The sequence below is a fragment of the Stenotrophomonas sp. VV52 genome, assembly GCF_002893095.1.
Classification (GTDB): domain Bacteria; phylum Pseudomonadota; class Gammaproteobacteria; order Xanthomonadales; family Xanthomonadaceae; genus Stenotrophomonas; species Stenotrophomonas aracearum.
The window spans coordinates 169679-285021 of the sequence record NZ_PKQQ01000006.1 but is presented as its reverse complement, the minus strand read 5'-3'; the positions used below and the strand labels follow the sequence as shown (position 1 = coordinate 285021).

At 66.7% G+C, this 115343-nt stretch carries 91 protein-coding genes and 2 tRNA genes (2 of these 93 running past the window's edge); 53 read left to right on the top strand and 40 right to left on the bottom strand.

Going from position 1 to position 115343, the window contains the following annotated elements:
* Nucleotides 1-168, bottom strand: partial view of a pyruvate dehydrogenase (acetyl-transferring) E1 component subunit alpha gene (gene pdhA, locus C2U58_RS12340; RefSeq protein WP_102946115.1) — the 5' end (the start) only. Its footprint begins 915 nt before the window's first position; 168 of the gene's 1083 nt are visible here — the first part of the coding sequence; its start codon is at nt 166-168; the stop codon falls past the left edge of the window.
* A gap of 334 nt (nt 169-502) precedes the next feature.
* Here pdhA and C2U58_RS12335 point away from each other — a divergent pair, with 334 nt between their 5' ends.
* From C2U58_RS12335 to C2U58_RS12320, 4 genes are all read left to right on the top strand, one after another.
* Entirely contained in the window at nt 503-1381 is an 879-nt protein-coding gene (locus C2U58_RS12335) for a tryptophan 2,3-dioxygenase family protein (RefSeq protein ID WP_102946114.1), read from the top strand.
* A gap of 242 nt (nt 1382-1623) precedes the next feature.
* Complete coding sequence (locus tag C2U58_RS12330) at nt 1624-3126, top strand: oligopeptide:H+ symporter (protein ID WP_102946113.1); 1503 nt, start codon at nt 1624-1626, stop codon at nt 3124-3126.
* 8 nt (nt 3127-3134) lie between these two features.
* A complete protein-coding gene (locus C2U58_RS12325) occupies nt 3135-3740 on the top strand; it encodes a thioredoxin family protein (protein ID WP_102946112.1) in 606 nt (201 codons plus the stop codon).
* Nucleotides 3741-3912: 172 nt separating this feature from the next.
* Nucleotides 3913-5046 (top strand): hypothetical protein, encoded by a 1134-nt coding sequence (locus C2U58_RS12320; RefSeq protein ID WP_102946111.1) that lies wholly within the window; start codon nt 3913-3915, stop codon nt 5044-5046.
* On the opposite strand, the gene C2U58_RS12315 is transcribed toward C2U58_RS12320, so the two are convergent.
* On the bottom strand, nt 5043-5534 hold the full coding sequence (locus tag C2U58_RS12315; protein ID WP_070207418.1) for a MarR family winged helix-turn-helix transcriptional regulator: 492 nt from the start codon (nt 5532-5534) through the stop codon (nt 5043-5045). The two genes, C2U58_RS12320 and C2U58_RS12315, sit on opposite strands and share 4 nt — an antisense overlap.
* Nucleotides 5535-5662: 128 nt before the next feature.
* Here C2U58_RS12315 and hppD point away from each other — a divergent pair, with 128 nt between their 5' ends.
* Together hppD and hmgA are read left to right on the top strand one after the other, a co-directional pair.
* Complete coding sequence (hppD, locus tag C2U58_RS12310) at nt 5663-6778, top strand: 4-hydroxyphenylpyruvate dioxygenase (RefSeq protein ID WP_172448135.1); 1116 nt, start codon at nt 5663-5665, stop codon at nt 6776-6778.
* Nucleotides 6779-6793: 15 nt separating this feature from the next.
* Nucleotides 6794-8095: a homogentisate 1,2-dioxygenase gene (gene hmgA / locus C2U58_RS12305; protein ID WP_102946110.1), complete on the top strand. Its 1302-nt coding sequence runs from the start codon at nt 6794-6796 to the stop codon at nt 8093-8095.
* A gap of 13 nt (nt 8096-8108) precedes the next feature.
* On the opposite strand, the gene C2U58_RS12300 is transcribed toward hmgA, so the two are convergent.
* Complete coding sequence (locus C2U58_RS12300) at nt 8109-8657, bottom strand: hypothetical protein (protein ID WP_102946109.1); 549 nt, start codon at nt 8655-8657, stop codon at nt 8109-8111.
* A gap of 133 nt (nt 8658-8790) precedes the next feature.
* On the opposite strand from C2U58_RS12300, the gene C2U58_RS12295 reads away from it, so the two are divergent.
* Both C2U58_RS12295 and C2U58_RS12290 read left to right on the top strand, forming a co-directional pair.
* Nucleotides 8791-9402, top strand: coding sequence for a hypothetical protein (locus tag C2U58_RS12295; RefSeq protein ID WP_102946108.1), 612 nt, complete (start codon nt 8791-8793; stop codon nt 9400-9402).
* Nucleotides 9403-9432: 30 nt separating this feature from the next.
* Complete coding sequence (locus C2U58_RS12290) at nt 9433-10383, top strand: sodium:calcium antiporter (protein WP_102946107.1); 951 nt, start codon at nt 9433-9435, stop codon at nt 10381-10383.
* Nucleotides 10384-10537: 154 nt separating this feature from the next.
* On the opposite strand, the gene C2U58_RS12285 is transcribed toward C2U58_RS12290, so the two are convergent.
* The 8 genes from C2U58_RS12285 to C2U58_RS12250 all read right to left on the bottom strand — a co-directional run bounded on the left by C2U58_RS12285 (nt 10538) and on the right by C2U58_RS12250 (nt 18292).
* Nucleotides 10538-10978 (bottom strand): Na+/H+ antiporter subunit G, encoded by a 441-nt coding sequence (locus C2U58_RS12285; RefSeq protein ID WP_253256725.1) that lies wholly within the window; start codon nt 10976-10978, stop codon nt 10538-10540.
* Nucleotides 10975-11259 (bottom strand): K+/H+ antiporter subunit F, encoded by a 285-nt coding sequence (locus tag C2U58_RS12280; RefSeq protein WP_070207425.1) that lies wholly within the window; start codon nt 11257-11259, stop codon nt 10975-10977. Before C2U58_RS12280 ends, C2U58_RS12285 begins: the two co-directional genes overlap by 4 nt.
* On the bottom strand, nt 11256-11759 hold the full coding sequence (locus tag C2U58_RS12275; RefSeq protein WP_102946106.1) for a Na+/H+ antiporter subunit E: 504 nt from the start codon (nt 11757-11759) through the stop codon (nt 11256-11258). Before C2U58_RS12275 ends, C2U58_RS12280 begins: the two co-directional genes overlap by 4 nt.
* On the bottom strand, nt 11756-13291 hold the full coding sequence (locus C2U58_RS12270; RefSeq protein WP_102946105.1) for a monovalent cation/H+ antiporter subunit D: 1536 nt from the start codon (nt 13289-13291) through the stop codon (nt 11756-11758). Before C2U58_RS12270 ends, C2U58_RS12275 begins: the two co-directional genes overlap by 4 nt.
* The gene (locus tag C2U58_RS12265) at nt 13288-13674 is read right to left on the bottom strand and encodes a Na+/H+ antiporter subunit C (protein ID WP_102946104.1); all 387 of its coding nucleotides are present in this window, start codon (nt 13672-13674) and stop codon (nt 13288-13290) included. The genes C2U58_RS12270 and C2U58_RS12265 overlap by 4 nt, the downstream gene beginning before the upstream one ends.
* Nucleotides 13674-16502, bottom strand: a complete 2829-nt coding sequence (locus C2U58_RS12260) for a monovalent cation/H+ antiporter subunit A (protein WP_102946103.1) — start codon at nt 16500-16502, stop codon at nt 13674-13676. Before C2U58_RS12260 ends, C2U58_RS12265 begins: the two co-directional genes overlap by 1 nt.
* A gap of 368 nt (nt 16503-16870) precedes the next feature.
* Complete coding sequence (locus tag C2U58_RS12255; RefSeq protein ID WP_102946102.1) at nt 16871-17356, bottom strand: Mpo1-like protein; 486 nt, start codon at nt 17354-17356, stop codon at nt 16871-16873.
* Nucleotides 17357-17365: 9 nt separating this feature from the next.
* Nucleotides 17366-18292 carry a phosphoribosylaminoimidazolesuccinocarboxamide synthase gene (locus C2U58_RS12250; RefSeq protein WP_172448134.1) on the bottom strand — a complete coding sequence of 309 codons (927 nt, stop codon included), beginning with the start codon at nt 18290-18292 and terminating at the stop codon, nt 17366-17368.
* 143 nt (nt 18293-18435) lie between these two features.
* On the opposite strand from C2U58_RS12250, the gene C2U58_RS12245 reads away from it, so the two are divergent.
* The 5 genes from C2U58_RS12245 to yegS all read left to right on the top strand — a co-directional run bounded on the left by C2U58_RS12245 (nt 18436) and on the right by yegS (nt 22016).
* Entirely contained in the window at nt 18436-18765 is a 330-nt protein-coding gene (locus C2U58_RS12245) for a DnaJ domain-containing protein (RefSeq protein ID WP_070207432.1), read from the top strand.
* Nucleotides 18766-18806: 41 nt separating this feature from the next.
* Entirely contained in the window at nt 18807-19484 is a 678-nt protein-coding gene (gene rpe, locus C2U58_RS12240; RefSeq protein ID WP_102946100.1) for a ribulose-phosphate 3-epimerase, read from the top strand.
* Nucleotides 19485-19486: 2 nt separating this feature from the next.
* The gene (locus tag C2U58_RS12235) at nt 19487-19978 is read left to right on the top strand and encodes a GNAT family N-acetyltransferase (protein ID WP_102946099.1); all 492 of its coding nucleotides are present in this window, start codon (nt 19487-19489) and stop codon (nt 19976-19978) included.
* Between the two features lie 249 nt (nt 19979-20227).
* Nucleotides 20228-20959 (top strand): NYN domain-containing protein, encoded by a 732-nt coding sequence (locus tag C2U58_RS12230; protein WP_102946098.1) that lies wholly within the window; start codon nt 20228-20230, stop codon nt 20957-20959.
* 130 nt (nt 20960-21089) lie between these two features.
* Complete coding sequence (gene yegS / locus C2U58_RS12225) at nt 21090-22016, top strand: lipid kinase YegS (protein ID WP_102946097.1); 927 nt, start codon at nt 21090-21092, stop codon at nt 22014-22016.
* 36 nt (nt 22017-22052) lie between these two features.
* On the opposite strand, the gene C2U58_RS12220 is transcribed toward yegS, so the two are convergent.
* On the bottom strand, nt 22053-22922 hold the full coding sequence (locus tag C2U58_RS12220) for an ankyrin repeat domain-containing protein (RefSeq protein WP_253256724.1): 870 nt from the start codon (nt 22920-22922) through the stop codon (nt 22053-22055).
* A 114-nt stretch (nt 22923-23036) separates the two neighbouring features.
* On the opposite strand from C2U58_RS12220, the gene C2U58_RS12215 reads away from it, so the two are divergent.
* The 6 genes from C2U58_RS12215 (at nt 23037) to C2U58_RS12190 (ending at nt 30324) form a co-directional block, all read left to right on the top strand.
* Nucleotides 23037-25421 carry an XVIPCD domain-containing protein gene (locus C2U58_RS12215; protein WP_253256723.1) on the top strand — a complete coding sequence of 795 codons (2385 nt, stop codon included), beginning with the start codon at nt 23037-23039 and terminating at the stop codon, nt 25419-25421.
* Nucleotides 25422-25633: 212 nt separating this feature from the next.
* Nucleotides 25634-27109: an anthranilate synthase component I gene (gene trpE / locus C2U58_RS12210; RefSeq protein ID WP_102946095.1), complete on the top strand. Its 1476-nt coding sequence runs from the start codon at nt 25634-25636 to the stop codon at nt 27107-27109.
* A 13-nt stretch (nt 27110-27122) separates the two neighbouring features.
* Nucleotides 27123-27710, top strand: a complete 588-nt coding sequence (locus C2U58_RS12205; protein ID WP_102946094.1) for an aminodeoxychorismate/anthranilate synthase component II — start codon at nt 27123-27125, stop codon at nt 27708-27710.
* Complete coding sequence (gene trpD / locus C2U58_RS12200; protein WP_102946093.1) at nt 27707-28744, top strand: anthranilate phosphoribosyltransferase; 1038 nt, start codon at nt 27707-27709, stop codon at nt 28742-28744. Before C2U58_RS12205 ends, trpD begins: the two co-directional genes overlap by 4 nt.
* Before the next feature lie 63 nt (nt 28745-28807).
* The gene (gene trpC, locus C2U58_RS12195) at nt 28808-29611 is read left to right on the top strand and encodes an indole-3-glycerol phosphate synthase TrpC (protein WP_102946092.1); all 804 of its coding nucleotides are present in this window, start codon (nt 28808-28810) and stop codon (nt 29609-29611) included.
* Nucleotides 29608-30324, top strand: coding sequence for a haloacid dehalogenase-like hydrolase (locus C2U58_RS12190; RefSeq protein WP_102946091.1), 717 nt, complete (start codon nt 29608-29610; stop codon nt 30322-30324). The genes trpC and C2U58_RS12190 overlap by 4 nt, the downstream gene beginning before the upstream one ends.
* Here C2U58_RS12190 and C2U58_RS12185 read toward each other — a convergent pair.
* Together C2U58_RS12185 and crp are read right to left on the bottom strand one after the other, a co-directional pair.
* Nucleotides 30321-31079: a sulfite exporter TauE/SafE family protein gene (locus C2U58_RS12185; protein WP_102946090.1), complete on the bottom strand. Its 759-nt coding sequence runs from the start codon at nt 31077-31079 to the stop codon at nt 30321-30323. The two genes, C2U58_RS12190 and C2U58_RS12185, sit on opposite strands and share 4 nt — an antisense overlap.
* A gap of 77 nt (nt 31080-31156) precedes the next feature.
* A complete protein-coding gene (crp, locus tag C2U58_RS12180) occupies nt 31157-31822 on the bottom strand; it encodes a cAMP-activated global transcriptional regulator CRP (RefSeq protein WP_070207875.1) in 666 nt (221 codons plus the stop codon).
* Nucleotides 31823-31993: 171 nt separating this feature from the next.
* Here crp and speD point away from each other — a divergent pair, with 171 nt between their 5' ends.
* Together speD and C2U58_RS12170 are read left to right on the top strand one after the other, a co-directional pair.
* The gene (gene speD, locus C2U58_RS12175) at nt 31994-32788 is read left to right on the top strand and encodes an adenosylmethionine decarboxylase (RefSeq protein WP_005411315.1); all 795 of its coding nucleotides are present in this window, start codon (nt 31994-31996) and stop codon (nt 32786-32788) included.
* A gap of 171 nt (nt 32789-32959) precedes the next feature.
* Nucleotides 32960-33277, top strand: coding sequence for a multidrug efflux SMR transporter (locus C2U58_RS12170; RefSeq protein WP_102946089.1), 318 nt, complete (start codon nt 32960-32962; stop codon nt 33275-33277).
* A gap of 84 nt (nt 33278-33361) precedes the next feature.
* On the opposite strand, the gene coq7 is transcribed toward C2U58_RS12170, so the two are convergent.
* The gene (gene coq7, locus C2U58_RS12165) at nt 33362-34006 is read right to left on the bottom strand and encodes a 2-polyprenyl-3-methyl-6-methoxy-1,4-benzoquinone monooxygenase (RefSeq protein ID WP_102946088.1); all 645 of its coding nucleotides are present in this window, start codon (nt 34004-34006) and stop codon (nt 33362-33364) included.
* Between the two features lie 150 nt (nt 34007-34156).
* Here coq7 and rplM point away from each other — a divergent pair, with 150 nt between their 5' ends.
* Nucleotides 34157-34585 carry a 50S ribosomal protein L13 gene (gene rplM / locus C2U58_RS12160; RefSeq protein WP_017354548.1) on the top strand — a complete coding sequence of 143 codons (429 nt, stop codon included), beginning with the start codon at nt 34157-34159 and terminating at the stop codon, nt 34583-34585.
* Nucleotides 34586-34587: 2 nt separating this feature from the next.
* Complete coding sequence (rpsI, locus tag C2U58_RS12155) at nt 34588-34980, top strand: 30S ribosomal protein S9 (protein ID WP_017354549.1); 393 nt, start codon at nt 34588-34590, stop codon at nt 34978-34980.
* 100 nt (nt 34981-35080) lie between these two features.
* On the opposite strand, the gene C2U58_RS12150 is transcribed toward rpsI, so the two are convergent.
* Nucleotides 35081-35716, bottom strand: a complete 636-nt coding sequence (locus C2U58_RS12150) for an RNA pyrophosphohydrolase (RefSeq protein ID WP_102946087.1) — start codon at nt 35714-35716, stop codon at nt 35081-35083.
* A 121-nt stretch (nt 35717-35837) separates the two neighbouring features.
* Here C2U58_RS12150 and C2U58_RS12145 point away from each other — a divergent pair.
* The 4 genes from C2U58_RS12145 (at nt 35838) to bfr (ending at nt 36957) form a co-directional block, all read left to right on the top strand.
* A tRNA-Met gene (locus tag C2U58_RS12145) sits at nt 35838-35914 on the top strand.
* 49 nt (nt 35915-35963) lie between these two features.
* Nucleotides 35964-36038: transfer RNA gene (locus tag C2U58_RS12140), tRNA-Gln, on the top strand.
* 159 nt (nt 36039-36197) lie between these two features.
* Nucleotides 36198-36401, top strand: coding sequence for a bacterioferritin-associated ferredoxin (locus tag C2U58_RS12135; RefSeq protein WP_070209598.1), 204 nt, complete (start codon nt 36198-36200; stop codon nt 36399-36401).
* A gap of 85 nt (nt 36402-36486) precedes the next feature.
* Entirely contained in the window at nt 36487-36957 is a 471-nt protein-coding gene (gene bfr, locus C2U58_RS12130; RefSeq protein WP_070209597.1) for a bacterioferritin, read from the top strand.
* A 1-nt stretch (nt 36958) separates the two neighbouring features.
* On the opposite strand, the gene C2U58_RS12125 is transcribed toward bfr, so the two are convergent.
* From C2U58_RS12125 to C2U58_RS12115, 3 genes are read right to left on the bottom strand one after another with little or no spacing between them, the layout of a single operon-like run.
* Nucleotides 36959-39262 (bottom strand): hybrid sensor histidine kinase/response regulator, encoded by a 2304-nt coding sequence (locus C2U58_RS12125; protein WP_172448138.1) that lies wholly within the window; start codon nt 39260-39262, stop codon nt 36959-36961.
* Between the two features lie 38 nt (nt 39263-39300).
* Nucleotides 39301-41178, bottom strand: coding sequence for an EAL domain-containing response regulator (locus tag C2U58_RS12120; protein WP_102946085.1), 1878 nt, complete (start codon nt 41176-41178; stop codon nt 39301-39303).
* 24 nt (nt 41179-41202) lie between these two features.
* Nucleotides 41203-41820: a DUF4126 domain-containing protein gene (locus C2U58_RS12115; RefSeq protein ID WP_102946084.1), complete on the bottom strand. Its 618-nt coding sequence runs from the start codon at nt 41818-41820 to the stop codon at nt 41203-41205.
* A 184-nt stretch (nt 41821-42004) separates the two neighbouring features.
* Between C2U58_RS12115 and C2U58_RS12110 the strand changes: the two genes are divergently transcribed.
* The 5 genes from C2U58_RS12110 (at nt 42005) to ampE (ending at nt 45616) form a co-directional block, all read left to right on the top strand.
* The gene (locus C2U58_RS12110) at nt 42005-42760 is read left to right on the top strand and encodes a DUF6776 family protein (RefSeq protein WP_102946083.1); all 756 of its coding nucleotides are present in this window, start codon (nt 42005-42007) and stop codon (nt 42758-42760) included.
* Nucleotides 42761-42764: 4 nt separating this feature from the next.
* Entirely contained in the window at nt 42765-43229 is a 465-nt protein-coding gene (locus C2U58_RS12105; protein ID WP_102946082.1) for a polymer-forming cytoskeletal protein, read from the top strand.
* A gap of 46 nt (nt 43230-43275) precedes the next feature.
* Nucleotides 43276-43665, top strand: coding sequence for an iron-sulfur cluster insertion protein ErpA (gene erpA / locus C2U58_RS12100; RefSeq protein WP_102946081.1), 390 nt, complete (start codon nt 43276-43278; stop codon nt 43663-43665).
* A gap of 36 nt (nt 43666-43701) precedes the next feature.
* Nucleotides 43702-44607 (top strand): NAD(+) diphosphatase, encoded by a 906-nt coding sequence (gene nudC, locus C2U58_RS12095; RefSeq protein WP_102946080.1) that lies wholly within the window; start codon nt 43702-43704, stop codon nt 44605-44607.
* A gap of 115 nt (nt 44608-44722) precedes the next feature.
* Nucleotides 44723-45616: a regulatory signaling modulator protein AmpE gene (ampE, locus tag C2U58_RS12090; protein WP_102946079.1), complete on the top strand. Its 894-nt coding sequence runs from the start codon at nt 44723-44725 to the stop codon at nt 45614-45616.
* 55 nt (nt 45617-45671) lie between these two features.
* On the opposite strand, the gene C2U58_RS12085 is transcribed toward ampE, so the two are convergent.
* From C2U58_RS12085 to C2U58_RS12045, 9 genes are all read right to left on the bottom strand, one after another.
* The gene (locus C2U58_RS12085; RefSeq protein WP_102946078.1) at nt 45672-46100 is read right to left on the bottom strand and encodes a DUF2752 domain-containing protein; all 429 of its coding nucleotides are present in this window, start codon (nt 46098-46100) and stop codon (nt 45672-45674) included.
* Between the two features lie 64 nt (nt 46101-46164).
* Nucleotides 46165-46440 carry a CD225/dispanin family protein gene (locus C2U58_RS12080; RefSeq protein WP_102946077.1) on the bottom strand — a complete coding sequence of 92 codons (276 nt, stop codon included), beginning with the start codon at nt 46438-46440 and terminating at the stop codon, nt 46165-46167.
* A gap of 43 nt (nt 46441-46483) precedes the next feature.
* A complete protein-coding gene (locus C2U58_RS12075; protein ID WP_246233529.1) occupies nt 46484-46765 on the bottom strand; it encodes a CD225/dispanin family protein in 282 nt (93 codons plus the stop codon).
* Between the two features lie 207 nt (nt 46766-46972).
* Complete coding sequence (locus C2U58_RS12070; RefSeq protein ID WP_102946076.1) at nt 46973-48862, bottom strand: MFS transporter; 1890 nt, start codon at nt 48860-48862, stop codon at nt 46973-46975.
* Between the two features lie 98 nt (nt 48863-48960).
* Nucleotides 48961-51159 carry a YccS family putative transporter gene (gene yccS, locus C2U58_RS12065; protein WP_102946075.1) on the bottom strand — a complete coding sequence of 733 codons (2199 nt, stop codon included), beginning with the start codon at nt 51157-51159 and terminating at the stop codon, nt 48961-48963.
* Between the two features lie 261 nt (nt 51160-51420).
* Nucleotides 51421-53478: a TonB-dependent receptor gene (locus C2U58_RS12060; RefSeq protein ID WP_102946145.1), complete on the bottom strand. Its 2058-nt coding sequence runs from the start codon at nt 53476-53478 to the stop codon at nt 51421-51423.
* A gap of 182 nt (nt 53479-53660) precedes the next feature.
* The gene (locus C2U58_RS12055; RefSeq protein WP_102946074.1) at nt 53661-56783 is read right to left on the bottom strand and encodes an efflux RND transporter permease subunit; all 3123 of its coding nucleotides are present in this window, start codon (nt 56781-56783) and stop codon (nt 53661-53663) included.
* Nucleotides 56780-60010 carry an efflux RND transporter permease subunit gene (locus C2U58_RS12050; RefSeq protein ID WP_102946073.1) on the bottom strand — a complete coding sequence of 1077 codons (3231 nt, stop codon included), beginning with the start codon at nt 60008-60010 and terminating at the stop codon, nt 56780-56782. The genes C2U58_RS12055 and C2U58_RS12050 overlap by 4 nt, the downstream gene beginning before the upstream one ends.
* Nucleotides 60011-60096: 86 nt before the next feature.
* The gene (locus C2U58_RS12045; RefSeq protein ID WP_102946072.1) at nt 60097-61341 is read right to left on the bottom strand and encodes an efflux RND transporter periplasmic adaptor subunit; all 1245 of its coding nucleotides are present in this window, start codon (nt 61339-61341) and stop codon (nt 60097-60099) included.
* A gap of 260 nt (nt 61342-61601) precedes the next feature.
* Here C2U58_RS12045 and C2U58_RS12040 point away from each other — a divergent pair, with 260 nt between their 5' ends.
* Nucleotides 61602-62918: a M20 family metallopeptidase gene (locus tag C2U58_RS12040; RefSeq protein ID WP_102946071.1), complete on the top strand. Its 1317-nt coding sequence runs from the start codon at nt 61602-61604 to the stop codon at nt 62916-62918.
* Nucleotides 62919-63002: 84 nt separating this feature from the next.
* Here C2U58_RS12040 and queF read toward each other — a convergent pair whose 3' ends face one another.
* On the bottom strand, nt 63003-63821 hold the full coding sequence (gene queF, locus C2U58_RS12035) for an NADPH-dependent 7-cyano-7-deazaguanine reductase QueF (protein ID WP_102946070.1): 819 nt from the start codon (nt 63819-63821) through the stop codon (nt 63003-63005).
* 142 nt (nt 63822-63963) lie between these two features.
* Between queF and C2U58_RS12030 the strand changes: the two genes are divergently transcribed.
* The 10 genes from C2U58_RS12030 to C2U58_RS11985 all read left to right on the top strand — a co-directional run bounded on the left by C2U58_RS12030 (nt 63964) and on the right by C2U58_RS11985 (nt 73437).
* On the top strand, nt 63964-64260 hold the full coding sequence (locus C2U58_RS12030; protein ID WP_070208523.1) for a LysM peptidoglycan-binding domain-containing protein: 297 nt from the start codon (nt 63964-63966) through the stop codon (nt 64258-64260).
* Between the two features lie 43 nt (nt 64261-64303).
* A complete protein-coding gene (locus C2U58_RS12025) occupies nt 64304-64801 on the top strand; it encodes a hypothetical protein (RefSeq protein WP_102946069.1) in 498 nt (165 codons plus the stop codon).
* A gap of 155 nt (nt 64802-64956) precedes the next feature.
* Complete coding sequence (locus C2U58_RS12020; protein WP_102946068.1) at nt 64957-67182, top strand: NADP-dependent isocitrate dehydrogenase; 2226 nt, start codon at nt 64957-64959, stop codon at nt 67180-67182.
* A 193-nt stretch (nt 67183-67375) separates the two neighbouring features.
* Entirely contained in the window at nt 67376-68329 is a 954-nt protein-coding gene (locus C2U58_RS12015) for a hypothetical protein (RefSeq protein ID WP_102946067.1), read from the top strand.
* A gap of 2 nt (nt 68330-68331) precedes the next feature.
* Nucleotides 68332-68880: an ATP/GTP-binding protein gene (locus C2U58_RS12010; RefSeq protein ID WP_102946066.1), complete on the top strand. Its 549-nt coding sequence runs from the start codon at nt 68332-68334 to the stop codon at nt 68878-68880.
* Nucleotides 68873-69310, top strand: a complete 438-nt coding sequence (locus C2U58_RS12005) for a roadblock/LC7 domain-containing protein (RefSeq protein ID WP_102946065.1) — start codon at nt 68873-68875, stop codon at nt 69308-69310. The genes C2U58_RS12010 and C2U58_RS12005 overlap by 8 nt, the downstream gene beginning before the upstream one ends.
* 73 nt (nt 69311-69383) lie before the next feature.
* A complete protein-coding gene (locus C2U58_RS12000; protein ID WP_216362402.1) occupies nt 69384-69710 on the top strand; it encodes a hypothetical protein in 327 nt (108 codons plus the stop codon).
* 83 nt (nt 69711-69793) lie between these two features.
* Nucleotides 69794-71530: a bifunctional isocitrate dehydrogenase kinase/phosphatase gene (gene aceK / locus C2U58_RS11995; RefSeq protein WP_102946063.1), complete on the top strand. Its 1737-nt coding sequence runs from the start codon at nt 69794-69796 to the stop codon at nt 71528-71530.
* A gap of 57 nt (nt 71531-71587) precedes the next feature.
* Nucleotides 71588-72463, top strand: coding sequence for a TonB-dependent receptor (locus C2U58_RS11990; protein WP_102946062.1), 876 nt, complete (start codon nt 71588-71590; stop codon nt 72461-72463).
* Between the two features lie 98 nt (nt 72464-72561).
* Nucleotides 72562-73437 carry a hypothetical protein gene (locus C2U58_RS11985; protein WP_146033455.1) on the top strand — a complete coding sequence of 292 codons (876 nt, stop codon included), beginning with the start codon at nt 72562-72564 and terminating at the stop codon, nt 73435-73437.
* 12 nt (nt 73438-73449) lie between these two features.
* On the opposite strand, the gene C2U58_RS11980 is transcribed toward C2U58_RS11985, so the two are convergent.
* The 3 genes from C2U58_RS11980 to C2U58_RS11970 form a co-directional block, all read right to left on the bottom strand.
* Nucleotides 73450-75036 carry a sensor domain-containing diguanylate cyclase gene (locus C2U58_RS11980; protein ID WP_102946144.1) on the bottom strand — a complete coding sequence of 529 codons (1587 nt, stop codon included), beginning with the start codon at nt 75034-75036 and terminating at the stop codon, nt 73450-73452.
* Between the two features lie 81 nt (nt 75037-75117).
* Nucleotides 75118-76134, bottom strand: coding sequence for a cupin-like domain-containing protein (locus C2U58_RS11975; RefSeq protein ID WP_102946060.1), 1017 nt, complete (start codon nt 76132-76134; stop codon nt 75118-75120).
* A gap of 64 nt (nt 76135-76198) precedes the next feature.
* On the bottom strand, nt 76199-79207 hold the full coding sequence (locus tag C2U58_RS11970; protein WP_102946059.1) for a TonB-dependent receptor: 3009 nt from the start codon (nt 79205-79207) through the stop codon (nt 76199-76201).
* A gap of 418 nt (nt 79208-79625) precedes the next feature.
* On the opposite strand from C2U58_RS11970, the gene C2U58_RS11965 reads away from it, so the two are divergent.
* Complete coding sequence (locus C2U58_RS11965) at nt 79626-80897, top strand: sugar MFS transporter (RefSeq protein ID WP_102946058.1); 1272 nt, start codon at nt 79626-79628, stop codon at nt 80895-80897.
* 4 nt (nt 80898-80901) lie between these two features.
* Here C2U58_RS11965 and C2U58_RS11960 read toward each other — a convergent pair whose 3' ends face one another.
* On the bottom strand, nt 80902-81909 hold the full coding sequence (locus C2U58_RS11960) for a LacI family DNA-binding transcriptional regulator (RefSeq protein ID WP_070209468.1): 1008 nt from the start codon (nt 81907-81909) through the stop codon (nt 80902-80904).
* A gap of 287 nt (nt 81910-82196) precedes the next feature.
* Here C2U58_RS11960 and C2U58_RS11955 point away from each other — a divergent pair, with 287 nt between their 5' ends.
* Nucleotides 82197-84725 carry an exo 1,3/1,4-beta-D-glucan glucohydrolase gene (locus C2U58_RS11955; RefSeq protein ID WP_102946143.1) on the top strand — a complete coding sequence of 843 codons (2529 nt, stop codon included), beginning with the start codon at nt 82197-82199 and terminating at the stop codon, nt 84723-84725.
* A gap of 434 nt (nt 84726-85159) precedes the next feature.
* Here the strand turns inward: C2U58_RS11955 and C2U58_RS11945 are convergent, their stop codons facing one another.
* The 6 genes from C2U58_RS11945 to trxA form a co-directional block, all read right to left on the bottom strand.
* Nucleotides 85160-85801: a hypothetical protein gene (locus C2U58_RS11945; RefSeq protein WP_102946056.1), complete on the bottom strand. Its 642-nt coding sequence runs from the start codon at nt 85799-85801 to the stop codon at nt 85160-85162.
* Nucleotides 85802-85843: 42 nt separating this feature from the next.
* Nucleotides 85844-86461 (bottom strand): hypothetical protein, encoded by a 618-nt coding sequence (locus C2U58_RS19850; protein WP_146033454.1) that lies wholly within the window; start codon nt 86459-86461, stop codon nt 85844-85846.
* Nucleotides 86462-86481: 20 nt separating this feature from the next.
* Entirely contained in the window at nt 86482-88671 is a 2190-nt protein-coding gene (locus C2U58_RS11935; protein WP_102946054.1) for an RHS repeat-associated core domain-containing protein, read from the bottom strand.
* On the bottom strand, nt 88671-91886 hold the full coding sequence (locus C2U58_RS11930; RefSeq protein ID WP_216362399.1) for a DUF6531 domain-containing protein: 3216 nt from the start codon (nt 91884-91886) through the stop codon (nt 88671-88673). Before C2U58_RS11930 ends, C2U58_RS11935 begins: the two co-directional genes overlap by 1 nt.
* A gap of 325 nt (nt 91887-92211) precedes the next feature.
* Complete coding sequence (gene rho, locus C2U58_RS11925) at nt 92212-93987, bottom strand: transcription termination factor Rho (RefSeq protein ID WP_102946053.1); 1776 nt, start codon at nt 93985-93987, stop codon at nt 92212-92214.
* Nucleotides 93988-94212: 225 nt separating this feature from the next.
* Nucleotides 94213-94542, bottom strand: a complete 330-nt coding sequence (trxA, locus tag C2U58_RS11920) for a thioredoxin (protein ID WP_102946052.1) — start codon at nt 94540-94542, stop codon at nt 94213-94215.
* A gap of 561 nt (nt 94543-95103) precedes the next feature.
* Here trxA and rhlB point away from each other — a divergent pair.
* The 5 genes from rhlB to ung all read left to right on the top strand — a co-directional run bounded on the left by rhlB (nt 95104) and on the right by ung (nt 100105).
* Nucleotides 95104-96804 (top strand): ATP-dependent RNA helicase RhlB, encoded by a 1701-nt coding sequence (rhlB, locus tag C2U58_RS11915; RefSeq protein WP_102946051.1) that lies wholly within the window; start codon nt 95104-95106, stop codon nt 96802-96804.
* An 80-nt stretch (nt 96805-96884) separates the two neighbouring features.
* Nucleotides 96885-97571 carry a cell division ATP-binding protein FtsE gene (gene ftsE, locus C2U58_RS11910; protein WP_102946050.1) on the top strand — a complete coding sequence of 229 codons (687 nt, stop codon included), beginning with the start codon at nt 96885-96887 and terminating at the stop codon, nt 97569-97571.
* Nucleotides 97568-98518 (top strand): permease-like cell division protein FtsX, encoded by a 951-nt coding sequence (gene ftsX, locus C2U58_RS11905; RefSeq protein WP_102946049.1) that lies wholly within the window; start codon nt 97568-97570, stop codon nt 98516-98518. The genes ftsE and ftsX overlap by 4 nt, the downstream gene beginning before the upstream one ends.
* A gap of 13 nt (nt 98519-98531) precedes the next feature.
* Nucleotides 98532-99374 carry a response regulator gene (locus C2U58_RS11900; RefSeq protein ID WP_102946048.1) on the top strand — a complete coding sequence of 281 codons (843 nt, stop codon included), beginning with the start codon at nt 98532-98534 and terminating at the stop codon, nt 99372-99374.
* The gene (gene ung, locus C2U58_RS11895; protein ID WP_102946047.1) at nt 99371-100105 is read left to right on the top strand and encodes a uracil-DNA glycosylase; all 735 of its coding nucleotides are present in this window, start codon (nt 99371-99373) and stop codon (nt 100103-100105) included. Before C2U58_RS11900 ends, ung begins: the two co-directional genes overlap by 4 nt.
* Here the strand turns inward: ung and C2U58_RS11890 are convergent.
* Entirely contained in the window at nt 100083-100445 is a 363-nt protein-coding gene (locus C2U58_RS11890) for a helix-turn-helix transcriptional regulator (RefSeq protein WP_102946046.1), read from the bottom strand. The two genes, ung and C2U58_RS11890, sit on opposite strands and share 23 nt — an antisense overlap.
* A 671-nt stretch (nt 100446-101116) precedes the next feature.
* Between C2U58_RS11890 and C2U58_RS11885 the strand changes: the two genes are divergently transcribed.
* The 3 genes from C2U58_RS11885 to C2U58_RS11875 form a co-directional block, all read left to right on the top strand.
* The gene (locus tag C2U58_RS11885; RefSeq protein WP_172448133.1) at nt 101117-102841 is read left to right on the top strand and encodes a DUF11 domain-containing protein; all 1725 of its coding nucleotides are present in this window, start codon (nt 101117-101119) and stop codon (nt 102839-102841) included.
* A gap of 130 nt (nt 102842-102971) precedes the next feature.
* Nucleotides 102972-112805, top strand: coding sequence for an Ig-like domain-containing protein (locus C2U58_RS11880; RefSeq protein ID WP_102946044.1), 9834 nt, complete (start codon nt 102972-102974; stop codon nt 112803-112805).
* 10 nt (nt 112806-112815) lie between these two features.
* Nucleotides 112816-115343, top strand: the 5' portion of a protein-coding gene (locus C2U58_RS11875; protein ID WP_216362398.1) for a hypothetical protein. 1090 nt of this gene lie beyond the right edge of the window; the window shows 2528 of its 3618 coding nt (coding positions 1-2528); its start codon is at nt 112816-112818; its stop codon lies off the right edge, out of view.

The following is a 115343-nucleotide window of genomic DNA, read 5'->3' as shown; positions in this document are numbered from 1 at the left end:
CAGCGCGATCGACTTGCCGTCGAACACGCGCACGAACAGCATCTGCTTGAACATCGGCAGCAGCGCGCGCGGGTCGCGCAGGGCTTCGGGCAGGTCATCGCGGACGAGCGTGCCGTCCGTGTCCAGGTACTGCAGGTATTCGATCTTGAACTCAGCGGCAACCGTCATTGCGTACTGCACCTTCGACAGGAAGTTACAAATGATATGAATTGCCATGTTAAGGAAGGCGTATGAAAAAGCCGTCCTGCGGCGCAGCAAGAACTGCCCCGGGCAGCACCCCGGTATACCCCGGGAAGGACCACCAACGCCAATAACATCAACGTATTCAGTTGTATCAACGGCGCATGAGCGGTTCGCCGCCTGCGGCCCCGCCCAAGCCGGTCCCGGCCGCCGTCCGCGCTGAACGCGGGACACCGCCGGTTCCACACGCCAGCGTAGGGTGCGGCCTGCCCAGCGACCCGGCCACTGCGCTACCCTTTCTGCCCCTCAAGCGGTCCCCGCCATGTCTGTCGACAAGAACCAACGCGATCTGGAAGCCGGCATCCACACCGACCTGGAAGGCCGCCTGACCTACGGCGGCTACCTGCGGCTGGACCAGCTGCTCTCGGCGCAGCAGCCGCTGTCCAACCCGCCGCACCACGACGAGATGCTCTTCATCATCCAGCACCAGACCTCGGAGCTGTGGCTGAAGCTGCTGGGGCACGAGCTGCGCGCGGCGATCGGCTTCCTGCAGAACGACCAGGTCTGGCAGTGCCAGAAGGTGCTGGCGCGCAGCAAGCAGGTGCTGCGCCAGCTCACCGAACAGTGGTCGGTGCTGGAAACGCTGACCCCGTCCGAATACATGGGCTTCCGCGACGTGCTGGGCCCGTCGTCGGGCTTCCAGTCGCTGCAGTACCGCTACATCGAGTTCCTGCTGGGCAACAAGAACGCGCAGATGCTGCAGGTGTTCTCGCATGACCCGGCGGGGCAGGCGCAGCTGCAGCAGGTACTGGACGCGCCCAGCCTGTACGAGGAGTTCCTGCGCTACCTGGCACGCTTCGGCCACGACATCCCGGCCGGTTACCAGGCGCGCGACTGGCAGTCGCCGCATGTTTCCGACGACACGCTGCTGCCGGTGTTCGAGCGGATCTACCAGAACACCGACCGCTACTGGCGCGAGTACGCGCTGTGCGAAGACCTGGTGGACCTGGAAACCGCCTTCCAGCTCTGGCGCTTCCGCCACATGCGTACGGTGATGCGGGTGATCGGCTTCAAGCGCGGCACCGGTGGCTCCAGCGGGGTGGGCTTCCTGCGCCAGGCGCTTGAGCTGACCTTCTTCCCGGAGCTGTTCCAGGTGCGCACCACGATCCGCAACGACGATCCGCTGCCGCCGGAGGCCTGAGCCGGCGCGGCGCTTCCGCCACCCATTCATGTTTGCCTGCCAGAACCGCCGTACGGTGCGGCAGGCCCCGCCGTTGCTGCGCTGGCGGCGGTGGGGCGATGGTTGCAGGTGCAAGTTCAGCAACCTTGCCGGCAGTTGCACGGATTGGTGTGTATTTGACGTGAACGCCGTTGTTCTGGGATTCTCCCGCGCTGTTTCGCACATCGGACGTGCATGTCTTCCACCGAACCCAGGAATCCCGCATGAGCGTAGACGCCGCCGCGAAATCCGTTCCCGAACCGGCGTTGCCGGAGTTCAAGACCACGATGGGCCATCCGCGCCCGCTGTGGATGCTGTTCATGACCGAGTTCTGGGAGCGCTTCGCGTTCTACGGGATCCGCTGGGCGCTGGTGCTGTACATCGTGGCCCAGTTCTTCGGTGGCGACTCGGCCGGGCAGGCCGCAGCCAGCCGCACCTACGGCGCCTACCTGGCCCTGGTCTACGCCGCCGCGATCTTCGGTGGCTACGTGGCCGACCGCGTGCTGGGCTACCAGCGTTCGATCCTGACCGGCGCGGTGATCATGGCGGCCGGTCTGTTCATGGTCGCCATGCCGAACAAGGAAGTGTTCGAGCTGGGCCTGGCCACGATCATCATCGGCAATGGCCTGTTCAAGCCGAACATCTCCACCATGGTCGGCAAGCTGTACGGCCTGAAGGATGAGCGCCGCGACTCGGGCTTCACCATCTTCTACATGGGCATCAACATCGGCGCGATGATCGCCCCGGTGCTGACCCAGTACCTGGCCGAAAAGGTCTTCGGTACCGAAGCGATGCCGTCCTACAAGATGGTGTTCATCGCATCCGGCATCGGCATGCTGCTCAGCCTGGTGTGGTTCTACATCGGCCGCGCCGGCCTCAAGGGCATCGGTGCACCGCCGGCCGGTGGCGAAGGCATGGGCCGGGTGGTGATGGTGTTCGTCGGTTCGCTGGTCGCCATTCCGGTGGCCTACTTCCTGCTCTCCACCGGTGCCACCGCGCTGGCCTGGATCCTCGGCATCATGTTCGTGGCGCTCGGTGCGCTGCTGCTGGTGGAAGGCATCCGCGAAGGCAAGGTGCAGCGCGACCGCGTCATCGCGATGCTGATCATCTTCACGTTCAACGTGATGTTCTGGATGTTCTTCGAACAGGCCGGCAGCTCCTTCACCTTCCTGGCCGACAACATCGTCAACCGCAACCTGGGTGGCTGGACCTTCCCGACCGCGTGGTTCCAGTCGGTGAACTCGGTGGCCATCATCGCGCTGGCCCCGATCATCGCCTGGATCTGGATCAAGCTTGGCCGTGCCAATCCGTCCATTCCGCGCAAGTTCGGCCTGGGCCTGCTGTTCAACGGCGCGGCGTTCGCGCTGCTGATGCTGGCCCTGTCCAGCATGGTGGTGGACGGCAAGATCCCGTTCTGGACGCTGTTCATGGTCTACGTGATCCAGTCCGTGGGTGAGCTGTGCCTGTCGCCGATCGGCCTGTCGATGGTGACCAAGCTGGCACCGGTGCGCCTGGTCGGTTTCGGCATGGGTGGCTGGTTCCTGTCCACCGGCATCGGCAACAACCTGTCGGGCATCTTCGCCGGAGTGGTGAGCGGCGAAGGCGGCATGACCGTCGAGTCGGCGCTGAAGGGCTACACCTTCGGCTTCTGGGCGTTGATCGGTTCGGGCGTGGTGCTGTTCCTGATCGCCCCGCTGATCAACAAGCTGATGCACGGCGTCAAGTGAGGTCTGCGATGCGCATGTCCGCTGTGGGTGCTTCGTTGATCGTGGCCGGCCTGCTGGCCGCCTGTTCGCCGTCGGCGCCCACCGCCGCACCTGCGCAGCCGCTGGACACCACCGAGCAGAAGCCGCCGGTGGCCGATCCCAGCCAACCGGTGGCCTCGGGCAACACGCCGGCCGCCGCGGACGTCGCTGCGGTGGCCGCGCTCAACGCGCAGTTCGACCCGGCCCGCGACCCGGTGGCCGACCTGGCCACGGCCAAGGTCGAAGCGCAGCGCGGTGGGAAACGGATCGTGCTGGACGTGGGCGGGGAGTGGTGCTCGTGGTGCCACCTGCTGGACGCGTTCGTCGAGGGCGATGCGGAGATCCGCAGCTTCCGCGACGCCAACTACGTCTGGATGAAGGTGAACTACAGCGAGGACAACGAGAACGCCGCGTTCCTGTCGCAGTACCCGCAGATCAAGGGCTACCCGCACCTGTTCGTGCTGGACGCGCAGGGCACGCTGCTGCACTCGCAGTTCACCGGCGAGCTGGAAGCCGACAAGGGCCAGCCGAAGGGCTACAACCGCGACAAGTTCGTGGCCTTCATGAAGGACTGGGCGCCGCCACAGGCGCCCTGATGCAAACCAGGAAAATGCCGCGACCATCGCGGCATTTTTTTTTCGATGGTTCCGATGAACCGGCTTTCCGGTAGTGCCGGCCGCTGGCCGGCTCCTGGGAACGCCTGGTTGCGCGAGGAGCCGGCCGGCGGCCGGCACTACAGTTCCTGGATGTGGCGCCGCTAATGAACGCATGCAGCCTGCCTCCAGCGACAGCACTTCACACACCGCCCTCGAGGCACCGGGCGGCGTGAGCCTGCCGCCGGCGGAGGTGTTGCTGGACGACCACTCCGCGCACGCTGGCGATGCCGACACGCCTGACCCGGGTGCAACGCTGTACCGCCTGCCGCTGGTATCGGTTCCGGACAACGTGCTGCTCAAGGCCGCCGTGCAGAAGCTGGTGGAGCAGAAGGCGCAACTGGACGCACTGGCGCGCAACCCGGCGCTGGCCGGCCTGCTGCCGAGCGAATGGCAGGGCAGCGGCGCCCGCGGCGTCGACCTGCAGGCCTTCGTGCTCTCGGTGCTGCCCTACCTGCACAACGCGACCAAAGCCGAAACCGCGCCGGCGCGGCTGCCGCTCAGGCACGTGCTGGGCGACAGCGGCCGTTGGAACCACGCCGATGTGGCGGAACCGAAATCGCTGGCGTTCTTCCTCGCCAGCGACGACCGCGCCGGCGCCGGGGTGAAAGACCCGGCCGAAGCGTACCTGGTGGCGCCGCTGGGCCTGGCCTGGGCGCAGGAAGGGCGTACCCGCCCCGGTTTCCTGCGCCAGATGGGCTACCCCAGCATGGCCGCGCGCGTGCACGTGCTGCCGTATCCCGAGCCCGGCCAGCTGGCGCTGTACAGCGTCGTGGCCCATGGCGTTGCCCAGGTGTGGTGCGTGCTGGACCGGCGCAAGCTGCGCCCGCTGCTGGCGCCGTGGCTGAGCGTGCCGCTGCTGACCGCCTACGGCGTGGGAGCACCCACGTCCTGGCCGGCGTCGTACCCGGCCATCGATGAGGTGGCACGGGCGCTGGCCACCGCACGCACCGGCAAGGGCCCGGTGGAAGTGGACCTGCCCAAGGTGGTGGCCAAACTGGCCGAAGACGCATCGGGCGAAACCTGGATGCCGGTCAGCCTGCTCCAGGTGGGAACCTGGGCGCCGCGCTGGCGTTACTTCCTGGCCACCTTCATTGCGCTGCCGGCCGCGCTGCTGGTGATCGCCGCGCTGGCGTTGCCGGGCGCGCTGGAAGCGGCGGCGGTGGCGGCCTCACTGGGCCTGGCCGCCGGTGCGATCGGTGCGCTGGCTGCGCCGTGGGTGCATGCGCGGCGGAAGCATCTGAGCTAGCCCTCGTCCATCCGCTGGAGGCCGTCGCCGGCCAGGCGCAGGATCAGCTTTTCCAGCATCTGCTCCTCTTCCTCGCTGAGCACCGACATCAGCTTGCGGGTGATCTCGATCACCAGCGGGGCGATGGTCTCGTACACCTCGAAACCGGCTGCAGACAGCGCCAGCACCGAGCGGCGGCGGTCGTCGCCATGGGTTTCACGCTTGATGAAGCCGCGTTCGAGCAGTCTGGCCACGGCCCGGCTGACCGCCACCTTGTCCATCGCGGTGCGGTCGGAGACCTCGCTGGCCGACGAGCCCGGGTACAGCGCCAGGATCGTGATCACCCGCCATTCGGGAATCGCCAGGCCGTACCGGTCCCCATACAGCTTGGCGATGTTGCCGCTGACCCGGTTGGACAGGACGCTCAGCCGGTAGGGCAGGAACTGCTCGAGGTCGAGCAGGGCGTGCGAGGCACGGATGCTGTGGCTGCTGGGATCGGCTGGGCTCATGCTGCGGTGCACCTTGATGGTGGTTTCATGTGAAACTATAACCTTGTTTCCGGATTCCGCATTCTCGCGGGTCTGCCTTCCGCCCGCACCTGGTTTTTTCCGGGGGTGGGCCGCTTCGGAGCCCAATCATGAGCAGCCAGCCCGCAACCGCGTCGCACGCCCCCAACCCCGGCATGCAGGTCACCACCTTCGAGAACCCGATGGGCATCGACGGCTTCGAGTTCGTCGAATTCGCCGCGCCGGCCGGTCGGGGTGCCGAACTGCACGACTATTTCCGCAAGATGGGTTTCACCGCCGTGCTGCGCCACAAGCAGCGCGCCATCACCGTGTACCGCCAGGGCGACGTCAATTTCCTGGTCAATGAAGAACCCGATTCGTTCGCTTCGGACTTCGCCGACAAGCACGGTCCGTGCGCCTGCGGCTTCGCGATCCGCTTCAAGAAGCCGGGCGACGAAGTGCTGCGCCTTGCGCTGGGCAACGGCGCCGAAGTGGTCGACTTCAAGCCGGAAACCAAGGCGGTGCCGGCCCCGGTGATCAAGGGCATCGGCGACTGCATGCTGTACCTGGTGGACCGTTATGGTGCCAACGGCAGCATGTTCGACACCGACTATGCGCCGATCGAAGGCGTCGACCCGCGTCCGGTCGGCTTCGGCCTGACCTTCATCGACCACCTGACCCACAACCTGTACTTCGGCAACATGCAGCAGTGGTCGGATTACTACGAGCGCCTGTTCAACTTCCGCGAGATCCGCTACTTCGACATCAAGGGCCTCAAGACCGGCCTGGTGTCCAAGGCGATGACCGCGCCGGACGGCATCGTGCGCATTCCGCTGAATGAATCGTCCGACCCGAAGAGCCAGATCAACGAGTACCTGGACGCGTACAAGGGCGAGGGCATCCAGCACATCGCCTGCTTCACCGAGAACATCTACGACACCGTTGAAGCGATGCGCGCGCAGGGCGTGGAGTTCCTCGATACGCCGGAGACCTACTTCGACGTCATCGACATGCGCGTGCCGGGCCACGGCGAAGACGTGCCGCGCCTGGCGAAGAACAAGATCCTGATCGACGCCGATCCGGAAACCAAGCAGCGCAAGCTGCTGCAGATCTTCACCACCAACTGCATCGGCCCGATCTTCTTCGAGATCATCCAGCGCAAGGGCAATGAAGGCTTCGGCGAAGGCAACTTCACCGCGCTGTTCGAAAGCATCGAGCGCGACCAGATCAAGCGCGGCGTTCTGTAAGAAAAGGAACCGACCATGACGTCCTCCATCTCCGCACGCGGCTACCAGACCGGCTTCGGCAACGAGTTCGCCACCGAGGCGGTGGAGGGCGCGCTGCCGGTCGGCCGCAATTCGCCGCAGCGGGTCGCGCACGGGCTGTATGCCGAACAGCTGTCCGGCACCGCCTTCACCGCACCGCGCGGCAGCAACCGGCGCAGCTGGGTGTACCGGATCCGCCCGGCGGTGACCCACGGCGAGTTCCAGCCGTACGCGCAGCCGCACCTGCACAGCGACTTCGCGCACGGCGCGGTGTCGCCCAACCAGCTGCGCTGGGACCCGCTGCCGCTGCCGGCCACGCCGACCGACTTCGTCGACGGCCTGTACACCATGGGCGGCAATGGTTCGCCCGACGCGCATGGCGGGGTGGGCATCCATCTGTACGCGGCCACCGCCGACATGCAGGGTCGTTACTTCTACAACGCCGACGGCGAGCTGCTGATCGTGCCGCAGCTGGGTCGGCTGCGCCTGCTCACCGAGTTCGGCGTGATCGAGATCGAACCGCAGCAGATCGCGGTGATCCCGCGCGGCGTGCGCTTCCGCGTGGAGCTTCCGGACGGGCAGGCCCGTGGCTACGTGTGCGAGAACTTCGGCGCGCTGCTCAAGCTGCCCGACCTGGGGCCGATCGGCTCCAACGGCTTGGCCAACCCCCGCGATTTCGAAACCCCGCAGGCCGCCTTTGAAGACCTGGACGGCGACTTCGAGCTGATCGCCAAGTTCCAGGGCCAGCTGTGGCGGGCGCCCATCGACCATTCGCCGCTGGACGTGGTCGCCTGGCATGGCAACTACGCGCCGTACCGCTACGACCTGCGCCGCTTCAACACCATCGGTTCGATCAGCCACGACCATCCGGACCCGTCGATCTTCCTGGTGCTGCACTCGCCCAGTGACACGCCGGGAACCAGCAACATGGACTTCGCGATCTTCCCGCCCCGCTGGCTGGTGGCGCAGGACACGTTCCGGCCGCCGTGGTTCCACCGCAACATCGCCAGCGAGTTCATGGGCCTGATCCACGGCGCCTACGACGCAAAGGCCGAAGGCTTCGTGCCCGGTGGCGCGTCCCTGCACAACAGCATGAGCGGGCATGGACCGGACGCGGCCACGTTCGAGAAGGCGTCTGCCGCTGACCTCAGCAAGCCGGACGTGATCAAGGACACCATGGCCTTCATGTTCGAAACCCGCGGCGTGATCCGTCCCACCGCGCAGGCGATGGACGCCGCGCACCGCCAGCGTGGCTACCAGCAGTGCTGGAAGGGTTTGAAGAAGAACTTCAGCGCGTGAACCGAGGCGGGCGTCAGCCCGCCACCACCCCGGCCTGTTCCAGCTGTGCCAGATGGGACTCCGGCAGCACCTCGAACAGGCGCTGGCGGACCCGCTCGCAGTAACCGGGCGAGGTCAGGCCGGGCAGGGCGTCCAGCGCGTTGTGCAGGGCCGCGATCACCTGGTCGTCGCTGCGCGACTGCTGCAGCGCATGCAGCAGTGCGGCAGCCTGCGGATGCCGCTGGAGTTCCAGGATGCCGAGCAGGTAGATGCGTGCGGCCACCATCGAGCGGCGACGCTCGGTGACCGGTGCGGCGGAGGCCGCGGGTGCGGTTGCAGCCGACGACGGGGAGGTCACCGGTACCGCTGCGGGTGCTGGTTCCGCCGGGGCGGTCGACACCAGGTAGCCGGCCTGGATCAGCTGGATCACCATCGCCGACGCCTCCGGCCCGATCATGGCGGAGAGCTGGGCCAGGTCGCGCTGGCCATCGCACAGGATCAGCAGGCGCCGTTGGCGCATGTCCAGGGGCGCGCGGTGGGCCTGCAGGGCGTCGCGGGCGAGATCGGTCTTGCGCGGTTGCATGGGCATGGGGGTCGAAGCGGTGCATGCCCAGCCTGAACGGCCGACGTGTAACTGTGATGACAGGCACGCTCTGCATGCACGGGCTGCACATTTCCCACGCTAGCCTGCGGACCACACACAGGAGGACCTGCAGATGAAACAGCTGGGAGGCGTTTTGGCGCTGGGCGTGGCGTTGGCATTGAGCGCATGCGACCGCGCTCCGGAGACCCCGTCGACCGACGCGGGTGCGGCGGTGGCCGAGCCGGCTGCGGCCGCGCCTGCGGGCACCGCGCCCGCAACCCCGGCCACGGAGCCCGCCTCGCAGGGTCCAGCGCGCCTCGACGGCTACGGTCCGCTGACCCTCGGTTCGAGCCTGGACGAGGTGCGCAGCGCATGGAAGGAGCCCCTGCAGGGGGAAGTTCCCGACGACTACTGCCACGCCCTGCGTCCCCAGGGCAGCCAGGCTGACGATGTGATCCTGATGATTGAGGGCAACCGCCTGGTCCGCTATGACGTGCGCAACGACCGGATCGCGGCGCCGGGTGGTGGCAAGGTCGGCATGTCGCTGGGCCAGCTGCAGACCCTGTACCCGGAGCGTGGCGACCTCATGCCGCACAAGTACGACGAACGCGGCCACAACTTGCGGGTGCGCCCGGTGGCCGAGGGCGGCGCGCTGGTCAACTTCGAGATCGATGGGGATGGCAAGGTTACCGCCTGGCGGGTTGGTCAGACCCCACAGGTGGACTACGTAGAGGGCTGTTCCTAGAATCGGGCCACGACACCTGGGGATCCACCGATGATCGCTGCTACCGCTTGGTTCCTGCTGGGCCTGCTGCTGCTTGCATTGGGTGGCGACTCCATCGTCAAGGCCGCCTCCGGGCTGGGCCAGCGCTTCGGCGCCTCGCCCTTCGTGGCGGGGTTGTTGCTGGTCACCTTCGGCACCTCGCTGCCGGAACTGGTGGTCAATGCACGCGCGTTCGTGGTCGGCGCCGAGGACTTGGCGCTGGGCAACGCGGTGGGCAGCAACATCGTCAACGTGGGCCTGACCCTGGCCCTGGCGGCGCTGGCTGCACCGCTGCTGGTGCGGGCACGGCTGCTGTCGCCGCTGCTGATCCTGCTGGCCGTGGCCAGCCTGGCGCTGATCGTGTTCGGCCTGGACGGGGCGATCGCGCGCTGGGAAGGCGCGGTGCTGCTGCTGGGCTTCGTTGCGCTGCTGGCTTTCGTGCTGCGTGCGGCGAAGCGCGAGTCGGAAGGGGTGCGGGAAGCGATCGCCGGTTACGCGATGACCCGCACCGGACTGGGGCTCAACCTGATCCGGGTGGTGTTCGCGGCGGTGTGCCTCTACTACGGCGCGCGCTGGATCGTCGGTGCAGCGCCGGTGATGGGCGCCAGCCTGGGCTGGTCGCCGTTGCTGGTCGGCCTGCTGCCGGTCGCCATCGGCACCGCGCTGCCGGAGGTGGCGGCAGCCATCGTGGCGGCACGCCGTGGCCAGGGCGACATGGTGCTCGGCCACGTGATCGGCTCGAGCCTGTTCAACCTGCTGGTGGTGGTAGGCGGCATGGCCGCGCTGCGCCCGCTGGCGCTGCCCGAGTCGTTCGTGAAGCTCGAGCTGCCGGCGGCCATCGCCTTCGTGCTGGTGCTGTACCCGATGTTGCGCGGCGACCTGGTGGTCAGCCGGAAGGAAGGCGGGATCCTGCTGGTGGCGTTCGTGGGGTGGGTGATTCTGGAGCTGGCGCTGCTGGCTTGATGCGTCTGGTTCGTTCCGCATCCGGAATGTTGCGGCGCCCCGTGGGACACGCATGGCGTGTCGCTACGCCGATCAGCGCAATGTGGTCGCTCCGCACGTAGCGACACGCCATGCGTGTCCAACGCGGTGCGCGATCACGCGCCTTCGCTGAAGATTAGAGCTTTTGTTCCGGGTCGGCGGTGGGATCCGTGCGCGTGGCGACGCGTTCGTCATCGTCGCGCCTCTCTGGCCCCATGCGCGGACGCGGCGGCGGCAACTGCTCCTCCTCCGCCGTCTCATTCCCCGGCAGGCTCGGGCGCTTCTCCATCATCAGCGACAGCGCCGCCTTGGCCATCATGTGCGCGCTGATCGGCGCGGTGATGAACAGGAACACGGTGATCAGCAGCTCGCGCGGCTGCGGGTCTTCGCCCAGGAAGATGTGGTACAGCACCGAGCCCAGCAGCACGCAGCCGACGCCCAACGTGCTGGCCTTGGTCGGCGCATGCAGGCGCTTGAAGAAGGTGTCCAGCTTCACCAGCCCCAGCGCACCGACCAGGATGAAGAAGCAGCCGAACAGCAGCAGCAGCGACAGCGCGACCTGGATGAAGGTGATCATTCGACGATGTCCCGGCGCAGCACGAACTTGCTCAGCACCACGGTGCTGCCGAAGCCCAGCATCGCAATCAGCAGCGCCGCTTCGAAGTACACCGCCGAGTTGAGGTACATGCCGAACAGCATCAGTTCGGCGATGGCGGTCACCGACATGGTGTCCAGTGCCAGGATCCGGTCGGGCACGGTCGGGCCGCGCAGCAGGCGCCAGGTGGCCATCAGCATGGCCAGGCCGACGATATGCATGCACACCGCCATGGTGGTCTGGATGAAAGTGAAACCGGTCATGGGAAAATCTCCATCAGCGGGGCTTCGTAACGGCGCTTGATCTCCTTGATCAGCGCGTCTGGATCTTCCAGGTGCAGCACATGCACCAGCAGATAGCGGCGATCGTCGGAAAGCGCGGCCGACACCGTGCCCGGGGTCAGGGTGATCATGCTGGTCAACGCGGCAATGCCGTGGATGTTGGCAATGTCCAGCGGCAGCCAGATGAAGCCGGGATGGATGCGACGCTCGGGTCCCAGCACCTGGATCGCCACGCGGATGTTGGAGACCAGGATGTCCCACAGCGTCACGCAGACCAGCTTGGGCAGCGGCCGCAGCGTGCCGATGCGGGCGAACTCACGGTCCAGCCGCGCGGCGAACAACGGCACCACCACGCCCAGCACCATGCCGAGCAGGATCTGGCCCAGGGTGAAGCTGTCGGACATCAGCACCCAGAACGCGGTCACCATCACGCTCAGCGACGGCGAGGGAAACACGCGACGGAAGAGGGGGCGACGGCTCATGGGTTGCGGATCTCCGGCGTGGTGGCACGCAGTTCGCCCACGTAGTCCTGCGGCGAGAGCAGCTGGGCGGCCATGGCATCGGTGTACTGCATCAACGGGTTGGCGAACACGCTCATGCCGATGCCATAGCAGAGCAGCAGGGCGGCGGCGAAGAGCTCAACGGTGCGGGTGGGGGCCTTGCGCGGCGGCGGCACGCCCTCTTCCAGCACCGGCACGCGCCAGAACAGGCGGATGCCACCGCGGGTGATGCCCACGATCACCATCAGGCTGCTGCCGAGCACGGCGGCCCAGACCACGGCGGTGTACTGCGCCGGCATGCCGGCCAGCAGCGCCGCCTTGGCCAGGAACCCGGACAGCGGCGGCAGGCCGGCCACCGACACCGCCCCGATCAGGAACAGCACCGCGGGCGTTTCCTTGCCAGGCATCGGCGCAATGATTTCCTTGCGGTCGCTGGCACCGCCACGGCGGCGACGGATCAGGTCGGCGATGAGGAACAGCGCGGCGGCGACGAAGGTGCTGTGCGGCAGGTAATAGAGACCTGCCGAGAGCACTTCAGGGGTGCGGATCGAGAAGGCGATGAACAGCGTCGCCGCCGACACCACCACCAGGTAGGAGATCAGCACGCGAAGGCGCGCAGCGGCCAGAACCCCCAGCCCACCCAGCAGCAGCGTGGCCACGCCGGCCCAGAACAGCCACTGGCTGCCGTAGCCGGCCATGGCACCGGCATCCTCGCCGAACCACAGGCTGCTGACCCGCAGCATCGCGTACAGGCCGACCTTGGTCATGATCGCAAACAGGGCAGCCACCGCCGCCGGCGCGCGCGCGTAGGCCTCGGGGAGCCACAGGTACAACGGCATCAGCGCAGCCTTGCTGCAGAACACCAGCAGCAACAGCCCCATCGTGGCCTTGGTCAGGGTCAGGTGGCTGGCCGGTACGTCGGCGATGCGCTGCGACAGCTCGGCCATGTTGAGCGAGCCCAGTGAGGCGTACAGCAGGCCCAGCGCGATCAGGAACAGGGTCGAGGCAGTGACGTTGAACACCACGTAGTGCAGGCCGATGCGCATGCGCAGGCCGCGCCCGCCGCTGAGCAGCAGGCCATACGAGGCGATCAGCATCACCTCGAAGAACACGAACAGGTTGAAGATGTCGCCGGTGAGGAACGCACCATTCAGCCCGACCAGCTGGAACTGGAACAGCGCATGGAAGTGCGGTGCGCGGCGGTCCCAGCCCGAACAGGCATGCAGCAGGCAGGGGATGGCCAGCAGCACGGTGGTCAGCAGCATCCAGCTCGACAGCCGGTCGGCCACCAGCGAAATGCCCAGGCGCGAGGGCCAGTCGCCCAGCAGGTAGACCGCGATGCTGCCGTCGGCGGTCTGCGCGAACAGCAGTCCCACGGCGGCGGCCAGCGCCGCCAGCGTGGTCCACGCGACCGTGCGCTGCACCGTCGGCCCGTAGCGGCGGTGTTCGACGAACAGTGAACACGCAGCACCGACCAGCGGAACCAGGATCGGCAGGATCACCGCATGGTTCATGCGCCACCCTCCCGGCCGGGCGCGGTATCGGGAAGCTCGGAAGCCTCATCCTCGTGCGCGTCCACATGGTCGCTGTGGTTGTCGCTGCGGCTGCGCATGGCCAGCACGATGCTCACCGCGGTCATCGCAAAGGCGATGACGATCGCGGTGAGCACCAGCGCCTGCGGCAGCGGGTCGGTGTAGTTGCCCAGGTTCGAATCCAGTCCTGCGCGAAGCACCGGCGCCTTGCCGCTGACCAACCGGCCGCCGGCGAAGATCAGCAGGTTGGTGGCATAGGACAGGAAGGTCATGCCCAGGATCACGTCGAAGCTGCGCGCGCGCAGCAGCAGGTAGATGCCGATCGCACCCAGTACGCCAATTGCACTTGCCAGGGCCAGTTCCATCAGTGGGTCTCCCCGGTGCGTGCCGAACGGCGGTTGGGATCGATCTCGCCCTTGCGCGAGTCGCGGGTACGCGAGGGCTTCACGGTGCCCATCATCGACAGGATCAGCATCGCGCCGCCGAACACCACCAGGTACACGCCGGTGTCGAAGCCGATGGCACTGGCCAGCGGCACGGTGCCGATCAGCGGCACGTCCAGGTCGATATGGCCACTGGTCAGGAACGGCACCCCGAACAGCATCGAGGCACTGCCACTGACGATGGCGATCAACAGGCCCGCGCCGATGCAGCGGATATAGTCGAAGCCGAAGCGCGACTCCACCGACGCGGTGCCCTGGATCACGTACTGGATCAGCAGCGGCACCGCCAGCACCAGGCCGGCGATGAAGCCGCCGCCAGGCGCGTTGTGGCCGCGCAGGAACAGGAAGATGGACACGGTGAGGGTCAGCGGGAACATCACCTGGGCCAGGTCGGCCGGCACCGGCAGCTGGATGGGCGGGCCGGGCATGATCTGCTCCGGCGCCATGCGCGAGCGCCGCAGCATGGCGTGCACCACCAGCGCGGCGATGCCGAACACGGTGATCTCGCCGAACGTATCGAACCCGCGGAAGTCGACCAGGATCACGTTGACCACGTTCTCGCCGTACGCCTCGGGCAGGGCGCGCGCCAGCATTTCGCCGGCCATGGTGTTGGGCGGCAGGGTCATGGCGCTGTAGGCCATGGCGGCCAGGCCGGCGCCGCCGACCACCGCGATCAGCGCGTCGCGGCGCTTGCGCCACTGCGACTTCTCCGGTGGCGACTGTGCCGGCAGGTAGTTCATGCCCAGCAACATCAGCACCAGGGTGACCATTTCCACCAGCAGCTGGGTCAACGCCAGGTCGGGCGCCGAGAGGTATACGAAGGTGAGCGAGACCATCAGCCCCGTTCCGCCCACCACCAGTACCGCCAGCAGGCGCTGCCGGTACAGGAACAACGCGCCCAGCGCGCAGGCAATCATCACCACCCACACCAGCCAGCCCAGCAGCGACAACGGCTGCGGTGACGGCCAGTTCGGCGACACCGGGTTGGCCACGAAGGGGGCGGCGGCCACGATGATCGCCACTACCACCAGTGCCATCAGCATGCGCTGCAGGCTGCCGTTGGCCAGCGTGTGCGTGAGCCAGTGGGCGAACCCGAACACCACGTCCAGCTGCTTGTGGAACAGGTTGCGGCCGGTGGCGCGGGTGATCACTGCATGCAGGTTGATCAGGCGACGCAGGCCAAAGTAGAGCGCGATGCCGCCAAGTACCCCGCCGATGCTCATCATCAGCGGCATGTTGAAGCCGTGCCAGATCGACAGGCTGTACGCCGGCATGGCCGGGCCCAGGATGGAGGAGGCCGCTGCGTGCAGTACCGGTGCCACGGTGAGGGCCGGGGCGATGCCCACGGCGACGCAGATCACCACCAGGATCTCCACCGGCACCTTCATGAAGCGCGGCGGCTCGTGCGGCACGCGGTCCAGGTCGTGCGGCCCCTTGCCGAAGAAGGTGTCGTGCACGAAGCGCAGGCTGTAGGCCACGCCGAACACGCCGGCCAGCAGCGCTGCGATGGACACGGCGATGCGCATCGGCTCCGGGCCCTGTGCGGTGATCGCCTCGGCGAACAGCATTTCCTTGGAGAGGAAGCCGTTGAGCAGGGGAATGCCGGCCATCGCCAGCGAGGCGATGATTGCCAGCGCGCTGGTGAATGGCATCAGCCGCCGCAACCCGCCGAGCTTGCGCATGTCGCGGGTGCCGGTTTCATGGTCGATGATGCCGGCGGCCATGAACAGCGAAGCCTTGAAGGTGGCGTGGTTGAGGATGTGGAACACGCCGGCCACCACCGCCATCGGCGTGGACAGGCCGAACAGCAGGGTGATCAGGCCGAGGTGGGAGATCGTCGAATAGGCCAGCAGGCCTTTCAGGTCGTGCTGGAAGATCGCGTTCCAGGCACCGATCAGCAGGGTCAGCGCGCCGATCCCGCTGACCGTATAGAAGAACAGGTCGGTGCCGGCCAGGGCCGGGTGCAGCCGCGCCAGCAGGAACACGCCGGCCTTCACCATCGTGGCCGAATGCAGGTAGGCCGACACCGGAGTCGGCGCGGCCATGGCATGCGGCAGCCAGAAGTGGAACGGGAACTGCGCGCTCTTGGTGAAGATGCCGGCCAGCACCAGGAACAGCGCGTACGGGTACAGCGGGCTGCTGCGGATCAGGTCGCCGGCGGCCAGCACCGCGTCCAGTTCGAAGCTGCCGACGATGCGCCCGATCAGCAGCACGCCACCCAGCAGCGCCAGTCCGCCGCCGCCGGTCACCACCAGCGCCATCCGCGCACCCTCGCGGGCGTCCTGGCGGTGCGACCAGAAGCCGATCAGCAGGAACGAGCTGATGCTGGTCATTTCCCAGAACACCATCAGCAGCAGCAGGTTGCCCGACAGCACCATGCCCAGCATGGCGCCCATGAACAGCAGCAGGTAGCAGTAGAACCGGTGCGCGTTGTCGCGTGGGCTCAGGTAGTAGTGGGCATACATCACCACCAGCGCGCCGATCGCCAGCACCATCCCGGCGAACATCCAGGCCAGCCCGTCCAGCCGCAGCGAGAAGGCCAGGCCGATCTGCGGCAGCCATTCCCCAAAACTGCGCACGACCCCGCCATCGAGGATGCCGGGGGTCATCGTTGCCAGCAGTGCCAGACCGCCCACGGGGGCGGCGGCGGCCATCCAGGCGGCGGTAGCGCGGGAGCTGCGGCGGAACACGGCCACGGCCACCGCCAGCAGGAAGGGCAGGGCAAGCAGCAGGAGAAGGCTGGGGTTCATGCAGGGAATGCGCGATTCACGAGCAGGCCTTTCAGTCTAACAGGCGGGGATTTGTCGCGGAAAGACTCGATTACGCCATCAATTGCAGGCAACGTGCGTGATTCATTTTATCTATCGCCACGCAGACTCCCATTCGGGTGCCTTCCATCGCGTATGGAGCGGTCCGGACATTCCGCGCAACGCGATGTCCGGCGGCCGGTCGGCCCAGCAATGACGGGGGCTGCGCGCTGCGCAACCGCGTCCCGAACATGAACGGTTCCCCCGTCCAACCGCCCTCCCACGGCCATGCTCCACCCGCCCGCGTGGAGCAGGAGTGAGCATGATTTTCGTTCAGGTTCGCGTGGCGCCGGGGGCTGCCCGGCGCATGCTCAGTACCGCCAGTCCATCCGGCGGTAGAACTTGGCCATCACCCAGGCCGGGCCGATCAGCAGATAGGTCAGGTCGGTGAGGAAGCTGGGCTTGCGCCCTTCGTACTTGTGGCCGATGAACTGCGCGATCCATGCCACCACGAACACGCCCAGCCCCAGCCAGGCCAAGTTGGCCAGGCCGATCTCGGCTTCCAGAAGCCGGCAGGTGCAGCCGGTCACGAAGAAGAACGCCAACATCCCCAGGCCCAACCGGCGTGAGAGCCGGTTGTAGAAGCACCATGCGGTGAACATCGCCACCCCTGCCCAGACCCCGTACTGGAACCAGGTGATCAACGGCGGCAGGCACCACAGCAGGGCGACCACCGACCACAGGATCGCCGGTACCGCCACCACATGGATGCGCTGGTTCAGCGTATTGCGGTGGTCAGCCGAGTAACTGGCAAAATACCGGTCGATGGGTCGCACAAGCTGGGTAGTCGTGGACATCGAGGTTCCTCAATCGACTGAAATTCCCGCCAGCCGCTGCAACGCTTCAGCGTACTTGGCGCGCGTGCGTTCGATGATCTCCGCCGGAATGCTCGGTCCCGGGGCGGTCTTGCCCCAGTCCAGGGTCTCCAGGTAATCGCGGACGAACTGCTTGTCGTAGCTCGGCGGGCTGGTGCCCACCTCGTACTCGTCGGCCGGCCAGTAGCGCGAGGAATCCGGCGTCAGCATCTCGTCCATGATGTACAGGCGGCCATCGGCATCGGTCCCGAACTCGAACTTGGTGTCGGCCAGGATGATGCCGTGTTCGCGCGCGTAATCGGCGGCGAACTTGTAGATGCGCAGGGTGGCGTCGCGCACGCGCTCGGCCAGGTCGGCGCCTACCGCTTTCACCATCGCGTCGAAGTCGATGTTCTCGTCATGGTCGCCTACGGCGGCCTTGGTCGACGGGGTGAAGATCGGCTCGGGCAGCTGTTCGGCCTGGCGCAGGCCATCGGGCAGTTCAATGCCACTGACCTTGCCGGTGCGCTGGTAGTCCTTCCAGCCGCTGCCGATCAGGTAGCCGCGGGCGATGGCTTCCACCGGCACCGGCTTGAGCTTGCGAGTCACCACCGCGCGCTTGGCATACAGGGCCGGGTCCACGCCCTCGGGCAGCACGCTGGCCACGTCGATGCCGGTCAGGTGGTTGGGCATCAGGTGCGCGGTCTTGGCGAACCAGAAGTTCGACACCTGGCAGAGCATTTCGCCCTTGCCCGGGATCGGATCTGGAAGCACCACGTCGAAGGCGGACAGACGGTCGGTGGCGACCATCAGCAGGTAGTCCCCCGGCGGGGTGCCGGCGGGCAGCCGCTCGCGTGGAATGTCGAAAACATCACGCACCTTGCCGCGATGGCGCAAGGGCAGGCCGGGGAGATCGGATTGCAACAACGTGGTCGGCACGGGCACTCCTGAGGCTTCGTCGAGACAGCTGCCCAGGGCACCCGGAGGGCCCGCAGGGACAGCGGGCGGCCTAGTGTAAAGCGGGTTGGGCCCGCTGTGACGTAAAATGAGGATCCCTTGTTGCCACGGCCGCCCCGACGACCATGCGCTGGTACGGAAAACTGCTCGGATTCATCGCCGGCGCCCTGCTTTTCAGGCCCAATCCGCTGTTCGGCGCCGTGGTCGGCCTGCTCATCGGGCATGCCTTCGATTCCGACTGGTTCCGCCTGAACAGGGAGAACCCCTACCGTGAGCTGGGGCTGACCTCCGAAGCCACTGACGCCGAGGTCGACCTGGCCTACCGCCGTCTGATGTCCCAGTACCACCCCGACAAGGTCGTGGGCGCCGCCCCCGAGCTGCGACAGCAGGCCGAACGCCGGTCGCGCCAGCTCAACGCCGCCTACGACCGCATCAAGACCCTGCGCAAGCGCTGAGCGCGCGCCCCCTCTTTTCATACGTCCTGAAGGCCCCGGCCATGTCCAACTGCATCATTGCCCCGTCCATCCTGTCCGCCAACTTCGCCCGCCTTGGCGAAGAAGTGGACAACGTGCTCGCCGCCGGCGCCGACTGGGTGCATTTCGACGTGATGGACAACCATTACGTGCCGAACCTGACCATCGGCCCGATGGTCTGCCAGGCACTGCGCAAGCACGGCGTGACCGCGCCGATCGACGTGCACCTGATGGTGGAACCGGTGGACCGCATCATTCCGGACTTCGCCGAGGCCGGTGCCACCTACATCAGCTTCCATCCCGAAGCCAGCCGACACGTGCACCGCACCATCCAGCTGATCCGCTCGCTGGGCTGCAAGCCCGGCCTGGTGCTCAATCCGGGTACGCCGGTGGACATCCTGGACTGGGTGCTGGACGACCTGGACCTGGTGCTGCTGATGTCGGTCAACCCGGGCTTCGGCGGCCAGGCCTTCATTCCCTCGGCGCTGGACAAGCTGCGCGTGGTCCGCCAGAAGATCGATGCCAGCGGCCGCGACGTGCGCCTGGAGATCGACGGTGGGGTCAAGGCCGACAACATCAGCGCGATCGCCGCCGCCGGCGCCGATGCGTTCGTGGCCGGCTCGGCCATTTTCAACGCGCCGGTCAGCTACAAGGACGTGATCGACCAGATGCGCCACAACGTCGCCAAGGCGCGGGGCTGAGCATGGGCGCGGCCGGCCTGCAGATCCGCACCGCCACTGCCGCCGATGCCGCGCTGATCCTGCGCTTCATCCGCGAACTGGCGATCTATGAGAAGGCCGAATCGTCGGTGCAGACCGACGAAGCCGGCATCGTCGCCAGCCTGTTCGGCGACGACGCCAAGGCCCGCGCGCTGGTATGCGAAGTCGATGGCACCGCCATCGGCTACGCGGTGTACTTCTACAACTATTCCACCTGGCTGGGCCGCAACGGCATCTACCTGGAAGACCTGTACGTCAGCCCGGCCCATCGCGGCAGCGGCGCCGGCAAGGCACTGCTGCAGCACATCGCCCGCATCGCCGTCGCCGAAGGCTGCGGCCGCTTTGAATGGTCGGTGCTGGACTGGAACGAACCGGCCATCAAATTCTACGAAGCGGCCGGCGCGAAGCCGCAGAGTGAATGGACGGTGTACCGGCTGGAAGGCGATGCGTTGAAGGCCTTCGCCGGAAACGGCTGAGGCGCTGCGATCACACGAACTGCTGATGCGGTTGTGGCGGACGAAAACTCAGATGGCCTGAGTAAGGGCTGCACCCTTTATAGGCACACCCAATCAGGTTTGGAATACCGATAGAGACAATCTGCTTGCCAGGCTTGGCGAGAGTCAGCAGAATCAACCGCATCCAGCCCTCCAAGTACGCCTCCCACCTCATCCAGGGACGGCCAAACCGGGGGCTTTTTCTTTCGCGAAGTGCAGGTGGGGCTGTCAATGCCAACCGCAGTCCTGACTGATGGCGGCTATTTCATCAAGCGCTTTCGTCGCATTGAGCCGCACAACTGCTACGACGCCGGGCGCGCTGCTGAGCTTGCGCATCGGTGGGCGCTAGCGCACCTGACGCCTCCGTCTGAGGAAACAAGATCGCTTTACCGCATCTTCTTCTACGACTGCCCGCCGTTGACCAAGAAGATGCACAACCCGATTTCGGGGCAATGCGTGGACTTCGCGAAGTCTGCTGAGGCCGTTTTCCGCACGGAACTTCATGATCGGTTGCGTCACATGCGAAAGGTTGCGCTGCGACTTGGCCACCTCACCGAGTTGAGCTCTTGGACAGCAAGCAGCCGAGTGCTTGAAGGGCTTTTGAAAGGACGCATGCAATTCGGTGATCTGACTGCGGAAGACCTGTATCCCAATGTCAGGCAAAAAGGTGTCGACATGCGGATCGGGATTGATATCTCGTCGCTGGCACTGAAAAGGCAGGTGCGTCAAATCGTCTTGATGGCTGGAGACGCTGATTTCATTCCAGCGGCGAAACTGGCCCGGCGGGAAGGAGTGGATTTCATCCTGGACCCAATGTGGTCTTCGACTCCGAAAGGCCTGATCGAGCATGTTGACGGAATGCGCTCGGTTTGCCCCAGGCCTGTTGGACACGCACAAGAACCTGCGCACGAAAAAAAAGACCGCACTCCTGCGAATGCGGCCCTGGGAATAGCGGGAGGCTGATCCTGCCTCCATCCATCGTCCCTGCTATGGACTTCCATTCTCCGGGTGGTCAGTGACCGTTTGATGACGTTCACCGGGCCTGACGCATCCCCCTGATAGCCTGCGCCCCCCCCTACCGTGGAAGTGCTGTATGCGTGGTCTTCGCTGGCGTTTGATCCTCAATGGCAAGTCGACCGGCAACCAGGAGGTGCGCGAGGCGGTGCATGCGCTGCGCGAGCAGGGGGTGACCCTGGAAGTCCGGGTGACCTGGGAGGATGGCGATGCCGAGCGGTACGTGGCCGAAGCCATCGAGCACGGGGTGGATACGATCATTGCTGCCGGGGGCGACGGTACCCTGAGCGAGGTGGCGGAGACTCTGGCGCACCGCGATGAAACGGCCGACGCCCTGCCTTCGCTGGGACTGGTGCCGCTGGGCACCGCCAACGACTTCGCCACAGCCGCCGGGATCCCCGACGAGCCGCTGCAGGCCCTGCAGATGATCCTGGCCCAAGCCGCCCGACCGCTGGACCTGCTGCGCATCGATGCCGAGGGCGATCTGTGGTGGTGCGCCAACGTGGCCAGTGGCGGCTTCGGCACCGAGGTGACGGTGGAAACCGACGAAGGTCTGAAGAAGGTGTTGGGTGGCCTGGCCTACCTGGTTACCGGCATCTCCCGGCTTGGCCGGATCGAGCCGATCCGTGCACGGCTGCGCACGCCGGACTTCAGCTGGGAAGGGGGCTTCATCGCACTGGGAATCGGCAACGGCCGCCAGGCCGGCGGCGGGCAGGTGCTGTGCCCGGAGGCGCTGGTCGACGATGGTCTGCTGGATATCACGGTCATTCCAGAGCTCAGTGGCGAAGTCGCGTCCACACTTGCCGCGCTGGTACGCGGCGGCAAGCAGGGTGCATTGGAGCAGGTGGCCGAACGCACCCGTGCGCCGTGGGTGGAGATCGACGCCGACGAACCGATGACACTCAATCTGGACGGCGAGCCGGTAAAGGCACGTCGCTTCCGCATCGACTGCGTCGCATCGCGCCTGCGCATGCACCTGCCGCTGGACAGCACGCTCCTGGCGTAGAGCCGGGCTCTGCCCGGCTGTTTTGCCCGGCTGCTCTCACAACAACGGCACATCCTCTTCCCGCGACGGAAAACCGAACGCCTCCCGCTTTTTCCTGATGTGCTCAGGCATCGGCGGACGCGGAATGCCCCGTGCAACCAGCCATGCCTGAGACTTCTTCTGCCACGGCAGAAGGTCGGGCGTCGTGATTTCCCAGTAGATGTCTTCCACCATCAGCTGGCGCGAAGGAGCGCTTGACCCTGCCGGCGGGCGCGACGCCAAGGTGGGATCGGCGCCGTGCTCAAGCAACCAATACGCGGAATCGAAGCCACCCCGACCGGTGTACCAGCTCAGGACCGTGTCATCGCCCTTGCGGAGGTTGGACTCGTTGATGTTTGCCCCGTGCGCAATCAATGTCTGGATGTTCTTCCACTGATTGCCACTGAGGAACGCTTGGAGCATCAACGTTTCATTGGCAGAATTCCGCGTGTTCGGATCGCCGCCATGCTCGAGCAGCAGCTCGAGGAAGCGCGGGTCGTCCATTTTGGCCGCATAGACCATCGCGTTGTTGAAGCGGATCTCCCGGCCGTTCATCTGCTTCACTTCGCGGGCATTGGGATCTGCGCCGTTGACCAGCAGTGCGCGCAAACCATCCAGGTTTCGTGCACGTAGTGGCCAGGCCACGAGCGGGATGCCGTCCCTGCGTGCGAAGGTCCTGTCAGGATCAACGCCCTCCTCCTTGATCAGTCGCATGATCGCGTCTTCATCGCCGTTCTCGGTCGCCACGGCAAGCTGCAGCGCTTTTCCTTCGAAGTAATCCGCAGCCCCATGTGAAGAGGAAGCGGCGCATCCATTGACCAGAAAAAGTGTGAGCCAAGCCGCACTTATGAGGCCTTTTGTCATCATGTTGTGAAGACTGACGCGCATGATCATCCTGATGTTGAAGCCCCTGAAAGGGTGACATTAGCAAAGTGTTCTGCTATTCGATAAGCAGCGCGGCTCGGGGGGATCGCGCGCCTTCACTGTGCAATGGAGCTTGCCATGAGTGGTCCCGAATTCCAGGCGCGTGCCAGCGCCGTCCAGCAGAACCATCTCCTCGTCCAGCAGCTGCGCGACAGCGGCAATGACAGCGAAGCAGATCGACTTCAGGAGACATATCACGCACGGGAGATGTCCGGACTCGCCGCCGATGTCTACCTTTCCGCAAAGGGCGACGGTGCACCGCCGGTGGGCTGGTCGCGTGCCAGCGAGGATCCCGCCACGCTGCGCGCTGCGGGAATCAATCTGGAAGACGATGAAGTCCGTGACCTGTTGCATCCCCTGCAGTCCGGGTTCCGTGCGGAGATCTACCTGCCCGACAAGGCCGTGCTCGGTGAAGCTGCCAAGCCGGTCGTGGTCTACAAAGGCTCGACGGGCGTAATCATCGACCCGTCTGCACCCGGAGGGCGACGCGAGTCCGGCGGGGAGGACTTCCTCAACAACGGTCAGCAGGGCATCGGCATGCGTAGTGACTACTACGATCGCGCGATGCGGCTCGCGGCGACCATCAATCGCGACATTCCCGGTGGATTCGAGATCGCCGGCCACTCCCTCGGTGGCGGCATGGCCTCTGCGGCCTCGGCCGTGACCGGTGCGCGTGCCACCACCTTCAATGCAGCCGGCCTGCATCCCGACACCGCTTCGCGTTACGCCAAGGACAACGGGCTGCCTGTGTTCAATCCGCAGCAGACCGTGCATACGTATCAAACCAGTGGCGAAGTGCTCAACGATGTGCAGAACGGTCTGCAGCGGTTGAACGAGCATCAGCGCAATGGCTACGGGCTGCTGGCCAACGAAGCCAGCAAGCTTCTGCAGGAACCCATGATGCAGTCGCTCGTCACCGAAAAGATGCGCGAGATGCTGCCGCCCGGGGCGCAGACCGCCGCCGCACAGTTCGTCGAGCAGCTGGGGTCCAAGCCCGGCAACGAAGCGCTGCGCAACGTGCCGGTCGCCGCCGGCCAGATGGAAATCGTGCTTGATGCCAAGACCCGCAATGCGCAGGGCGAGCTGGTCGACCGCGCGCGCACCGCCGCGCCCAGCCAGGTCGCCGAACTCGCGGGTCCTCTCTCCACCGTGCTGCACGCCGGTGCGCAGGGCATGCGCGCCGGTCGCGTTGCGGGCGAACAGGTCGAACGTGCCGGTGCCGGAGTGGCGTACGCACTGGACAAGACCGGTGATGGCCTGGAGCAGGTCGCGCGGGTGCAGGGCATGGTGGTCGGCAAGGTGGTGGAAACCGGCTCGGCCACGCTGCGCGTTGGCGTGCAGGGGGGCACCACGGTGGTCGCCAGTGGGCGCGAACTGACTGGCATGGTGGAAGCCACCCGCGACCGCGTGCGCGGCCACCTGATGGCCGGGCCGCTGTCGGCGCTGTCTGCCGGTGCGGACCTGATCGGGCTGGACGACGTATCGAAGCGCTTGCAGGCCAACGCCGAGCAGATCCGTACCGCCCAGGAAAGCCGCGCCGTTCAAGCCGAACGTGAAGCCCGCGAAGACGCCGCCACCGTGCGGGCGGCCGGGCAACGCGTCGCTGACGGCATCGACCGCCAGGGCCAGTGGGTCGCCGGCACCCTGCGAAATGGCTATGCCACCGCCGGTGCCTACGTCGACCAGGGCTACGACTTCTCCGCGTACCACGTGAAGAACGTCACCGCGCAGGCGCCTGCCGTGCTGGCCACGGTAGGTGGCGTGGGTACTGCGACCGCGGCGGCCGTCGCCACGCATGTGCCCACCGCCAATCGCCCGCAGAACCTTCTCAACCTGGCCGAAACCGCTGTGTTCGCGAACCGCATCATGCCGTCGTTCGGCGAGGCGGCCGCGCGCCATGGCATGGCCGATACCGTCATTCCCAGTCTCGATGCCGAGCTCGGGAAGCAGGAGGCGCACGCGCGCACGCTGCTGGAACAGCACGAACGCATCCAGCACCCGGCGGAGAAGCACGCGGCCGTCGCCGCCGAGCCCTCCACGCTGGTGGTCGGCATCAACGACCCAGGCCACAGGCAGTACCACATGTTCCAGGGTGCGCAGTCCGGGGTGCATGGGATCGATGCGGCCCACAACCGCGTGCCCGACCTGCAGAGCGACCAGCTGGCCGGTGCGCTCGCGGCCAAGGCCATGCAGGAAGGACTGGAACGCATCGAGCGGGTCGTACTCAGCGAGGACCGCACCCGCGTCTTCGCCGTCGATACCCAGGACCTGACGTCGGTGCACCGCCACCTGGCCCAGGTGGACGTGGTCGCCGGCCGCCAGCAGCCGCTCAGCGTGAGCACCGAGCAGGTGGCCGAGGCCACTCGCCAGCAGGAGCGCACCGCTGCGACACCGGCGCTGGTGACCGACCTGGGCGCCGAACAGCGCGAACAGGAGCAGCAGGCCGCACGCCGCATGGGTTGACGCATCTGGCTCTGTCGGCGGCTGAACCGCCGGCGGGGCCGTGACTGGACCGGGCGCGCGCGGGTTCCATCCGGTGCCGCCAATGCGGTACAGTCCCCGGGTGTCCATTCTGACGACCCCGCATACCCTTTCTTCCGCTCGCCGTTGGTGGCGATGGTGGCCTGTTGCCGTCGTCCGTCCCGCCACCGCCGTTTCCCGGAAGGAAAGTCGTCTTGATCACGCTCGAGCAGTTCCAGCAGCAGGCCGCTGAAGGCCATACCCGCATCCCCGTCGTCCGCGAAGTGCTGTCCGACCTGGACACGCCGCTTTCGGTCTATCTGAAGCTCGCCGACGGCCCGCACACCTATCTGTTCGAATCGGTCGAAGGCGGCGAACGCTTCGGGCGCTACTCGATCATCGGCCTGCCGGCGCGGCGCGTGTATGCCTTCCACGGCCATACCCTGACCGTCAGCGAGGCGGGGCAGGTGGTGGAAACCCGTGAGGTGGCCGACCCGTTCACCGAGGTCGAGGCGCTGCGCAGCGCCCATTCGGTGCCGAAGCTGGCGGGCCTGCCCGGTTTCACCGGCGGCCTGGTCGGCTGGTTCGGGTTCGAGTGCATCGGCTATATCGAACCGCGCCTGGCCCCGCCGCGCGGCCGCGATGAGCTGGGCACCCCGGACATCCTGCTGCTGCATTCCGAAGACCTGGCGGTGTTCGACAACCTCAAGGGCCGCCTGTACCTGATCGTGCATGCCGACCCTGGCCAGCCCGGTGCGTGGGACGACGCGCAGGCACGCCTGGATGCCCTGGTGTCCAAGCTGCGCGCCCCCGGTGCGGGCTACCCGGCGCCGATCACCCGCGACGTGCTGGACGAAAACGACTTCGTGTCCGGCTTCACCCGCGAAGGCTTCATCGCCGCAGTGGACAAGTCCAAGGAATACATCCGCGCCGGCGACATCTTCCAGGTGGTCCTCAGCCAGCGCCTGAGCGTGCCGTTCAAGGCGCGCCCGGTGGACGTGTACCGGGCGCTGCGCGCGCTCAACCCGTCGCCGTACATGTACTTCCTCGACACCGGCGACGTGCAGGTGGTCGGCTCCTCGCCGGAAATCCTGGTGCGCCTGCAGGACGGCGAGGTCACCGTGCGCCCGATCGCCGGTACCCGGCCGCGCGGCGCCACGGTGGAAGAAGACAACGCACTGGAGGCCGAGCTGCTGGCCGATCCGAAGGAACGCGCCGAGCACCTGATGCTGATCGACCTCGGCCGCAACGATGCGGGGCGTGTTTCAAAGGCGGGTACGGTGGAAGTGGGCGAGCAGTTCGTGATCGAGCGCTACAGCCACGTCATGCATATCGTCAGCGAAGTTACCGGGCAGCTGCAGCCGGGCCTGAGCTATGCCGACGTGCTGCGCGCCACCTTCCCGGCGGGCACCGTCAGCGGCGCGCCGAAGATCCGCGCGCTGGAAGTCATCCGCGAGCTGGAGCCGATCAAGCGCAACGTGTATGCCGGCAGCATCGGCTACATCGGCTGGCATGGCGACGCCGACACCGCCATCGCGATCCGCACCGCGGTGATCAAGGACGGCCGCCTGCACGTGCAGGCCGGCGCCGGCATCGTCTACGACTCGGACCCGGGCAAGGAATGGGACGAGACCATGAACAAGGGCCGCGCCCTGTTCCGCGCTGTAGCCCAGGCCGCCAAGGGCCTCTGACCAGGAAATTCCGATGTTGTGGATGATCGACAACTACGACAGCTTCACCTACAACCTCGTGCAGTACCTGCAGACGCTGGGTGCCGAGGTGAAGGTGGTGCGCAACGATGCGATGAGCGTGGACGAGATTGCCGCGCAGAAGCCCGAGCGCATCGTGATCTCGCCCGGCCCGTGCACGCCCAACGAAGCGGGCGTGTCGCTGGAGTTGATCCAGCGGCTTGGCCCGACCACGCCGATCCTCGGCGTGTGCCTGGGCCACCAGGGCATCGGCCAGGTGTACGGCGGCGACGTGATCCGCGCCGGCACCATCATGCATGGCAAGACTTCGCCGATCCGGCATGAAGGCAAGGGTGTGTTCGCCGGCCTGCCGGACCGTTACCAGGCCACCCGCTACCACTCGCTGGTGGTGGACAAGACCACGCTGCCGGCGTGCCTGGAAGTGACCGCCTGGACCGAGAACGAGGATGGCTCCATGGAAGAGATCATGGGCCTGCGCCATCGCGAGTTCCCGGTCGAAGGCGTGCAGTTCCACCCCGAATCGATCCTCACCGAGCACGGCCATGCCCTGCTGAAGAACTTCCTGCAAGGACACCGCGCATGACCTTCACCCCCCACGAAGCGCTGCAGCGGACCATCGAACACCGCGAAATCTTCTTCGACGAAATGGTCGACCTGATGCGCCAGGTGATGCGCGGCGAGGTCTCGCCGGTGATGACTGCGGCGATCCTCACCGGCCTGCGGGTCAAGAAGGAAACGGTCGGCGAGATTGCCGGCGCGGCCACGGTCATGCGCGAACTGGCCTTGGCGGTACCGGTGCAGGACAAGACCCACCTGATCGACATCGTCGGCACCGGTGGCGACGGCTCGCATACCTTCAACATCTCCACCTGCGCGATGTTCGTGGTCGCTGCAGCCGGTGCGCGGGTTGCCAAGCACGGCAACCGCAGTGTGTCGTCCAAGTCCGGCAGCGCCGACGCAGTGGAAGCGTTGGGTGCGGTCATCGAACTGCGCCCGGAAGAAGTGGCGCAGGCGATTACGGAGACCGGTATCGGCTTCATGTTCGCGCCGATGCACCACCCGGCGATGAAGGTGGTGGCGCCGGTGCGTCGCGAGATGGGCGTACGCACCATCTTCAACATCCTCGGTCCGCTGACCAACCCGGTCGGTGCCACCAACGTGCTGATGGGCGTGTTCCATCCGGACCTGGTGGGCATCCAGGCGCGCGTGCTGCGCGAGCTGGGCGCCGAGCGCGCCATGGTGGTGTGGGGCCGCGACAACATGGACGAGATCTCGCTGGGCGCCGGCACGCTGGTCGGCGAGCTGCGCGATGGCAAGGTCCGCGAGTACGAGATCCATCCGGAAGATTTCGGCATTGCCATGTCGGCCAGCCGCAACCTCAAGGTAAGCGGTCCGGAGGAATCGATCGCGATGCTGCGCGGCGTGCTCGACAACGCGCCGGGCCCGGCGCTGGACATCGTGGCGCTCAACGCCGGCGCGGCGCTGTACGTCGCCGGCGTGGCCAGCAGCATCGCCGACGGCCTGGCCCGCGCCCGCGCCGCCATTGCCGACGGCAGCGCCCGCCAGCGCATGCACGACTACGTGGACGCCACCCGGCGCATCCGCACGGCGGGCTGAGCCCGCCTTCACGCCTCACCCGTGACTGGTCGATAATGGCCGGCCTGAAGGACCCCGAACGACATGAGCGACAAGAGCGACATCCTCGAGACCATCCTGGCCCGCAAGGCCGTAGAAGTGGCCGAGCGCCGTGCCCGGGTGCCGCTGGAAGCGCTCCAGGAACGCCTGGCCACGGCGTCGCCGGTACGGGGTTTCGCCGATGCATTGCGCGCCTCCATCGCCGCCGGCAATCCTGCAGTGATCGCCGAGGTGAAGAAGGCCAGCCCGTCCAAGGGCGTGATCCGCCCGGACTTCCACCCGGCCGACATCGCGGTGAGCTATGAGTTCGGCGGCGCCAGCTGCCTGTCGGTGCTGACCGACGTGGACTTCTTCCAGGGCGCCGACGCCTACCTGCAGCAGGCGCGCGACGCGTGCACGCTGCCGGTGCTGCGCAAGGATTTCGTGGTCGACGCCTACCAGGTGTACGAGGCGCGCGTGCTTGGCGCGGACTGCATCCTGCTGATCGTGGCCGCGCTCGAAGACCGCCAGCTGGCCGAGCTGTCCGACCTGGCCATGCAGCTGGGCATGGACGTGCTGGTGGAAGTGCACGATATCGACGAACTAGAGCGTGCCATCCAGGTGCCGGTGCCGCTGATCGGAATCAACAACCGCAACCTGCGCACCTTCGAGGTGTCGCTGCAGACCACCCTGGAGATGCGCCAGGCCGTGCCGCGCGACCGCCTGCTGGTCACCGAAAGTGGCATCCTCGGCCCGGACGACGTGACCCTGATGCGCAACGCCGGGGTGCATGCGTTCCTGGTCGGCGAGGCCTTCATGCGGGTCGAAGAACCCGGCGAGGGCCTGCGTCAGCTATTCTTCAGCGCATGACAGCGAACTACCCGACTCCGCACGACGACGCGCCGCTGGTGGTCTTCGACTTCGACCACACCCTGTACGATGGCGACTCCGGCAGCCACCTGTTCGCCTCGCTGATCAAGCGCAACCCGTTGCGGCTGCTCGGCGCGCTGCTGGTGACGCCGGTCGCCGGGCCGCTGGTGGCGATGCTGCCGACGCGGCGTACCGGCATCTCGGTCTATGTCTGGATCGCCACGTTCGGCCTGCACCGCGCGCGTGAATTCAACCGGGTGATCGACGCCTACGTGCTCAAGCACGAGGCGCAGCTGCGCGCCAAGCTGCTGCCGCAGGCGCTGCAGGTGTTCGCCGAACATCGTGCCAAGGGCGACCGCGTGGTGGTGGCAACCGGCGCACCGCCGGAGCTGGCCCGCGCGATCCTGGCCTTCGTCGCCCACCAGGGCGTGCCGGTGATCGGCAGCGAAGTCGGGCCGCGCTTTGGTGCGGTCGGCGCCACCCGGCACTGCCACAACGAAGAAAAGATGCGGATGCTGCGCGAGCGTGGCTACGGCGACATCGACGTGGCCTATTCGGACAGCACCGCCGACCTGCCGCTGCTGCTGGCCGCAAAGGAGCCGGTGGTGGTGAACCCGAAGGTGTCCAAGGTGGCGTACTTCCGCCAGGTGTTGAAGCCGGGTACCCGGATCCTCAACTGGGGCTGCGTCGACCGCGGCGGTGACCGGGGTTAACCCAACCACCCCTTCACTGCATGGCCGATCTGGAACAGGCTGATCGACAGCACCAGCACGCCCACCGCGATCAGCACCCAGCGTTCCTTGACCCGTTTCACCAGGATGGCCGCCAGCGGCGCGGCCATCATGCCGCCGATCAGCAGGCCGGCCACGATGTTCAGGTACTGCAGGCCCATCGACAGCAGGAACGTGATCGACACCGCCAATGTGACTACGAACTCGGCGGCATTGACCGTGCCGATGGTGGTGCGTGCCTGGCCGCCGCGGGCGAGCAGGGTGGAGGTGGCCACCGGCCCCCAGCCGCCGCCGCCGCTGGCGTCCAGCAGCCCGGCGAAGAAGCCCAGCACCGGTACCCGCTTCACTTCCTGGCGCGGCACCAGCCGCCCGGCCGCGCGCAGCAGGATGAACACCGCCAGCACCAGAAGGTAGGCGTATATGAAAGGACGGATCGCCTCACCCGGCAGCTGGGTCAGCACGTAGGCACCGACCACCCCGCCGACCGCGCCGGGCAGGGCCAGGCGCAGGAACAGCCGCTTGTCCACGTTGCCCGCCACCAGGTGCGACACCCCGGAGGCGCCTGTCGTGAACACCTCGGCGGTATGCACGCTTGCGCTGACCGCCGCCGGGGGGATGCCCATGCTGAGCATCACCGACGAGGACACCAGCCCGAACGCCATGCCCAGCGCGCCGTCGACCAGCTGCGCGCCGAGGCCGATCAGGATGAACCAGTAGAATTCGCTGCCAGGTGCCATGCATTCAGCCTACCGGCACCGTGTGAAGGGCATTGTCATGCCCCACCATGCGGCCGGCCGTGGGCCGGCAACCGGAATCAGCGCGTCCCGTACAGGACAACGGTCTTGCCGCGGGCGTGCAGCAGCCCGTCGCTCTGCAGCTTCTTGAGCACCCGCCCGGCCATTTCACGCGAACACCCCACCAGCCGCGCCAGCTCCTGGCGGGACACGCGCAGCTGGGTGCCCTGCGGATGGCTCATGGCCTCCGGCTCACGGGCCAGGTCGTGCAGCGTACGCACGATGCGGTCGGTAACGTCCAGGAAGGCCAGCCGGCTGGCCTTGCGGCTGGTGTCCAGCAGGCGCTTGGAGACCTGCTGGCCCAGCGCGTAGAGCAGGCGCGGGGCGTCGGTGGAGAGCGGCCCCAGGAACAGCTGGTGCAGCCGCTCGTAGCTGATCTCGGCAAGTTCGCACGGGGTGCGGGTGCGCAGGATCACCTCGCGGCGCTCGGTCTCCACGAACAGGCCCATCTCGCCCACGAACTCCCCCGAGCCGAAGTAGCCCAGGACCAGCTCGCGGTCGTCCTCTTCCTCGGCAATTATGGAAACGGAGCCGCTGATCACGTAGTACAGGGTGCCCGCGGGGTCGCCGGGGCGGAAAACATCGGTGCGTCCTGGGTAGCGGCGTCGGTGGCTGTGGGCCAGAAAGCGATCTATGGTGGCGATGTCCAGGGCCAATGGACTCGTGGCAAGGCGCACAGATGACACGTTGAGGCGCTCCCTTTGCTCATGAACAATTCACGGCTATGTGCCGCGAGCTTAACGATCAGGGTTGTGAAGGGCAAACCCCAACACAGCAACTTGTTTCAATGCAAGTTTCGCCCTCGATCAGTTTGCCCCATAATTGTTCCTTTCCCACCACACACAGGATCGACCGCCGTGGTCAAGCCGTTGCCTCGCCTGAGGTTGCAGGGTTTCAACAACCTCACCAAGGCGCTGAGCTTCAACATCTATGACGTGTGTTACGCCCGCACCGAAGAGGAGCGCCAGCGTTACATTGAATACATCGATGAAGAGTACAACGCCGATAGGCTGACTCAAATCTTGACCGATGTCGCTGAGATCATCGGCGCCAACATCCTCAACGTGGCGCGCCAGGACTACGATCCGCAGGGCGCTTCGGTGACGATCCTGATCTCCGAAGAACCGGTGATCGACAAGAAGCTGGCGGGCAAGGAGTTGATCTCCGACGCCGTGGTAGCGCACATGGACAAGAGCCACATCACTGTCCATACCTACCCCGAAACCCACCCGCAGGAAGGCATCGCCACGTTCCGCGCGGACATCGATGTGGCTACCTGTGGCGTGATTTCGCCGCTGAAGGCGCTGAACTACCTGATCGAGAGCCTGGAATCGGACATCGTGATCATGGACTACCGCGTCCGTGGCTTCACCCGTGACGTGAAGGGCAAGAAGCACTTCATCGACCACAAGATCAACTCGATCCAGAACTTCCTGGCCAAGAACATCAAGTCGCGTTACGAGATGTTCGACGTCAACGTCTACCAGGAAAACATCTTCCACACGAAGATGCACCTGAAGGACTTCGACCTGGACCAGTACCTGTTCGAAGAGAAGGCCAAGAACCTGTCGTTCAAGGAACGCATGAAGATCGAAGCGCTGCTGAAGCGCGAGATCGAAGAGCTGTTCCACGGCCGCAACCTGTCCGAGTAATACACTGCTTCACCCGCCCGGGCCTGGCCCCGGCGGGGTGGCAGACAGGCGGGACGTCCCGCCCTGTGGAACATCTGTTTTGCGCAGAATCATTGTTCCACGGCAAGCTGCCGATGACGGTCCGGTGTGAAGACACCGGGCCGTTTTGTTTTTGTTTAGGAGGCAATCCCCATGCCCTGGATCTACCTGCTGCTGGCCGGCGTGTTCGAAATCGGCTTCGCGCTTGGCTTGAAATACAGCGACGGCTTCAGCAAGCCCTGGCCGACCGTGGCCACCATCATTTCGGCGGGCATCAGCCTGTACCTGCTCACCCAGGCCCTGCGCACCATTCCGGTAGGGACCGGCTACGCCATCTGGACCGGGATCGGCGCGCTCGGCGTGGCGATCCTGGGCATCTTCCTGTTCGGCGACAGCGCTTCGGCGCCGCGGCTGGCGTGCATCGGGCTGATCGTGGCGGGTGTTATCGGCCTGAAGCTGGTCTCTGGTTGACCTGGTAGCGCCGGCCGTTGGCCGGCCCTCCAGATCGTTGAGGCCCCGCGTGGGCCGGCCAACGGCCGGCGCTACCGGTGCCTCTTACAACCGATACGCAATCGTCTTCATCGCCTTGGACGCCAACGCCATCACCCCCGGAATCGGGAACGGCAGCTTCCGCGCGCCGGCATGTTCGGCATGGTCCGCATGGCGGGCCTCGTCGATCTTCATCACCTTGAGGATCTCGCGGCTGCGCTGGTCGGCCGGGGGCAGGGTGTCCAGGTGTTCGTCCAGGTGGGCCTCCACCTGGCGCTCGGTCTCCACCACGAAGCCCAGGTTCCAGCCGTCCCCGCGCAGGCCGGCGAGGGTGCCGATGGTGTAGCTGCCGGCATACCAGATCGGGTTGAACAGGCTGGGCCGGCTGTCCAGTTCGCGCAGGCGCTGCGCGCACCAGGCCAGGTGGTCGGTCTCTTCCTGGGCCGCTTCCAGCAGGTGGGCACGGGTCTGCGGCTCCTGCGCCACGGCGGCCTGGCCGAAGTACAGGCCCTGCGCACAGACCTCACCGACGTGGTTGATGCGCATCAGCCCGGCCGCATGGCGGCGCTCGGTGCGGGCCATCGGCGCCTCGTCGGTGGCCTCGGCGGGGTACGGGCGGCTCGCGGGAGGGTTGCCGAACACCGTGTCCAGGGCGCGCTGGGCCTCGGTCAGCAGGTGGTCGAGCGGGGTGATCTGGCGGTACGCGGTCATCCGGGTGGGCATCGCGGCGGCGGGGGAAGGGTGATTCTCGCCCATTTGCATGGCCAAGGGTTGCACTGTACAATCCCGCCTCTTCACAACGCGTGGCAGAGTTCCGGCCGCTCCATGGCCGCAATGAGCCCGACCTACCTGAGTTCTTTCATGAGCACTTTCACTGCAAAGTCCGAGACCGTCCAGCGCGACTGGTATCTCGTCGACGCCTCCGGCAAGACGCTGGGCCGTCTGTCCACCGAGCTGGCCCGCCGTCTGCGCGGCAAGCACAAGCCGGTCTACACCCCCCACGTTGATACCGGTGATTACCTGGTTGTCATCAATGCAGAAAAGATTGCCGTCACCGGCAACAAGCTGCAGGACAAGCTGTACCACCGCTTCACTGGCTACATCGGCAACCTGAAGACCGAAACCCTGGCCCAGGCGCTTGAGCGCCACCCGGAACGCGTCATCGAAACCGCCGTCAAGGGCATGCTGCCGAAGGGCCCGCTGGGCCGCGCCATGTACCGCAAGCTCAAGGTGTACTCGGGTTCCGAGCACCCGCACGCCGCTCAGCAGCCCCAGGTTCTGGATATCTAATCATGGCTATCACTCAAAACTACGGCACCGGCCGCCGCAAGTCCTCCACCGCCCGCGTGTTCCTGCGCAAGGGCGCCGGCAACATCACCGTCAATGGTCGTCCGCTGGACGAGTTCTTTGGCCGTGAGACCGCACGCATGATCGTGCGTCAGCCGCTGGAACTGACCAAGAACACCGAATCGTTCGACATCATGGTCACCGCCGCTGGCGGCGGCACCACCGGCCAGGCCGGTGCGATCCGCCTGGGCATCGCCCGCGCGCTGGTCGAGTACGACGAAACCCTGAAGTCCGAACTGCGCAAGGCCGGCTTCATGACCCGTGACGCCCGTGAAGTCGAGCGTAAGAAGGTCGGCCTGCACAAGGCACGTCGCGCCACCCAGTTCTCCAAGCGCTGATCCATTGCGCCTGGCGTGGGATCCTTCGGGATCCCGCTGGGAGGAACACAAAAGCCCGGCTTCGGCCGGGCTTTTGTCGTTTCAGCGGGGCCAAAAGGGTTCAGACCGCGCCCGGTTCGCCCTTGGCCTTGCTGCGTGGCCAATAGCCGCCGCCGCGCTTGGGCGCCGATGCGCGCTTGCGCGGACGGTCGTGCCCGGCCGCATTGCCGGGCATCCAGGCTTCCTGTGCGGACCTGGGCATCGAATCCACGCCGGTGCCGGCCACGCCCCGCGCCAGCGGCGCCAGGTGGCGCAGCGCGCGCGCGTACACGCCGCGCTTGAACATCACCACGTGTTCCACCGGGTACCAGAAGTCCACCCAGCGCCACTGGTCGAACTCGGGGCTGTCGGTATGGTCCAGTTTGACGTGCGATTCGTCGCCGGCCAGGCGCAGCAGGAACCAGACCTGCTTCTGGCCGATGCAGACCTGCTTCTCATTGCGACGGATGGCACGGGCCGGCAGGCGATAGCGCAGCCAGCCCGGTGTCGCACCCAGCACTTCCACGTGCTCTGGCAACAGGCCTGTTTCTTCATGCAACTCGCGATACATGGCTTCGACAGGCGTCTCGTCGGTGTTCATCCCACCCTGCGGGAACTGCCAGCCATCCCGGCGCACACGTCGTGCCCAGAACACCTGCCCGTCCTGCCGCATCAGCACGATGCCGACGTTCGGTCGATAGCCGTCCGGATCGATCACGATGCGGACTCCTAGAAAAATCTACTGGTCGGGACTGTGCCATGCCCGCACTCCACTCACAAGCGCGGTGAAAAAGTGTTGACAGATTCGGTTTACATGTCCAGAATTGCCGGCTCACTAGGGCTATGTAGCTCAGCCGGTTAGAGCACAGCACTCATAATGCTGGGGTCGGTGGTTCGAGTCCACCCATAGCCACCAAGTCCGCTTGGTTTTCTAGTGAAAAAGTGCAACAATTGCACGCAGTTATTGCCCCGTCGCCAAGCGGTAAGGCACCTGACTCTGACTCAGGCATTCGGTGGTTCGAATCCATCCGGGGCAGCCATATACGAAGAAAGACCGATCGAAAGATCGGTCTTTTTTTTTGTGCCTGAACGGGTTGGCTGAACCGTATCGAGAATGATTCATTTCCGAAATTGACAACCATTCTCGTTTCGATTGGAATAGCCACAGGCCGATCCGGGCCTGCCTGCCGAGTCCGCACGTGTACGTCTGCATCTGCAACGGGGTTACCGACCACCAGATCCGCGAAGCCGCCCAGAGCGGTGTCGCCAGCGTGTCCGAGCTGACCATGCGTACCGGCTGCGGCGCCACCTGCGGTTCCTGCCTGGACATGGCTGCCGACCTGCTGGCCAAGGCCCGCAATACCCATGACCTGCCATTGCCTGTCCTGGGCCTCGTTGCCTGACGGCAAGCGGTTCTGATTCGCGTTTCATCATGACGGCGCGCGACGCGCTACAGTGCCGGCGTTTTCACGCTGCAGGAGCACGGTCATGAAGGGCGACGCCAAGGTCATCGAATTCCTCAACAAGGTCCTCTACAACGAGCTGACCGCGATCAACCAGTACTTCCTGCACGCCAAGATGCTGAAGAACTGGGGTCTGAAGGAACTGTCCGAACACGAGTACAAGGAATCGATCGAGGAGATGAAGCACGCCGACGTGCTCTCCGATCGCATCCTGTTCCTTGAAGGCCTGCCGAACTTCCAGGCGCTGGGCAAGCTGCGCATCGGCGAGAACCCCACCGAGATCCTGCAGTGCGACCTGGCGCTGGAACGCGAAGGCGTGGTCACCCTGCGCGAAGCGGTGGCGTATGCCGATTCGGTGGCCGACTACGTGAGCCGCCAGCTGTTCGTGAAGATCCTCGACAACGAGGAAGAGCACATCGACTGGCTGGAAACCCAGCTGGAACTGATCGAGCGCATCGGCGAGCCGAACTACCTGCTCACCAAGCTGGAAGAGTGAGTCAGCGCAGTTCGCTGGCGCGCACGCTGGCCTGGTAGCCGGCCAGCGCCAGCCGGGCACGCGCGTACTCGGCAATCAGCAGCGCCACGGCCACGGCCGGGCGCTCCAGCGTACCGGCGCGGGCGTCGTGTTCGATCCGACGCGCCGCTACCGAGAGCGCCATCGCCCCCACGTTCGCACTGGCCGACTTCAGGCTGTGGGCGAGCGCCCGCAGCCGTTCCAGGTCGGCCTCCACCGAGGCATCCTGGAGCTGGCGGATCAGCGGCGGCGTGTCTTCCAGGAAGACACCGATGATGGTTGCGATCTCCGCGCCGATAACCTCCTGCAGTTCGTCCAGCACCTCGGCGTCGAGTACTGAAGGGCTGGGCTCATCACTGCTGTCCAGCAGTGCAGGCGCCATCACCGTGGGCAGGGGCGGCGGACTGGGGGCGGCCTCGGGCGTCGGCGCTGCCGCCCGCACATTGCGTGCGTCGGCGGCGTTGTCTTCCATCCGGAACTGCCAGCGCAGCAGGCAGGCCTGCAGCGATTCGCGGTTGACCGGCTTGGACAGGTAGTCGTCCATCCCGGCCTGCAGGCAGCGCTCGCGGTCGCCGGCCATCGCATTGGCGGTCATCGCCACGATCGGCAGGCGGGTGCGGCCCTGTCCGGCTTCCAGTTCGCGCCAGCGGCGGGTGGCGCTGTAGCCGTCCAGCACCGGCATCTGGCAGTCCATCAACACCAGGTCGAAGCGCTGGCGCTGCAACTGCGCCAGCCCCTGCTCACCGTCATTGGCGGTGGTGACGGTACAGCCGAGCACCTGCAGCAGGCGCTGGGCCACCAGCAGGTTGGTGCTGTTGTCTTCCACCAGCAGCAGGCGCAGGCCGAGCTGCGGGGCTTCTACCGGGCCGCTGTACGGCTCCACGCTGGCCAGCAGCGGTGCCGGGCGCGCGCTGGCCTGCGCCGGGCGCAGCAGCGCATGCAACAGCGCCTCGTCGGTGTCGCGCGGCAGGACCTGGGTGTTCTCGCGCAGCAGTGCTGCCAGCGGTTCCTCGCCCTGCAGCCACAGCAGGCGCGGGGTCGGCGTGCGGGCGTCGTGCAGGACCGCGCGATGCAGCGCGGTCGCACCGTGGCGCAGCGCGTGCGTATCGGCAATCACCCATACCAGGTCCGGTTCGATCCCGGGGCGCACCGGCGCGCGCAGGATGTCCAGCGCGGCCGACGCACTGTCCACCGTGTGCAGGCGGATGTCGTGGTGCTGCAGCACGCGCTGCAGGCGCTGCACCAGCAGCGGGTCTTCGCTGACCAGCAGTGCACGGGTGCTGGCGGGTACCGCAGGCAGGTCGCCGGCCACCTTGAGCAGCGGAATCTCGAACCAGAACGTGGCGCCGTGGCGCGGGGTCGAACTTACCCCGATCTGGCCGTGCATCAGGTCGATGATGCGCTTGCAGATCGCCAGGCCCAGGCCGGTGCCGCCATAGATGCGCGTGGTCGAGGCGTCGGCCTGGCTGAAGGACTGGAACAGCCGCGCCTGCTGCGTGCCGTCGATGCCGATGCCGGTGTCGATCACTTCGAAGCGCAGCTGGTGTTCGCTGCCGTTTTCGCCGAGGCGGGTCACCTTCAGGCGGATCTGGCCGCGCTCGGTGAACTTGATCGCATTGACCATCAGGTTGCCCAGCACCTGGCGCAGCCGCACCGGGTCGCCGCGCACCGACAGCCGTACCGCCGGGTCCAGTTCCAGCGAGACTGCCAGGCCCTTGGCCTCGGCACTGCGCTGCATGAGCTGGACGATGCCTTCGAGCAGCTCGCGCAGGTTGAAGGTGGTGATCTCCAAATCCAGGCCCTTGGCCTCCAGACGGGAGTAATCGAGGATGTCGTCGACGATCCGCAGCAGCTGCTGCGAGCTGACCGTGGCAGTGGCCAGCATCTGGCGCTGGTCGGTCCCGAGCTGGCCGTGTGCGATCAGGTCGAGCATCGGCAGGATGCCGTTGAGCGGGGTGCGGATCTCGTGGCTCATGGTGGCCAGGAATTCGCCCTTGGCCAACGCCGCCGCTTCAGCGGCCTGCTTGGCCTGCAGCAGCTCGCGCTCCAGCATGTCCTGCTGCTGCACGGCGCGCTGCAGATGGTCGCGCTCGCCGGCCAGCGCTTCATTGCGACGTTGCAACAGCACCTGCTGCGCCTGCAGATCGCGCCAGCGGCCCACGGCGACCAGCGCGGCGATCACGGCGGCGGCAGCCGTGCCGGCGGCAATCGCCGGCCACGGTCCGTTGGCGCCGGCCAGTGCCATGCCGCTGGCGGTGGCCGCCAGTGCGGCGGCGATCGCCGCCAACCAGAGTGCTGAGGGAACCCGTCCTTGGGTCGTCATGGTCAGAGCACCGCGTTGTGGAAGTCGAAGTTCAGTTCGCTCCCGGCCGACTGCACCATGTTGCCCTGGATGAAATCGACCCCGCCCATCCACATTGCCGCAGCGGCCTGGGGATCTTCGATCTGCTGCCCGATGATCATCGCGCCGGCGCGGTGCGCGGCGTCGATGGCCGCGCGCAGTTCATCGCGGGTCTGCTGGTTGGCATGGCTGCTGGAGAAGCGCGCGGCCATACGCACGAACGCCAGCGGCAGCTGGTTCAACAGCGCATTGGCTTCGCTGCCCGGCTCGAACTGGCTCAGGCAGAAGCGCACCCCGGCCGCACTCATGCGCGTGCAGAACTGCTGCAGGGTCACGGTGTGGATCAGCGCGTCGGGCAGGCGCACGTCGATGACCAGCGCGCTGCCGGGCAGGTTGCGTTGCTGCAGCGTTTCCAGCAGCCAGTCGGCGAAGGCATCGCGGGCCAGCGTGCGCAGCGACTGCGACACGAACAGGCTCAGCGGCTGGGTGGCGTGCTGGTACAGATCGAGCAGGCCCAGTGCATGGTCCAGCACCTGCTGGTCGAGGTCGGCGATGCGTCCGGCCGCCTCCGCGGCCGGAATCACCTGGCCGGCGTTGAGCACGCTGCCGTCGGCCTGGCGCAGGCGCAGCAGCACCTGGTACTGGGCGGTGTTGCCGCCAGCCACCGCGACGATCGGCTGGTAGGCCGGTTCGAGCTGGCCTTCAAGCATGGCCAGGTGTTCCTGCGCGGCCACGTCTTCCCGACGCACGTGCGCGGCCACCCCGGACGGCAGCAGGCGCGCCTGCAGGGTGGTGCGTTCCACCGCTTCCAGCGCGGTACCGGCGTCGCTGAAGCCGCCGGACAGCTGTGCATGCCCGACGACGCCGCGCAGGTGCACCGACTCTTCGTCGCGGATCACGAACGCGCGGGAGGACAGTTCGTCGCGCAGCTGGTGCGCCATGGCGTCCAGGGTTTCCTCGTCCAGGCCCCGCGCCAGCACCAGGAAGCTGTTGTCGTTCAGGCGCGCCAGCAGGTGCGGATGCGCGTTGTCGGCCAGCCGCTGCGCGGCCTGCACCATCAGGCGCTCGAACGCGGCATAGCCATAGCGTTCGCGCAGGCCCAACGCACTGGCTACTTCGATGAAGAACAGGCCGCCGTGCTCGCCGTGCGCCAGCGCGCCGCTCAGCTGCTGCATCACGTGGTGGCGGGTCGGCAGGCCGGTCTCGGGATTGTTCATCGCCGGCGCGCCCTGTGCGCCCGGCTGCATCGCGGCCTGCGCGCGGGCGCGGCGGATCCGGTTGGAGACCGCGGCGATCAGGTGGCGCGGGCGGATCGGCTTGCTCAGGAAATCATCGGCGCCGCTGTCGAGCACTTCGAACTGGCGCTCCGGGTCCGGGTCACCGCTGAGGAACACGATCGGCAGCAGCTGCTGGCCGGGCTGCTGGCGGATCAGCGCGGTCAGGCGCATGCCGTCCAGGCCCGGCAGGTGCAGGTCCATCAGGATCAGGTCAGGGCGCTGCTCGGTGATCACCTGTTGCACGCCTTCGGCTTCGCTGTGCACGATCGCCTCCATCCCGGCGCCATGCAGCACGCTCTGTGCAAACAGCGCCTGCGAACGGTCGTCTTCGACGATCAGCACGCGGTAGGGGGCCTCGCTGCCCAGCGGCAGCTGCGCGCCGTCGTCCTGCCACTGCGCCGGCGGCAGGACCGGCGGCGTAGGTGCTGCGGGCGCGGCCGTGCCGGCATTGAGCGGCACCACGTTGCTGGGCGCGCGCGCCGCAGCGACGGCCTCCGCACTGGCCCAGCGCTGCCAGTGGTCGGCGGGCGGGGTCTCGGCGCGGGTGGCGCGGGTGGATGCAACAGCGTTGTCTTGGACGGCCATCAGTACTCCCTGTCTGCGGCGCAATTATGCGGTATCGCGGGTGGCGGGAACGCGACCGGCCGGTTGCCGCAGCAGCCAGCGCATGCCTTTCCACAGGGTGCGCCAGACCAGCCAGACCACCAGCGCGCCGATCAGGCTGCAGGCGACCACCACGACCAGCGCCAGCCACGGATGGGCCAGCGCCAGCGCCAGCCCGCCCACCACCACGGTGTCTTCCGCAGCCGAGGCCACCCAGTTGCTGGCCGGCTCGGGCGAGGTGTTCAGCAGGGCGCGGGTGCCGGACTTCAGCCCGTGGCTGGCCAGTGCCACCCCCGCCCCGGCGGCCAGCGAGGTCGCGCTGAGCTCGCCATCGGGCGACAGCGTGGCGGCGGCCAGGAAGGCGCCGGCCGGCACCCGGGCCAGGGTCTGGACCAGGTCCCAGGCCGAGTCCACCCCGGGAATCTTGTCGGCCACGAATTCGGTCGCGGCCAGCGCCGCGGAGGTGCCCAGCACCCACCACGACTCGGTGGCCTGCAGGGCCGGAGGCAGCTCGACCCAGCCGAGCAGGCCGGCCAGGCCAACGCCGAACACGGTCAGGTACACGCGGATGCCGGCCAGCCAAGCCAGCAGGATGCCGATCACGAACAGGTGGGCCTCGGTCATGGCAGGCGCTCCGGCGTCAAAGTGTGCACAGGCCCACACTATCGGGGATGACGTCCCTGAACGCTACTGCCCGGGGCGGGGGGTAGGGCGAAAAATGTGCCAACCCTGACTTACACTAGGGAGTCGCTCTTTCCGACAGGGGTCGTGTCGGTATCGCCCACGCGGCGCTACCGCCGTAAACGCCATGAACAATCCGACACCTTCGCGTATCCAGATCCGGCGCCCGGGCAGCCCGGCGGCGCCCGATCGCCGCCGCCTGCTGATCCTCGGCGGCATCTGGCTGGCCAGCCTGGTCCTGGCCGTGCTGCTCGGCCGCTGGATGGGCAGCCCCGGTGGCGACGTCGGCCGCCAGCTCGACGCCGCGCAGGCACGTGCCGAGACCCTGCAGAAGCAGGTCGCGGACCTGCAGCAGCGCCAGGCCACCCTGGAGGCCTCGGACCGGATCAGCCGCGCCGCCAACAACGAGGTGCAGACCTCGCTGGGCGAGCGCGACGAGGAGATCGCCGGCCTTCGCGCCGACGTGGCCTTCTACGAACGCCTGGTCGGCGCCACCAGCCAGCGCAAGGGCCTGAACACCCATTCCATCGAGTTTTCGCCCGAAGCGGGCGGCACCTGGCAGTACGCCGTGGTGCTGACCCAGAACCTCAACCGTGGCGCGATCAGCCAGGGCCAGATGCGCTTCACGGTGGAAGGCGTCAAGGACGGCAAGTTGACCTCGGTCAGCTGGGACGAGCTGCACCAGCGCACCAAGGTGCCGGGCCAGGATTACTCCTTCCGGTACTTCCAGCAGCTCACCGGCAGCGTCATGTTGCCAAAAGACTTCACCCCGCAACGCGTGCGGGTCACGCTGGGAACCGGCGCGGGGGGCGCCACCCAGGTATTCGACTGGAAGCAGGCCGGCGCACCGGCTGCACCAGCAACGGCAGAAAAAGGGGAGTAAACCCATGTTTGGCAGCAACAAGTCCAACCGCGACGGGCATCTGGTCGTGGACGCGCTGATTGGCGCGCAGGTGGTGATCCGCGGGGACGTGGAATTCAGCGGTGGCCTGTACGTGGAAGGCACCATCCTGGGCAAGGTGATCGCCCAGGACGGCGCCACCAACGCCACCCTTACCCTGGCCGAACAGGGCAGCATCGAAGGCGAGATCCGCGCCCACGTGGTCGTGCTCAGCGGCCGCCTGGACGGCGACGTGCACGCCAGCGAGCGGGTCGAACTGACCCCCAGCGCCCGCGTGACCGGCAACATCCATTACCAGGTGGTGGAAATGAACGCTGGCGCCCAGCTGACCGGTCGCCTGATCCATGGCGCGGCGCAGATGGCGCTGCCACCACCGGCCGAAGAGCCCGCTGTCACCAAGGATGGCAAGGACGGCAACGCCCGCAGGAAGCTTGCCGACGCCATGGCCTGAATGCCGGGCGCTTGAAAGCGTGCCCATGCACCCCCATGCTGGGTGCATGAGCACGCTTGTTTCCCTGCCCGGCGCCCCTGCCGCCGCGCCGAACTACCAGTCGCTGGACCGTCCGCTGAACTTCACCGAGCCCGCTGCGGCCAAAGTCAAGGAGCTGATCCAGGACGAAGCCAGCGATTCGCTGGCCCTGCGCGTCTACATCCAGGGCGGTGGCTGCTCCGGTTTCCAGTACGGTTTCGAGTTCGACGAGAACCGTGCCGACGACGACCTGGCCGTGGACACCAACGGCGTGACCCTGCTGGTCGATCCGCTCAGCCTGCAGTACCTGATGGGCGCCGAAGTGGATTACACCGAAAGCCTGACCGGCGCACAGTTCGTGATCCGCAATCCGAACGCGAAGACCACCTGCGGCTGCGGCAGCAGTTTCAGCATGTGACTTGCTGTTCCGGTTGAATCGCGGCAGGCTTTGCGGATGTCCAACATCTCCCTGCCGCTGGCCGGTTTTGCATTCACCACCGATCCCCTTGAACGCGCCGACACGATGCGCGACAACGCCGACGCGTTGTTGCAGTTGTGGCCTCAGGCGCGCGTGCTGGTCATCGATGCCGATGGTCGCGCGCTGGCAGGGGACGACGGCCAGCCGCTGGCGCTGACCGGTGCCGAGCTCGGCGGCGGCCCCGGCACGGCGATCTTCCTGGGCCTGCGCGGCCAGCAGGCGTGGTTCTCGGTGGAATCGGCCGCGGTGGATGCCACCGCGCCGCAGCGGGTGGACCTGCGCGAGTCGGCCACCACCTGGTCGGCTGCCGACGCCAGCGCCTTCTGCTACGCACGCGGCATGTCCTACTGGCAATCGCGCACGCGCTTCTGCGGCGTGTGCGGCGGCGCCGTGGCCTTCACCCGGGGCGGCTTCATCGGCCGCTGCGCCAAGTGCAACACCGAACACTACCCGCGGGTCGACCCGGCGGTCATCGTGGCGGTGGAGAACGACGGGCGGCTGCTGCTCGGCCGCCAGGCCAACTGGGCGCCGCGCCGTTACTCGGTGCTGGCCGGGTTCGTCGAGCCGGGCGAATCGCTGGAGCAGACCGTGGTCCGCGAGGTGTTCGAGGAAAGCAAGGTGCGGGTGCGGCACTGCCAGTACCTGGGCACCCAGCCGTGGCCGTTCCCGGGCGCGTTGATGCTGGGCTTCAGTGCAACTGCCGAAAACGACATCCCGACCGTGAACGGCGAGCTCGAAGACGCGCGCTGGTTCACCGCCGAAGAAGTGGGCGCCGCGCTGGCCCGGGACATCGAGGACGACGGGCAGGGGATCCGCCTGTCGCCGCCGATCTCGATTTCGCGCAGCCTGATCGAACACTGGTACCGCCGCCAGGTCGGGTGACCCGGGGCGAAGCGTTGCCGCTGCCTGAACACGGGGCGGCGTACATTACCTGTGGCCCCGGGGAATGGCCGGAGCGCACGGCATAGTAGCGGCCAGAAACCGAACGGAGGCAGTCATGTTCACCACCCTGGTCGCAGTCCTGGTCGCCCTGGCCCTGGGCCACGTCGCGCCTGCCGCGGCAGTGGCGCTGCGCCGGTTCGGCCTCTACCGGCGCTGGCTGCAGTGGCTGGACGCGCATGCCCCGGAGGCCGGCGCCTGGCGCGGCCGGCACGGCTGGGTGCTGGCGCTGCTGCCGTTCGTGGTGGCCATGGCGCTGCTGCAGTGGCTGTTCCACGACCGCCTGTTCGGCCTGCCGTCGCTGCTGCTGGGCATTGCCACGCTGGTGATCTGCTGGGGCCCGCGCGACCTGGACCGCGACGTGGAAGCGGTGATCGACGCCGACGACGCGCCCACCCGGCACGCCGCCATTGGCCAGTTGCAGTCGGCCGGCGGCAGCCTGCACGAGGACGTGCCGTCGCTGGTCGAGGCGACCCTGCTCAATGCGCTGCGGCGCTGGTTCGCGGTGCTGTTCTGGTTCCTGCTGCTGGGCCCGGTCGGGGCGCTGGCGTACCGCCTGTTGGCCCTGCTGGCGGTCGGTCCGATGCGTTCGCTGGCCGACGTGGAAACCGTGGTGGGCGCACGCCAGGTGCTGTCATGGCTGGAGTGGCCGGTGGCGCAGCTGATGTCGCTGTCGATGGCGCTGGTCGGCAACTTCGACACCGCCTTCAAGGCGTGGCGCGACGCGCACGGCAACCGCTGGGTGGCGTCGACCGACTTCCTGGGCGCGGTTGCGCGCGCCAGTGTCAGCGCCGAACTGCGCGAAGACGCGCACGATTACAGCGATGCCGGCATGGTGCCGGTATGGCGCCGCCTGCCCGAGCTGCGTGATGCCATGAGCCTGGTCTGGCGCATGCTGCTGCTATGGATGGCCGCCCTCGCCCTGCTGGTGATCGCAGGCTGGGTGACGTAAACAAGGTTGATGCACCGCCCGCCGGTAGCGTCGGCCGTTGGCCGACCCAAGCGGTCTATGCCACGCCCGGCGCAAGCAAACTGAAGGGATACCAAGGCAGGTTACGCATCACTGCATACCCCACCAACACCACCAACCACACCATCGGATTGGCCAGCACCCGCATCAACGGGTCCAGCGCACGCACGCGCACGCCCGCGTTGTTGAGCAGCATCAACAGCAGGAACGGCAGCGAAATCACCAGCAGCGGATTCATCGCCATCGCGCCGGCCCAGTCCAGATGCACCAGCGAATACAGGCAGCGCGTGCTGCCGCAGCCCGGGCAGTAGATCCCGGTCAATGCATACAACGGGCACCCCGGCAGCGGACTGTTCGCGGCATACGGGCTGACATGGCGCAGCACCACGGCCGCGCCGGCGGCGAGGCCGGCACTGATCGCCAGCGGCGCCCAGCGCGACAGAACGGAACGGGAAGGCATCGTCATGACGGCAGAACGGCCCGAGCCGGACACCCCGCAGGGGCGCCGGACCGGGCCGTCCAGGGTGCGATCAGTAGTTGCCGCTCATCGCGCCGCCAACGCCCATCACCATCACCAGGACGATGTACAGGACGATGCCGACGACGCCGATGATGGCCGACCACATGGCCCACTTCTTGGCCTTGTCCGACGACTCCTGCGCACCGGCGATGTCACCGGCGGCCAGCTTGCCGTTGACCTGCGCGGCGAACACGATCGAGACGATGCCGGCCGGCAGGCAGCAGAACAGGGTGGTGAGGATGGCCCAGACCAGGTTGTTGGGGACTTGCGGGGCAGTGGCGTTCATCGATGAAGCTCCATTTTCAAGGGTGGGTTGAACAGAAGGTGTTTCAGAGTTCGGAAAGAGCGCCCAGCGCGGCAATGCCGCCGAACAAGCCAAACCACAACAGCAGCAGTACCGGCAACGCGAGCGCTGATGCCCATGCCCACCCCGCGGCCTTGCGCGATGCGGCATACGCCCCGGCCACGTCGCCGGCGGCGCGGCGGCCATCGACCTGCGCGGCATACACGATCGACACCACGCCCAACGGCAGGCAGCAGAACAGCGTGGTCAGGATCGCCCACACAAGGTTGTTGGGAACGACTACACCCGACGGGGTCGGTGGCGGCAGATGATTCAAGTACGGCTCCATTCCATTGGTTGTCCCTTGGCATCTCCCAACGCCAATAGACACCCCCTATGGCCGGTAATCTAACCGAAGTTCCGACGGATGTATGCGTTTACATGCCCCCGTTTTGGGATTTTTCCCATGCGTGCACGAACGGAAACGGGCCGCATGCGGCCCGTTGCTTGCACGATCCGGCTTGTTTTGTCGGTTTTAGCCTTGATCGCCGCGCAGTGCGCGGACCTGCGCTTCCAGCCCTTCCGCCGTCGCGGTGGCACCGTCCACCGGTACCCCGGCGATCACCTCGATGTGCGCGCGCAGGCGGCGCGGCACCCGCATCCGTCCCAGGCGACTGTCGCGCCGGCTCCACATGCTGGCCCACATGCCGCGCAATGCCATGGGCACCACCGGAACCGGCCGGCGTTCCAGGATCTTCTCCACACCCGACTTGAACGCGGCCATTTCGCCGTCGCGGGTGAGTGCGCCTTCGGGGAAGATGCAGACCAGTTCGCCTTCGGCCAGCGCACGGTCCACTTCGTCGAACGCGGCCTGCATCAGCGCGGGGTCCTCGCGTGCGCCGGCGATCGGAATCGCCTTGGCGGTGCGGAAGATCCAGCGCATCACCGGAATGTTGAAGATCCTGTAGTACATGACGAAGCGCACCGGGCGCGGGATGGTCGCCGACAGGATCAGCGCGTCCATGTAGCTGACGTGGTTGCACACGATCAGCGCGGCCCCTTCGTCGGGCACGTTCGCTTCGATGCCATGCGGGCGCAACCGGTACAGGAAGCGCACCATCACCCAGCTGAGGAAGCGCATCAGGAATTCGGGAACGATGGTGAAGATGTAGATCGCCACCACGGCGTTGGCGATGGCCAACGCGAGGAACAACTGCGGAATGGTCCAGTGCAGGAACTTCTGGGTGGCCAGCGCGATCATGGCGGCGGCGACGATGAAGCCGGAGTTCTGGATGTTGAGCGCGGCGAACACGCGCGACATTTCCGACTTCGGGGTGCGGCTCTGGATCAACGCGAACAGCGGCACCACGAAGAAGCCGGTGAACAGGCCGATGCCGACCAGATCGACGATGATGCGCACGCTGCCCGGCGCCGAGACGAACTCGGCCACGCCCAATCCAGCGGCGGTGGCGGTGCCGGCGCGCGCGAAATACAGGTCGAGCATGAAGGCGGTCATGCCGAATGCACCGAGTGGCACCAGGCCGATTTCCACGGTGCGCCCGGACAGCTTTTCGCAGAGCAGCGAGCCGACGCCGGTGCCGATGGAGAACAGCGCCAGCGCGAAGATGTACAGGGTGGGTTCGCCGCCGAGGTTGACCACCGCGTAGGTGGGCAGCTGCGAGGTGAGCATGGTGCCGACGAACCAGAACCAGGACACGCCCAGGATGGCGTTGGCCACGGCCTTCTGCTTCTTGGCCAGGCGCAGCACGGCGAGCGATTCGGGAATCGGGTTCCAGTTGATCTTCAGGTCCGGCGCGCCGGCGTCGACCTTGGGAATCATGCGCGCGGTGATGTTGCCGGCAATGGCCAGGCCGATCACGGCGGTGGCGGCCACGACCGGGCCGAAGCTGCCGGCCAGGGTGAAGATGATGCCGCCGCTGATCATGCCGGTGAGGATCGACATGGAGGTGCCCATTTCCACCAGGCCGTTGCCGCCGGTGAGTTCTTCCGGCTTGAGTACCGAGGGCAGCACGGAATACTTCACCGGGCCGAACAGGGTGGACTGCAGGCCGGTGCAGAACAGCGCCACCAGCAGGATCGGCATGTTCTGGGTGAGGAAGCCGACGGCGGCCAGCGACATGATCGCGATCTCCATGGTGGTGGTGATCACGATGAGGCGCGATTTCTCCAGCTTCTCGGCGATCTGGCCGGCGAGGGCGGAAAACAGGAAGTAGGGCAGGATGAAGATGGCCGGGGCCAGCGTGGTGTACAGCGACTGTTCTTCCTGGCTGACGCCAAGGTAGAACAGCAGGCCGATGATGGCCTGGCGGTACACGTTGTCGTTGAAGGCACCCAACGACTGGACGATGAAGAACGGCAGGAAGCGGCGCTGGCGGAGCAGGGCGAACTGACTGTGGCCGGACATGGGATCTCCTTGCGAGCCGGCAGACTATCACGCAGCCGGGCAGAGCCCGGCGCTACGGTTCCGGGAATTCATTGTGCGGGCGCGTGGCGACGCGTTCGTCATCGCGGGGCGTCAAATGCGTTGCGGCGCGGTGCGCCGACCTCATTCGCCGCCCCACGCAGCTTCGGCAGCAACCGCAGCATCAACGCGATCTGGGTACGAATCAGCTGCAGCTTCGGCGGCATGTCGTCGGTGACCTGTTCAAGCTGTTCGGCCAAGGCGCGGTCGGCGTTGTTCGCGCTTTCATCGACCGCCTCGCGCCGCTCCAGCGCACCGGCGATCTCCTGCATCGCCTGCTGCACGCGCTCGCCACTGGAGCGCGCCAACGTGTCCTGCGCGTAGCTGTCCAGCTGCGCGCGGTGGGCGCCGAGTGCGGACAGGTGGCCCAGCAGCGTATTGGACAGGGCCAGGAAGCGGAAGCCGGCGTCGAGGTTGCCGCGCACGTGGCCGGGCTCGCGCAGCATGTTGGACAGGGCGGTGGAGAGGGCGACGTCGGCGTTGTGCATGTCGCGGCGGGCAACGCGGTAGGCGAGGTCGTCCTGCATGCCGCTGCCGTACTGGCCGAGCACGGCCTGCAGGTAGCCGGCGCAGCGCTGCAGCACGCGCGCCATGACCAGGTCGAGGCGGCGGCCCTGCCAGTCGGGCAGGATCAGGAACGCGGCGGCGGCGGCGATGGCGCAGCCGAGCAGGGTGTCGACCAGGCGCGGCCAGATCAGCAGGAAGCCGTCGCCGATCAGGTTGAAGCAGGTCAGGGCCATGACGGTGATGGCGGCCGAGGCGACCAGGTAGCGGTCGCTGCGGGTGAAGAAGAACAGCAGGGCCGAGAGCAGGGCGATCAGCAGTTCGAGGCGCAGGTCCTGGAACAGCTGCAGCAGGGCCCAGGTGAGGACGAGGCCGATCAGGGTGCCGGCGACGCGCTGGGCAAGGCGTTGCCGGGTGGCGCCGAAGTTGGGGCGGCAGACGAAGACGATGGTGAGCAGGACCCAGGAGCCGTTCTGGGTGTTGAACAGGCGGATGGCGATGAAGCCGACGATCAGGGCGATGGCCATGCGCAGGCCGTGGCGGAACAGCACGGAGCCGGGGGTGAGCTGCTGGCGGAGGCGCACGCCCATTTCGCGCAGGGTATGCGGGTTGGTGTCGCGCAGGCGGGTGTCGACGTTGTCGAGGGTGGATTCGGACTGGGCGGCTTCGGAGAGGCGGCGTTCGATGCTCTGCAGGTTGTGGCCGAGCAGGTCGAGGGAGGACAGCAGGCGCTGCCATTGGGGGTTGTGCTGGGCGCGCAGCCAGGCGAGGGAGTCGGTGAGGTCGGCGGTGGCCTGGCGGGTACGTTCGCCGTAGTCGAAGGGGCGGCGCAGGCGGATGGCGGTGCCGAGGCTGGCGCAGGCTTCGCCCTGCAGGGCGAGCAGGCGCTGGCAGCGGTACAGGACGTCGCTGTGGAAGAAGGCGTCGGTGAGGGCGCCGTAGGGGTAGTGGGAGGAACTGGCGCGTTCGTGGAAGTCCTGGGCCATGTAGTAGAGGCGCAGGTACAGGCCGGACTGGACGCCGGGCCGGCCGGAGCGGCCGAAGCGGGCGAGGATGGCGGTCTTGGCGGTGTTGAGGGCGTCGACGACGCGGCGGTTCTGTTCGGCGAGGGCAAGCTGGCGCTTCTGGACGTCGGCGTCGCGCACGGGTTCGAACAGGTCGGCCTTGAGCTGGAGGTAGCGGCCGAGTTCGATGTAGAGGCGGGCGAGGCGTTCGCGTACGGGGCGGTTGGCGAACAGGGCGGTCCAGAGGATGGAGAGCAGGCCGTACCAGAGGGCGCCGGCAAGCAGGTGGCTGACGGCGTTGAAGGCCTGGGCGCGGTCGGCGGCGCCATGCTGTTCGAGGCCGATCATGGTGTAGATGGCGAGGGTGACGGTGGCCTGGGCGATGGAGGCGTAGCGTTCGCCGAGGGCGCCGAGCAGGGTCAGGCTGAAGGTGGCCAGGGCGAGGGCGGCGATGAACAGCCAGGGCCAGGCGAACAGGTGGACGACGGCGGCGGCAGCGGCGATGAAGCAGAGCAGGGAGAGGGCGACGGACTTGGTCCGGCCCCACCAGTTGTCGTCGGTTTCGGCAATGGCGCTGGCGATGATGCCGAGGAACACGCCGGGCAGGGCGGGCAACTGGTCGAGGTGCCAGCACACGCCCATGGCGGCGGACAATGCGATGAAGACCCGCAGGCCATAGCTGGCCTTCTCATGCGCCCACAGGCGGCTCAGGCGGGATTCTCGGGCAGACATGCGGACTCGTGGTGCGGGGGCGCCTCATTATTGCGTCATCGCGGTGAATCCTGCATCGCGGCGGCGAGGGACTGTTGGATTGCGCGAAAGGCAGCGTCTCAATTGCTACGGGCTGGGGCGGCCACCGGGCAGCCCCGCTCCGAGACACGCCGTGAACCCATCCATGGGGGCTGCTAGAAAACATCCATGTTTTCTAGCGTCTCTCCGGGGGCTACCCGGCGGCCGCCCCCACACAGGGTCGCGTGCGGATGGGAGAATCAATTACAGATCAAACCTTACGCTCACTGCAAAGGTTCGCGGCAGGCCTATGCCGGCGTTCGACCAATACTTCTTGTTGGCCAGGTTTTCCACGCTCGCGCGCCACGTCACCGGATGTCCGTTCGCCTGCATGCGGTATCCCACGCCGGCGTTGACCAGGGTGTAATCCGGCAGCTTCAGGGTGTTCTCGGCGTCGTAATACACATCGCCGTAATAGCGGGCGAGTGCGTACAGGCTCAGGCCTTCGACCTGCTGCACGCTGTAATCGGCGTGCACCACGCCGTTCCAGCGTGCGGCGCCTGCGGTGCGGTTGCCCTGCTGGGTGATGCTGTCGGGTGAGAGCTTGTCGTAGGTGGGGTCGAGCCAGGTGACGCCGCCGCCGAGGCTGAAGGCGTCGCTCAGGAGGACGTTGCCGCTGACCTCCACGCCTTCGTACAGGGTGATGCCGTCCTGCACGAGCAGTTTGCCGGCGCTGGTCAGGCGGTCGATGTTGGCGCCGCGTTCGAGCCGGAAGGCGGCGGCGTTGGCGTTCCAGCGCGGGTATTCGATCTTGGCACCGATCTCGAACTGTTTGCTGATGGTGGGGTCGAGCACGTCGCCGGCGTTGATGTAGTCGCTGCCGACGCGGCTGCCGGCTTCGAGCGATTCGACGTAGCTGGTGTACAGGGTGACTTCGTCGGCGGGCTTGTACATGACCGCGTAGGTCGGGGTGACCGGGTAGGTGTGGTAGCTGCCCTTGTTCTCGAAGTCGTTGTAGCGGGCGCCAGCCAGCAGCGACCAGCCGTGGCCGACGTCGACGGTGTCGCTGAGGAACACGGCCTGCTGGATGGTTTCGCTGCCGCGGGTCAGTTCGTGGGAGCCGACCGCGTCGTGGCGCAGGGTGGGGCGCTGGTACAGGTTGCCGCGGCCGATGGTGTTCCATTCGTACGGACGGTCCCAGCCGAGGCCGGTCTGGTGCGAGACGCCGGCCACCGGCTGGTGCGAGAGCGGGCCGGTCTGGAAGCGGCCCTGCACGATGGCCTGGGCGAGCTTCCACTCGCTCTTGCCGCCGAGCTCGTAGGCGTTGATGTCGTAATCGCCGTTCACGTCGTCGATGTAGGCGAAGATCTTGTTCACGTCGTTCCACGACGAGGTGTAGCCGTAACTCAGGCTGGTCTTCCAGTCGCTGTTGATCTGCCAGTGCAGGGCGGTGGAGAGCAGGCTGGAGCGGGTGTCGTAGAAGGTGCCGGGGATGGCGTTGTTGACGTCGCCGGCAATCGGGCGCGGCAGTTCGGTCAGGCCGATGAAGTAGTACTGCGGCGACTCTTCGCCCAGGTCGCGCTGCTGGAACACGCCGTCGAAGGTCCAGGTGAGGCTGTCGCTCAGGCGGGCGTCCAGCGACAACGCGCCGACCTTGCGGTCGACCTCGCCGCCGTTGAAGGTCTCGCCTTTCTCCTGGTAGGCGTTGAAGCGGTAGCCGAACATCTGTTCGTTGCCGAAGCGACCGCCTGCATCGACCTGGCTGCTGACGATGCCCTGTTCGCGCAAGCCGAGCTGGGCGGAGAAGGTCGAGGTGTCGGTGGGTTTTTTGGTCACGTAGTTGATGATGCCGCCGGGCTGGCCGAAGCCGTACATGAAACCGCCCGGACCCTTCAGCAATTCCACCTGCTCCATCACTTCCAGCGGCCATTCGGTGCCCCAGGACGAGACCTGCAGGCCGTTGACGCGGTAGCTGTCGTAGCTGAGGTCGATGCCGCGGTTGCGGATCGGCGAGCTCCAGCCGCTGGCGTAGGCGCTGACCTGGGTGACCACCGAGGGGTCGGTCAGGAAGGCCTCGCCCAGCGAGACCACCTGGCGCTTCTCGATGTCTTCGCGGCCGATCACCGAGATCGCGAACGGGGTATCGCGTACCGGGCGGTCGCCCAGTGCGCCGGTGTCGGTGTGGGTCCGTTCGGCGGTGACCTTGACTGCGTCCAGCTCGGTGGCCGAGCGGGACTGGGCGTGGGTGGTGCAGGCCAGCGACAGTGAAAGCGCAAGCAGGGCCGGGCGCAGGGCACGGCGCGGAAGAACGGAAGCACGCATGTAGTGGGGGTCCTCTGCGGACAGCAGCACACCGTCCGCGATCGGTGGATGGCGGAAAGAAGAGGGCGTGGCTGAGTCGGGGCACTGCCCGCGGAAGGCGGATTCAGCGCGGTGCGCGAGGCGCGGCAGGACCGTGGCTGATGCGAATTGTTCTCTTTTGGGTGTCTTCCGTCAAATAACGGTCATGCGCGCGCTGCACGCCGCAGGGCCACCTTCTCGCGGCGCCGTGCCCGCCAGCCGCGCCAATGCTGCTGCAGGCACGAGAAGATCACGTACAGCGCCGGGGTGCTGAGCAGGGTCAGGCTCTGCGAGAACAGCAGGCCGCCGATCATCGCGATGCCGAGCGGGCGGCGCAGTTCGCTGCCCTCGCCCAGCCCGATCGCGAGCGGCACTGCGGCCAGGATCGCGACCATGGTGGTCATCATGATCGGGCGGAAGCGCACGATGCTGGCTTCGCGGACCGCTTCCAGCGGGCTCTTGCCGTGCTCGCGCTGGGCCACCACCGCGAAGTCGATCATCATGATCGCGTTCTTCTTGACGATGCCGATCAGCAGCACCAGCGCGATCATCGAGATCACCGACAGCTCGGTATTGGTCACGAACAGCGCCAGCAGTGCACCCACGCCTGCCGCCGGGAGCGTGGACAGGATGGTGACCGGATGCACCAGGCTTTCGTACAGCATGCCCAGTACGAGGTACACGGTGATGATCGCGGCCAGCACCAGGATCAGCATCGAATTGGGGTTGAGCTGCACGTTGAAGCCGCCGCCATCGCTGATGCGGATGTCGCCGGGCAGGCGCAGGCCGTCCACGGTGGACTTGATGATCGCCTCGCCTTCGCCGGTACTCACGCCTGGCGCCAGGTTGTAGCTCAGGTCCATGGTGGTGTACTGGTTCTGGTGGGTGATCTGCGGTGGCGCCAGCCCCGGCACCTGCCGTGCCACGGCGGTGATCGGAATCATCTCGCCGTTGCCGGCGCGCACGTGGATCTCGTCGAGCGCGCGCGGGGTGGCGGTCTGCTCGGGCAGCGCGTTGACCACCACGCTGTACTGGTTGATGTCCGAATAGATGGTGGAAATCTGGCGCTGGCCGAACGCGCCGTACAGCGCGCCGTCGATGGCGCCGACCGACACGCCCAGGCGCGCGGCCTTGGCCCGGTCGATCTCGATGTTCTGGCGCAGGCCGGCGGTGTCCACGTCGGTGCCGACATCGCGCAGCATCGGGTTCTTCTTCAGCGCGGCCTGCACCTTCGGCAACCACTCCTGCAGCTGGGCCAGGTCGTTGCCCTGCAGCGACACGCGGTACTGCGCGCCCTGGCTGTTGCCGCCGCCGCCGTCGCTGGGCAGGTCCTGGATCGCGCGCAGGCGCAGTTCCAGGTCCGGGTAGCGGTCGGCCTTGGCGCTCAACCGTGCCAACGCCTGCGCGGTGGTTTCGCGGCGGCCTTCCTTGCGGGTCTTCAGTTCGATGTTGAACTGCGCGCTGGAGCCCTGCCGGCCACTGCCCAGGCGCACGCCCACGGTCTTCACCGCCGGGTCGGCCATCAGCATGTCGGTGATGCGGCGCTGGCGGTTGACCATGTCCTCGAACGAGACCGTGGCGCTGGAGTTGGCGCGGCCCCAGATCAGGCCGGTGTCCTGCGGCGGGAACGAGCCCTTCTTGACCGCACCGGCCAGCATCACCGTGGCCACGATCAGCAGGATCGGGGTCAGCGAAAGCAGCAGCGCGTGGCGCAGCGAGAAGTCCAGGCACACTGTGTAGACCCGCAGCATGCGGTCGTGGGTGGCGTCGAGGAAACGACCGATCCGCGACGGCTTCTCCGGCTCGGCATGCGCGCTCAGGAAGCGGCTGCACAGCGCCGGGGTCAGGGTCAGCGAGACGATCATCGACACCACGATCGCCGCCACCAGGGTCACGGTGAACTCGCGGAAGAACGCGCCGACCATGCCGCTGGCGAACAGCAGCGGAATGAACACCGCCACCAGCGAGGCGGTGATCGACACGATGGTGAAGCCGATCTCGCGCGCACCGGTCAACGCCGCCTGCATGCGCGGCATGCCCTCGTCGAGGTGGCGCATGATGTTCTCGATCACCACGATCGCATCGTCGACCACGAAGCCGATCGCGATCACGAGCGCCAGCAGGCTCAGGTTGTTCAGGGTGAAACCGAACACGTACATGACCAGCGCCGCACCGGCCAGCGACAGCGGCACGGTGATCGCCGCGATCAGGGTCGGCGCCAGCCGGCGCAGGAACAGCGCCATGGTCAGGATCACCATCGCCAGGCTGATCAGCAGGGTGATCTGCACTTCATGCAGCGAGGAGCGGATGGTCGGGGTGCGGTCGAAGTACGGGGTCAACGTGGTGCCTGGCTGCAGGTAGTCGCGCAGCATCGGAATCTGCGCCTTGACCCGGTCCACTGTCTCTACGATGTTTGCGCCGGCGCGGGTGAACACGTACATCACTACCGCGGGCTTGTGGTCGAACCAGGCCGCCTGGTAGGCGTCCTGCTGGCCGTCGTAGACGTTGGCCACGTCCTTCAGGCGGATCACCCGCCCATCGTCCTGGGTCTTGATTACCAGGTTGGCGAAGTCGGCCGCGCGCGCCACCGAGTCGTTGGCGATGATCGCGGTGGTGGTGTTGCCGTCGCTGAGGAAGCCGGTGGGCGAGGTCACGTTGGCCGCGCGCACGGCATTGCGCAGGTCGTCCGGGGTGAGATTCAGCGCGTTGAGCAGGCGCAGGTTGACGTCCACGCGCACGGCGGGCGTAGACGCACCTGCGATATCCACCGAAGAAACGCCGCTGATCTGGCGGATGCGCTGGGCCAGCAGCGAGTCGGCCACGTTGTACAGCTCGTCGGCCGACTGCGTCTGCGAGGTCAGCGCGATCGCGATCACCGGGTCGTCGTTCGGGTTGGCCTTCTGGAACATCGGCGACCCGAGCCCGGAGGGCAGGTCGGCCTGTGCCGAATTGATCGCGGTCTGCACGTCCAGCGCGGCCGAGTCGATGTCGACTCCGCTCTGGAACACCATGAACACCAGCGAGCTGCCTTCGGAACTGGACGAGCGCATCTGGTCCACGCCCGGCAGCTGGCCCAGGTGGCGCTCCAGCGGTGCGGTCACCGTGGAGGCCATGGTGGTGGCATCCGCGCCGGACTGGCTGGCGTGCACGAAGATCACCGGAATCTGGATGTTCGGCAGTGCCGACACGCCCAGCTTCAGGTAGCACATCAGGCCGACCACGAACAGGCCGATGGCCAGCAGCGCGGTGCCGATCGGGCGGCGGATGAACGGGCCGGAGATGTTCACGCGTGGTCCTGCGCGGTGCCGTTGCGCAGCGCGCGCTGTTCACGGCGCTGGCGCAGCCACTCGGAGTAGCGCTCCATGTACAGGTAGATCACCGGCGTGGTGTACAGCGTGACCAGCTGCGAAATCAGCAGGCCGCCGACGATGGCGATGCCCAGCGGGCGGCGCAGTTCCGAGCCGATGCCGGTGCCCAGCGCCAGCGGCAGCGCGCCGAGCATGGCCGCGGCGGTGGTCATCATGATCGGGCGGAAGCGCAGCAGGCAGGCGCGGCGGATCGCTTCGTGCGCGTTGGCGCCGGCACGGCGTGCCTCGATGGCGAAGTCCACCATCATGATGCCGTTCTTCTTGACGATGCCGATCAGCAGCACGATGCCGACGATGCCGTCCACCGACAGGCTCAGCCCGCACACCATCAGCGCCAGCAGCGCACCCACGCCGGCCGGGGGCAGGGTGGAGATGATCGTGATCGGGTGGATGTAGCTTTCATACAGCACGCCGAGCACGATGTAGATCACCACCAGCGACGCCAGCAGCAGCCACACCACGTCGGTCTGGCTGCCGGTGAACTCGGCGGCCTTGCCGATGAACTGCGCATGCACCTGCGACGGCATGTCCAGGCTGGCCCTGGTTTCTTCGATCGCCTTGACCGCGTCGGACAGCGAGTAGCCCGGCGCGATGTTGAACGACACCGTCACCGCCGGCAGCTGCTGCTGGTGGCTGACCACCAGCGGCGTGCTGGTGACCTTGCCTTCTGCCAGCGCCGCCAGCGGGATGATGTCGCCGGCACCGACCGGGATGCCGGTGTTCTGCGCGCCGATGCCGGTGGCGGTGGACGAGTTGGACGAGGTGACCTGGCCGAAGTTGGTGGCGTTGCTGCCGGTCAGCGCGCCTGCACCGTTCGAGGCGACGGCGAGCTGGTTCATCAGCGCGGTGCTGGTGCGGAACTCGGGCGCTACTTCCAGCACCACGCGGTACTGGTTGAGTTCGGTGAAGATGGTCGAGATCTGGCGCTGGCCGAACGCGTCGTACAGGGTGTCGTCGATGGTCTGCATCGGCACGCCCAGCACGCTGGCCTTGTCGCGGTCGATGGTCAGCTCCAGGGCGCGGCCCTGGTTGGACAGGTTGTTGTCCACGTCGGCCAGTTCCGGACGCTGGCGCAGCGCCTCGGTCAGGCGCGTGGCCTGCAGCGCGACCTGCGCGCTGTCCACGTCCGACAGCGAGTACTGGTACTCGGTGGCGGCCACGCGGGTGTCCAGGGTCACGTCCTGCACCGGCTTGAGGTACAGCGCCACGCCGGGAATGCCGGCCACCGCCTGCTGCAGGCGCGGCAGGATGTCTTCCAGGCCATCGCGGTCGCCGCGTTCCTTGAGCACGATCGACAGCTGGCCCTGGTTGAGCGTGGGATTCATGCTGCCGGCGCCGATGAAGGCGGCCACGCCGGTCACTGCAGGGTCCTTGCGCAACGCTTCAGCCACCGCCTGGGTGCGCTGCTCCATCTGCGGGAAGGCAATGTTCTGGTCGGCCTGGACCACGCCGGTGATCAGCCCGGTGTCCTGTTCGGGCAGCAGGCCCTTGGGGATCACGATGTACAGCACCACGGTCAGCACCAGCGCGCCGGCCGCCACGGCCAGGGTCAGGCGCTGGTGGTCCAGCACCCAGTCCAGGCTCTGCTCGTACAGCCCCACGGTGCGGCTCCACACGGTCTGCTTGCCGGCTGCATGCGCGCGCTCGTGTGCGTCTTCGCCTTCGGGCAGCGCGTCGGGCTTGAGCAGGTAAGCGCACATCATCGGGGTGAGGGTCAGCGAGATCAGCATCGACAGCACCACCGCGATGCTCAACACCCATGCGAACTCGTGGAACAGCCGCCCGGTCACGCCCGGCATCAGCAACAGCGGCAGGAACACCGCCACCAGCGAGACCGTCAACGAGAGCACGGTGAAGCCGATCTGGCGTGCGCCGATCTCGGCCGCCTCCGGGCCGCTCCTGCCCTGTTCGATGTAGCGCACGATGTTCTCGATCATCACGATCGCATCGTCGACCACGAAGCCGGTAGCCACCACCAGCGCCATCAGCGAGAGGTTGTCCAGCGACATGCCGGCGAATGCCATGACCCCGAACGTGCCGGCCAGCGACAACGGCACCGCCACCGAGGGAATGATGGTCGCCCACAGCCGGCGCAGGAACACGAAGATCACCGCCACCACCAGGCCGATGGTGAGGATCAGGGTGAACTGCACTTCATGCACCGAAGCGCGGATGGTTTCGGTGCGGTCGGAGAACACCTCCAGGTGCACGTCGGCCGGCAGCACGTTCTGCAGCTGCGGCATCAGCGCACGGATGCGCTCCACGGTCTGCACGATGTTGGCACCGGGCTGGCGACGGATCTCCAGCAGCACTGCCGGCTTGCCGTCGGCCCAGGCGGCGAGCTGGTCGTTCTCGACCCCGTCGATCACCTGGGCCACGTCCGACAGCCGCACCGGTGCGCCGTTCTTGTAGCTGATGATGGTCTCGCGGTACTCGGCGGCGCTGGTCAGCTGGTCGTTGGTGCCGATGCTGTAGGACTGCGTCTTGCCATTGAGCGAGCCCTTGGGCGCGTTGACGTTGGCCTGGGTCAGCGCGCTGCGCAGGTCTTCCAGGGTCAGGCCCATGTTCGAGAGCTGCGCCGGGTTGACCTGGATGCGCACGGCCGGGCGCACGTTGCCGGCGATCGAGACCAGGCCCACGCCCTGCACCTGCGACAGGCGCTGGGCCAGGATCGAGTCGGCGTAGTTGTTCACGTCGCGCAGCGGGCGCGTGTCGGAGGTGAGCTTGAGGGTGATGATCGCCGCGTCGGCCGGGTTCACCCGGTTGTAGACCGGCTGGTAGGGCAGCGACGAGGGCAGGGTGGCCTGGCGGATCGCTGCCTGCACGTCCTGCGCGGCGATGTCGATGTCGCGGTCCATCGAGAACTGCAGGATGATCGTGGACAACCCCGCCGAGGAATCGGAGGTCATCAGCTCCAGCCCGGAGATCTGCCCGAACTGGCGCTCCAGCGGCGTGGTCACCAGCGAGGCCATGGTGGTGGCGTTGGCACCGGGATACTGGGTGGTGACCACCAGGCTGGGCGCGTCGATCTCCGGCAGCGCCGACACCGGCAACTGGCGATAGCCCAGGATGCCGAGCAGCAGCAGGCCCGCCATCAGCAGCGAGGTGGCGATGGGGCGGCGGATGAAGATCGTCGAAAAGCCCACGGGCGGATCCTTGCTGTTACGTCAAACGGCGATGCAGGACACGAACGCCGACCAGCGGGCCGGCGTCGCGGACACGGGGCGCGCGGTCAGCGCGGGCCGCCGCCACGGCGACCACCGCCGCCTTGCTTCTGCGCGGCGGCCTTGAGCTCGGCCTCGGTCGGGGCGGCCGGGGTTTCGCCCGGCTTCAGCGCGGTGACCTTGCTGCCCGGCTTGAGCCGGAACTGGCCTTCGCTGACCACGCGCTCGCCGCCCTTCAGGCCTTCGGTGACCTGCACGTGGCTGTCGCCCACTTCCACGCCGCTCTTCACGGTCTGCATGGCCACGGTATTGTCCGGCTTGACGATGTAGACGTACTCGCCGTCCGGGCCGCGCATCACCGCCTGGGTGGGGATGACCACGCCACCGGCAATCGTGCGCAGCTGCATGCGCACGTTGACGAACTGGCCCGGCCACAGGCTGTTGTCCTTGTTGTCGAACAGGGCGCGGGCACGGAAGGTGCCGCTGTCGCTGCTGATCTGGTTGTCCACCACGTCCAGCGTGCCGCCGTCGGTGAGCACGTGGGCGTCGTTGCGGTCGAGCGCGGCGATGGTCACCGGGCCGGCCTGCTGCGCCTGGCGCACGTCCGGCAGCTGGCGCTCGGGCAGGTTGAACACCACGTGGATCGGGTGGACCTGGGTCAGCGTGACAATCGCGGTACCGGCGCTGACCACGTTGCCGGCGTCGACCGCGCGGATGCCGGCGATGCCGGAGATCGGCGCGGTTACGCGGGTGTATTGCAGCTGCACCTGGGCCGCGCGCATGCTGGCTTCATTGGCCGCGACCGCGCTTTCGTACTGGGCCACCTGGTTGCGCTGGGTGTCCAGGTCGGTCTTGGCGACGTACTGGCGGTATTCGGGCGAATTGGAGCGCTGGAAGTTGGAGCGGGCCGTGGCCAGCTGCGCCTGGTTCTGCTTCTTGGCAGCGGCGGCTTCGTCATAGCTGGCCTGCAGGGTGCGCGGGTCGATCTGCGCCAGCAGGTCGCCCTGCTTCACTTCCTGGCCTTCCTTGAAGTTGATGCTGAGCAGCTGGCCGCCGACCTGCGGGCTGACGGTCACGGTGTTCATCGCGCTTACCGTGCCCAGCGCGCTGGCATACACCGGCACGTCCTGGCGGGCGGCGTCGATCACGGTCACGGGTACCGGGCCGTTGTCGCGCTCGCCGTCCTTGCCGGCCTCGGCCTGCGGGCCGCCCTTGGCGTCTTTCGCCTTGCCGCCGCCGAGCATGCGCATGCCGACCAGCCCGACCACCAGCACTGCGATCACCAGCAGCACGATCTTCCAGAAACGCGACATTCAAAAACTCCTGAGGCAGGCGAAGGGCGGGGCCCGGTTGGCAGGTACGAAGGATACCCGTCCGGCGTGACCCTGAATGCATGACGGATGGGACGGGCGGTCAGACCGGCGAAGGCCTTCAAGGTTCAATCGTGGCGACCGCCAGACGTCCCGCCGCGCCCCAGTCTCCAACGCGCCAGGGCCTCGAAAGTTACAGCGCAAACCAAGCGGATGCCCTACATTCAGGTTCATCACCCTTCCTGCCTTCCGTGGAGACCTGCATGCCCCGTCTGTCGCTGTTGCTGTCCGCCCTGCTGCTGGCCTCCCCCGCGCTGGCCGCCGCCGCCCCGGCCGAGCGCCCCGAAGTCACCGCCGCCGCCGCCCGCCTGCAGGCCCAGGTGGTGGAGTGGCGCCGCGACTTCCACCAGCACCCGGAGCTGTCCAACCGCGAAGAGCGCACCGCCGCCAAGGTCGCCGAACAGCTGCGCGCGATGGGCCTGAAGCCCAAGACCGGCATTGCCCACCACGGCGTGGTCGCGATCATCAAGGGCGGCAAGCCCGGCCCGCGCATCGCCCTGCGGGCCGACATGGACGCGCTGCCGGTGACCGAACAGACCGGGCTGCCGTTCGCCTCCAAGGCCACCAGCACCTACCGCGGTGAGCCGGTCGGGGTGATGCACGCCTGCGGCCACGACGCGCACACCGCCACGCTGCTCGGCGTGGCCGACGCACTGGTCAAGATGAAGGCCAACCTGCCCGGCGAAGTGATGCTGATCTTCCAACCCTCCGAGGAAGGCGCGCCGGCACCGGAAGAAGGCGGCGCCTCGCTGATGCTCAAGGAAGGCCTGTTCGCCGACTTCAAGCCGGATGCGGTGTTCGGCCTGCATGTGTTCTCCAGCGTCCAGGCCGGGCAGATCGCGGTCCGCAGCGGCCCGCTGATGGCTGCTTCAGACCGCTTCGGGATCAAGGTGATCGGCCGCCAGACCCATGGTTCGGCGCCGTGGAACGGGGTCGACCCGATCGTGGCCACCGCCGACCTGGTCGGTACCGCGCAGACCATCGTCAGCCGTCGTTCCAATATTTCCAAGCAGCCGGCCGTGGTGTCCTTCGGTGCGATCAAGGGCGGCATCCGCTACAACATCATTCCCGATGAAGTGGAGATGGTGGGTACCATCCGCACCTTCGACGAGGGCATGCGCCAGCAGATCTTCGCCGACCTGCGCAACGTGGCCGAGCACACCGCCGCCGCGCATGGCGCCAAGGCGCAGACCGAGATCTACGAGGCCGAAGGCAACCCGGCCACGGTCAACGACCCGGCGCTGACCGCGCGCATGCTGCCCAGCCTGCAGGCCGTGGTCGGCGAAGCCAACGTCTACGAACCGCCGCTGCAGATGGGCGCCGAAGACTTCTCGCTGTACGCCCAGCAGGTGCCGGGCATGTTCTTCTTCGTCGGCGCCACCAGCGAAGGCATCGACCCGGCCACCGCCCCGGCCAACCATTCGCCGAAGTTCCTGCTGGACGAGAAGGCGCTGGATGTGGGGTTGCGGGCGCTGTTGCAGGTGTCTTTGGACTATCTCAATTCGCCTTCGGCGCCTTGAGATCCGAGCATTCCACCTTAGCCCCCCGCCTTCGGGGCGCCCCCTTCAACAAGAAGGGGGCTCTCCACCCGATTTATTTGCGTGTTACTGCCGGATTTCCCGCACGGTCCGCGCCGGCGCTTCGATGCCGGCGCTGGCCCGCCACGGGTTGATGTCCAGCCCGCCCCGACGGGTGTAACGCGCCTCCACCTCCAGCCATTCCGGCTGGCAGCGCAGGGTGATCTCGTTGAAGATCCGTTCCACGCACTGTTCGTGGAACTCGGCGTGTTCGCGGTAGCTCACCAGGTAGCGCAGCAGGCCTTCGCGGTCGATGCGCGGACCGCGATAACGCACGCTCACGCTGGCCCAGTCCGGCTGCCCGGTGACCGGGCAGTTGGACTTGAGCAGGGCCGAGCTCAGGGTCTCGGTCACCACCTGGCCGGCATTGGCCGACAGGTACTCCGGCGCGGGCGGGCCGTAGCGTTCGATCGCCACGTCCAGTTCGTCCAGCGACTCGCCCTCGGCGCCGTCCACCAGCGGCGGCACCCCGAACACCACGTTCACCACCGCCCCGGCACAGGCCGACAGGTCGCCGGCAATGCGCTGGCGGGCCTGTTCGTCGTCGTCGAAGCGGGTGCTGTTGAGCGAGTTGAGGTACAGCTTGAACGACTTGGATTCGATCAGGTTCGGCGAGGTGCACGGCACGCTGACCGTGGCCACCGCCACCCGCGGCTTGCCGCGCCGGTCCAGCCAGCTCAGCTCATAGGCCTGCCAGCGGTCGTGGCCGACGAACGGCAGGTGGGCCTCGTCCACCCCGATCTCCTCGCGCGCGGCGCGGCGGGGGATCGGGAAGAGCAGGGCGGGATCGTAGTGGGAGGGGTAAGCAACCTCGCGACCGAGGCTGGAGTCCTGGGGGGTATTCATGCGGCCATTTTAGCGTGGCCGGCCGCCGCCCCGGGCCCTGTTCAGAAAAGCGCCCGAATCCTTCACGTCCGCGCCATGCCCCATTAACAAGGCCTGTGACAAAGTGCCATCCAGGTTGTCATATCCAGAAAGGAGCGCGTGGATGAGTACCGACAAGAAAGCCGATTTCTCCGGTGTCAAAGCCAGCGTCGATACCACTGCACAAAAGGTGGAGAAGGCCGATTTTTCCGGCGTGACCGCTTCGGTCGATACCACGGCCGAAAAGGTGGGGGGCAGTACCTACACCGTACAGAAGGGCGACTCGCTGTCGAAGATCGCCAAGAACGAGCTGGGCGATGCCAACGCCTGGAACCGTATTTTCGAGGCGAACAGGGACCTTCTGGACGACCCGGACAAGATCCAGCCCGGCCAGGTCCTGAAGATCCCGGCGAAATCCTGATCCCACTCGAACTGCACGCCACTCATTCCCAGGGAGGAATTCCATGAAGAAGACGTCCATCAGTACCGCCGTTCTTGCCGCCCTGCTGGCCACCGTTGCGCTCGCCGGCTGCAAGAAGAAGGAAGACACCGCCGACAACAACGCCCAGCCGGCAGCTCCGGTTGCGACTGCACCGGCCGAACCGGCCGCGCCGCAGCCGATGACCGCTGCCGCGCCGGTGAACGTCTCCGCTGTCAGCGTCGGCAAGACCGCCGCTGCCGACAAGTCGGTTGCGCCGACCGCGATGTTCGGGCCCAAGGACATCATCATCGTCTCGATCCGCACCGACGGCACCGCCAACAATGCCAATGTCGGCGCCAAGTTGACCTACCAGGACGGCCAAGTGGCAGGCGAGCAGAGCCAGGCACTGAACACCACCGGTGCCGAGACCACCAACATCAGCTTCACGAATGCCAACGGCTGGCCGACGGGCAAGTACCGCGCGGAAGTCATGGTAGATGGCAAGGCGGCTGGAACGCCGCAGGAGTTCGAGGTCAAGTAAGTCCCGCCGACTCTCTCCCGGCACGGGCTCACGATGGACGCAGCCGCGAGGCTGCGTCTTTTTTATTGGCCAGTACCTTTGCGTATGGCGCGGCTTTGCTCCCCGGGTCCGAAACCGCGACAATGAGGGGGTTACCCGGAGAGCATCAGACCCCCATGTCGAACACGCCCAAGATTCTGTACACGCTTACCGATGAAGCCCCGTTCCTGGCGACCCAGTCGCTGCTGCCGATCGTCGAGGCCTACACCGCCACCGCCGGCATTGCCGTGGAAACCCGTGACATCTCGCTGTCCGGCCGCATCCTGGCGCTGTTCCCGGACTTCCTGAAGGACGACCAGAAGGAAGCCGACCACCTGGCCGAACTGGGCCAGCTGGCGACCACCCCGGACGCCAACATCATCAAGCTGCCCAACATCAGCGCCTCGGTGCCGCAGTTGAAGGCCGCGATCAAGGAACTGCAGGACCAGGGCTTTGCGCTGCCGAACTACCCGGACGTGCCCACCGATGACGTCTCGCGCGACATCAAGGCCCGTTACGACAAGGTCAAGGGCAGCGCGGTGAACCCGGTGCTGCGCGAAGGCAATTCCGACCGCCGCGCACCGCTGTCGGTCAAGAACTACGCCCGCAAGCATCCGCACCGCATGGGCAAGTGGTCGCCCGAATCGAAGTCGCACGTGGCCCACATGGACGGCGGTGACTTCTACGGCAGCGAAAAGTCGGCCACCCTGGCCAACGCCGGCAACCTGAAGATTGAACTGCAGCAGGCCGACGGCAGCGTCGTGGTGCTGAAGGAAAAGACCGCGGTCAAGGCCGGGGAGATCGTCGACGCCGCCGTGATGAGCCGCAACGCACTGGCTGCCTTCGTGCAGGCGCAGATCGTTGACGCCAAGGCCAAGGGCGTGCTGTTCTCGCTGCACCTGAAGGCCACCATGATGAAGGTCTCCGACCCGATCATGTTCGGCGTGGTCGTCGAAGAGTTCTACAAGGACGTGCTGGCCAAGCACGCCGACGTGCTCACGCAGGCCGGCTTCGATCCCAACAACGGTATCGGCGATCTGTACGCGCGCCTGCCGCAGCTGCCTGAAGCCACCCAGGAAACGATCAAGGCCGACCTGGCCGCCGAGTACGGCAAGCGTCCGGGCCTGGCCATGGTCAACTCCGACAAGGGCATCACCAACCTGCACGTGCCCAGCGACGTGATCGTCGACGCCTCGATGCCGGCGATGATCCGCGACTCCGGCGGCATGTGGAATGCCGACGGCAAGCTGCAGGACACCAAGGCCGTCATCCCCGACCGGTGCTACGCCGGCGTGTACCAGGCCGTCATCGACGACTGCATCGCGCACGGCGCGTTCGACCCGGCCACCATGGGCTCGGTGCCGAACGTCGGCCTGATGGCACAGAAGGCCGAAGAGTACGGCTCGCACGACAAGACCTTCCAGATCCCGGCCGACGGCACCGTGCGCGTCACCGACGACGCCGGCACCGTGGTGTTCGAGCACGCCGTGCAGACCGGCGACATCTGGCGCATGTGCCAGACCAAGGACGCGCCGATCCAGGACTGGGTGAAGCTGGCGGTCAACCGTGCGCGCCTGAGCAGCACCCCGGCCGTGTTCTGGCTGGACGCCGCACGCGCGCACGACGCGCAGGTCATCGCCAAGGTCGAAACCTATCTCAAGGACCACGACACCAGCGGCCTGGACATCCGCATCCTGGCCCCGGTGGAAGCCACCGCGTTCTCGCTGGACCGCATCCGCAAGGGTGAGGACACCATCTCGGTGACCGGCAACGTGCTGCGTGATTACCTTACCGACCTGTTCCCGATCATGGAGCTGGGCACCAGCGCCAAGATGCTGTCGATCGTGCCGCTGATGGCCGGTGGCGGCCTGTTCGAAACCGGCGCGGGTGGTTCGGCGCCCAAGCACGTGCAGCAGTTCGTCGAAGAAGACTACCTGCGCTGGGATTCGCTGGGCGAGTTCCTGGCCCTGGCCGCGTCGCTGGAACACCTGGGCAACCGCTACAACAACGCCGGTGCCAGCGTGCTTGCGAAGACCCTGGACCAGGCCAACGGCCAGTTCCTGGACAACGACAAGTCGCCCTCGCGCAAACTGGGTGGCATCGACAACCGTGGCAGCCACTTCTACATCGCGCTGTACTGGGCCCAGGCCCTGGCCGCGCAGGATGACGACGCCGCACTGAAGGCCCGCTTCGCGCCGCTGGCCAAGGCACTGACCGACAACGAGCAGGCCATCGTGGCCGAGCTCATTGCCGCGCAGGGCAAGCCGGTGGACATCGGTGGTTATTACCGCCCGGACGTGGCCAAGGCCAGCACCGCGATGCGTCCGAGCACCACCTTCAACGCGGCCCTGGCGGCGCTGTAAGGTTCGACCCCCGCCACAGCGGTGATCGATCGAAAACCCGCGCCCCGGCGCGGGTTTTTTGTTGGCAATCCCATTTCCGACACGAACCTCCATTTTTGCCTGCAAATACGTGACGCCCGCCAACAGGGTTCTGGCACGCTGTGCTCCGCCACGCATGTGGGGGTGGCAGGGAAGCGCAACCAGGGGAAGGGCGATGGCCAGGGTTCTCGTGGTCGGATCGGATATCCAGGGTGAACGTGCATTGCTGCAACGCCTGCGTGTGGCCGCGTCATTGCCGGCCGACACCGTGCGCAGTTGTCGCGATCTTGATGAGTGCGACCTGCTGGTGATCAAGGACACGCCGGCGCTGCGCAACGCCGCGCTGCGCATGGTGCGCGAACGTCCGCGCATCCAGTTCTGGGTGGAAGACCAGGATGGCCAGCTGCGGCCGGGGCAGGGGGCCAATCGCGGCGTACTCGACGACAGTGCCATCGAGTGCGCGCTGCGGGGGATGCCGGCCGCGGTCAACAGCATCGACGAACCGCGCAGCGCACAGGGGGCCAAGGCGATCACGCGCGCGTTGCGCGAACGCCTGCAGTCGCGGCAGGGGCATGCCGCGCTGGTCCTGGAGGACGAACCGCAGCTGCTGCTGGACTTCGTGCAGGACCAGATGGTGCTGCCGGTTGGAGTACCGGCCGCCAGCCTGGCGCAGGACCTGTCGGACGTGTTCGACATGCTCTCGCTGCATGGTCTTTCCGAACGCCGCTACCAGGAGCTCGCCGGGGCCCTGCCACGCCAGCCGCTGCGCCCGTTGCTGTGGCAGTGGGGCCAGCGTCCCGCGCACTGGCAGGACCTGGACGCGCGCCTGAAACGCGGCGCACGGGTCAAACTGCTGCGCTGGCCCGACTTCCGCGTCCTCGGCAACCAGCACGACAGCTTCCGGTTGTGTTCGCTGCTGCTCAAGCGCGCCTGCAGCGTGCAAGAGTGCGCCACCCTGCTGGATGTACGGGACGATGCCGTGCGCGACGTGGTGCATCCGGCGTATCTGTGCGGCTACGCCGCGGTGGAGGACTTCCAGTCCAATGCGCCAGCGGTGCGTGCCCCGGGCGGCGGCGGCACGCTGCTGTCGCGCATGTGGCGCAGCGTGCGCCAGCGGGGCGGGGGCTGAGCGTGCGCGAACACAAGATCGTGGTGCTGGGCGGCATGGGCAGTGGCAAGTCGACCCTGGTCCGCGCCATCGCGGCCGGCGCGGTGGTGGACACCGATGTGCCCAACAGCGACCGCGACGGTGCCGACAAGGCCTCCACCACCGTGGCGATGGACTACGCCGACATCGACCTGCCCAACGGTGACCGCCTGCGCCTGTACGGCACCCCGGGACAGCAGCGCTTCGATTTCATCTGGCCGATCCTGCTGCAGGGCGCCAGCGGCGTGGTGCTGCTGCTTGATGCGACCCGCTGGGCAGCGGTGGAAGAGCTCCAGGACTACGTCGCGGTGCTGCGCCAGCATGCTGCCGACGTGCCGGCGGTCATTGGCGTTTCGCGACTGGACCTGGCGCCCTCATTCGATCTTGAAACGTGCACCGCCGTAGCGGGCTGGGGCAACCGGATGCTTCCGGTCATGCCGGTGGACGCACGCAATCGCGAACAGGGGCTTTCGCTGATGGATGTGCTGATGAGTGAGATGGAAGTCCACGAGCTGGTACCGGGTCATGGCTGACGGGCACGACGTACGTCGGTTGGATCCGGTCACACGTGAGCGCGTGATCCGGCACCTGCAGGCCTTCGCCGACGACATCAACGGCGTGCGCAGCGCGGTGCTGGCCAGCGTGGACGGCTTCGCGCTGGTACCGGCGGCGGGCACCCATGGCAACGGCGAACGCCTGGCTGCCATGACCAGCGCGATGCTGGCGCTGGCAGCTGCGGTGGGGCGCGAGCTGGCGCTGGGCGAGCTGGAGGTCCTGATCCTGGAGGCCGGTGAAGGCAAGGTGCTGATGCTGGCCCTGCCCTGCACGCCGGTACCGCTGCTGCTGATGACCGCCTGCGACGCGACCTGCGTGACCGGCAAGGTGCTTTGGAGTGCGAAGGAATGTGGCCGCAACATCATGGCCGAACTCAGCGGATCACGAGCCGATCCGCAGGGAACCTAGGGGCTCGACAACCAGAACGGGGTGCAGCATGGGCAACATGAACAATGCAGTGAGCGATACCTTGAACTCGCTGATGCAGATCGATGGCGCGAAGGCAGTTGCACTTGTGGACTATGAGAGCGGCATGCTCCTGGGCGAGGCCGGCTCGGGCATGGACATGGAAGTGGCTGCGGCGGGCAACACCGAAGTGATCCGCGCGAAGATGAAGACGGCCGCGTCGTTGAACCTCAATGACACCATCGAAGACATCCTGATCTCGCTGGGCACCGCGTACCACATCCTGCGCCCGGTAGCGAAGAAGAAGGGGCTGTTCCTCTACCTGGTGCTCGACCGCAACAAGTCCAACCTGGCGCTCGCGCGCCGCAAGGTGCAGGACGTGGAAGGCGCGCTGGTGATGTGAGTGCTGCAGGCGCCGACCACTCCAGGGTGGTCGGCGCACGCCGCGCGGGCGCACAATGGGGGCGGTCCTTCCGGTTGCCCTGCATGCCTGTTGCCGATTCCCACGATGAAGTCGCGTTGGCCGCCTCCCTTGCCCTGCTGGTCCGCGGGGGGTTCGAGGACTATCACGCACGCTTTGCCAGCATCACCCGGCGCGCGCGGATGCGCTTCGAGACGCAGGACTGGAGCGGTGCGCAGGGTGACGCGGTGGAACGTATCGGGCTGTACGACCGCTGCATTGCCGAGACCGTGGATGCGCTGCGGCGCGCCGCAGGCGAGGCGGTGGGCAGGCGCAGCCTCTGGCTGCGCGTGCACGCGGCGTACGCCGCCCTGGTCGGGCCGCTGATCGATGCCGAGCTGTACAAGACCTTCTACAACACCCTGGCGCGGCGCCTGTTCGCCACCGAAGGCGTGGATGCCGAGGTCGAGTTCATGGCGCTGGACGTGGAACCGTCCGACGCCATCACCCATCCGGTCGCACGGCACACCTACGCGGTGTCCACCACGCGCCCGGTCGAGGCGTTCATGCGGGTGCTGGGCGACTATCGGTTCGAGGTGCCCTACGCGCACCAGATGCGCTGCGCGGCGGCGATCGCCGTGCGCCTGCAGGACGACCTGCAGCACTGGGGCACGCATCCGGTGCGCAGCATCGAACTGCTCGACACCGTGTTCTACCGCGAGCGCCGCGCCTACCTGGTGGGGCGGGTGTTCGGTGAACACCGCTTTTCGCCCTGCGTGATCGCGCTGGTCAATGACGGCGCCGGCCTGCGTGCCGAGGCGGTGCTGACCCGGCGCCGCGACGTGGCGCACCTGTTCGGCGTATCGCGCAGCTACTTCCAGGCCGACCTGGCCACGGTGGGCGACGCGGTGGTATTTCTGCGCAGCCTGCTGCCGGCCAAGCCCATCGATGAGATCTACACCGTGCTGGGCCGCGCCAAGCAGGGCAAGACCGAGCGCTACCGCACCTTCTTCCGTCACTTCCTGGACCACCCCGACGAACAGCTGGTGCATGCCGAGGGCACGCCGGGCATGGTCATGGCGGTGTTCACCCTGCCCAGTTACCCGCTGGTGTTCAAGCTGATCCGCGACCGCTTCGCCTGGCCCAAGAGCATGACCCGGCACCAGGTGGAAGAGAAGTACGCGCTGGTGTTCAACCTGGACCGCGTGGGCCGGCTGCTGGACGCGCAGCCCTACCGTCACCTGCGCTTCCCGAAATCGCGCTTCTCGCCGGCATTGCGCGAGGAACTGCTGACCCAGTGCGCCGCCAGCGTGCGCGAGGAAGGCGACACCTTGGTGATCGCGCTGTGCTACGTTCAGCGCCGCTTCCGCCCGCTCAACCTGTACCTGCGCGAGCAGACCGCCGAGGCGCGTCGCGCCGCCGCACTGGACTACGCGCAGGCGATCACCGACATGGCGCGCAACAACATCTTCCCCGGCGACATGCTGCCGAAGAACTTCGGTGTATCGCGGCACGGGCGTGCGGTGTTCTACGACTACGATGAACTGTGCCTGGTCAGCGACTGCGTGTTCCGCGCGTGGCCGCAGCCGCGCAATGCCGACGAAGCGATGGCCGACGAGCCGTGGTTCCATGTGGGGCCACGCGATGTGTTTCCGGAACGGTTCGCGCCGTTCATGGGACTCCCCGCAGCAGAACTTGCTGCGGTTCGCGAACACCATGGTCATCTGTTCGATCCCCTGTGGTGGCAGGGGTTGCAGGGATGTTTCGCGGCCGGGAACTACCCTGACACATTGCCCTACGCGGACACCCACCGGCTGGCGTGATTTACCCCTGACATACCGGTGGGGTACTCTCGACGCTCATCACAAGGAGCAGGTGAGATGCGTTATTCCCCCCTTCTGGCCCTGGCCCTCGCTGTTGGCGGCGCCGGGCTGGTTGCAAGCAGTGAATCCCCCGCGCAGAACGCACGCGAAGTGCGGCAGACCGCTGAAGCCAGCATGACGCTGGGCGGCACCATCGATATCGGCAGCGAAGGACAGGTGACCGGCTTTGCGCTGTCGCATGCCGAAAAGGTGCCTGCCGACCTGGCGGCATTCGTCACCCGCCAGGTGCAGGCATGGCGCTTCGCGCCGATGATGGTCGATGGTGCTGCCGTGGCCATCCAGACCCCGGTGATAGTCCGCCTGGTACAGCAGCCCGATTCGAACGGTGATGGTGCGAACGTGCGTGTCACCGGCGCCAGCTTTGCGAAGTACGACCCGGAGAGCACCAGCCGCGTCACCTTCATCGCACGGCCCGCACCGATTTACCCGAAGGACGTGTACGCCGTGCGCGGGCGCGGTGACGTGCTGATGCTGCTCAAGATCGCACGCGACGGCAGCGTGGCCGATGTGTTCACCGAGCAGGTCAACCTGCGCGTGGTCGGCAAGGAAAGGCAGATGAGCGCCATGCGCGCCTCGCTGGCGCGTGCCTCCGAAGCCGCCGCACGGACCTGGACCTTCCGCCCACCGACCACCGGCGCCGCCAAGGACGCCGAGTCCTGGAACGTTCGGGTGCCGGTGCGCTACGCCATGGGCGAGCCGCGCATGGAGCGCTATGGCGAATGGGAAGCCTACATTCCGGGCCCGCACGAGCGCGCGCCGTTCAGCAATGCTCGGGCTGACGCGAACGCGGCGCCCGACCTGCTGGCCGACGGCGGCCTCTACATGGCCGACCTGGACGACGGCCCGCGCCTGCTGACCCCGCTGGGCGGCTGATCGCGCATCCGGCCGTCCTGCCTGCGCGGCAGGGGGGCCGATGACGAACCCGACGGCATGCGCTACGCTCGCTGCTCAGATCACAGGGAGGGGATTCGATGCGTTCTGTTCTATACGTTGCACTGGCGGTAGCGCTGGGCTGTGGCGTCATGGCGGTAGTGCCGCAGGCGGCCGCAATGTCCAAAAGCGAAGCGCGCGCCGCCGCCGAAGGCAGCATGGTGCTGGGCGGTCAGATCAACATCGGTGCCGAAGGCCAGGTGGAAGCCTTTGCGCTGGACCAGCGTGAGAAGATACCTGCCGATGTTGCGGACTTCGTGGAACGCTCGGTGCTGACCTGGCGCTTCGCGCCGGTCATGCGTGACGGCCAACCGGTACGTGCGCGCACCGTGGTGTCGATCCGCCTGTCGGCCAAGGCCGGTCCCGACGGAAACGACATGGTGACGTTGGAGGGGGCTACCTTCGGTGGCTATGACCGCAACAGCACCGACGAGGTGACCTGGATCAAGCTGCAGCCGCCGATCTACCCCGCATACGCCCTGGAAATGGGTGGCCAGGGCGACGTGATCGTCATCGTGAAGGTGGGGCGCGACGGCCAGGTCCTGGATGCCGTTGCCGAGCAGGTGAACCTGCGCGTGCTCACGGACGAGCGTCGCATGCAGAAGCTGCGCGATACCTTCGCACGGCAGACCGTCAACACCGCCAAGCGCTGGACCTTCCGTGCGCCGACCACGGGCGATGCGAAGGATGCGCCGTTCTGGACGATTCGTGTTCCTGTCGACTACGCGTTCAATGACAGCGGCAAGGAAGCAGGCTATGGCAAGTGGAAAGTCTATATTCCCGGCCCGCGCACGCCGGCGACCTGGCGTACGGACGAGCAGCGCGCGAGCGATACCTACGGTCCGCTGGCGTCTGGTGGCATCTACATGGCCGACGTCAACACTGGCCCACGCCTGCTGACCCCGCTGGGCGGCTGATCGCGCTTCCCATCACCCCTGCGCCGGGCCCTCCGGCGCCGGGTACACCACGGTGCGGTTGCGGCCCTGTTCCTTGGCCATGTACAGCGCCTTGTCGGCCAGGCGCAGCGCCTGGTGTGGGTCCTCGTGGTAGCTGGGGTAGTGGGCCACGCCCAGCGATACCGTTACCGTGCCGACCTCCTCGAACACTTCCGCTTCCACCTGCCGGCGCAGGCGTTCGGCGATGGCGGCGCTGGCGGCGATGTCGATGCCCGGCAGCAGGATCAGGAATTCCTCGCCGCCATTGCGGCACAGCAGGTCGGTGTCGCGCGAGTCGTCGCGCATGATCTGCGCGATGCGCAGGATCACCGCGTCGCCCACGGCATGGCCGAAGCGGTCGTTGATGGTCTTGAAGCGGTCGATGTCCAGCGCGACGATGCCGAACAGCTGCCCGCGCGCCTGCCAGTCTTCCAACCCTTCCTGCAGGCCACGGCGATTCTGCAGGCCGGTAAGCGGGTCGGTCATGCTGGCGCGGCTGAGCTTGCCGATCCGGTCCTGCAGCAGGTTGAAGCTGTACAGCAGCGCCTGCTTGAGGTGTGCGGCCTCGTAGTACCACGCGCGGATGCCGCTGACATGGCGGATGGCGATGCCGGTGTCGCGGTTCTGCACGTTGCGCGCCATCTGCCACAGCGGCAGCGAAATGCGCCGTGCGAACCACCAGGTGACCAGCAGCGACAGCACGCCCAGCGGGATGGCGTTCCAGATCACCGCCTTCATCAACCGCGAGAGCGGCGCCAAGGTGGCGGCGGTGGGACGCTGCGCGACCACGCCCCAGCCCACGCTGGGCACCGGTGCGTAGCCGGCCAGCATCAGCACGCCATGGCTGTTGCGCACTTCCTGCGCGCCCGAATGGCCCTGGCTTACAGCTTTGACCGCCGGATTCTCCAGCGCGAACTGCCCCACCCGGGTCGGCTCGATGTGGTAAAGGATGCGGCCGTTGCGGTCGACCACGTACAGGTACGAGCCGTCGCGGTAGTAGTGCTTGCCGAGCAGGCTCTGCAGGATGCTGCGTTCGCGCAGGTAGATGGTGCCGCTGACGTAGCCGCGGTACTGGCCCTGCGCGTCGAAGATGGGGTGCGAGATCGCCACCAGCAGGCGCCCGGTGGCCGACTGGTACGGGTCGCTGATGTACGGCTCGCGGCGCTTCAGCGCTTCGCTGTTGCCCTGGCTGTTGAGCGTGATGCCGGTGAGCGCCAGGCTCAGCGGCGAGGTGGCCAGCACCGTGCCGGCCGGGTCCACGATCAGCACCGAATTGAAGCTGTTGGTCTGCAGCTGCAGGCGCGCGGCGTGGGCTTCCAGCCCGGCGCGGTCATGGTTCTGCTTTCCCAGCTCGATGGCGGCGTAGGCCAGCTGCTGCTGGGCCGACAGTATGAAGTTCTGGGTGCTCTCGGCCAGCTTGCTGGCATAGACCCGGTTGGACTCCAGCGTGGTGCCGATCAGCTGCTCTCGCTGGACGCGGTAGCTCGCATGCAGGGTGTTGGCCAGGGCGACCAGCGAGCTGAGCAGCGCCAGCGCAAGAATCAGCTTGCCCAGGTTGAGGCGGGACGACAGCAGGGGCATGGACTTCAACTACCGGCAGGGTGACGAGCGGTCACGGCGCGGATTATCACGGATTCGCCGGGTCAAGGGTAACCGTCGGCGCTACCGTTCCAGCCGCTTGCGTAGAACGCTGCGTACATTGGCCGCCATCGCCTCGTCCAGCGGCCCGAGCACCCCACGGGCGTGCTCGGGAATGTGCGCGGTGGCGTCGGCGCCCGTTGCGAACACAAAGTGGTCGAACATCGCCCGCCAGTGGCGACGCTGCGCCGGTGGCAACGAGCGCAGGGCCAGCAGCGAGAGCATCAGGGCGTTCATCGGTGCGTCGGTCCATGCCGGCACCGGGCGCCACCAGTAGTTCACCAGCACGTTGAAGTCGTCCAGCCCTTCCATGTGGTGCCACCACAGCGAGGGAATGAACACCGCATCGCCGGGCCCCAGTTCGGCGACCTGGGCGCTGGCCCAGGCCCGTTCGAAGCGCGGGAAGCGGTCCAGGTCGGGCGCGGCGAAGTCGACCAGGCTCACCGCCTGGCCGGCCGGCGTGAAGTCCAGCGGGCCCACGTACAGATTGCCGACCTGGTCGGGCGGGAACAGGGTGACCCGGCGGCGGCCGGCGGCCACGCAGGCCAGGTTGTCCGGCACGTCGTGATGGGCGGCAATGCGCGAACGGTTGCCGATCCAGATGCTCGCCAGCGGGTCGTCCACGCCGAGCGCCATCGGGTTGTCCTGGCGGAAGCCGGGCAGGAAGCTGTCCAGCGTCGTGGAGGCGACATAGATGGTGGGAGCAGCGGGAGCGTTGCGGTACTTGAGCAGGGTGTCGAGCACCACCTTGAGGGGAATCTGCTCACGGCGGAAATTGAAGCCGCTCATGTCCGCGTTGTAGAAGATCCGGCCCTGCGCGTCGGGCGGGGCGGTGGTCGCGGCCACCGGCAGGGTGCCGTGGTCGTACTGCTTGAGATGGGCCACGGCGGCGTCGGCCGAGGCCTGGGCGGCGGCCACCATCGGCCAGTCGCCGACCAGCCCGCGAATGACTTTGGGCGTGGTCCAGGTGGGGAGCAGCACCGGCAGCTGGCTGCGGTCGAGGTCGCGGACTTCGTCGATCGGGCCGGGCGTTGCAGGCATGGCGGGTCGCTTGCGGGGCAGGGACGGTCTGGCGAGTGTAGACCCGCCAGACCGCCTTGGGGCCTTAGAACTTGTAGCGGACGCCGAACATGTAGCGCGGGCCGGTCTGGGTGGCGTAGCGCAGCATGTTGGTGTGGCGCGCGTAGGTGCGCATGGTCTCGTCGGTGAGGTTGATCGCCTCCACGCTCAGCGACAGCTGGTCGTTGACCGCATAGCTGATGTTGAGGTCGAGCTGGCCATAGTCGTCGGTGTAGTTCGGGTTCGGACCCTGGCCGCCGATGCCGTTGAGGAACTTGTCGCGCCAGTTGTACGCCGCACGGATCTGCCAGCTGTTCTTGTCATAGAACGCCACCAGGTTGGCCGAGTCGCTCAGCCCCACCATCGGGTACTGGTCGCCCAGGCTCAGGTTGTCGAAGGTCAGCCCCGACTTCACCTTGGTGTAGTTGGCGGCCAGGCCGAAGCCGGACTGCCCGAACAGGTGCTGCACCGCGATTTCCCAGCCATCGAGATGGTCCGAACGCTGGTTGGCCGGCAGGGTGATGTCGAACCCGGCGATCGGGTCGCCGGGCTGGCCGACGATGGTGCCGGTGAGCTGGCCGGCCGAGTTGGTGCCGGTGGCGGTCACGCCGGGCTGGCCGTTGAAGTTGGTGAAGATGTAATCGCGGATGCAGGGCATGTCGGACACGCCGCAGCCCGCCGCCAGCGCCGCATTCCAGTACGCGCCACCGACCGGCGTGTGCAGGTCGCCGGTGTTCTCGCGGACGATGGTGTTGCTGATGAAGTTCTTGATGTTCTTGCGGAAGAAGCCGACCGAGGCGTAGCTGGACTCGCCGTAGTACCACTCCAGCGACAGGTCGAAGTTGTCCGACAGCAGCGGTTCCAGCGCCGGGTTGCCGCGCGACCCGCTACCGCCCTGGGTACGCACGATATCGGCCAGCGACTGCCCGCTCTGGATCTGGTCCCACCCCGCGCGGCCCAGGCTGCGGCTGTAGCTGCCGCGCAGTGCCAGGCTGTCGCTGATGTCCAGCTTCAGGTCCAGGTTCGGCAGCACGTAGTCGTACTTGCCGCTGTCGCTGATGAAGCCGCTCTCGCTGGCATAGTCGATGTTCAGCTCGTTGGCCGAACTCCAGCTGATCCCGTTGGGCACGCGCACCATCGCGGTGGAGTCCACGTCGGTCTGCTCATAGCGCACGCCGACCGCTACGTTCAGCGGCATCGACCAGTCGAAGGTGGTGCGGTACTGCAGGAACGCGCTCTTGGACTTCTCGTTGGTGCGGATGTCCTGCGAGTACTCGGTCGGGGCGACGTAGCAGGTCGGGCAGGCCGGGTCGGAGGCGGTACCGACCTGGGCGGCGCGGTTGATCAGGCGGTCGAAGTCGAACACCAGGAACTGGCCGGTAAGGCGCGGATCGCTGTGGCCGGAGAACGCATCGAAGTACTTCGCCATGTCATCGGCGTACCAGATGCTGTCATCGTAGTCGGCCGGCGTGCCCAGGCCACCCCAGGTATTGCGCTGCATGATCGCCGAGGCCGAGCGGTTCTTCACGTCGGTATAGCCGACGCCGAAGTCCAGCGCGGAGTAGTCGGCGAACCTGAAGGTACCGCGGCCCTGGTACTGCTCTACCTCGGACTTGTTGTAGCTGTTCTGGAATACCGAGCCGGTGACCAGCGCATCGGCGGCCTGCACGCCACCCGGCGGCAGCGCGATGTTGATGATGGGCAGGTCGCCGCTGTAGTCCACGGTGGTCTTGCCGCGCACGAACGCGGCCACGCCGAGCACGCCGGCCGAACCGTACGGGCTGTCCGGCTGCGACTCGCCGGTGGAGTTGTGGGCGTCGAAGTTCAGGGTCAACGCATCGTTGACTTCCCACTCCACGTTGAAGCCCAGCGAGTCCAGCGTGTTCTTGGTGGCCAGCTGCGCGCCACCCATCGACACGTCCGAATTGACCATGTCTTCGCTGTAGATGATCGGCGCGGCGACCGGGCCGTTGGTCCAGATGCTGTCGCCCGGGCCGTAGTTGAACCACACCGACAGTTCGCTGCGCTGCTGCTGCACCTTGTTTTCCACATAGGTGTAGTCCAGCGTGGTGGTCACGTTGTCGACCGGCTTCCACTGCAGGGTGGCCTGGCCGTTGGTGCGCTGGCGCTGCACGCCGTTTACGTTGTACGCGGTGTTCTGCGGGCGCCCGTACACATCGTTCGGACCCGGACGGTTCTGGATGCGGTCGGCATAGCCCTGGCCCGGCTGCGGCAGCACGCGCCAGTCGGTGGTGTTGTCGCCTTCGAACGTGGCCCAGCCTTCGGCCACGGTGGCCTGGTTGAAGCCGGAGTCGCGCTCCTGGTAGCTGCCGCTCAGCATCACGCCGAAACGACCATCGGCATAGGTGTCGCTGAAGATGCCCGACAGCTCGCCGGTGAAGTCCGAGCCCTTCAGGGTGCGCGGCAGGTTGTCGTTGGAGGTGTCGTTGACCGCCTTCACGCCCACGCTGACCACCGGCGCCGCTTCGAGCGGACGCAGGGTCTTGACGTTGATGGTGGCGCCGATGCCGCCAGTCGGGTTGTCGGCACGGGTGGTCTTGAACACTTCCACCGCCGAGATCGACTCGGAGGCGATGTTGGCGAAGTCGAACGAGCGCGAGCCGGACAGGCCGCCACCGCCGTTGCCGAGATTGGAGGCCGGCATCTGGCGGCCGTTGAGCAGCACCAGGTTGAAGTCGGGGCCGATGCCGCGCACGGTGACCTTGGAGCCTTCGCCGCTGGAGGTGCGGTCGATCGACACGCCGCTGATGCGCTGCAGCGATTCGGCCAGGTTGGTGTCCGGGAACTTGCCGATGTCTTCGGCCACGATGCCGTCGACCACGCCCTGGCTGTCGCGCTTGAGGTTCATGGACGAGGTGAGGCTGCCGCGGATACCGGTGACCTGCACCGTATCGAGCGTGGCGGGGTCGAGCCCCTGCGAGGACGACGCAGCGCCATCCCGGCTGGTGTCCTGGGCCCATGCCGGCCCGGCCAGCACGGCGAGCAGCGCGGAAGTGAGCATTGCCTTGCGGGGTACAGCCTTGTACGTCTTCATTGCGCTCCCTCCCCAGGGAAATCGGTAATGGCAGTCCTACGGTGTCTGGCACGAATCAACAACGATGTGGGCGGATTGGGCCCACGCCTGACAGCGTTGTCAACAAACTGCCATGCAACCTCCTGTTGCATTACCCGCTGCCGACGCACCCGAATACGCAAAGTGCCTGTGCGTAAAGCCGGAAAACGCTGCTGTGCGGGCCTCTCCGGTGGTTTTTGGCGGGACGTGATGCGCCCGAGCCCGTCCCATGCGGTCGTTGTGCAGTGCAGAAAGGAACTGCGCAAACCGTGATCGCGTGCTCGCTGACAGCGCTGTCGCGCAATCTGGCCGATTGTCTGACAGCGCTGGACAATCTCGTTCCGAGCAGGTTCCATGTCTGGCCGCCGCATGGCTGGCATTTCCTTCAGAAGGACACGCAATGGACACTTCCACCGCGGTTCGCGGGCACCACGTACAGAGCACGCGCACGGCCCTGGCCGTGGTCACGGCCATCTTCTTCATGTGGGGCTTCATCACCTGCCTCAACGACATCCTGATTCCGCACCTGAAGGCCGCGTTCTCGCTGACCTGGGTGCAGGCGATGCTGATCCAGTTCACCTTCTTCGGCGCGTACTTCCTGATGTCGTTGCCAGCGGGACGGCTGGTGGCGGCCGTAGGCTACAAGCGCGGCATCGTGGCCGGCCTGGCCATTGCGGGTGTCGGCGCGCTGCTGTTCTGGCCGGCCGCTGCGCTGCACGTGTATGGACTGTTCCTGGGCGCGCTGTTCGTGCTGGCCACCGGCATCACCGTGTTGCAGGTGGCGGCCAATCCGTACGTAGCGCTGCTGGGCCCGGAACAGACCAGCTCCAGCCGGTTGACCCTGGCGCAGTCGATGAACGCACTCGGCACCACCATCGCGCCGCTGTTCGGTGGCCTGCTGATCCTGGCCGCCGAACCGCGCAGTGCCGATCAGCTGGCACTGCTGCCGCAGGCCGAAGCGCTGGCCTACCGCGCCGCTGAAGCACAGTCGGTGCAGCTGCCGTACTTCGGGCTCGCCGTTGCGCTGTTCGTGCTGGCCGCAGCGATCTGGATGTTCCGCCTGCCCAGCATCGCCGGCGTGGAAGATACCCGGCACCCAGGAACGCTGGGTGACGCGCTGCGCCACAAGCACCTGGCGTTCGGTGTACTGGCAATCTTCTTCTACGTGGGCGCGGAAGTGTCCATCGGCAGCGTGCTGGTCAACTTCCTGTCCATGCCCGGCATCGGCGAGGGGCTGACCGAGCAGCAGGCCACGCACTACGTGTCGCTGTACTGGGGTGGTGCGCTGGTGGGCCGGCTGGTGGGTACGTTCCTGCTGGCGAAGTTCGATCCGCGCCGCCTGTTGGGGATCTTTGCGCTGATCGTCATGGGCCTGCTGGCGGTGACCATGCTCGGCACCGGCAACCTGGCCAAGTGGAGCGTGGTCAGCGTCGGCCTGTTCAACTCGATCATGTTTCCGACCATTTTCGCGCTCGCCATCGGCGGGCTGGGTCCGCTGACCGGGCAGGGCTCCAGCCTGCTCGTCATGGCGATCGTCGGCGGCGCGGTGATTCCGCTCGCGGTGGGCTGGCTGGCCGACCAGTACGGCCTGCAGGCGTCGTTCCTGCTGCCGCTGCTGTGTTACCTGTTCATCGTGTTCTACGCCTGGCGCGGTTCGCGCCGGGTCGGCTGAGCGATCAGCGGCGGCGCGGTGCGTGGGTGGACTCACGCACCAGCACCGCATGGTCCACGGTGACCATGCTGCCGGCGCCGGACGAGCGGATCCGTTCGATCAGCTGTTCGGTGGCGATCCGCCCCATGGTGTCGGTGGGCTGGCGCACCGTGGTCAACGCCGGGTAGATGTGGCCGGCAATCGGCGTGTCGTCGAAGCCGCACACCGAAAGATCGCGCGGCACGCGCAACCCGCGCTGCCCGGCCACGCGGAACACGGCGGCCGCCATGTCATCGTTGGCCGCGAAGATCGCGGTGGGCGGTTCGGGCAGGTCGAGCAGCGCATTGGCAGCTTCGATGCCGGACTCGAACGAGAACTGGCCGTTCACCACCAGGCTCGGGTCGTACTCGATTCCCGCATCGCGGAGCGCCTGGCGGTACCCGGCCAGGCGCCATTGGCACGCGCCGTGCGCGCGCGGGCCCTTGATGTGCCCGATGCGCCGGTGGCCCTGCTTGACCAGGTGCCCGATCAGTTCCACCACCGCCGTGGTCTCGTCCATGCGCACGCCGATGATGCCCTCGGGGTGGCGCGGCGCGATGCTGGCAAACGGAATCTCGTTTTCTTCCAGGTAGGCCAGCACCACGGCATCGTCGGTCAGCGGCGGAATCAGCACCACGCCGTCGGGCCGCGAATTCTCGAACAGCGCCGACAGGTCCGGCAGGGTACGCCGACCGATGCCCACCGGCCCCAGGATCAGGTTGTAGTGGTGCGCGTGGCAGGCTTCCAGCATGCCGTTCTGGATTTCCATGAGGTAATTGCGCGAGGGATTGTTGTACACCAGCGCCAGCGCATACGAACGCTGCCCGGCCAGGCTGCGCGCGGAAAGGTTGGGCTTGTAGCCCAGCCGCGTCACCGCCGCGAGCACGCGCTCGCGCGTTTCCTCGCGCACGTTGGGCTCATGGTTGAGCACGCGCGAGACGGTCTTGATCGAAACGCCCGCAACCGCCGCGACATCTTCGATACGACTACGCATGGTGCGATGGTTCCTCTGCAAGTGCCGGTCGGCCGCAGCGGATGGTGCCACGACGCGGGGCATTCGTGCACGGTCATCCGATTCCATGCGGCGATGCAACAGCAATGGCCCGTGGACAGCACCGCCGGACAGCGCCAGCCCAGCAGTGGCGGTGAAAGCAGGACATCGGCGTGCGCCAACGGTTGACAGCGCCACGCCCGGCTTATATGACAGCGCTGTCAGCGGATGCGCCCAAGCGGCCGCGATCCGCCCCCTTGCCGATGATTTTCCTTTGGAGGTAGATGTCCGTGAGCAGCGCCCGGAAGACCGTTCTTGCCCTCTGTGTACTGACGGCTTTGGCCGCGCAGGCCCCCGTCGTCTCCGCCGCCGAGCGCCTGCAGGACTGGCCCCGGGTGACCAGCGCCGTCGCTGCGGACCCAGCCATCGAAGCCCGCGTGCGCACCATCGTCGGCGAGATGACGCTGGCGCAGAAGGTCGGGCAGATGACCCAGCCCGAGATCAAGCAGATCACCCCGGAGCAGGTGCGCACGTACTACATCGGCTCGGTGCTCAACGGTGGCGGTTCGTGGCCGGGCATGGACAAGCACGCCAGCGTGGCCGACTGGGTCAAGCTGGCCGATGCCTATCATGCGGCGTCGCTGTCCACCGACGCGCAAACCCCGGTGCCGGTCATCTGGGGCACCGACGCCGTGCACGGCCACAGCAACGTGTACGGCGCCACCCTGTTCCCGCACAACATCGGCCTGGGCGCGACCCGCGATGCAGCGCTGATCGAACGCATCGGCGCCGCCACCGGCACCGCCACCCGTGCCACCGGCATCGGCTGGGTGTTCGCGCCGACCCTGGCGGTCGCACATGACCCGCGCTGGGGCCGTACCTACGAAAGCTTCTCTTCCGATCCCGCGGTGGTGCGTGAGTTCGCCACGGCGTACGTCAAGGGCGCGCAGGGCCGCTTCAACGCCGACGGCAACGTGGTGGCCACCGCCAAGCATTACATCGGCGACGGCGCCACCGACAACGGCCGCGACCAGGGCGAGTCCACGGTCGACAAGGCGACCATGATCAACGTGCACGGCCAAGGCTACTTCGGTGCGCTGGGCGAGGGCGTACAGACCGTGATGGCCTCGTTCAACAGCTGGAACGACCGCGCCGGCGGCGTGGACTACGGCAAGATGCACGGCAGCCAGGCGCTGCTCACCGGCGCGCTGAAGGACAAGATGGGCTTCGATGGCTTCGTGGTGTCCGACTGGAACGGCATCGCACAGGTGCCCGGGTGCCGCAACGACAGCTGTGCGCAGGCGATCAATGCCGGCATCGATATGGTGATGGTGCCCGACGACTGGAAGGCGTTCATCGCCAACACCATGGCCCAGGTAGAGAGCGGTGAGATTCCCATGGCCCGTATCGACGATGCGGTGACCCGCATCCTGCGGGTCAAGCTGCGTGCCGGCCTGTTCGACCACAAGCCCTCGGACAGCCGGTTCGCCGGCGACAGCGCAGCCGTGCAGCACCGCGCGCTGGCGCGCGAAGCGGTGCGCGAATCGCTGGTGCTGCTGAAGAACCAGGACAAGGTGCTGCCGCTCAAGCGCAACGCACGGGTGCTGGTGGTCGGTGAAAGCGCCGACAACCTCTCCAACCAGGCCGGTGGCTGGTCGCTGACCTGGCAGGGCACCGAGAACACCAATGCCGACTTCCCCAACGCCGACTCGGTGCTGGGCGCGCTGCGCGCAGAACTGGGCGCAGCGCAGGTCACGTTCAATGCCGATGCGGAAGACATCGACGCCACGCAGTTCGACGTGGTGGTGGCGGTGATCGGCGAAACGCCGTACGCCGAAACCAACGGCGACATCCTCGCCTCGGACACGGTCAGCCACAGCCGTGCGCAGCCCAAGGACCTGGCTGTGCTGAAGGCGGCGGCCGCCGCCGGCAAGCCGGTGGTCACCGTGTACTTCTCCGGCCGTCCGATGTACACCAACGACCTGCTCAATCTCTCGCAGGCGTTCGTCGCCGCGTGGCTGCCGGGTTCCGAAGGCAAGGGCGTTACCGACGTGCTGGTGGCCGGCAAGGACGGCAAGGCGGCGCATGACTTCACCGGCCGGCTGAGCTTCCCGTGGCCGGGTGTGCCATGCCCGGCGCCGATCGACCGCCCGGACCCGAAGCGCCCGCCGCTGTTCAAGCTTGGCTACGGCCTGAGCTACGCGCAGCCGGCGCAGGTCGCGCGCCTGCCGGAGGCCAACCCGGACCATTGCGGCGAAGTGACCACCCTGCCGATCTTCAACCGCCTGGACGCCGCACCGTTCTCGCTGCACATCGCGGCCAACGGCGCCACCCAGCCGCTCGGCAACGACCTCAACGCCAGCCTGCGCTGGCCGAAGGAGAAGCCGGTGGCCGACGTGCGTACCGTCCAGATCAACACCCAGCAGGACGCGCGCGAAGTGACCTGGCTTGCCCCGGCGCAGCTGATCGCACGCAGCACCTCGCGGCGCAACCTGAGCGCGCTGGCGCGCAGCAACGGCGCCCTGCAGTTCGACGTGATGGTGCAGCACCCGCCGGCGTCGGCGGTAAAGGTGACCATGCAGTGCGGTACCGGCTGCGAAGGCGGCGTGGACATCGCCTCGACCCTGGCCTCGCTGCAACCGGGCCAGAAACGCACCGTGACCATCCCGCTGGCCTGCTTCGCCAGCAAGGGCGTAGACCTGGGCGCGGTGGAAGCGCCGTTCGTGGTCACCGCCGACAAGCCGTTTGCAGCGGCATTCACCCAGGTGCGCGTTGCAGCGAAGGCCGACAAGGCGGAAGGCGTAGTGGCCTGCAGGTAAGACCGTAGCGCCGGGCTCTGCCCGGCCGCTTTGGCATTCTGCGGAGCCGGGCAGAGCCCGGCTCTACCGACGGTTTGTGTCGTGTTCACCGCAAAAATGGGAGTTGTTGCAGAGGATGCTTTTCGCGTGATCGGTAGCGTGTGGCCTACACAGGCGCGGGGAGACCGATGTGACGCTGATGCATGTGCTGGGTGGGCTGTCGCTGCTCATCCTGGTCGCCGTATCTACGATGATCAGGGTGGGGATCGGGTTCGAGCATGGGGATGGGGACGGGGATGTGTTGGCCGGGCGGGAGGAGACCCCAGTCGAGCAAGTGGAGCCAGCAGCGGGCGCTCCGCTGGACCCGGTGGCAGCGCCGGGTTCACTTCACTTTGGCCCACTGCTGGATCGCATGCGACCCTGAGTCTCATCTGCCGCCAGCGATAGGAATGTCCTCAGTACTTCAAGGTGTGAGACACGCGACCCTTCTCGTCGTAGTAGTGCCACACCCCTGATTGCGTCCCATTGGCGTACTGCCCGCGGAAGCGCAGGTAGCTTCCCTCGATGGCGAGGGACGTGCCGTGCCTGATGTAGCACCCTACCGAACTCCCGCCCTCCCACGGTCGTAGCATCTTGACAGCAGGTGGCGTGCACTCGATGGGTTCTCTTTCGAGTACTTCGAACTGATTGTCGAGTCCTTGGCGGAGGAACGCCTCGCTATCCGTGCCCTCCACATACAAGTTGGAATGCTTGTTCTCCATATTGCTCTGGTCGTAGTTGGACTCTTTCAACAGTCCCCCATCAGAAGCTAACCAACGCCACGTACCGGTCCGCTGTCCGTTCAAGTACTGGCCTCTCAAGTAGACGTGACCGTCCCTGGATGCGGAGACGCGTCCGACCTGAATGTAGCAGCCGGATGAAACCCCGTTGAATCCCCAATCCTTCACAATCTCAATGGACGGAGGCTCACAGGCAACATCCTGGGCGGCAAGTACTTCCATGTCACGGGAGTTGTCTGGGAAGAACGACATTCCGCAGCCGGTCAGGCTGGTGGAGATTCCCAAAAAAAACATGGCGTTGTAAGGCAGGATTTTCATCTTCGTCGTTCAATGGTTGGGGATGTGGCACAGTCGGATAGATCAGTGCGCGATCGTTCTGTGCACCCTTCCATCCTCTTCATACACGGTCCAGATGCCTGCTTCCCTTCCATCCACATACTTCGCCTGGATGTGGAGATAGCTGCCCTCCACGTAATAGAACGTTCCATGCTTGACGTAGCATCCTATGGAGTTTCCGTTGCTCCATGGGCGCAACATCTTCACTGCCGGAGTGGGACAGCTGATCTCCTCCTGGTGCAGGATCTCGACATAGTCACCACGGCCGGGCCGTTGATACATGTTGGTGGCGCTGATGTAAGGGCCATCGCTCGAGCCTTCCTCTGGCACATCGGACGGGCGGTACTCAACTTCGTTCATGACATTCCCGTCAGGCGTGAACCATCGCCACTTTCCGGTTCTTCTTCCGCCCGCGTAGTGCCCCCTGAGTTGAATGTATCCGTCCTTGGCTACGGAAAAATCACCGATCTGGATATAACAACCAGTCGAAACTCCGTTCATCCCCCAGCCCTTCACTATCTCAACAGACGGTGGTTCGCAGTGCTGCTTCTGCTCCGCAAGAACGTCCGCATCCCGGGAGCTGTCGGGAAAGGGTGACACTCTGCACCCTGCGAGGATGGCTGAGACGAAAACAATGCTCATTGCTTTGATCGATGGTGTGTTCATCGCAGACCCGGAACCTTTGAGTGGATCAGCCGTTCGTTCCTTTCACTGATTGCTTGTGCCTCTTCGGGTGTGATGATCCTCGCGTTCCAAAGGACCTGGGTGGTGAACGTCCTGCATTGGTTGTCGTACGTCCAGCGGCCAAGGTCCCTGTCCTCAGAAAGTTGCGCGTTCACTAACTCTTCGTCCACGCCATCAACCTTCCTGCAGCTCAACGTCCTGTCTACGTTCCGCGTGCTGTGGTCAACTACCGTCACTGGGTCTCCGTACCTATCACCCTTCTGATTTCCCGCATCCGCTCCCGCTTTTGCGGTGCCCATCCCAGCTTCGCGCGACGACGTTTTGATCCACTGATGATCGACAGGTATTCGTCCACCGAAGGCAGGCTGTCCACACAGCATCACATCCAATCCCAACGGGTCGGTCCACGTGACTGGATTGCCCAGCGCATAGGCATAGGTGTTCAATCCACCCGCCAGACCAATGGGGTCGCTCTGGATGTACCGGCCGGTCGCTGCATCGTAGTCGCGGAACCCGTTGTACCAGAGACCGGTTTCCTCATCGTGGTATTGACCCGGGAAGCCAAGGTTGAGCCCACCTATGTCATCCTGGGTCACACTGCGGCCATAGGCGTAGTTGTAAGCTTTCCAGACGGTCTGCTGGGTCGCATTGGTGACAAAGTCCGGGCGTCCAAGATGGTCGTTGTGGATGTAGTTGAGGCGGCCGTCGCGGAACAGGCCGACCAGCTCGCCGTCGAACCATAGATAGTCGCTCCACCGGCCGTTGCTCTGCTCGGCAAGAAGCTGGTTCTGTCCGGTGTAGAAGTATCGGGTGATGTCTTCGTTCGACTTTGCTACGCGCTGCCCCTGCGAGTTCACCAGATAGTCCGTCGTCCTCCCATTGACGTTGCTCTGCTCCATTCGGTTGAAGCCGTTGTAACTGTAGGTCTGCGTGTGCCCCTGGCTGACGTCACTGATGCGATTGCCGAGTGCGTCGTACTGGTACCGCGTTGTGCGCTCGGGGTGCAGGTGTTCCTGCGTCCGGTTCGACAACGAGTCGATGGTGTAGCGACTCAGCTGCGCACCGGCCTGGTGGCTGGTGTAGTTGCCGCCCGCATCGTAGGTCAGCCGGTTGTCGACGTTGTAGCGTAGAACGCGATTGAGTCGGCCCAGACCATCGTAGCCCAGGGTTTGGCTGAGGGCGGGATCGACAGCATCGGCGATGCCGGCTATCTCATTGTCCGGGCTGTAAAGATAGTCCCAGTAGCTGAGTGCGCCGCCGTCGGGGCGGCGGACCGACATGGCGGTGACACGCCCACTCAGGTCGTGGTTGTAGCCCCGCCACAGGCCATTGCCGTAGGTCATCGCGCGCCGGCTGCCCAGTGCCGATCGAAGCGTGTGCTTCACCACGCTGTGGATGGTGCCGTCGCTGGTGAGTGTCAGCGTATCGGGGTATCCATCGGCGGAGTAGCCATAGTTTGCCGTGGCTCCACTGGGATAGTCGATCCGCGCGAGACGACCAGTCCCGTCATAACCGTAGCGGGTGCTTCCCTCCGACACGCCGTCGGCGGCCTGGATGGCATCGCGCCGCTCCAGGAGCCTTCCATCGCCCGTGTAGGCGAAGGCGCTGATCAGGCCGGGCGAAGTGGCTGTGCACAGCCGGCCCTTGCCGCCTGGACAGGCATCGTATGAGAACGTCTGTACCTGTCCTTCTGCACTGGCCTGGACCAGCCTCCCAGCGCCGTCGTAGGTGTAGAGTACTTCGCTGCCGTCGTTGCGGATCGTGGCGATGCGCAGTCCGGCGGCATCATACGCGTGGTCGGTGGCGCCGGTGTCCGGACTCTGCTGCGACCATAGCAGTCCCAGGCCATCGTAACGGTAGCGCGTAGCCAGCCCTCGCGGATCGGTGACCTGGGTAATGCGATTGCCCAGGTCGTAGGCGAAGTGGCTGGTGCCGCCGTGGGCATCGATCTGGGTGGTCATTCGCCCGAGGGCGTCATACTGCATCCGGGTAGTACGGTTCTGCGCGTCGGTCACCTGGGTGACCCGATTCTCCATGTCGTACTCGTAGCGCACGTGCTGGCCGCTGGAACCACGCTGGGCGATCAACCGGCTCATCTCATCGTACTCGTAGTGAACGGTGGCCACCACATTGCTCAGGCCCAAGAGGGCAATCATCGCGGTCGACATCAGGGAGCTCCTTCCTGGGGCACATCCCACGGGACAGTGCAGGCGGGGTTGCCGGGGCGGCAGATGGGTCGACGGTTCTCGACCTCTACGGCGGTGTTCCCGCGTGGTCCCCAGGCGACGCCCCCGCGCGAAAGTGTGGACATGTACATGATGCGGGTGACGCCACTGCCGGGATGGGTTGGCGAAACTGGCCAGCGAATGACGACGTCCTGCCCAGGGTGGACGGAGTGCGGAAGCAGCTGATGATCGGTGAATGCATGTCTTCCCCACGCCAGGTATGTGTCGCCGTGCCAGACGACGTTGCCGGTGTTGCGCAGGTGTGCTGTGAGTACGGATTGTTCGCCGTTGTAGATCAACGAAGGCGAAGGCGCGAAACTGATGAAGTCGGCGGTGCGAACAATGGCGGGAGCGCTGTAGGTGCCCGCATTGCCAATGACGAGGTTGGCGCCGCCTGCAGGCGAGATGGCGTGCACGTGGATGCCCTGGTTGGCATGGTTAGTGCGGATGTGGTCGTTCAGGTGAACCCGGAATCGGTAAGCAGTCCCTTGCGCCTGGCAAGCGTTGGCGATGTCCGGCCCCGTCGCGTGGTCGGCCCGGCCCGATGCCACGCCTGTGCCGCTGCCGGCAGGACCGCCCATGTAGATGTGTACGTCTATTGGTGAGTTGACGCCGATCGAGCACGCCCAGCCCTCGACAAAGTAGTTCCACTCTCCGTCCCGGGTGACACCCAGAACGTCTCCGGTAACCGGCGCGGTGGGAACGGCGTGTGCACTTGAGCCGTCGAGCATCACGTTGTGGGACACGCCCTGTGGGGAAACTCCCTGCACTACGATCCGTTGACCACCGAACTGCTGGCGCTGTGCAACGGTGATGGGAAGCGCGAACCGGTGCGCGCTACCGCCAGACTGGCATGCGTGGCCCACCGCCTGTTCGCTGGCCAGGTTGGCCGTTCCAGTGGCTAGAGCTTGTCCCGACTCGACGTTGGCCTGCACCGTGATGGACTTGCTGCTGCCAGTGGTGCATGCCCAGCCGACCACGGACCATTGCCATGCCGCATCGTGCGTTACCCCTTCCACGCGGCCGGTCACCGATGTGCCGAACGGGTAGTCGGTCTGTGTAACCTGGCTGCGCGTAAGGTTGGAGGCGGCGTCGTGGCTGTAGCGGGTCCAGCGGTAGGTGCCGTCCTTCAGCGGCACGGTCTCGCTCACGCGACGGAGGGCGGCATCATAGCCGTAGTGCACAACGTTGCCGTCCGGGCCTGTGACGCTGGAGACCATGCCCGGGCCGTTGTAGGTGATGGCGGTGGTCGCCGACAGGCTGCCGTCCCGTTGGCGGCGTGACACCACTCGCCCGCGGGTGTCGTAGGTCAGTTCCAGTACGTCTCCGTTGGAGCCGGTGATGGTGCCGGGCTGGCCACGCCCGTTGTGGCCAGCGTAGGCCGTGGAGTGCCCAAGTCCATCGGTAACGCTGACCAGGTCCCCTTGGGGATTGAAGGACAGGGTTACGCTGTCCTGCGGCAGCGGACCATCCACCGTGGCTGTGGCAGTGATGTTGTTGGAGTGGTAGCTGTAGGCGATGGTCGTTCGCATCTCGCTTGCACCTGCGGTGGCGGCGCCGGAGAGATCGCGTACGATCTCCGAGCTGACCCTGCCACGGGGGTCGTAGCCGTAGACAATCTCCCGCTCGCCTTCGATCCGTTCGGTGAGCAGGCGATTGTGCGTGCTGTCCCAGGTATACGTGGTGACGCGTTGCTCCGGTGTACCCGCAGCTTCCGCCATGCGGATCCGCTGGCCCTCTGCGTTGTAGTCGAAGTCGGTCAGGCTGTTTGCAAAGTCATGAACCAGATCGGGATTGCCATTCGCGTCATAGGTCTGCTCCTTGTAGCTTCCGGCGCAGAGCGGAGAAGCGGTTCCCTGCACGCTGAGCTTTCGGCCGTCCTCGAAGCGATGGGTGGTGCTGCGACCCAGTGGATTGGTAACCGTGACGCTCATCTTGACCGGCCGCTGGACGGTGGCGTTGCGCAAGGCCACTTCCCCGCCGGGAAGCGACCAGGGCACGTAACAGATGCGACCGTCCGGCCCGTGCTCGCACCACCCCGGTGCCTCCCCCTGCAATGCGCCACCCGGCCGGGCGGGAGCGGGCGGGCGTCGCACGGGCTGGCTTGACTCGACGTTGTAACGGAACTCATGACGCTCCACGCCGCCATGATGCTCGGTAAGCACCGTGCGGCGATTCGCGTCGTATGCAAAGGTGGAGTAGCGCGTGCCGTTGATCGACTTGCCGGTCAGGCCACCCGGATGGCGCGGATCTTCGTAGTGATAGGTCAGTACGGTGTCGGGCTGTCCAGGCAGGGTAGTGCTGGCCAGCCGCGACTGCCCCGAACCGAATACATTGCCCGTGTAGGTGTACCGATAGATGGCCCCGGCGGGGTCGGTTACCTGGCTCAGCTGACCGTTTGTCCAGGTGAAGCGGACGCTGCGCCCCGACGAATGAGTGACCTGTTGCAGGTACTTGTCGCTGTAAGTGAAATCCCAGGCAACACCCTGCTCGTTCATCAGCCGGGTAACGTACCCGTCAGCGTTGAAGGTCTCGCTTCCGCCGCCTTCATTGTGCACTGTGTAGGAGCTGTCGCTGTCACGAAGCAGGTAGGCGACAGGGCCGGGCTTGTCTTCATTCCAGCGATCAGTGCCGCCAACACGCAGGAACTTGATCCGGCGTCCGTCGGGATACTGCACCCAGGCGATGGCGCCGGCAGCGGAGAATGCCAGCGAGTAATCGAAGTTGCTGATCCAGTGCCCACCAAATATGCCCGTAGCGCTCCAGTGATGGTTGTAGGTTCGCTGAAGGAACAAGCCCATCTCGCCGTGGCTGGCGAAGTCCAGTTCGCTCTCAGTCTTGTTGCCTGTGTAGAGCACCACCGGATTTCCTGCGCTCTCGTCATCCGGGCAGCCGCTGCGGTCGTCGCTCTCCTGTTCCCTGCTGGTCTGGGTGCGACGGAACACGCGTTCCGATTCGGCAGGCATGCCTGGGCTGAGCGACACCATCGGGCGGGTTATCGGGATGGACACGTACGGCGGTCTCACGAACATGGTTTCGAAGTTCGTGATGTCGTCGTTTCCAGAGCGGCCGCCGGAAAAGCTGCCAGCTCTACTGTTGGCCAGGTATCGGACGGCAAAGGACTTTTTGCGCCACTCCTTGGCTTCGACTTCAGGCATGGTCAACACAAGGGGCAATAGAACTGTCGCCAACGCGAACCCGATACCGCAGGTACTGCCCCGATTCGAACATCCCATGCGTTTGACTCCCTGGAAGTTTTCGCTCTGGCGGCTGCGATCAAGCGCGCAGCAACTCTGCACATCCTTGTGCACGTTCGCGCTCGGAAGCTTTCAAGAATCGCGCATCTGGCAAATATGGGAGTTTGTTCAAGGAGTGGCGTATTTCGGGCCTGTATCGTTTGGACCGTGGGGGGAATTCGCCCGGTGCAAAGACAAAAAAAGCCCCGCCGAAGCGGGGCCCTTTCTGTTTCGACAGCCGCGCCGATCAGCGCTTCATCGAACCGAAGAACTCGTCGTTGGACTTGGTGTTCTTCATCTTGTCCAGCAGGAACTCCATCGCAGCGATTTCGTCCATCGGGTGCAGCAGCTTGCGCAGGATCCAGATCTTCTGCAGCAGCTCCGGTTCGATCAGCAGGTCTTCGCGGCGGGTGCCGGAACGGTTGATGTCGATGGCCGGGTAGACGCGCTTTTCAGTGATGCGACGGTTCAGGTGCACTTCGCTGTTGCCGGTGCCCTTGAACTCTTCGTAGATCACTTCGTCCATCTTGCTGCCGGTGTCGACCAGCGCAGTGGCGATGATGGTCAGGCTGCCGCCTTCCTCCACGTTGCGCGCGGCACCGAAGAAGCGCTTCGGGCGGTGCAGGGCGTTGGCGTCCACGCCGCCGGTGAGCACCTTGCCGGAGCTGGGCACCACGTTGTTGTAGGCACGGGCCAGGCGGGTGATCGAGTCGAGCAGGATCACCACGTCCTTCTTGTGTTCCACCAGGCGCTTGGCACGCTCGATCACCATTTCGGCAACCTGCACGTGACGGGCGGCCGGCTCGTCGAAGGTGGAGCTGATGACTTCGCCGCGCACGGTGCGCTGCATTTCGGTCACTTCTTCCGGGCGCTCGTCGATGAGCAGCACGATCATGTGCACTTCCGGATGGTTGGTGGTGATCGCCGTCGCCACCTGCTGCATCATCATCGTCTTGCCGGCCTTCGGCGGAGAGACGATCAGCGCACGCTGGCCCTTGCCCTGCGGCGCCATCAGGTCGAGGATGCGGCCGGTGATGTCTTCGGACGAGCCGTTGCCGCGTTCCAGGGTGAAGCGCTTGCGCGGGAACAGGGGGGTGAGGTTCTCGAACAGCACCTTGTTCTTGGACGCTTCCAGCGGCTCACCGTTGATGGTGTCCACGATCGAGAGCGCGAAGTAGCGCTCGCCGTCCTTCGGGAAACGGATGCGGCCGGACAGGTGGTCGCCGGTGCGCAGGTTGAAGCGACGGATCTGGCTGGGCGAGATGTAGGTGTCGTCCGGGCCGGCCAGGTAGCTGGCTTCGGCCGCGCGGAGGAAGCCGAAACCGTCCGGCAGGATTTCCAGCACGCCGTCGGCGGCAACGCCGTCGCCATGGCGGGTGAGCACCTTGAGCAGGGCGAAGATGACGTCCTGCTTGCGGGCACGGGCCACGCCCTCGGAAATCTGCAGCTGGTCGGCAATGTCCAGCAGCTTCTGCGCCGGCATGCGCTTGAGGTCGCTCAGCGAGTAGACCGGGAAGCCTTCGGGCACGTTGGCCTGCTGGGTACGCACGAACGGCTGCTGCTCGCCATTGTCCTGCGGCATGCCGTCGTCGCGGTAGCCACCGCCGCCGCCGCGATTGCGGTCGCGGTCACGGCGATTGCGGAAGCGGTCGCGGCGGTTGCCCTGGCCCTGGCCCTGGTTCTGGCCGCCCTGGTTCTGGCCCTGCTGGTACGGGTTCTGCCCGCCCTGCTGGTTGTTGTTGCTGTTGTTGTTGCGCTGGCCGCCGTCGCCGGCGTCCTGGCCACCGCCCTGCGGGGCCGGGGCATCGCCGCTGGACGCGGCCGGTGCCGGAGGCGCCTGCACAGGTGCCGGAGCAGCCGGCGCCGGCGCGGCGGGCGCGGCAGCCAGGGGCAGGGCGTTCTGGGCGGGGGTGGACCCGGTGTCGGCGCTGGGAGCAGCGGCCTTGGCGACGCGCGGCTTGCGCACGCGCTTCTCGGCGGGCGCGTCGGCGCTCCCGGGTTCGGAAGTAGTGATATCGGACAAGTGCTGAATTCCTCGCTGGAAGGTGCGAGCGCCCGGCAGGGCGGCGAACGTTGGGAAGGGATTCTGGAAAGAAACGTCGTCCAGAAGATGCGGCACGCGAATGCGGCCGGATGTGCCGACACTAACACCGGCTCGCGGCGGCGCGCAAGCCGGGTGGGGCAGGGTCATTCATGCGGGCGTGGGGCCCGCGGGGGGCAGCCGGTCGTGGCCGGCTGCCGGGGTGGATCAGGCCAGGGCCCGGTCGATCAGGCCCGCCAGCTGGGCCTTGCCCACTGCGCCGATCTGCTCACCGACCTTCTCGCCGTCCTTGAACACCACCAGGTACGGGATCGAACGGACGTGGTACTTGGCGGCCAGGGCGCGGCTCTGGTCGACGTTGACCTTCACGATCTTGGCGCGGCCATCGTAGGCGTCGGCCAGTTCGTCCAGGGCCGGGGCGATCATCTTGCAGGGACCACACCATTCGGCCCAGAAATCGACCAGGACCGGTTCCTTGGAACTCAATACGGTGCTATCGAAGTCGGCGTCGCCGACGTGTACAACCTTGTCGCTCATCTTGGTCTCTCGTTTTGGAGTGCACCTGGACGTGGCCATTCAAGGCCTCATCCGCTCTGCTGCCTCGTTCCCCCTGGGGTCGCCGGCGGTGCGCCCGATGGATGCCTGGACGCTCACGGCCGGCAGTGTACCCCTATCGTCGCGGGGTGGCAGGTGCCGGTTGGAAAGATTTGTCCTGTGACAGTCGTCGCGCTTTGCCGGGGGTGGCTCTAGCTATGTGGGGGGTGGGTTTGGCGGTTCCAGCCTGGTGGAGGCCGGCGTTCAACTGGGGGTTGGGGGAATGAAGAGGCCGGCTTCGGGGGATTTCCGTGGGACACGCGTGGCGTGTCGCTACGCGGGATGGACGCCCGACGACAGGTTTGAGTTCGTCGCAATGGGGTGTGCGACGGGGTGGGCCGGTATCCGGGCGGGTTTGCGCTAAACTGGGTCATTGTGCGGTGCCCCGGGACCCGGTTGGGTCCGGCCTCCGCCTTCCCCGGCGCAGGGCCCGCAGTGGCGACGGTGCCCCCCAAGATTGCAAGCCACCCGCTCTTCGTCGGCTGGCCTTACCAAGACGGACTCATGAGCGACAAACCGCTGACCGATTTGACTTTCTCCTCCTTCGAGCTGCATCCGGCCCTGCAGGCGGGCCTTGAAGGCGCTGGTTTCACCCGCTGCACCCCGATCCAGGCGCTGACCCTTCCGGTGGCATTGCCCGGTGGCGACGTGGCCGGCCAGGCACAGACCGGCACCGGCAAGACGCTGGCGTTCCTGGTTGCGGTAGTGAACCGCCTGCTGACCCGCCCGGCGCTGGCCGACCGCAAGCCGGAAGATCCGCGCGCGCTGATCCTGGCGCCGACCCGTGAACTGGCCATCCAGATCCACAAGGACGCGGTGAAGTTCGGTTCGGAGCTGGGCCTGCGCTTCGCGCTGGTCTACGGCGGCGTGGATTACGACAAGCAGCGCGAACTGCTGCAGCAGGGCGTGGACGTCATCATCGCCACCCCGGGCCGCCTGATCGATTACGTCAAGCAGCACAAGGTGGTGTCGCTGCACGCCTGCGAAATCTGCGTGCTCGACGAAGCCGACCGCATGTTCGACCTGGGCTTCATCAAGGACATCCGCTTCCTGCTGCGCCGCATGCCCGAGCGCACCACGCGCCAGACCCTGCTGTTCAGCGCCACGCTCAGCCACCGCGTGCTGGAGCTGGCCTATGAGCACATGAACGAGCCGCAGAAGCTGGTGGTGGAAAGCGAGTCGATCACCGCCGCACGGGTGCGCCAGCGCATCTACTTCCCGGCCGACGAAGAGAAGATCCCGCTGCTGCTGGGCCTGCTGTCGCGCAGCGAAGGCGCGCGCACCATGGTGTTCGTCAACACCAAGGTGTTCGTCGAGCGCGTGGCGCGTTCGCTGGAGAAGGCCGGCTACCGCGTCGGCGTGCTGTCCGGCGACGTGCCACAGAAGAAGCGCGAGAGCCTGCTCAACCGCTTCCAGAAGGGCCAGCTGGAAATCCTGGTGGCCACCGACGTGGCCGCGCGCGGCCTGCACATCGACGGCATCAAGTACGTCTACAACTACGACCTGCCGTTCGACGCCGAAGACTACGTGCACCGCATCGGCCGTACCGCCCGCCTGGGCGAGGAAGGCGATGCGATCAGCTTCGCGTGCGAGCGCTACGCGATGGGCCTGCCGGACATCGAGGCCTACATCGAGCAGAAGATCCCGGTCGAAGCGGTCACCAGCGAACTGCTGACCGCGCTGCCGCGCCCCGAGCGCGCGCCGCTGCCGGAAGGCGAAGCCGACGACAACGAGAGCGTGGGCCAGATCTTCCGCGAGGCGCGCGAAGCGCGTGCCGCCGAAGAACAGCGCCGTGGCGGTGGCAGCAGCCGCGGTGGCAAGCCCTCCGGTGGTCGTGGCGAACGCCGCGGCCCGGGCGAGCGCAGCAGCGATGGCAAACCGCGTCGCGAGCGCAAGCCGCGCGTGGAAGGCGAGCAGCCGGCTACCGAAGGCGCGCCGAAGCCGCAGCAGCCGGCGCAGGCCGGTGCCCCCTCCGCCGCCAACAGCCCGGCAGTGGAAGGCGAGCGCGCACCGCGCAAGCGCCGTCGTCGTCGCCACGGCCGTCCGGTCGAAGGCGCAACCGCCGAAGGCGGCGCTGGCCAGCCGGTGACGCCGGTGCAGGTCACCGCCAGGTCGATGCGCAACCCGGCGCCGGCTGCGGACCCGGGCGCTTCGTTCCTGACCCGCATCGGCCGCAAGATCCGCCGCATGCTCTCGGGCAGCTGACCGATCAACGGTGGTGCCCAACGGTTGGACGGGCGCCACCGCATCCCCACGCCGTCGCTTCGCTCCTGCATAATCGGGGAATGAGCGTCCTGCGTTTTGACAATGTCAGCAAACACTATGCGGGCGGCCACCAGGCACTGGTGGACGTCAGCTTCGAAGTTGCGCCCGGCGAAATGCTGTTCGTTACCGGGCACTCCGGTGCCGGCAAGAGCACGCTGCTCAAGTTGATCCATCTCGACGAGCGGCCCAGCCGTGGCGCGGTGGTGTTCGACGAACGCAACCTGCTCAAGGTGCGCGGCGGCGACATCCCGCACCACCGCCGTGCGGTCGGCGCGGTCTACCAGGACCATCGCCTGTTGATGGACCGCAGCATCGCCGAGAACGTCGCACTGCCGCTGATCCTGCGCGGTACCCGGCGCGCCGACATCGGCAAGCGGGTGCGCTCGGTGCTCGAACGCATGGGCCTGGGCCACCGCGAAAAGGCGTTGCCTTCGCAGCTCTCGGCCGGTGAGCAGCAGCGCGTCGGCATCGCCCGTGCAATCGTCGGCGAACCCAAGCTGCTGGTTGCCGACGAACCCACCGGCAATCTCGACCCGACCCTGGCTGCGGAAATCATGGCGCTGTTTGCCGAACTGCCCGCGCGCGGCACCAGCGTGCTGGTGGTCAGCCACGACCTGGCGCTGCTGCGCGCCATGCGCAAGCGCGTGCTGATCCTGGACCACGGCAAACTGATCGACGACATCTCGCCGCAGGACCTGGCCGAATGAGTACCGCCACCAACAAGGAAGCCGCCGCGCCGTCGCGGCTGGGCGTGTGGCTGCACCACCACGGCCACAGCGTGGTGTTCAGCCTGGGCCGCGCCTGGCGCAAGCCGTGGGCGACCCTGCTGACCATCATGGTGATGGCCCTCGCGCTGGCCCTGCCGCTGGGCCTGTCGATCGCGCTGGACAACCTCAAGCATTTTGCCGGCAGCGTGCAGCAGTCGCGCGACATCAACCTGTTCCTGAAAACCGACGTGGACGCCGCCGCCGCGAAGCAGGTGGCCGACACCCTGCGCGGCCGTGCCGACGTGGCCGGCGTGACCCTGCGTTCGCCGGACGAAGGCTTGGCCGAACTGCGCGACAGCGCGGGCCTGGGCGAGGCGATCGATGCACTGCACGACAACCCGCTGCCGTCGCTGCTGATCATCACCCCGGCCAACGGCACCGACGATGCGCGCCTGGCGCAATCGCTGGAGAGCCTGCCGCAGGCCGACCTGGTGCAGCACGACGCGCTGTGGCGCAAGCGCCTGGACGCCTGGCTGGGCTTCGGCACGCGCCTGGTGCAGGTGCTGTCGGTGCTGCTGGGCCTCGGTGCGGCGCTGGTGGTCGGCAACACGGTCCGCCTGGACATCCAGGCACGCCGCGATGAGATCGGCGTGCTGCAGCTGCTGGGCGCCAGCGACGGCTTCATCCGCCGCCCGTTCCTGTACCTGGGCGCGTGGTATGGCCTGGGCGCCGGCGCGCTGGCGCTGGCACTGGTCGGCGGAGCCGGCCTGGCCCTGCGCCCGCCGCTGGCCGCGTTGTCGCAAAGTTATGCCAGCCCGTTCGTGCTGCACGGGCTGGACCTGCTGCATTCCTCGCTCGTGCTGGTCGGCACCGTCGTGCTGGGCTGGCTGGGCGCGTGGCTGGTGACGGGACACTTCCTGCGCCAGACCCGTCCGACCGAAACCTGAAGGCCCATCCTGCATGCGTCCGCAAGTATTGAAGCACCTGGTCGATGACGCGCCGCGCGTCATGGTGGTCGATGGTTCCAAGCTGGTCCGCAAGCTCATCGCCGACGTGCTGCAGCGCGAACTGCCGGCCGTGGAAGTGGTGGGCTGCGCCAGCATCGAAGACGCGCGCAAGGCGCTGGAGGCCGGTCCGGTCAACCTGGTCACCACCTCGCTCACGCTCAGCGACGGCGACGGCCTGGCGCTGGCGCGGCTGGTCCGCGAAACCGCCGGCCAGGCCTATGTGCCGGTGATCGTGGTCTCCGGCGACGCCCAGCAGCACCTGGAGCAGCGCCGCTTCACCGACTACGTCACCGACTATTTCGACAAGGCGCTGGGGCATGAGGCGCTGGCGACCTTCATCCGCGGCTATGTGCAGCCGGAAACCATTCCCGGCGCCACCATCCTGTATGTGGAAGACAGCCGCGTGGTCGCCGAGGCGACCAAGCGCATGCTCGAGCGCCAGAGCCTCAACGTGCTGCACGTGATGACCGCCGAAGAGGCCTTCGCGCTGCTGACCGCCGAATCGCTGGGCCGCAGCAGCCACCGCATCGACCTGGTGCTGACCGACGTGACCCTCAAGGGCGAGCTCAGTGGCCTGGATGTGGTCGAGCGCGTGCGCGTGGACTTCGGTTACGGCAAGCGCCGCCTGCCGGTGCTGGTGATGACCGGCGACGGCAATCCGCTGAACCAGTCCAGCCTGCTGCAGGCCGGGGCCAACGACCTGGTGCAGAAGCCGATCGAAGAGCGGCTGCTGGTGACCAAGGTGCTGTTCCAGCTGCGCCTGGCCCGCCTCAACGAAAAACCGATGGTGCGATGAACGACGACGTACAGGCGGGCATCCAGCTCGAACCCAGCTGGAAGGCCCGTATCGGCGATTACCTGCTGCGCCCGGAGATGCGTGAGCTTGCGGCCTACCTGCGCCAACGCAAGGCGGCCGGGGCGCATGTATTCCCGCCAGGCCCGCAGATCTTCGCCGCCTTCGACGCCACCCCGTTCGAGCAGGTGAAGGTGGTCATCCTCGGCCAGGACCCGTACCACGGGGCAGGGCAGGCGCATGGCCTGAGCTTCTCGGTGATGCCCGGCGTACCGGTGCCGCCGTCGCTGCTGAACATGTACAAGGAGCTGGAATCGGACCTGGGCCTGCCGCGTCCGGACCATGGCTGCCTGTTGCCGTGGGCGCAGCGCGGCGTGCTGCTGCTCAATGCGGTGCTGACCGTGGAAGAAGGGCAGGCCGGTGCGCACCAGAAGCGTGGCTGGGAAGGATTCACCGACCACGTGGTGGAGACCCTCAACCGCGAGCGCGAGGGGCTGGTGTTCCTGCTCTGGGGCAGCTACGCGCAACAGAAGGGCAAGGTCATCGACACCGCCCGCCATCGCGTGCTCAAGGCGCCGCATCCGTCGCCGCTGTCGGCGCACCGCGGCTTCCTGGGCTGCGGGCATTTCTCCGCAGCCAATGACTACCTGGAGCGACGCGGCCTGGGCCGCGTCGACTGGTCGCTGCCGCCGCGGGCGGCGCTCGACCCGGCTATACCCCCAGCATCTCGATGATGGCATGGGCCATCCGGCGCTTGCGCGGCGGCAGGCGCCGCACCAGCGACAGGATGTTGCCTTCCAGGTCGTTCTGTACGTAATCCGCATTCGGCTGCACGGTGCCGTGCAGGCCGTCACCATCGGGTTTGGCACATCCCCTTCCGGTTGCCAGCCATTCGAACCTTACGCGGGTGGCGACAGCAATCTGTGCCAGATGCGACACGCTGGGGGTAGTGCCCTCCTTTCGCTCCCACTGCGCGACCGCACTGCGTTTTACACCGGTTTCCAGAGCCAGTTGCGTCTGTGAAAGCCCTGCAGTGGTCCGTGCTGCTCGAATTCGATCCGACATCGACAGCATTGAAATCTCTCCCTTGCGTGTCCTTTCTGCGATGGGTAGTTATCGATACTAACCGGGCAGCGATTCTTTTTTCCGAATGTACAGAATCGCTGTCCGTGTCTGCCGCTCAAGGGTTTCCCATCTTTTCTCCCGTGAACGTCAGTACTGCTAACTGCGGGTCTTCACAAAACCTTGTTTGCGTCAATCCGTTCGCCGACGTAATTAATTGTGAAACCGGCCACACATCGCCGGCAATTCAAAAAACGTCGAAAAAAGCAGGTCTGCATGGATCCCATGGTTGGTTCGCCAACCGTGCGGGAGCAATGCAGCTCGGCGCAGGGGGACGGAAAATGGATAATGTTTCAGGCGTGAATATTGTGTCAGGACGATTCAGGTTTGCGAAATTCGGCCTGCTGTTTGTGATGGTCCTCTCATTATTCGGCGGAGTTTCCTCCGTGAAGGCGCAGGATGCGTGCACGGCCAACGGCGCCTGCGTTTCGGCCGGCCCGCGGCTGGTCCAGGTAAGCAGCGCGGAGAGCCCCGTACTGAATCTGCTGTTTTCCACGCTGCTGCCTGGTACGAATATCAATCTAACAGCGCTCGACTGGAACAGCCTGGCCGCTGCCGATGTAAATCTGAATGCGTTACTTACCCAACTTAATGGGGGAGTTGTCGTAAGTGACCCAAGTCAGGTGCTCAATGCGAACATCACCCTGGCCCAGCTGCAGGCCGCGCTGGTCTCGGTGCTGCAGGCCGACGGCCAGACCGCTGCCGCCAATGCGCTGAACCTGCTCACCCCCTCCATCGGTGGCCTCACCGGCAATATCCGCCTCGCCGACCTGCTGCAGGTGAGCCTGCCGCCCGGATCGCTGGCCAACGTCAACCTGGACGTGCTCGACCTCATCACCGGCGGCGTGCAGCTGTACAACTTCCGCAACGTGGTGACCACGCCCACGCCGGTGACCCTGACTACCGCGCAGCTTGCCCCGCTCGGACTCGGTGGCCTCGCCAACGTCCGCATCTGGGCACAGGTGGTGGAACCGCCCACCTACAACTGCGGCCCGGTCGGCACCGGCTTCCACAGCGCCGCGATCCGCCTGAAGCTCGACTTCGACGTCGCCCAGGGCCTGACCCTCGCGCCGCTCGTGTCCGCGCTCAACGGGCTCAACATCGGCGGCCTGGTCTCGCTGGCCGGCACCAACATCACCGCCTCGCTGTTGCACCTTTCGGTGTATGCCGACATCGCACGTGCCGAAGGCACCATCAACGCCGTCAACCTGGCCAGCAACGCCGTCACCCTGCAGGCGCGCCCGGGCCTGGTCAACCTGTACATCGGCACCATCGCCGACGCGGTGTTCTTCAACCGTACCGCCGTACTGACCCCGGCCAGCGTCACCCCGATCACCGCAACGTCGCTGGCGGTGACGGTGGGCGTCAACCTGCTTGCTGGCCTGAGGGTGGCCGATGTGGACATACCGCTTGCCGTGTCGCTGCGCGCGGTCGCCACCGCGACACCGTCAACGCAGTCCGTGGTGTTCACCGGGCCATTCAAACAGACCCGCACGCTCACAAGCGGGACCGTAAGCGCCACTGCGCTGGTCACCTCCCTGGTCAACTCTTTGGAACTGCAGATCACCAGCGGTACGCCGGTGGTGCGCCTGGTCAACAACCTGATCGTGCTGCCACTGCCGGTAGGCAACATCGTGAACGCCGTCGTGGGCAGCCTGCTCCAGACCCTGCGTCCGGTGGTTACTGCCGTGGTTGCGCCGGTGCTGTCGGCGGTGTTGGGGGGCGTGGTCGACAACCTGCTGGGCCTGCTCGGCATCCGCATCGGCCAAGCCGTGTTTACCGTGGAAAGCATCTCGCAGAGTTGCGCGGCCACCGTGCAGCTGGTCAAGACACTTGCGCCGACCACCGACACCGGGGTGTTCAACCTCAGCGTCGCGCAGGGCGCCACCGTCCTGGTCAGCGTTGCCAACGTCGGCAACAACGGTGCGACCACGGCAGTGGTGACCGCACCCGGCACGATCTACACGCTGGCCGAAACCGCCGGTACCGCAACCGTACTGAGTCGCTACGCCAGCACCTGGGAATGCAAGGACCAGGCGGGCACCACGCTGACCAGCGGCACCGGGCAGAACTTCACCTTCACCTCGCCGGCGTTGTCCGCGCAGCCGCTCAACGTTGTCTGCCGGATCACCAACCGCACGCGACAGGCCGATCTCTCGATCACCAAGTCCGATGGCAGCGGCACCTACACGCCAGGCGGCGCGGCCAGCTACGTCATCACCGTCAGCAATGCGGGGCCCGATGCGGTGACCGCCGCGCAGGTCGCCGACACCCTTCCGGCCGGGGCCACGTTGAGCGCTGCGTGGACCTGGTCAACGGGGGGACGGCAACGATCACGGTGCCGGTGATCTTCAGCGCGGACCCCGCCGCGTACTAGTCGTCTTCATCCGGCGCGCCGCCGCGGTGGCGCGCCGACAGCAACGTCGCAATGCGTAGCGCGTGGGGAGCCCCCTGCGCGGTGCTATCGAGGATACCTGCATGTCGACCGCCAGCGTTCGCCGCTTCCTTGCCGCACTGCTCATGACCCTGGCCACGGCCAGCGTCCACGCACAGGCGTACCGCAACCCGCTGGTGAACAGCGCCACGGTCACCGCGCCGGCCGACATCTCCGACCCCACCCCGGGCAACAACAGCAGCAGCGACAGCAATACGCTTGCCGCCACCGCGCAACTGAGCGTGATCAAGACCATCACCACGCCTGTGCCGGTCGCCGCTGGCGCGCCGGTCCAATACCGTATCGAAGTACGCAATGCGGGACCGTCCCAGGCGGTGGGCGCGACCCTGTCCGATTCGGTGCCGACGCAACTCACCGGCGTCACCTGGACCTGCGCGCCGGTATCGGCAGCCACTACGTGCAGCGCCGCATCGGGCACCGGCAGCATCAACGTCGGTGTCAACGTCGGCGTAGGGGAGGTCCTGGTGGTGCTGGTCAACGGCGCTGCACCCACCGTGACCCCGGCCACGATCTCGGCCAATGCCGCCACCATCACCGCGCCGCCCGGCACCACCGATCCAACCCCGGGCGACAACACCGGGACCACGCCGACCATTCCGGTGCAGGCCGCCGCCATCGTCGCCAACAACGACGATTACAGCGCCACGCCGGTGGCGCCGGGGGCCGGTGGCACCACGCCGCGCGTGTTCGCCAACGATACTCTGGGCGGTGCCGCATTCGCCGATGCAGCCGTGGTCGCGACGCTGACCACGGCGCCTGCGGGCTACGCGATCAACGCCAACGGCACCATCAGCGTGCCGGCCACGGCCGCCGCCGGCCCGGTCGCGCTCACTTATCAGATCTGCGAGGCCGCCTCGCCGAGCAACTGCGCCAGTGCCAACGTCGCGTTGATCGTCAGCCCCAACGCGGTGGACGACAGCGTTGCCGTCCAGGCCGGCCAGGCCGTCAACGCGGACGTCAGCAGCAACGACAACTCCGTTGCCGGCGCCACCTTCGCGCAGGCCGGCGCCGCCCCCACCCAGGGCAGCGTGGTGTTGCAGTCCACCGGTGCATTCACCTACACCGCCAACGCGGGGGCCGCCGGAACCGATACGTTCGCCTACCAGCTGTGCCTGCCCGCGCCCAATGGCAGCGTGTGCGACACCGCCACGGTCACCGTCAACCTCACCGCCAACGTCATCGACGCCGTCAACGATGACTTCAGCACCCCGGCGATCCCGGCGGCGTCAGGTGGCACTACCAGCACCAGCGTACTTGCCAACGACACGTTCAACGCCACCCCTGTGTCGTCCGCCAATCTGACCACCACCCTGATCACGGCACCGGCCGGTTACACCCTGGATGCAGCGGGGCTCATCAGCGTGCCGGCCAATGCCGTGGCCGGTCCGGTCAGCCTGGCCTACCGCATCTGCGTGACTGCCGCACCCACGCTGTGCGACACCGCCAGCGTGCAGCTGGTGGTGGCACCGGATGCGGTCGACGACGCCGTCACCACGCCCGGCGCCGGGCAGCCGGTGTCGGGCAACGTCGGCAGCAACGACAACACCCCCGCCGGCTCGGCATTCACCGCCAGCGGTGCTGCGCCGACCAAGGGCAGCGTCACCGTCAATGCGGAGGGTTCCTTCACCTACACGCCCGCTGCCGGTGCCACCGGAACCGACACGTTTGGATACCAGGTGTGCCTGCCTAGTCCCGCCGGGGTCTGCGACACCGCGCTCGTAACGGTGACCTTGGGCGCGAATGCGCTGATGGCCAACGATGACCTGTTCCCGACGCCGGTGTCGGCGCTGACCGGCGGCAGCACGCCGAGCGTGCTTGGCAACGACACGCTCAACGGCGTCGTGGTCACCCCGGGCACCGTCACCGCCACCCTGCAGGGCGGCGTGGCCGGGTACACGCTGGATGCGTCCACCGGTGTGATCACGGTGGCGGCTGGCGTGCCCGCCGGTGCCACCGCGCTCAGCTACCAGCTGTGCGAAAACGCGGTGCCGGCCAACTGCAGCACCGCCAATGTGCAGGTGCTGGTCAGCCCGCCGGCGCAACCGGATACGTTCAATGTGCAGTCCGGGCAGGCGGTCAACGGCAACGTTGGCACCAACGATGCGCCGCCGGCCGGCGCGGTGTTCGCCGCGCTCACCCAGCCGACCGTGGGCACGCTGGTGTTCAACGACGACGGCACCTTTACCTACACCTCGCCCGCTGGCAGCACCGGCAGCAACAGCTTCACCTACCAGGTCTGCCTGCCTGCGCCGAACTCGGCGGTATGCGCATCCACCACCGCCACGCTGGTGATTGCGGCCAACACGGTCGACGCGGTGGACGACCCGTTCACCGCCCCCGCGATCTCGCCGGTCACCGGCGGCAGCACGCCGTCGGTGCTGGGCAATGACCTGTACAACGGCGCGCCTGCCGCCGCCGCCCAGGTCACGCTGAGCCTGGTCAATGCACCGCCGCCGGGCTACACCATCACCAGTGCTGGCGTGATCAACGTACCTGCAGGTGCCGCTGCAGGCGCGGTGAGTCTCACCTATGAACTGTGCGAAGCGGGTACCACCAGCAACTGCGACACCGCGCAGGTGGCATTGCTGATCGCGCCCGCGGCCGCCAATGACACCTACACCACCCCGGCCGGCCAGCCGCTGCCGGGCGATGTCAGCCTCAACGACAACGCGCCCGCCGGTTCCACCTACAGCGTGCTGACGCCCCCGGCGGCGGGCAGCTTCGTGCTGCAGGCCGATGGCACCTTCGTCTACACCCCGGCCGGCGCCGGTGCGCAGACGCTGCAGTACCAGGTCTGCCTACCCGCACCTGACGCCGGCACCTGCGCTACCGGCACGGTGAACATCACCGTCATTGCCAACACCCTGGATGCGCTGGACGACAACTTCCGTACACCGGCCTTCGCGCCGGGCATCGGTGGCAGTACGCCCAGCGTGCTGGGTAACGACACCTTCAACGGTGCAGCGGCCAATCCACTGCAGGTCACCGTGAACCTGGTCGGCGCGCCGACGGGCTTCAGCATGGATGCGGCCGGTGTGATCAACGTGGCCAGCTTCGCCCCGGCCGGCGCCACTACGCTCACCTACCAGCTGTGCGAACTGGGCTCCACCACCAACTGCGACACCGCTGCGGTGCAGGTGCTGATCGCGCCGGATGCGCTGGACGACAGCGTCGCGGTCACAGGGACCCAGCCGGGCAGCTTCAATCTGGCCGCCAACGACAACGTGCCGGCCGGCGCCACCTTCACCGTGACTCTGGCCCCGACCAAGGGCACCGGCGTGCTCGCGGCCGATGGCACCCTGCAGTACACCGCCACCGCCGGGCAGAGTGGTGCGGACACGCTCACCTACCAGGTCTGCCTGCCAGCACCGGATGGCGCTGTCTGCGACAGCGCGCAGGTGGCGATCAGCATCGCCGCCGCCGCACTGGTCGCGGTCAACGACGATTACAGTGCCAGCCCGATCCCGCCCGCCGGTGGAAGCACGCCCAGCGTGCTGCTCAACGACACCTTCAATGGTGCAGCGATCGTCCCGGGCACCACGCCGGTGACGGCATCGTTGACCACGCTGGTGTCGGGTTACAGCATGGCTGCCAACGGCGTGGTCTCGGTGGCTGCCGGCACCCCGCCGGGCTCGGTCGCGCTGAACTACCAGGTCTGCGAAACCGCGTTGCCCAGCAACTGTGCCGCCGCAACTGCGGTGGTGGTGATGAGCCCGGACGCGGTCAACGACGTGCTGCCGGCCACCGCCGGGGCCACCACCGTGCTCAACGTGCTGGCCAATGACCTTGCGCCGGTATCGCCGGTGGTCACGATCACCGTGGTCCCGGTCGGCGGCACCGCCGTGGTGAACGCCGATGGCAGCCTCAGCTACACCCCCACCGGCCCGTTCGTGGGCCCGGACTCCCTGACCTACCAGCTGTGCCTGCCGGCGCCGCATGGCAGCGTCTGCGATACCGCCACGGTGGCGATCACGGTCAGCGCCACCACGCTCACCGCCGCCAACGACAACTACACCGCCACCCCGATCGCGCCGGCGGCCGGTGGCAGTACCGCCAGCGTGCTGCTCAACGACACGTTCAACGGTGCGGCCATCGTGCCGGGCACCACGCCGGTCACCGCCACGCTGCTCAATGCGGTGCCCGGCTACACCATGGCCCCCACCGGGGTAATCACCGTGGCGGCCGGGACCACGCCTGCAGCGGTGACCCTGGGTTACCAGGTCTGCGAAACCGCTTTGCCGACCAACTGTGCTGCTGCGACGGCGGTGGTCGCGGTCAGCCCGGATGCAGTCGATGACGCGCTGCCGGCCACCGCTGGCACCAGCACCGTGCTCAACGTGCTGGCCAATGACGCGGCGCCGCTCAATCCGGTGGTGAGCATTGTCGGCGCACCGGCCAACGGCACCGCCGTGGCCAATGGCGACGGCAGCATCGGCTACACGCCGAACGGTGCTTACACCGGTGCGGACTCCTTTACCTACCAGCTGTGCCTGCCGGTGCCGGGGGCCGGGGTCTGCGACACCGCCACTGTCGCGGTGACCGTCAGCGCCACCACCCTGACCGCCAGCAACGATGACTTCACCGCCACGCCGATCGCGCCCGCCACGGGTGGCAGCACCCCCAGCGTGCTGCTCAACGACAGCTTCAGCGGTGCGCCCATCGTGCCTGGCACCACGCCCGTTACTGCAACCCTGTCCACGCCGGTCACCGGCTACAGCATGGCGCCCAACGGTGTGATCACCGTGGCGGCCGGCACCACGCCCGCTGCGGTCACCCTGAACTACCAGGTTTGCGAAAACGCAGTCCCGACCAACTGTGCCGGTGCCACCGCCGTGGTCGCGGTCAGCCCGGATGCAGTGGCCGACGCTTTGCCCGCCACTGCCGGCACCACCACCGTACTGAACGTGCTGGCCAATGACACCGCACCGGTCAATCCGACGGTCACGGTTGCGGTGGCGCCCACCAACGGGTCCACCACCGTCAACGGCGACGGCACTATCAGCTATACGCCCACTACCGGTTTCACCGGTCCGGACACCTTCACCTATCAGCTGTGCCTGCCGGCGCCCGGTGCCGCAGTGTGCGACACCGCCACGGTCAACGTGACGGTAGGGACCAGCAGCATCACGGCGACCGCTGACGACTTCACCGGCACGCCCGTTGCACCGGCCGCCGGTGGCACCACCGCCAGCGTGCTGCTCAACGACACCTTCAACGGTGCTCCCATCGTGCCCGGCACCACCGCCGTGAGCGCGACCCTGCTCACCCCGGTGACCGGCTACAGCATGGACGCCAACGGCGTGATCACCGTCGCGCCCGGCACCGTACCCGCTGCAGTCACGCTGAACTACCAGGTCTGCGAGAACGCGGTGCCCACCAACTGTGCCGGGTCCAGCGTGGTCGTTGCGGTCAGTCCCGATGCAGCCGACGATGCCTTGCCGGCCACCACCGGTACCACGACGGTGTTCAACGTACTGGCCAACGACACCGTGCCGACCAATCCGACCGTCACCGTCAGCGTGGCGCCTGGCAACGGCAGTGCCGTGGCCAACCCCGACGGCACGATCAGCTACACCCCCACGCCGGGCTACACCGGTCCGGACACGCTCACCTACCAGGTCTGCCTGCCGGCGCCGGGTGCCGCAGTGTGCGATACCGCCACGCTGACCATCACCGTCAGCGCCACCACGCTGGCCGCCACCGCCGACGACTTCACCGCCGCGCCGATTGCGCCGGCCAGCGGTGGCAGCACCGCCAGCGTCCTGCTCAACGACACCTTCAACGGTGCGCCGATCGTGCCGGGCACCACGCCGGTGGCGGCGTCCCTGGTCACGCCGGTCGCGGGCTACAGCATCGCCCCCGATGGTGTGGTCACGGTTGCAGCCGGTACTTCCCCGGCCGCAACCACGCTCAACTACCAGGTCTGCGAAGTCGCCGTGCCGACCAACTGCGCGCAGTCCACCGCGGTGGTTGCGGTCAGCCCGGTGGTCGTCGATGACACGCTGAACGCCGCGGCCGGTGCCACCACCGTGCTCAGCGTCACCAGCAACGACACCCTGCCGGCCACGCCGACCCTGAGCCTCCCGGTCGCGCCGACCAACGGCACGGCCGTGTTCAACCCCGACGGCACCATCAGCTACACCCCCAACGCCGGCTACACCGGTCCGGACAGCTTCACCTACCAGGCCTGCCTGCCGGCGCCTGCCGCCGCTGTGTGCGATACCGCGACCGTGACCCTCACCATTGCGGCCACCAGTGTCGCCGCGACCAACGACGACTTCACCGCTGCCCCGATTGCACCGTCCACGGGCGGCACTACCGCCAGCGTGCTGCTCAACGACACCTTCAACGGTGCACCGATCGTGCCGGGCACGACGCCGGTGACCGCCACGCTGCTCGCGCCGGTCGCGGGCTACGGCATGGGCGCCAACGGCGTGGTGACGGTTGCGCCGGGTACCACGCCGGCGGCCACCACCCTGGGCTACCAAGTGTGCGAGACCGCCGTGCCGACCAACTGCGCGCAGGCCGCCGCGGTGGTCGCGGTGAGTCCGGTCGCTGCCGATGACACGCTGTCGGCCGGTGCAGGCGCCACCACGGTGCTCAACGTCACCGCCAACGACACGCTGCCGCTCAACCCGGTCATCACCGTTCCGGCGGCGCCGACCAACGGCACCGTCGTGGTCAACGGCGACAACACCATCAGCTACACCCCGAATGCCGGTTTCAGCGGCAGCGATACCTTCACCTACCAGGTGTGCCTGCCTGCCCCGGGCGCCAGTGTCTGCGACACGGCGTCGGTCAGCCTGACCGTGACCGCCACGTCGCTGGCCGCCGTGGGCGACGACTTCAGTGGCACGCCCATTGCACCTGCGGCCGGTGGCAACACGCCCAGCGTGCTGCTCAACGACACCTTCAACGGTGCACCGATCGTGCCGGGGACCACGCCGGTCACCGCCACGCTGGTGACGCCGGTTGCGGGCTACAGCATTGCGTCGACAGGCGTGGTCACGGTGGCGCCGGGGACGCCGCCGTCTGCGGCCACCCTTGCGTACCAGGTGTGTGAAAACGCACAGCCCACCAACTGTGCCCAGGCGACCGCACTGGTGGCGGTGCGTCCGGATGCCATCGATGACAGTCTGGCCGCTGGCGCTGGCACGACCGTGCTCAACGTGGCTGCCAACGACACGCTGCCCGTCAACCCGGTGATCACGGTCCTGGCCCCGCCGAGCAATGGCGTTGCCCTGGTCAACGGCGACAACACCATCAGCTACACGCCCAATGCGGGCTTTACCGGCAACGACAGTTTCACCTATCAGGCGTGCCTGCCCGCACCCAATCTCAATGTGTGCGATACCGCCTCGGTCGCCGTTGCAGTGACTGCCAGCACCCTGGACGCGGTGGATGACACCCTCACCAACGTGCCGGCCACCGGTGCGCTCGGTGTGGTGAACGTGCTGGCCAATGACACCTTCAACGGCGCCGCGCTGGATCCGGCCACGGTGCAGTTGACCCCCAACAACACCACCGCACTGACCATCCAGCCCAACGGCAGCCTGGACGTGGCGGCCGGTACGCCGGGCGTGACCTACACCACGACCTATCGCATCTGCCTGGTGGCGCAACCTGCGGTATGCGACATCGGCACCGTGTCGGTCACCCTGGCCAGCACGCCGGGCCTGCTCGACGCGGTCGATGACACCGTGGCGAACGTACCGGTCACCGGTGCGACCGGTGTAGCCAATGTGTTGACCAACGACACGTACAACAACGCGGCACTCGATCCGACCACCGTGGTGCTGACCCCGGCCAACACGGCGGCGATCACCATCCAGCCCGATGGCCGCGTGGATGTGGCGGCCGGTACGCCTGGCACCACCTACACCACCACCTACCAGATCTGCCTGGTGACGCAGCCGGCGGTGTGCGATGTCGGCACGGTGTCGGTCACCCTTGCCAATGCGGGTGTGGTGGTGGCGGCAGACGACACCGTGCCCGATGCACCTCCGGGCGGCGGCAGTGGCCTGGGCAACGTGCTGGACAACGACACGCTCGATGGTGCGCCGGTGGATCCCTCCTCCGTGGTGCTGACCCCGGTCAACACCCCGGCGCTGACCATCCAGCCCGACGGCAGCGTGACCGTGGCGCCGGGTACCCCGGGAACGACCTACACCACCACCTACCAGATCTGCCTGGTAGCGCAGCCGACCGTGTGCGACACCGGCACGCTGTCGGTGACGCTGGCCGCTGCACCCAACGCAATGCCGGTAGCCAGCGACGACCAGGCGACCACGCCGCAAGGCGTTGCGGTGGACGTCCCGGTGCTGGCCAACGACGTTGCCAATGGCACGCCGATCAATCCGGACGACGTGGTGGTCACCGTCAGCGCCGCGCCCACGATGGGAACGGCCTCGGTGCTTCCGAATGCCCGGTTGCGCTATGTCCCGATGACCAACTTCAGTGGCACGGACAGTTTCACCTACAGCGTCTGCTCGGAAGCCACGCCGGAGAACTGCAGCAGCGCCACGGTGACCGTGCAGACCGGCCCGAACGACGTGGACGTGGTGGATGAGAACATCACCGTGCTCAGCGGTACCACTACCACGGTTCCGTTGCTGGACAACCTGACCACCAGCGGGGCGACCATCAATCCGGCCTCCATGCGCCTGGGTCGTGCCGCGTCCAGCGGCGGTGCCACCTGCGCGAATGGCGACTGCGTCTACACCGCCTTCGTCGGCTACAGCGGGCTGGACAACTTCAGCTACAACATCTGCGACCGTTCGTTGCCCACGCCGGTGTGCGTGGAAGGCTGGGTCAACGTGGTGGTCACCGCCGATACGATCGTGCTGCGGCTGACCAAGCAGGCCACCCAGCGCAGCGTGCAGGTGGGCGATGTGGTGCGCTACGTGGTCACCGTGGAAAACATGGGCGACGTCGACGCGCTGGGCGCAACCCTGTACGACACCCTGCCGAGCGGCTTCACCTTCATCCCGGGCAGCCTCGAGGTCCAGGACGCCGACAACGCGGCCCGCGCCAGCGGCATTGCGCCGCTGCGCATCGACGGGGTGGACATCCCGGCCGGTGGCAGCGCCACGCTGGTGTATTACCTGCGCGTCGGCGCCGGCGTGGGCGTGGGCATCCACACCAACCGCATCACTGCCAACGACGTGCTGGGGACGACCATCAGCAACGTGGCCTCTGCCGATGTCGAGGTGATCGGCGACCCGCTGCTGGACGAAAGCCTGGTCATTGGCAGCGTGTTCGACGACCGCAACGGCAATGGCGCACAGGACCCCGGCGAACGCGGCATACCCGGTGTGCGCGTCGTGTCGGTGGAAGGTCTCGTGATCGAAACCGACGCCTGGGGTCGCTACCACCTGGTCGGCATCAATGGTGGCCAGGCACGCGGACGCAACTTCATCCTCAAGGTCGACCCGACCACGTTGCCGGCCGAGGCGCGCTTCACCACGCGCAATCCGCTGGTACGCCGGATCACCCCGGGGCTGCCGGTGCGCTTCGACTTCGGCGTGGGCATGCCGGACGGACAGCTGGGCGAAGGGCCACCGCAACGTCCTCAACAGGTGCTGGAGGTCGGCGAAGCGTTGTTCGTTCCCGGCCAGGCAACGCTCGGTGCAGCCGCCGAGGCGGTGCTGGCGCATGCCGCAAGCACGCTTCAGGCCCAAGGCGGTGGACGGGTCAACGTCGTGAAGGGGCAGGCGACACCCGCGCTTGCCGGACAGCGCGCGGAGGCACTGCGAAACGCACTGCTGCCGCGCCTGCCTGCGGACGTCGCCGCGCACGTGCAGGTCCAGGTGCAGCCCGCTGCACCGGATCGCCCCGCCACCCGTGCGGACCGCTGAGGAGATGACCATGACCACCCAGACCTCACTCAGCGCCCTGATGCTCCTGCTGGTCCTCTGGCTGCCGGCAGCCCAGGCCGAAGCCCAGGTCCAGCAGCCCCAGCCCGCTCCCGAGGTGCCCGCCACGCTGTGCGGCGTGGACGGCTGCCGGCAGGGCAACGACCTGCTGCTTCAGCTGCATCCCGCCGTTGGGCCGGACGCGCCGGTCGCCGAGGCGCCCGGCTCGGTCACGGCCTCGTCCACCGAGCTGCCGGACGGCGCGGTGGTGTGGGCCACCGAAGACCCCGCCCTGTCCGCGCCGGTGCTCAACGTGCAGACCGGTTCGATGGCGCCGTTCGAGAACGGCCGGTTGACCAAGCCGCTGCGCTTCCATGGTTACAACAACTATTCGTCGTTCATCGAGCGGCTGGAAGTGGTGATCTACCGCGGCAGCGATACCGATCTGGTCACGCCGCTGGCGCGCATCGACATGCCCGTGGACTACGTGGCCAACACCGAGTGGGATGGCCAGCTGCCCGACAACCTCAACCTGCGTGTGGGCGACGACCTGCAGTACATCGCCCGCGCCTACGGCCGCGACGGTTCCTTCGACGAAACCAGCGTGCAGCGCTTCCAGCTGGTGCTGCCCACCGATTACGAGCGCGGCACCCAACTGGTGCGCGACGACGTGCAGCGTTCGCTGGGCCGCGTGCTCAGTGGCGATGACGCGCAGGCGCAGCAGCTCAGCAACGCAATCTACGGTCAGAACGCGCTGCGCCAGCAGAACATCCCGATCTACGGTTCGCGCGTGCGCATCTACGGGCGTGGCCTTAGCCCGAACGCGCGGGTGATGATCAACGGGCAGAGCTTCCCGGTGGACCTGGAGCAGAAGTTCGCCGCCGAGTTCCTGGAGCCGATCGGCCAGCACCGTTACAGCGTGCAGGTGGAGGCCTTGGACGCGCCGACCCTGACCCGCACCCTGGACGTGGACGTGACCGGCAGCTACCGCTTCCTGGTGGCGCTGGCCGACGTGACGCTGTCCAGCAACACCGCCAGCGGCAACCTCGACCCGCTCGCGGCCGATCGCGACCAGGACGACAGCTTCCTCAGCGAGGGCCGGCTGGCGTTCTACCTGAAGAGCAAGTATCGCGGGAAGTACCTGGTCACCGCACAGGCAGACACCTACGACCAGGAGCTGAAGCGCCTGTTCGACGGCTTCCTGGATGCCGACGCGCGCGATGTGTTCCGCCGCCTCGATCCGGACCAGTACTACCCGGTGTACGGCGATGATTCGACTACTTACCGCGACGTGGACACCCAGGGCCGGTTGTACGTGCGCGTGGACTGGGACCAGAACCAGGCGCTGTGGGGCAACTTCGCCACCGGCTTCACCGGCACCGAATATGGGCAGTACGTGCGTTCGCTGTACGGTGCGGCCGTGAGCTGGCGCTCGCGCGCCACCACCCCGCTGGGCGATCCGCGCTCGCTGCTGAAGGCGTTCGGTTCCGAGGCGCAGTCCGCACTGGGCCACAGCGAATTCCTCGGCACCGGCGGGAGCCTTTACTACCTGCGCCATACCGACCTGCTGCCCGGATCGGAGCAGGTGGTGCTGGAAGTACGCGACCGCACCACGGGGCGTACCGAGGTGCGCACCAACCTGACCCGTGGCGTGGATTACGAGATCAACGAGATCCAGGGCCGCCTGTTCCTGACCCGCGAGCTGGCGCAGATCACCCGCGAGAACGTGCGCACGTTGACCCGCGACACCCCGCTGGACGGCTATGACCAGCTGCTGCTGGTGGACTACGAGTACATCCCGCTTGGCTTCAGTACCGACGACGTCAGCGCAGGCGTGCGCGGCAAGCAATGGTTCGGCGATCACGTCGCGCTGGGTGGCACGTACGTCGACGAGAACCGCAGTGGCGACGACTACAGCCTGATGGGCGCCGACCTGACCCTGCAGGCCGGGCGCGGCACCTACCTGAAGCTGGAACAGACCCGCACCGAAGCCACGGCCGCGCCGATCTTCTACTCGGACAACGGCGGCCTGAGCTTCATCCAGCGCAACCCGGTCAGTCCCGACCGCAAGGGCGACGCGCGTGCGGTGGAAGCGCGTGCCAACCTGCGCGAACTGGGCTGGACAGAACAGGACTGGAGCATGGGCGGGTGGTGGCGCGACGTCGATGCGGGGTTCTCGGTCTCGCGCATGGACAGCGGGCTGGCGCTGGAAGAGTACGGGGCGGAGTTCCTTGGCTACTTCACCGACAACCTCAGCCTGTACGGCCGCTACAGCCGTGCCGAGCGGGGCGAGGTGGCGGTGGAGCAGTCGCAGCTGACGCTGGACTGGCGGCTGGGCAACGACGGCCAGCTCGGCGCCGAGTTGCGTCGGGTGCAGGAGGAAAATGCCGGCGTCGATGTGGCCGGTACGCTGGCGGCGTTGAGCTACCGGCAGCGCCTGGGCGCCAAGTGGGAGCTGTACGGGGTAGGGCAGCTGACCGTGGACGACGACGGCGGCGCCTATGAAGACAACAACCTGGCCACGCTGGGCGCGCGCTACCT

Coding starts and splice junctions, on each gene's coding strand:
- coq7 (WP_102946088.1), bottom strand. CDS start 34,006: ATGACCGCGTACCGCCAGATCACCCCGCTCGACCACCTGCTGACCGAG.
- C2U58_RS12290 (WP_102946107.1), top strand. CDS start 9,433: ATGATCGCTGCTACCGCTTGGTTCCTGCTGGGCCTGCTGCTGCTTGCA.
- trxA (WP_102946052.1), bottom strand. CDS start 94,542: ATGAGCGACAAGGTTGTACACGTCGGCGACGCCGACTTCGATAGCACC.
- bfr (WP_070209597.1), top strand. CDS start 36,487: ATGAAGGGCGACGCCAAGGTCATCGAATTCCTCAACAAGGTCCTCTAC.
- C2U58_RS12020 (WP_102946068.1), top strand. CDS start 64,957: ATGTCGAACACGCCCAAGATTCTGTACACGCTTACCGATGAAGCCCCG.
- C2U58_RS12280 (WP_070207425.1), bottom strand. CDS start 11,259: ATGACCGGTTTCACTTTCATCCAGACCACCATGGCGGTGTGCATGCAT.
- C2U58_RS12005 (WP_102946065.1), top strand. CDS start 68,873: ATGGCTGACGGGCACGACGTACGTCGGTTGGATCCGGTCACACGTGAG.
- rhlB (WP_102946051.1), top strand. CDS start 95,104: ATGAGCGACAAACCGCTGACCGATTTGACTTTCTCCTCCTTCGAGCTG.
- C2U58_RS12320 (WP_102946111.1), top strand. CDS start 3,913: ATGCAGCCTGCCTCCAGCGACAGCACTTCACACACCGCCCTCGAGGCA.
- yegS (WP_102946097.1), top strand. CDS start 21,090: ATGCGTGGTCTTCGCTGGCGTTTGATCCTCAATGGCAAGTCGACCGGC.
- C2U58_RS12085 (WP_102946078.1), bottom strand. CDS start 46,100: ATGACGATGCCTTCCCGTTCCGTTCTGTCGCGCTGGGCGCCGCTGGCG.
- C2U58_RS12030 (WP_070208523.1), top strand. CDS start 63,964: ATGAGTACCGACAAGAAAGCCGATTTCTCCGGTGTCAAAGCCAGCGTC.
- C2U58_RS12185 (WP_102946090.1), bottom strand. CDS start 31,079: ATGGCACCTGGCAGCGAATTCTACTGGTTCATCCTGATCGGCCTCGGC.
- C2U58_RS12255 (WP_102946102.1), bottom strand. CDS start 17,356: ATGTCCACGACTACCCAGCTTGTGCGACCCATCGACCGGTATTTTGCC.
- aceK (WP_102946063.1), top strand. CDS start 69,794: ATGCCTGTTGCCGATTCCCACGATGAAGTCGCGTTGGCCGCCTCCCTT.
- C2U58_RS12025 (WP_102946069.1), top strand. CDS start 64,304: ATGAAGAAGACGTCCATCAGTACCGCCGTTCTTGCCGCCCTGCTGGCC.
- C2U58_RS11965 (WP_102946058.1), top strand. CDS start 79,626: ATGGACACTTCCACCGCGGTTCGCGGGCACCACGTACAGAGCACGCGC.
- C2U58_RS12080 (WP_102946077.1), bottom strand. CDS start 46,440: ATGAACGCCACTGCCCCGCAAGTCCCCAACAACCTGGTCTGGGCCATC.
- hppD (WP_172448135.1), top strand. CDS start 5,663: ATGAGCAGCCAGCCCGCAACCGCGTCGCACGCCCCCAACCCCGGCATG.
- C2U58_RS12110 (WP_102946083.1), top strand. CDS start 42,005: ATGAACAATCCGACACCTTCGCGTATCCAGATCCGGCGCCCGGGCAGC.
- trpC (WP_102946092.1), top strand. CDS start 28,808: ATGAGCGACAAGAGCGACATCCTCGAGACCATCCTGGCCCGCAAGGCC.
- ftsX (WP_102946049.1), top strand. CDS start 97,568: ATGAGTACCGCCACCAACAAGGAAGCCGCCGCGCCGTCGCGGCTGGGC.
- C2U58_RS12045 (WP_102946072.1), bottom strand. CDS start 61,341: ATGTCGCGTTTCTGGAAGATCGTGCTGCTGGTGATCGCAGTGCTGGTG.
- C2U58_RS12220 (WP_253256724.1), bottom strand. CDS start 22,922: ATGCGCGTCAGTCTTCACAACATGATGACAAAAGGCCTCATAAGTGCG.
- nudC (WP_102946080.1), top strand. CDS start 43,702: ATGTCCAACATCTCCCTGCCGCTGGCCGGTTTTGCATTCACCACCGAT.
- C2U58_RS12215 (WP_253256723.1), top strand. CDS start 23,037: ATGAGTGGTCCCGAATTCCAGGCGCGTGCCAGCGCCGTCCAGCAGAAC.
- C2U58_RS11980 (WP_102946144.1), bottom strand. CDS start 75,036: ATGCCCCTGCTGTCGTCCCGCCTCAACCTGGGCAAGCTGATTCTTGCG.
- C2U58_RS12040 (WP_102946071.1), top strand. CDS start 61,602: ATGCCCCGTCTGTCGCTGTTGCTGTCCGCCCTGCTGCTGGCCTCCCCC.
- C2U58_RS12260 (WP_102946103.1), bottom strand. CDS start 16,502: ATGAACCCCAGCCTTCTCCTGCTGCTTGCCCTGCCCTTCCTGCTGGCG.
- C2U58_RS12015 (WP_102946067.1), top strand. CDS start 67,376: ATGGCCAGGGTTCTCGTGGTCGGATCGGATATCCAGGGTGAACGTGCA.
- C2U58_RS12205 (WP_102946094.1), top strand. CDS start 27,123: ATGTTGTGGATGATCGACAACTACGACAGCTTCACCTACAACCTCGTG.
- queF (WP_102946070.1), bottom strand. CDS start 63,821: ATGAATACCCCCCAGGACTCCAGCCTCGGTCGCGAGGTTGCTTACCCC.
- erpA (WP_102946081.1), top strand. CDS start 43,276: ATGAGCACGCTTGTTTCCCTGCCCGGCGCCCCTGCCGCCGCGCCGAAC.
- rpsI (WP_017354549.1), top strand. CDS start 34,588: ATGGCTATCACTCAAAACTACGGCACCGGCCGCCGCAAGTCCTCCACC.
- C2U58_RS12230 (WP_102946098.1), top strand. CDS start 20,228: ATGCCAACCGCAGTCCTGACTGATGGCGGCTATTTCATCAAGCGCTTT.
- C2U58_RS12105 (WP_102946082.1), top strand. CDS start 42,765: ATGTTTGGCAGCAACAAGTCCAACCGCGACGGGCATCTGGTCGTGGAC.
- C2U58_RS12275 (WP_102946106.1), bottom strand. CDS start 11,759: ATGAGCCGTCGCCCCCTCTTCCGTCGCGTGTTTCCCTCGCCGTCGCTG.
- rpe (WP_102946100.1), top strand. CDS start 18,807: ATGTCCAACTGCATCATTGCCCCGTCCATCCTGTCCGCCAACTTCGCC.
- hmgA (WP_102946110.1), top strand. CDS start 6,794: ATGACGTCCTCCATCTCCGCACGCGGCTACCAGACCGGCTTCGGCAAC.
- C2U58_RS12265 (WP_102946104.1), bottom strand. CDS start 13,674: ATGGAACTGGCCCTGGCAAGTGCAATTGGCGTACTGGGTGCGATCGGC.
- C2U58_RS11880 (WP_102946044.1), top strand. CDS start 102,972: ATGTCGACCGCCAGCGTTCGCCGCTTCCTTGCCGCACTGCTCATGACC.
- C2U58_RS11970 (WP_102946059.1), bottom strand. CDS start 79,207: ATGAAGACGTACAAGGCTGTACCCCGCAAGGCAATGCTCACTTCCGCG.
- C2U58_RS12115 (WP_102946084.1), bottom strand. CDS start 41,820: ATGACCGAGGCCCACCTGTTCGTGATCGGCATCCTGCTGGCTTGGCTG.
- C2U58_RS12285 (WP_253256725.1), bottom strand. CDS start 10,978: ATGATCACCTTCATCCAGGTCGCGCTGTCGCTGCTGCTGCTGTTCGGC.
- yccS (WP_102946075.1), bottom strand. CDS start 51,159: ATGTCTGCCCGAGAATCCCGCCTGAGCCGCCTGTGGGCGCATGAGAAG.
- C2U58_RS12190 (WP_102946091.1), top strand. CDS start 29,608: ATGACAGCGAACTACCCGACTCCGCACGACGACGCGCCGCTGGTGGTC.
- C2U58_RS12000 (WP_216362402.1), top strand. CDS start 69,384: ATGCAGATCGATGGCGCGAAGGCAGTTGCACTTGTGGACTATGAGAGC.
- ftsE (WP_102946050.1), top strand. CDS start 96,885: ATGAGCGTCCTGCGTTTTGACAATGTCAGCAAACACTATGCGGGCGGC.
- C2U58_RS12270 (WP_102946105.1), bottom strand. CDS start 13,291: ATGAACCATGCGGTGATCCTGCCGATCCTGGTTCCGCTGGTCGGTGCT.
- C2U58_RS11975 (WP_102946060.1), bottom strand. CDS start 76,134: ATGCCTGCAACGCCCGGCCCGATCGACGAAGTCCGCGACCTCGACCGC.
- C2U58_RS12300 (WP_102946109.1), bottom strand. CDS start 8,657: ATGCAACCGCGCAAGACCGATCTCGCCCGCGACGCCCTGCAGGCCCAC.
- C2U58_RS12235 (WP_102946099.1), top strand. CDS start 19,487: ATGGGCGCGGCCGGCCTGCAGATCCGCACCGCCACTGCCGCCGATGCC.
- trpD (WP_102946093.1), top strand. CDS start 27,707: ATGACCTTCACCCCCCACGAAGCGCTGCAGCGGACCATCGAACACCGC.
- C2U58_RS12335 (WP_102946114.1), top strand. CDS start 503: ATGTCTGTCGACAAGAACCAACGCGATCTGGAAGCCGGCATCCACACC.
- C2U58_RS12325 (WP_102946112.1), top strand. CDS start 3,135: ATGCGCATGTCCGCTGTGGGTGCTTCGTTGATCGTGGCCGGCCTGCTG.
- ampE (WP_102946079.1), top strand. CDS start 44,723: ATGTTCACCACCCTGGTCGCAGTCCTGGTCGCCCTGGCCCTGGGCCAC.
- C2U58_RS19850 (WP_146033454.1), bottom strand. CDS start 86,461: ATGAGCATTGTTTTCGTCTCAGCCATCCTCGCAGGGTGCAGAGTGTCA.
- C2U58_RS12330 (WP_102946113.1), top strand. CDS start 1,624: ATGAGCGTAGACGCCGCCGCGAAATCCGTTCCCGAACCGGCGTTGCCG.
- C2U58_RS11990 (WP_102946062.1), top strand. CDS start 71,588: ATGCGTTATTCCCCCCTTCTGGCCCTGGCCCTCGCTGTTGGCGGCGCC.
- C2U58_RS11945 (WP_102946056.1), bottom strand. CDS start 85,801: ATGAAAATCCTGCCTTACAACGCCATGTTTTTTTTGGGAATCTCCACC.
- C2U58_RS11900 (WP_102946048.1), top strand. CDS start 98,532: ATGCGTCCGCAAGTATTGAAGCACCTGGTCGATGACGCGCCGCGCGTC.
- C2U58_RS12170 (WP_102946089.1), top strand. CDS start 32,960: ATGCCCTGGATCTACCTGCTGCTGGCCGGCGTGTTCGAAATCGGCTTC.
- C2U58_RS11985 (WP_146033455.1), top strand. CDS start 72,562: ATGCGTTCTGTTCTATACGTTGCACTGGCGGTAGCGCTGGGCTGTGGC.
- ung (WP_102946047.1), top strand. CDS start 99,371: ATGAACGACGACGTACAGGCGGGCATCCAGCTCGAACCCAGCTGGAAG.
- C2U58_RS12295 (WP_102946108.1), top strand. CDS start 8,791: ATGAAACAGCTGGGAGGCGTTTTGGCGCTGGGCGTGGCGTTGGCATTG.
- rplM (WP_017354548.1), top strand. CDS start 34,157: ATGAGCACTTTCACTGCAAAGTCCGAGACCGTCCAGCGCGACTGGTAT.
- C2U58_RS12070 (WP_102946076.1), bottom strand. CDS start 48,862: ATGTCCGGCCACAGTCAGTTCGCCCTGCTCCGCCAGCGCCGCTTCCTG.
- C2U58_RS12060 (WP_102946145.1), bottom strand. CDS start 53,478: ATGCGTGCTTCCGTTCTTCCGCGCCGTGCCCTGCGCCCGGCCCTGCTT.
- C2U58_RS11960 (WP_070209468.1), bottom strand. CDS start 81,909: ATGCGTAGTCGTATCGAAGATGTCGCGGCGGTTGCGGGCGTTTCGATC.
- C2U58_RS11935 (WP_102946054.1), bottom strand. CDS start 88,671: ATGTCGACCGCGATGATTGCCCTCTTGGGCCTGAGCAATGTGGTGGCC.
- C2U58_RS12315 (WP_070207418.1), bottom strand. CDS start 5,534: ATGAGCCCAGCCGATCCCAGCAGCCACAGCATCCGTGCCTCGCACGCC.
- C2U58_RS11930 (WP_216362399.1), bottom strand. CDS start 91,886: ATGCCTGAAGTCGAAGCCAAGGAGTGGCGCAAAAAGTCCTTTGCCGTC.
- C2U58_RS12120 (WP_102946085.1), bottom strand. CDS start 41,178: ATGGCCGTCCAAGACAACGCTGTTGCATCCACCCGCGCCACCCGCGCC.
- C2U58_RS12245 (WP_070207432.1), top strand. CDS start 18,436: ATGCGCTGGTACGGAAAACTGCTCGGATTCATCGCCGGCGCCCTGCTT.
- C2U58_RS11890 (WP_102946046.1), bottom strand. CDS start 100,445: ATGCTGTCGATGTCGGATCGAATTCGAGCAGCACGGACCACTGCAGGG.